The organism is Pyrinomonas methylaliphatogenes, from assembly GCF_000820845.2.
Taxonomy (GTDB): Bacteria; Acidobacteriota; Blastocatellia; order Pyrinomonadales; family Pyrinomonadaceae; genus Pyrinomonas; species Pyrinomonas methylaliphatogenes.
Map to the genome: position 1 here is coordinate 757,059 of NZ_CBXV010000008.1, position 115,343 is coordinate 872,401.

A 115,343-nucleotide genomic window follows, 5' to 3' on the forward strand; every position below is an offset into this window, starting at 1 on the left:
GTCGCCATCTCGTCGAGCGCTCCGAAGAAGATTTTTGCCGCTATCTTCGCGTTCAAATCGGCGCGGAAGATCCCGGCCCTCTGCCCTTCTTCCAGAACTTCGCGGATGATGCCGAGGTATTCGGCCAGCCCGGCGGCGGAGAACTCTTCCATGAACTTGATCGAGCCGCGAAGCTCGACTTGAAAGACGACCGCTAGATCGCGATCCGCGCCCAAGCGTTCGAGATGAAGCCGCGCGATGCGGCGGAGCTTCTCGCGCGGATCGCTGATCTCGGCCAATTGCTGTCGTCCTTCGGCGATCGCCTCTTCCATCGTGCGATCGAAGATGGAGTGAAGGATCTCCTCCTTGCTGCGAAAGTAGAGGTAGACGGTCCCGTCGGCCACGCCCGCCGCGCGCGCGATGTCGGCGACCTTCGCGTTGAAATATCCGTAGCGAGCGAACACGCTGGTGGCGGCGCGCAGGATGGCTTCGCGCTTGTCAGCAGCAGCCGGACGCTGCGGTAAAGATCGAACGGTGCTCATGATCTAGGACGCTGGGTGAATGATGGTTCACTCAGCGGCGTCTAGACTATCGCGCTTTTCGCCGATGCGCAACGGCGGGACAGGCTTTTGCATGGGTTTGAATCAAGACCTCTGGCGGTTGAGGAAGCGAAGGCAGCTCTGGAGCTTGGCGATTGGCGGAGGGGACAGGACTCGAACCTGCAAGCCCTTTCGGGCGGCGGTTTTCAAGACCGCTGCATTACCAATTATGCTACCCCTCCGCACCGAAGTTCTTTTATAACGCAAAGGATGGTCGTCTCTCAACCCCCGCCCACCTCTCTTTGATGTCAGCCAGCCGCGCGAGGATCAGCTCGGCGCGGCCCTTCTTTTTTCGCCATCGCCGCTTCTGATCTCGCAAGATTGCAGCTGGCGGTTTTCCGCGCGAAGCGAGAAGCGCGGTATGATTCTGAGTTTATGGGCGAGGCTTTAACTTTGTTGCAGGATCTGCTCGTGCTGCTTTTGGCCGCCGTGCCAATCGCTTTTCTCTTCAGGCGGCTCAATCTGCCAGTCATCGTCGGTTTCATGATGGCCGGGGTGTTGATCGGCCCTTACGGCTTGCGTTTGATTCGCGAGCCAGCGGCCATCGAAGCTTTGGCCGAAATAGGCGTCGTCCTTCTGCTCTTCAGCATCGGGCTCGAATTCTCCCTGCGGAACATCATCGAGATGCGGCGCGCCGTGCTGTTAGGCGGCGGATTGCAAGTCGGAGCGACGGCGCTCGCCACCGCGCTTATCACTGCGCTCGCTGGGCGCTCTTGGGGACAGGCCATCTTCTTTGGATTCCTTTTCGCCGTCTCGAGCACGACCATCTTGCTGCGCAGCTACGTCGAACGCGCGGAGATAGATGCGCCGCATGGGCGCGTCGCCGTCAGCATCTCGCTCTTTCAGGATTTGAGCACGGTGCCGATGATGTTGCTGATCCCAGTGCTTAGCGGCCAGGGGGGCGCGTCTTGGCCACGGATCTTCTCGCGACTCGGGATCGCTCTGTTAGCCATCGCCGCCATTATCTTCACCGCGCGCGCCGTCGTCCCGTTCCTCTTACGCCACATCGTCGCGCTCAGGAGCAGCGAAGTCTTCATCATCTTCATCGTGCTTGTTAGCTTGGGCACTGCGTGGCTGACATCGGAGATCGGGCTGTCGCTCGCGCTCGGCGCTTTCATCGCCGGACTGGTCTTATCCGAATCCGAGTATAGTCATCAGATCGTCGCCGACGTGCTGCCCTTCCGCGACGTGTTCAACAGCATCTTCTTCATCTCGATCGGCATGTTGCTATCACTGAATGCGTTGCTGGCCGATTTTCCAATCGTCCTGTTATGGACGGCGGCGCTCATCTTCGGGAAGGCGGCGCTTGCGTTCTTCGCCGTGCGCGCGCTCGGGCGTTCGACGCGCATCGCGGCGATGACCGCTCTGGGATTGGCCCAGACGGGCGAGTTCTCTTTCGTCCTCGCGCAGGCTGGCTATCCGCAAGGCCTATTGTCGGAGATCGATTATCAACGTTTCATCGCCGCGTCTATCATCTCGATGGCCACTTCGCCCTTTTTGATCAACGTCGCGCCGCGCCTCGGTTACGCTTTGCAGTCGCTCATCAGATCGCGCGAGCCGGAAGATGAAGAGGCCGGCCCGAACGAGGCCGAATTGCCGCGCGATCACGTCATCGTCGTCGGCTACGGTTTGAACGGGCGGAATCTGGCGCGCGTTCTGCGCCGCACGGGGATCCCTTACATCGTCGTCGAGCTCAATCCCGAAACGGTGCGCGAAGCGGCGGCGCAAGGCGAACGGATCATCTACGGCGATGCGACGCGGCGCGAAGTTCTGCACCGCGTCGGAGCGGAGCGCGCGCGCGTCCTCGTGCTGGCGATCTCCGACCCGACGGCGACGCGCCACGCCGTGCAGCTTGCGCGTCAACTCAACCCGCGGCTTCACATCATCGTCCGCACGCGCTACATGATCGAGCTTCCGGAGCTGTTGCGCTTGGGCGCCAATGACGTGATCCCGGAAGAGTTCGAAACGAGCATCGAGATCTTCTCGCGCGTGTTGCGCGAGTATGGCGTCGCGCGCCACGAAATACAGCAGCATGTCAACGAGATCCGCCGCGAGGGCTATCAGATGCTCCGTTCGCCGTCGCTCCCTGTGATCGAGGCGGGCGAGTTGGCGGAAGCGTTGAGCTCCGCCGCGACGGAGACGATCTTGATCGAAGAGGGTTCTCCCGCTGTGGGGAAGAGTCTCGGCGAATTGGACCTGCGAAGGACCACTGGAGCGACCGTCATCGCGGCCATTCGCGACGGTCAGACGGAGATCAATCCCGGTCCAGAATACGCGGTCAACGTCGGAGACGTGCTGGTTCTGCTCGGCAACCCCTGGCAGATAGCGCGGGCCATCGAGATTCTCGACGAAAATCGATAAGGGGGCATCGGTCGAACAGATGGCAGAGAGCGGGGAGAGGCGCTTGGCCAGCTTGCCCCGCGCAAGTCGAACGCGGCTCGCGCGAATCGCAGACCGAGGCGAGCTTCGGAAGCGTTGCTTCTAGATCGCCGATCGATGACTATCTGTCGGGGCGAAGTCGGCGTCGCTCGTTCAAGTCGTCAGCCTCCTGTAAATGGCGGGCAAACGTTCGGGCAAGGAGAGCACGTCGTCGATGATCGTGTAGCCGACTTCGCCGTAAAGATCGCGCAGTTCGGCTTCCGAGTCGCGGTCGATCGTGATGCAGAACGGGATGATCCCGGCCATGCGCGCTTGGCGCAAAGCCTCGCGCACATCATCGCGCGCGTAACGCGCGTCGCCGTAGTCATGATCGTACGGTCGCCCGTCCGAAAGGACGATCAGAAGGCGCGTGCGCGCTTCGCGGCGCGCAAGTCGCGCCGTCGCGTGGCGGATCGCCGCGCCCAAGCGCGTGTTGTGCTGATAGGTGATGCCGCCGATACGCCGTTCGATCTCTTCCGTGAATCGTTCGTCGAAATCCTTGACGACGTAGAATTTCACGTTGCGCCGTCCCTCGCTCGTAAACCCGTAGATGGCGTAGGCGTCGCCTACGGCTTCGAGCGCTTCGCTCATCAGAATGAGCCCCTCTTTCTCGATATCGATGATGCGGCGGCCCGGGTGCGTATAAGGTTGCAGCGGATTGCGCCCGATGGTGCGCGCCGTCGAAGATGACTGGTCCAGCAAGAAAGAGACGGCGACGTTGCGCTCGCGCCGCAAACGCTTCGTGTAGATGCGCTCGGATTGCTGGCCATCGGCGCGGCGGTCGGTCACGTAATCTATCACCGCATTCAAGTCGTATTCTTCGCCGTCGAGTTCGCCACGCACGCGACGCAGCCCTTCCGGTTTCATCAACTGGAATTGATTGCGGATGGCCGAGATCAACCCTCGGTAACGCGAGCGCGTCGATTCGACGAAAGAGCGATCGCCCGTTTTGACGCTCTTCTCGATGACGCGGCACCACGCTACGCGATGGTCCATCAATTCGCGATCCCATTCATCGTAGAGGTAAGCGGTCTCGCCCGGCTCGAGCGGTTGTTCGGGCGCCTCCGCGCTGGTCCATCGCTCCGGCCCATCGAGCGCGTCGGCCTCTTGTTCGAGGTTTTCGAGCGCCCACGCGCTGAATAACTCGCGCGCTTCGCGCTGCCGCTCGCGTTCGCGCGGCGTCGCCTCGCGCGCTTCGCGCGCTCGTTGATCGCGCCCCGAATCACGCCCTTCGGTTTCATCGTTCGCCTCGCCCTGCTGCGAAGAGTCTTCGGGCGCCACTGAACGGAAGAGCGCATAGACGCGGCTCGTCGCCATCAGCGTATCGGCGACCGTAACCGTTGGGCCGGTCAAGTAGTCGGCGACGATGCTCTCCAGTTCGCTGACGATCTGACCGTAGAACTGACGCGCATCATCGCGCGCGCCGCCACAAAGTGTGATCTGAAAGAGCAGTTCGAAGGGGATAATGTTGATCGGCAGATCGGCGATGCGCGGGCGCGTTGCGCGCAGATGTTCGCGCACGAGATCGAGATCGCGTGCCAAGCCGCGGTACTTGCGCCGCAAGAGCCGATCGATGCGCCCGTTCTCCAATGTCGAGAAGATCCGCGTCGCGAGCGCTTTCTGCGGAAAGAGGGCGAGCACCGCGCGATAGTCGCCATCCTCCGGCAGCGCACGCCGTCGCTCGCGCAGCAGGCGCGCCTCCTCTTCGGGCGGGAGCGCCGCTTCGCCTTTGGTCGGGTCGTTGATGTAGCCGTTGAGCGAAAAAGCGTCGAGCGCATCGACATTTTCCGGCGCATAAAGCTCTGCGATCGATTCGTAGGCGGCGCGCAATTCGGGCGTGCCGCGCGCGTGCGTGCCGAACTCTATCTGACCGGCAGCGTGCGCGGCCAGAACTTTGTAGAGGCGGAAATTGAGCGCTTCGGTCTCAAACTCGGCGACGTTCGGCGGCAGATGAATCGTCCGTCCGTCGTTGATGCGCGCTTCGTTGCTTGCGTGAACGAGCGGCGCGATCTCGACTTCGCGCCCCGTCAAGGCTTCGACGTAAAGGCGCAGCGTCGCCGCGACCTGCTCGAGCGTCAGTCCGGCGCCGGATCTGAGCGCCTCGTTGCTCTGGCGCGTTTCGAGCGCATAGTAGCTGCGACGCGCTTTAGCGTCCGCCTCGCGCCGCAGTCCCTCCGCCGCCCACGCTTCGAATTGCTCGAGCGTCGAGGAGCGGAGAGCTGAGGGGGCCGAACGGAAACAGGCGATGGCCGCCTCGGTGTCAGCCTGGGCGACTTGTCGCGCCGCAGCGATGATACGCCGCAGAGTCTCCGGCCCCGCCGCATGCTCGCGCAAAATGGTCCGCGCGATCTCCGGGCCAACGCGCGCCAAAGCGATGGCTGAGGAACTCGAATGCTCGCCGACGATCCTCAGAAGGCTGGTCCAGTCGGCGAAGGTTTCGGGCGCGAGACGCAGCAATTCGCTGCCGGCGGCGAAAGCGCGCAGAGCCACCGCTCCGCCGTATTCCAACATCCTTTCCGTGTGCCGGAACAGTCTATGCGCCTCTTCAAAGCTCAGGCGGTCGAGGCCTGTTGGAAGAAGAGCCCAAAAGTCTGCGGCGATGCCGCCAGCCCGGGCGGCGAGGGATGCGGCTAGAGCGATCGCTTCGCGCATGATCTCATGGCGTGACGCGCCGAACTGATCGACTCGCCCCGCCACTTTTGCCGCTCGGTCGAGAAAATCGGCGCTGTGTTTGGCTGATCGCCGCGCGATCTCGAGCGCTACTTCTAGGATCCCGCACAGCTCTTCATCGCTTTCGACCAATTGCCGTAGCGCCGCCGTTCGCCGATAGGTCGAAAGCGCGATCGAGCTAGAGAGCGCCATCTGTCGCAGGCAGATCTGAAAGGTGAGCTTGCGCGCGTCGCTCCTAAGCTCGGCGAGGTGCGCCACGCCTTGCGCGAAGAAGCTCTGTCCCGCCTCATGATTGGACATCGCTAAACGCCTGCCCATCTCGCCCCACGCGCGCAGTTCTTCCGCTTCGAGATGCTGTGCCGCTTCGGGGGCCGCGCGCAGGAACTCGGCGCTCGCGCGCAAGCTGATCATGGCGAGCGCCGCGCTCACCTCCACCGCAACGCGCGCGCGATCCGCGGGCAGACTGCGCAAACGGCGCAGTAGCTCGACGAACCGCTGCCGCTCGTTCGGATTGGCGATGGCGCGCAAGCGTTCGCGCCAATCCTTGCTGAGCGGACGTTCCTGCTCGGTTTCGAACATGTAGCCTTCTTCGCGTTCGTCCACCGCTTAATTCTTAGATGCTCAAAGGGGCTTCAAGCGACCCCTTAAAACCGAAGCGCCCGAACCCTGGCGCAGATTCGGGCGACTTACGATCATCGTTTTGCGCTCACGGTCAACCGATGAACATCTCCTCTTCGCCGTAGGATTGATTGATCGGCTTCGGCGTCGGCGCCGTGAGGACTTCCAGCCCGCGCCGGATGCCGGCCATGATCGCCGCAAGCTCGCGCGCCGGATCGACGATGCGCGATTGAATGAAGCGCGTCGTGGCGACGACCTGCGCGTGCGTTTCGTCTATTGAGCGACTGATCATTTCGACTTTGTCACGCGCCGTCTCGACCGAATGGCTCACCAGATCTCTGATCTCACGCATCTCGTCGCGGACGATCGCCGTCGACTCGGAAAGGTGCAACGCAGCGGTTGAGAGGTGGCCCGACATCTCTTGAATCTGCCCGGCGATCTCGCGCCCTTGCGCCGTCATCTTTCGCACCTCTTCGCTCAATGCCGACAGGCGTTCGAGCATCGGCTCGACGCGCTTTTCGACCGCCGCCACCGTGCGCGAGATGCGCCCGATCGCCACGGCGATGAACAGGATCGTCAAAGCGATGATGACGAACGAAGCGGCGATGATGACCAGGATCCAGAAGAGCGGATCGTCGGTGCTGATTTGCAGAGCGAGTAGACTACGCACGGCTGACTCCGGTTTCCTTATTGATCACATGGCTCGAGGCCATGAAACCAACCTCCTCGAAGCGAAAGCGCGAGCCGAAAATGGGCCCTTGCCCTTACGACTCGGGCTCGAAAGCGCCGGATAGTTCCGTTCGGCGCTTCTCTTCGACGTAGGCTTGTTTGCCAGCCTCGATGGCCGCCGAGATCTGTTCCCCTTTGCGCGCTGCCGCTTCGCGGGCGGCTTCGGCCAGCTCGCTCGCTTTCTGCGCCGCCGTCGAATAGTACTCGCCCGCTTTGGCTCCGAGTTGCGCGGCGGCTTCGCGCGTGCGGTCAACGCCTCGCCGCGTCGCATCGGCGAGGTCGCTGCGGAGTTCGCGCCCCGGTTTCGGGGCGAATAGCAAGGCGATGATGGCTCCGATGGTGCCGCCGATCAGAAAATATGTCAGCCGCGTCGAAAGCTCCGTTCCCGTCTCGGCGCGAGTGATCGGTTCTTGTGCGCTCATTGGATTCTCTCCCCCCTGAACGTTAGTTGTCCTCAAAATTGGACCGAAAAACAACTATAGCAAATGGCCCTCGCGACGGGCAAGGAGCTTAAATTCGAACGCTCTTCGAATGTGAGCGAGGAAGACGAGGTTCGGCTGGGTTCGGTGGCGATCAGATCACCGTCGTGATGATCTCGCGTATGCTGCGTTGCAGATCGCGATCGTCCGTGATCGGAAAAGCGAGCGCGACTTCGGCGGCGGCGATCGGCGCAATGCCGCGCGCGATGAGCTGCGCCGCGTAAATCAGCAGGCGAGTCGAAACCCCCTCTTCGAGACCGTGACCGCGCAAATTTCTGACCTTCTGCCCGATCAGGACGAGATCGCGCGCCATCTCGAGCGAGATGCCGCCTTCGCGCGCGACGATCTCGGCTTCGAGTTCGGGCGGCGGATAGTCGAATTCGATCGAAACGAATCGTTGGCGTGTCGATTGCTTCAGGTCCTTGAGGATCGATTGATAGCCGGGGTTGTAGGAGACGACGAGCATGAATTCGGGCGGCGCTTCGAGCAACGTGCCGCGCTTTTCGATCGGAAGCCTGCGCCGATGATCCGTCAGCGGATGGATGATGACCACGGTGTCTTTGCGCGCTTCGACGACTTCGTCCAAATAGCAGATGGCGCCGTAACGCACGGCGGTCGTCAGCGGTCCATCATGCCAGACCGTCTCTTCGCCTTCGAGCAAGAAGCGACCGACCAGATCCGTCGCCGAAAGGTCCTCGTGGCAGGCGACGGTGATCAGCGGACGATTGAGCCGCCAGGCCATGTATTCGACAAAGCGCGTCTTGCCGCACCCAGTCGGCCCTTTAAGCATCACGGGCAATCGCGCATGATAGGCCGCTTCGAATAGCTCCGTCTCGTTGCCAACCGGAAGATAGAATGGCTCGTCCGTGATGCGGTACTCTTCGATCGCGCGTTCGGTTAAAACTCTTTCGGCCATCTTCGCCCAGCTTGAAAAGACACCCTCGCGGGCTGACGTTTCATCCCCCTTTGAGGTATCCTTTAGCGTAACGCATTCGTCGCGAACTCGAACGGCTACATGATGCATCTTAACACTCGGCATCATCGGCGGCAAACGGACCGACGGAATCTGATTTAAGCGAACGGAAGGCAATATGAAGATCGCAGTGGCCATGAGCGGCGGCGTCGATTCCTCGACGGCAGCCGCGCTTCTGCTCGAAGCCGGGCATGAAATCGTCGGCTTCACGATGCAGTTATGGGACCAGCGCCGCAACCCGGTTTTCGATGAGAACGGCGAGCCGCTGCCTTCGCGCTGCTGCTCGCTCGACGATGTGTACGACGCGCGGCGCGTGGCGCAGGAGCTCGGCTTCCCGTTCTACGTCCTCAACCTCGAACGCGAGTTCGAGCAAGAGGTGGTCCAGCCGTTCGTCCAAAGCTACTTGGACGGCGAAACGCCCATCCCATGTGTGGCTTGTAACAGCCGATTGAAGTTCGCCGCGCTCGATCGACTGGCCCAGAGTTTGGGCTGCGAGCGTGTGGCGACGGGGCATTACGCTCGCGTGCAGTTTGACGAAAGAAGCGGGAGATATCGGTTGTTGCGCGGGCGCGACCGGCGCAAGGATCAATCCTATTTCCTCTGGGAGTTGACGCAAGAGCAACTTGCGCGCGCCATCTTCCCGCTCGGCGAGATGACCAAAGATGAGGTGCGCGCCGCCGCGCGGCGTTTGGGTCTGACCGTCGCGGAGAAGGCCGAATCACAGGAGATCTGTTTCGTGCCGGATGGCGATTACGCTGGCTTCATCGACCGTTATCTGGAAACGGAAGGGCGCGCCTCGCCTCCGGCTGGCGAAATCGTCTCCACGCGCGGTGAGGTTCTGGGTTCGCACAAGGGGCTTCATCATTACACGGTGGGCCAGCGGCGCGGCCTCGGCATCGCGCACAATCGCCCGCTCTATGTGGTCGCCATAGATGCGGCGCGCAATCGCGTCATCGTCGGCGAAGATCATGAGCTGCTGGCCAGAGAGTTCACCGCGGCGGGCGTCAACTGGGTGGCTTTCGCTGAGCCGCGCGAAGCCGTGCGCGCCGAGGTGCGCGTCCGTTACCGACACGAAGAGGCGCCCGCGACGATCGAGATGATCGGCGAAAGACGCGCGCGTATCCGTTTCGATGAGCCACAGCGCGCCATCACGCCCGGACAGGCGACGGTCTTCTATCGCGGCGAAGAGGTCTTGGGCGGCGGTTGGATCGTGCGCGTCAAGCGCGACTGATATTCAGTCGTTCGCGATAAAGAAGAGCCCGCGCTTTGGCGGGCCTGAACTTTCTCTCCGTCGCTTGCGTAAATACACTAAAGCTTCCCTGAACGAGCGGCTGGGATGGCGTGGCTTCGAATCTTTCAGGGAGCAGATCTCACCTCTAGATCAGGATGGCAGACCGTATGGCTATGTCGAACGCTCGTAAGATCGCGCTCATCTTCGCCGGCCTGTTGCTGGCGCTTTTCATCGCCGTTTTTGCCGGCGTCTTGGCCCTCTATTTCGCGCTCAAGCCGGGCGAGCCGAGCATTGCGCCGAATAGCGTGCTCGTTCTGCGAGTGAGCGGCGATCTGCCAGATTACGTCGCCGAAAGCCCGATCCCCTTCAATTTGCCGCGCGGCATCTTCGGCGGCGAGGTCCGGTCGCTTACCGATCTGCTCTGGCAATTGAAGAAGGCCAAAGTTGACCGCCGAATCGGCGGTGTGTTGTTGGAGATCGGCGATGTCGGTGCCGGATGGGCCAAAGCCGATGAGATACGCGATGCGATCGCCGATTTTCGCCGGTCGGGAAAACCGATTTACGCTTATCTCACCTACGGGGCGAACAAGGAGTACTACATCGCTTCGGCGTGCGAGCGCGTTTACGTCGCTCCGGTCGGCGATCTGTTCATCAACGGCCTAGCGGCCAACGCCATCTTTCTGCGCGGCGCGCTCGACAAACTCGGCGTTTATCCGGATTTCTATCAGATAGGCAAATACAAGAACGCGCCCGATCAGCTTACTCGCCGAGAGATGTCCGACGCGCAGCGCGAGGTGATCAACTCTCTGCTCGATGATCAATTCGCGCGCTACATCAACAACGTCGCCGCAGCGCGCAAACTCGCCCCCGAAACCGTGCGCGAATTGATCGATCAAGCGCCGTTGCGCGCTGAACAGGCCAAACGGGCCGGATTGATCGACGGGACGGCATATCGTGAGGAAGTCGAAAATGAATTGAAACGCCGACTCGGGTATAGAGATGCGGAGAGGTTGCGCATAGTCAAGGCATCGCAGTACAAGCGGATCGAACCGGAGTCTCTAGGTCTGAACAGAGGCGAACGCATCGCCGTCATCTACGCTTCGGGCGCGATCGGACCGGGGCGATCGAACAACTCGCCTTTTGGCGAACAGAATGTCGGCTCTGAGACGATGGTCCGCGCCATCGACGAGGCGCGCGATGATCGGACGATTCGGGCCATCGTCGTGCGCGTCGATAGTCCGGGCGGTACGGTTTATGACTCCGATTTGATCTGGCGCGCGCTCGAAGAGGCGAAGAAGAGGAAACCGGTCGTCGTCTCGATGAGCGACGTGGCCGCCTCGGGCGGCTATTACATCTCCGCTGGAGCCAATTCGATCGTCGCGGAGCCTTCGACCATCACCGGCTCGATCGGCGTCTTCGCCGGCAAGCCCGTGCTTAAAGGGTTCTATGATTGGATCGGGGTCAACAGCGAATGGATCTTGCGCGGTCGTTACGCCGGAATCTTCCGCGAAACGGAACCTTTCACGCCGGAAGAGCGCGCTAAGTTCGAAGAGCTTGTGCGCAGCTACTACTACAACGAGTTCGTCCCAAAGGTCGCGCAGGGGCGTCACCGCGATCCCGAGTACATAGATTCGATCGGACAGGGGCGCGTTTGGAACGGCGCGCAAGCCAAAGAGCGCGGATTGGTGGACGAGTTCGGGGGGCTCGATCGGGCCATCGAAATCGCCAAGCAGCTCGCCGGAATCCCTTCGGATAAGGGGATCCAGCGCGTCGTTAAACCCGCACCGCGTTCGCTCTTCGAACAGCTCTTCGGCGGCGATGAGGCGATGGGAGAAGACGAGGCGCGCTGGCAAGCTGCGCTCGCCTCGTTGCCTGAAGATTTACGGCGCGCGTTGCAGACGCTTCATCTCTTCGAGCGTATAAGGCGCGGCGAATTGATGGCGCTGCTGCCGTTCGACCTCAAAATCGAGTAAGCGAGAAGCTTTCCGTGGCTGCCGCCCCTTTGCGGAGCTCAGGCGCCCGAAGGCGGTGCAATGCGCTCCTGTCCATCCATGTAAGGGCGCAGCGCTTCGGGGATGACGACTGAACCATCCGGTTGCTGGTAGTTCTCCAAGATGGCGATCCACGTGCGCCCGACCGCCAGTCCGGAGCCGTTGAGCGTATGGACGAATTCGGGCTTCGCGCCCGGCGCACGGCGAAAGCGTATCTGCGCGCGGCGCGCTTGAAACGCCTCGCAATTCGAGCAGGAAGAGATCTCGCGATAGGCGTCCTGCGATGGCAGCCAAACCTCTATGTCGTAAGTCTTGGCGGCGGAAAAGCCCATGTCCCCCGTCGAAAGCGTGACCACGCGATATGGCAGTCCCAACAGTTGAAGTACGCGCTCGGCGTCGCGCGTCAGCGATTCGAGCTCGTCATAGGAGGTTTCAGGAAGCGTCAGCTTGACCAGCTCGACCTTTTCGAATTGATGTTGCCTGATCAAACCGCGCACGTCGCGCCCGTAGCTTCCCGCTTCCGAACGGAAACAGGGCGTGTAGGCGACGAATTTTTTTGGCAACTCGTCCGCTGCGAGTATCTCTTCGCGATAGTAGTTCGTCACCGGCACCTCCGCCGTCGGCACAAGGTACAGGTTCCGCTCGTCCGTCAGCTTGAAGAGGTCCTCTTCGAACTTCGGCAGCTGCCCCGTCCCGAAGAGCGCTTGCGCGTTGACGATGAAAGGCGGCAACGTCTCCGTGTAACCGTGTTCGCGCGTGTGTAGATCGAGCATGAAGTTGATGAGCGCGCGTTCGAGCCGCGCGCCCGCGCCGTGCAGGATGGCAAAGCGCGCGCCCGCGATCTTCGCCGCCCGTTCGAGATCGAGTATGCCGAGCCGCGTCCCCAGCTCAACGTGATCGCGCGGCGTAAAATCGAACGCGCGCGGCGTGCCCCATCGCCGCACTTCGACGTTGGCCGAAGCATCCGGGCCGATGGGAACGCTCGCATGCGGTAGATTCGGAAGCGTCGCCAACAGTTCCTGCATCTTGCGCTCGGCTTCGTCGCGCGCTCTCTCCAGCTCGGCGATGCGCTCTTTAAGTTGCGCGACCGCCGCGCGGCGCGAAGAGGCCTCTTCACGCCGCCCTTCTTTCATGAGCGCGCCGATCTCACGGCTCGCCGCGTTGCGCTCGGCGTTCAAGCGGTCCGATTCGGCGATGACGCGCCGTCGTTCCGCATCCAACTCGGCGAAGCGATCGAGCGCTTCGGTCGGAAATCGCCGCGCTTCGAGCGCGGCGCGCACGCGATCCAGATTCTCCCGCACGAAATGAAGATCGAGCATTTGCCGCTACCTTTTGAAGTGTGATAGAAATTGTCGCCTTTTGGTCAGAAAGAAAAGTTCAAGCTAACCGACCGGGCACGGAGTGTCAAGAACGCGCCGCGCTTCGGCTCGGTCGCCTTTCGGAGCAGAGCGAGCATGGCAATCAAGGTTCGTAAAGCGGTCTTCCCGGCAGCCGGATTGGGCACGCGCTTTCTGCCCGCCACCAAAGCTTCTCCCAAAGAGATGCTTCCGCTCGTCGACAAACCGCTCATCCAGTACGTCGTCGAAGAAGCCGTCGCTTCAGGGATCGAATCGATCATCATCGTCACGGGACGCGGCAAGACGGCCATCGAAGATCATTTCGATATCTCTTTCGAATTGGAGCAGCTCTTACGCGAGCGCGGCAAAGAGGAGTTGCTGCGTGAGGTGCGCGCCATCTCCGACATGGCGCGCATCAACTACGTGCGCCAACGCGAAGCTCTGGGCCTGGGCCACGCCATCTTGCAAGCGCGCGATTTCGTCGAGAACGAACCGTTCGCCGTCATGCTCGCCGACGACATCGTCGATGCGGAGGTTCCGGCGCTGCGCCAAATGCTCGACGTGTATGAGCGGTTCGAAGCCCCCGTGCTCGGCACGATGCGCGTCGCGGGCGAAGCCATCTCGCGCTTCGGCGTGCTCGACGCCGAAGAGATCGAAGAGGGGGTCTATCGCGTGCGCGACATGGTCGAAAAGCCGCCATTCGACGAAGCGCCGTCGGATCTTGCCATCGTCGGGCGCTACATCCTGACGCCGGACATCTTCGATGAGATTGAACGAACTCAACCAGGGGCGGGCGGCGAAATACAGATCACCGATGCCATGCGCGCGCTTCTTCGCCGCCGCCCGTTTTACGCCGTCCGTTTCCGCGGCACGCGCCATGACGCGGGCGATAAGTTAGGTTTCCTGATCGCCACGGTCGAGTTCGCCTTGAAGCGACCGGATCTTGCTCCAGAGTTCAAGGAGTACCTGCGCTCGCTCAAGCTCGATTGAAAGCGGGCGGAAGGGCCGGGTTCTCCCGCGAAGGGCACGTCGAAAGCGAGAAGAGCGTCAAGTTCGGATCGAGGGATCTTCGAAGATGACTGAAACTGCACACAGACCGTTCGCCAAAAAAGCGGCCATCGTCACCGGCGCGACGCGCGGCATCGGGCGCGCCATCGCGCTGGAGCTTGCGCGCCGCGGAGCCGATGTCGCCTTCAACTACGCGCGCAGCGCCGGAGCCGCCGAAACTCTGAAGTCCGAAATCGAGGCCATGGGCGCGCGCGCCTTCGCCGCGCAGTGCGATGTCGCGCAGACGGAAGCCGTCGCCGAGATGGTCAAGCAGGTCAAAGAGGCGTTCGGGCGCATAGATTTTCTCGTCAACAACGCCGGCATCACGCGCGATCAGTTGATTCTGCGGATGAAGGAAGAGGATTGGGATGCGGTCATCGACACCAATTTGAAAGGCGCGTGGAACTTCGCGCGCGCCGCGCTGCGCTACATGCTGCGCCAGGAAGAGGGCGGCTCGATCCTCAACATCAGTTCGATCAGCGGGCTCGTCGGCATGGCCGGGCAAACCAACTACTCGGCTTCCAAAGCCGGCATGATCGGTTTGACCAAAGCGCTCGCCAAAGAGGTCGCCAGCCGCCGCATCACGGTCAACGCGCTCGCGCTCGGGTTCGTCGAAACCGACATGACCGAAGCGCTCGCCGCCGAGTACCGCGAGAAGATGCTCGCTCAGATCCCGCTCGGGCGCTTCGCCACCGCTGATGAAGTGGCGCGCGTCGCTTGCTTCCTGCTGTCGGAAGACGCCCGCTACATCACAGGCCAAGTCATTCAGGTCGATGGCGGATTGGCGATGTAGCGGCGGATCACATCTACCTTCGTTCGCCATCGAAGACGGGCTCGCAATATTTCTTTCGAGTTGGCTCTTCGGGATCCCATCTATCTTCGTTCGCCATCGAAGCGCAATCCTTCACCGATCCGAGGTGGGGTGGGGCTTTCTGTCAAGCGAAATGATAGGAGCGCTTTCTGGTCCAGCGCGTAAAGATCCGGTTCGCCGGGCGGGCGTGTGTGCCAGCGTTTATGTACCCAGAGCCACTGTTCCGGATAAGAACGAATACAACGTTCGATGATAGCCGAAAATCTTGCCGTGTTCTCTTCAACGTCGCGTTTTTCATCGCCCGTTAAAATGAGCTCGACCGCGGGTTCGATGTGGATGACGCAACGTCGTTTGGTCCGGTCCCAAACCGCATAAACCGGTAAGACCGCTGCCCCCGTGCGTATGGCCAGCGTCGCTACTCCCGTCGTGGTACAAGCGAGTTGACCGAAGAAGGGAACGAAGACGCCTTCATGCGGTTGAGTGTTTAAGTCGGCAAGTATCCCCAGCGTTCCACCTGAGCGCAGAACGCGCAGCGCGGCGCGTGCCGCCGTGCGCTTATCGATCGTTCGATTGCCGAAGCGCGTGCGCACGCCATCGACGAAAGCTTCGAGGCGCGGATTGTCCAATCGGCGGACGATGATGTGCTGTGGGAAACCGAAGGCTGCGCCAGCCAGACTCATCAACTCCCATGGTCCTAGGTGCGCGGTCAGGAAGATGATCCCACGCCCGCGCGCGCGCGCAGCCGCGTAATTTTCTAGCCCCTTCATCTCGACATAGCGCCGCAAGGTTTCAGGTCGCGCGCGTCGTAGATGGCTGAACTCTCCGAGCTGTCGTCCTAGGCTCACGAATGAGGCGCGCAAGATGCGCCGTCGCGCGCGATCATCGAGTTCGGGGAAAGCTATCAGCAGATTGCGCTCGCCCGTGCGACGTAGCCTTCGCGCCAGATGGAAAGCGAGATGGCCAAGCAGAGAGCCGATCCGAACGGCTAGGGGGCGCGGCAAAATCTCCAACGCGGCGAGGATCGCGCGCGCCGACCAGTATTCGATGGCGATTCTCGTGGCGCTCGGCTTGCTCATGACTGACTCGAAGGCAAAGTGTAACTTGCGCTCGTGCGATAGGCCAAATCCGCTCTCGCGCGATCCTCTTCCGTTGCACGATCGCTCTTAAATAGTCCGCCGAATCGATGATCTCGCTCGCAGAAGCGGAGGGATCTTTCATCCCCAGAGTTTCCCGATGTAGTGGTCGAGCATACGACACCACCACGGCCAATCGTGGCTTACGTCGTGTCCCCAGACATCGAGCGTGTGAGGGATCGCTTTGGCGCTCAGGATCTCAGCCAAAAGGCGGCTGCGCTCGGGCGCTTCGAAAGCCCCTTGTCCGGTCAAGATGTAGATCGCATCGGCGCTTCGCAGAAGCGGCAAGTAGTAATCATCGTTCAAGTTAGGCAAGTATTCGACCGGATTGTTGAAGTAGACGTTATCGTCATGATAACCATCGAAATAGGGACTGATGTCATATGTGCCGCTCATGGCGATCGTGCCGCGGACGTGATCGGGATGGCGAAAGTAGAAGTTGGCGGCCAAGTATGCGCCGAGACTCGCTCCGGTCGTCACGGGGCGCGCTTGGTCATCGCCCACATCTTGGCGGATCAGAGGCAGGACCTCTTGCATCAAGTATCGGTCGTAGCGCGTCAGATATTCCGCTTTGGTAGCCGGCGGAGCGTGATGATTAAGGAGACTCTGGCGATTGACGCTGTTGATCGAGTAGGCGCGCACACGGCCCGCTTCGAGATGATGGCGAATCGCTTCGATCAACCCGAAGCGCTCGTACTCGAGATAGTCCGCCGCCGCGGTCGGGAACATAAGGAGCGGATAGCCCGCATGCCCGTAAGCGACAAGCGGCATCTCTAATTGCAGATTCGGACTGAACCAAGAGGTGACTCGGCGCTCCATAATCAGTCAAACGCGCGCGGCGTTTTTGCCGCCAATCATCGCGCAAATCGCTGCGCGAAAGCAAGTTAGAGTCGTAACTTGACGCTCCTGCAACCCATCTGCTATAAAATTTGCGCCTTCAGCGAAGAGTTCTTCTTCCGCAGTAGCTCAATGGTAGAGCATCCGGCTGTTAACCGGAGGGTTGTAGGTTCGAGTCCTACCTGCGGAGCCAAGTTTCAAAGACGGGCGGCCAAGCGTTGCCCGTCTTGTTTTATTAGCAAACCGGCTCGCGTGACATGCGCCGTTTGAACCTTCCGAAAGTTTATCCGATAACCGATCGCTGGCTTTCCGGGTTGCCGCACGCTGAACAGGTCGCGCGTCTCGTGGCAGGCGGCGCGCGGCTCGTCCAATTGCGCGAGAAAAGGCTTCCGGCGTGCGCCTTTTACGAAGAAGCTGTCGAAGCTGTGCGGATCGCCAAAGCGCGACAGGCGCGCCTCATCATCAACGATCGCGCCGATCTAGCGTTGGCAGTTGGCGCCGATGGTGTGCATCTCGGGCAAGACGATCTGCCGCCCGAAGCGGCCCGCCGTCTTCTCGGCGAAGAAGCGATCATCGGCTTTTCGACTCACAACGTCGAACAGGCGATCGCCGCCGCGCATCTTCCAATCGACTATCTGGCCATCGGCCCGATCTTCCCAACCTCATCGAAGGAGAATCCTGACCCGGTCATCGGTCTCGACGGACTGCGTCGTGTGTGCGCAAGCGTGCGCAAGATACGCGACCTGCCCATAGTTGCTATCGGCGGCATCAGCGAAGAGAACGCGCGCGCCGTCATCGAAGCCGGAGCTGATGCGGTAGCGATCATCAGCGCGCTCATCGCTGAAGCTGAAGGGATAGAAGCGCGGACGAGAAGACTGATCGGCTTGCTCAAAGGATAGGCCCGATGGCAGCTCGAGCGGACGAAGATCTTGATCTGTTGAATTCAGCTCACGAAGCTCGTCCGACGGGCAGATAAAGCCCATCCATTTGATGTCAAACTACGTTCGCACTGCGCGGATGATCTCATCGGCTAACGCCTCGCAGCTTTTGCCTTCGACTTCGACGCGCAACGTGGCGAGCGCGTAAATCTCGCGCCGTTGTTCATAGAGTCGGCGTGCGCTCTCGAAATCACGCGCCAACGGGCGCACCACATCCGTCTTGAGGATTCGCTCCCAGCATAGCTCGAACGGCGCATCGAGCCATACGGCGATGTAGCCTTTCTCGGCGAGCATCGCGCGATTGCGTTCGATGGTCCAGGCCCCGCCGCCAAGAGCGATGATCTGAGCTTTCTCTTGAGCCAGAAGCTCTTCGAGCGCGCGCGATTCGATGGCGCGAAAGCGCGCTTCGCCTTCACTGGAGATGATCTCGTGAATCGCTCTCCCATCCCGCGCGACGATGTGGCGGTCGAGATCGACCGCTTCACACCCGAGCGCGCGCGCGAGCGCTTCAGCGACTGAAGTCTTACCCGCCCCCATGAAGCCGGTTATCGCGATACGCGGGAAAAGCTCTTTCATTCGCTTACCGCTTCGAGGAGATCGAAGAATTCGGGGAAAGAGACGGCGACCGATGCTGCTCCGGAAAGCTCCGAAGCGTCATCCGCTGTCAGCGCGGCGACCGCGAAGGCCATCGCGATACGGTGATCGCCGTATGATTCGAGGTGCGCCGCGCGCAAGCGGGCTGGACCAGCGACGCGCAGGCCGTCGGGCCTCTCTTCCACTTCGGCTCCCATCGCGCGCAGATTCTCCACGGTCGTGCGGATGCGGTCCGATTCTTTGACGCGCAACTCCGCGGCATCGCGAATCTCGAGGCCGCCAGCCACCCGCGTGCCGACGACGGCGAGCGCCGGCAACTCATCGATCAATTCGGCAGCGAGCGCGCCGCTGATGATGTTCGCTCCATTCGCTGTCGGCTTGAGCCGTTCGACGCCGCGCACGCGCAGATCGCCGATCTCTTCGTTGCACTCGACGCGCGCTCGTTCGATCTGAATGTCGGCGCCGAGCTTTTGCAGAAAACCGATGACCGAAGCGCGCGTCCGGTTCAATCCAACCTCTTCGATGACGAGCTCCGAACCCGGAAGCAGAGTCGCCGCAGCGAGGAAGAAGGTCGCCGATGAGATGTCTCCCGGAATCGAAATGTCGCGCGCCGAAAAGCGCTTCGGGCCGTGAAGGGCGATGAGCCGCACGCCGCCTTCTTCGCGCTCTTCGACCGGCACTCCGAACCAGCGGAGCATCCGTTCCGTGTGATCGCGCGTATGCACGCGCTCGCGTATTCGCGTGCAACCCGCGGCTTGCAAGCCGGCGAGCAGGACGCATGATTTGACCTGTGCGCTGGCGACGGGAGGCTCGTAATCGATGGCGCGTAACGGTCGCTGGCCATTGACGGTTAATGGAGCATGACCTTCTTGCGAGCTGAGTTTAGCTCCCATCAACTCCAGCGGTTCGATGATCCGCCGCATCGGACGGCGGCTCAGCGACTCATCGCCCGTCAATGTCGCGGAGAAAGTTTGTCCGGCGAGAATCCCGGCAAGGAGTCGCATAGTCGTGCCGCTGTTACCGCAATCGAGGGCGCTTGATGGCGCGCTTAGATCTCCACCGCGCCCTTCGATCACCACCGTGGTCCCATCGCGTTCGACGCTTACGCCAAGCGCGCGCAGGCAATCGAGCGTCGAGGCGCAATCGGCACTCGTCGAGAAGTTGGATAAGAGCGAACGCCCTCGGGCCAGCGCCGCGATCATCGCGGCGCGATGCGAGATCGATTTATCTCCTGGCACCCGTAGGCGCCCCTGCAAACTTTTTCGGGGGATGATCTTCATCGTCTTCATCGCCAACGGACGAAAGGGTTATTTTACACGGAGACGGGGCGGTTAGCGACCCATCAGAAGAACGCCGCCCCGCAATTCATCCATTCTTGACAGGTGCGCTGATGGCGTGTTACTACCGAGGCTTCGAAATTGTGTGGCTGAAAAGCGACGTCGGGAGACGGCACGACATCTTTGTGACCGGAGAGAAGACTCAACTGAAGATCCCAAGCCGCATCGATATGATCGATCGGGCGGCATCGCTCGCTAATGAGATCGCCACACGCTGCGGTTTCGATGCGGAATCGATCTTCGGCATCGAATTGGCTGTGCGTGAGGCGGTCAGCAATGCGGTCGTCCACGGCAATCGCGAGGATGAGAGTAAGATCGTCGAAGTCGCGTTCACCGATGCAGTCAACGCGCTGACGATCACGGTGCGCGATTTCGGCGCGGGATTCGATCCCGAGTCGGTCCCCGATCCGACCAGAGAGGAGAACCTGTTGAAGCCTTCTGGGCGCGGCATGTTCTTCATGAGGACGTTCATGGATGAAGTCATCTGGCAACACCATCCGGAAGGCGGGACGATCGTTCGCATGACTAAACGGCGCTCTTGATTCACACCTTGGCTGTAAGGAGAACTGCTATGGCTGAACTGACCATCAAAGAACGTCAAGCTGGGGACGTCACGATCCTCGATCTAACGGGCAAGATAACGATCGGCGAAGGCAGCGTCGCTTTACGTAGCGCCATTCGTCGGCTGCTCGCCGAAGGCAAGAAGAAGATCCTGCTCAATCTGGGCGGAGTCAGTTACGTCGATTCGAGCGGCATCGGCGAGTTGGTTTCAAGCTACACGGCAGTGAACAAAGAGAACGGCCAGTTGAAACTGCTCAATTTGACGCAAAAGATTCAAGACCTTCTGGCCATCACGAAGTTACTTACGGTTTTCGATGTCTACGACGATGAGGCAGCGGCTTTAGAGAGCTTTTCATAAAGAGCGCGCCGGATTGGGCCGTCCGTTCGCGTGCGAGGACGCGGGCGGGCGGCGTTCGATTAAAAGGGAGCTTGCGCTGTTCCCATCGGCGGTTTAAATTCGGACGATTAGGCTACGGCGAATCGGCGCCTCGGATGATTTGAAAGCGGTGACGGGACAAAAATGAGGTGTGCCACGAAAGCGTCATCGGGCGATGACCAAAGATGCCACAACCGTAGATCGCTTGCGACGCGCGATCTTCGCGCTTAGCCTCTTCCTCCTGCTATCGGCCTTTTTCGCCTTATGGATCGGTTACAAGCCGCTGACCTTAGCCGCGCTTCAACATGATGAAGCGACGCGCACGCTCTTTTTCCGTCTTCGGCTCCCGCGCGTTCTGATGGCGGCGACCGTTGGCGCATCGTTGGCCATCGTCGGGGCCGCGTTGCAAGCCCTTTTTCGCAACCCTTTGGCGGAACCGTTGACGCTCGGCGTATCGGGCGGCAGCGCCCTCGGAGCCGGAATAGCTTTGGCCTTGGGCTGGGGGACGCGCGTCGGCGGAGTCCCGCTCGTCTTCCTTTCGGCCTTTGCGGGCGCGTTGCTTTCCATTTGGCTCGTCTATCGCCTTGCGCGTTCTGGGACGATCATCCTTCCGGGCGCGCTTCTACTTGCTGGCGTCGTCGTCAACCTCATCTCGGCTGCCGGTGTCGTCATCATCCAGTACGTCGCCGATTTTTCGCGCGCGTTACAGATCCTTCGGTGGAGCATCGGCACGCTCGACATCGTCGGTTTCGATCTTCTCGTCCGTATGCTCATCTTCCTCATCCCCGGATGGATTGCGCTTCTTTCGCTAGCGCGGGACCTTCACCTGATCGCCGTAGATGAGGAGGTCGCCGCCAGCCTCGGCATTGACGTTCAGCGCAGCGAACGGATCGTCTATCTCGTCGCTTCGTTGATCGTCGGCGTCAGCGTCGCCGTCGGCGGGACGATAGGTTTCGTCGGATTGATCGTCCCTCATGCGGCGCGCTCTTTGTTTGGCGAAGATGTGCGCGTCGTTCTTCCCTGTTCGTTCATTTTGGGAGCGGCCTTTTTGATGATCGCCGACGCGATCGCGCGGAGCGCGCTCGGCGCAGGCGAACTGCCCGTCGGCGCGATTACGGCGTTGGCCGGTGGCCCAGTCTTCCTCTGGCTGCTGCGTAAGCAGCAGCGCGACGCCGCGATGTAAGCGGAAGGCTTCGCTCTGAAAGCGAGACGCGCCGCAGTCCGGTCACGATCGCTCCGCCGACGAATTTCGGCGATGCGGCTTCGTGTGATATTTTGAAGTTCGATTCATCCGTTGGACGAGGGGGAAGCGCCATGCGAACTTTCCGCCGCGCCGCGATCCTGGTTCTATTGCTTTGCGTCGGTTCAACGGCTCAACAGACGACGCGCGCATCCGCGCCGGTTGCTAACGCTAATGCATCTGTTCGTGAAGCCACACACGATCTGCCGAATTTCGCGCGAGTCGATGAGCATCTTTACCGCGGCGCGCAACCGACGGAGGACGGCTTGCGGAAACTCAAGGCGATGGGGATCAAAACGGTGATCAATCTGCGCGATGATGATGAGCGGGCGGCGCGTGAACGAGATCTGGTCCAGGCGCTTGGCATGCGCTACTTTAACGTGCCGATGAGAGGTCTCAGTCGTCCGACCGATGAGCAGATCGCGCGCGTGATCGCGCTCATCGACGCCCCTGAAAACTGGCCGGTCTTCATCCACTGTAAGCGCGGCGCGGATCGTACGGGAACCGTCATCGCCTGTTACCGCATCGCCCGACAGGGATGGAAGGCTAAGGAAGCGATTGCCGAGGCCAAACGGTTCGGGATGAGTTTCTTCGTTTTCGCCATGCGCGACTACATCCGCGATTACGAGAGACGTTGTGGGCAGGCGAATTGCGTGGCCGCGACGTCTAAAATGGCAACGCAGCACTGACGATCGCGAGCGTACTTTATGAGGAGGAGCGATGGGGAGCATTTCGACTGAGCGCGGTGATTCGGGCGAAACGAGTTTGATCGGCGGCGCGCGCGTCTCCAAAGCGAGTCTGCGCGTCGAAGCCTATGGCACGATCGACGAGCTCAACTCCATGATGGGATTCGCGCGTTCGATCTGTGAGGATGAAGAGGTGCGCAACTTGACGCGCGAGATCCAGCGCGAACTCTTCGCCGTCAGCGGTTCGATCGCTAATCCCCTGGGCCACCTGAAAGAACCGCCCTACATCACCGAAGAGATGATCGCCCGCTTGACCGAACACGTTCATCGAATAGAAGGGATCGAGGGGATCCTCGCCGACTGGTCGCTTCCGGGAGAACATCGCGCCGCCGCCGCCTATGATGTTGCGCGCACGGTTTGTCGTCGTGCTGAACGCGCCGTCGTCCGTTTGGCCGAAGCGGGAGAACCGGTCGATCATCGCGCCATCGCTTACCTGAATCGCCTCTCGGATCTTTTGTGGTTGCTCGGTCGCTTGCTCGAATTGCGGGCTGGAGTGAACGCGCGGCTGCGCGATGAAGAGCACGAAGGGCCACGCTGGTCGCGCGCATGGTGAGATGGACTAGCGGTTGCGAACGAGCGAAGCCTTTACGGTATCTCTCCCCGCATCTTGCCGTGGTGCGGCACCCTCTCGACGTTCGGATGCTCTACCGGTGCGGATGGAGTCATCGGAGCGACCGTGGCGGGCGCGGCTTCGGGCTGACGATGATGCGGACGAAGATCTGACGGATGGTCCGCCGGGTGATTTTCAAACCAGCGATCTATATCCATCTTCCTGATGAGAAACTCGCGATCGAAACGTTGCGGGTTATGCCTCTGTTCCAGACCGCCGGCCGCCGGTTGCCTGGAAGGGGCGATCGCCTGATGGTCCCTTACTGGTCCGGTCCCGTAGACCGGATTTCTCGCCGGCGGATCGGGACGAAAATAGTACCAAGGGATGCCGAAGCCGTTGCGGTAGCTCAACCCATATGGCGATGACCATGAAGAATAGAAGGGCAGGAAGGTGTAGCAGCTGAGCGCGCTATCGAAGACCCACAAGCCAAAGTACGGCGCGCGCCCATAACCCCAGGCCCCATCGTTACGAAAGCTCCGGAAGACCGATTCGATCGTCCGATCTGATAGGCGGCGATTGGCCGCGGCCAGCAGTTCGGCCCGCTCGCGACTCCAGAGATCGAAGCCATCCTGAGCTTTCTTATCGAACTTAGTCGGTTTGCTCATCCCGCTGGCCAGCTTCTCGCCTCCTTTGACCTTGATTCCGTTGACCGATAACTGCCCTTTGTAAACCGCAACTTCGGTCTTGCCATCGCTGGCGACATCTATGCGGTAAAGGCCGTTGCGGTCGATCGTGAGCTCAGTTTGCGGAGTTTCGATGAGCATCTGCAAGCGAGCGCCGGAGGCCCCCGTCGCCTCGACGATGGCGCTGCCGCGGATCAATTTAAGGCGCAGATCGTCGAGCGAAGCGTTGACGAGTTGCACCTCGGAGTTTTCGGCGATGCGGAGGTAAGATCCCGGATTGAGCAACAGCTCGATGCGCCCATCGGTTCCGGTTTGTACTATGTCGCCCGCATCGAGCGAAGATTGCGCGCGAATCGATTGCCAGACGCCCGCCCGCTGATGGCGAACCTCCCCGGAGACGAAATTGACATATCCGGCTTTGGCCGAGATCACGTACAACCCGCCATTTTGTGCATAGCCGATGGCTTCGCACCAAAAGAGGGCGAGAATCAGGATAAAGATCCCACCTCTCATCGCCTCGTTCCTCCTCGTCCGTCTCGGGCGATGGAATTATACGCCTCGACGCGATGCTTGGGAAGAGCTTGCGTGTCGATCCCGGTTGCTTCTAGTTGTGGGCCTTTCGTAGTAACATTGTGGTTCCATCGCCGGCACGCGCTTTTACGAAGATCTCCATGATTTGGGTTTTATCCGAAACGATGCACCAACATCATCTGTCTCTGCTCGTCTTCCTGTTGCTTTTGCTTATCGTCTCCTCTTCCGCTAGATCGCAGGGCGCGCCTCGCCGCACGCCGCCGGAGATCTCTTTCACCGTTTCGATGCCGCGCCCTTACACGCATCTATTCGAGGTCGAGATGCGCGTTCGATTGGCCGAGCCGCGAGCGCAGACCGATCTGGTCATGCCCGTGTGGACCCCCGGCTCTTATTTGATCCGTGAGTACGCGCGCCACGTGCAAGATTTCTCTGCGGAAACGCCTGCGCGTGCGCTCGCGTGGCGCAAGGTGACAAAGAACACTTGGCGCATCGATACGGACGGGGAACGCGAGTTCATCGTCAGATATCGGGTTTATGCGAATGAGCTTTCCGTGCGCACCAACGAATTGAACGACCGTCACGCTTTCTGGAACAATGCCGCGCTGCTTATGTACATTGACGGTTATCTCGATGCGCCGGCGACATTACGCATCATCCCTTACGGCAACTGGCGGATCGCGACTGGGCTTCCGCAGCTTGACGGTCAAGCGAACGTCTTTCGCGCGGAGAACTTCGACATCCTCTACGATTCGCCCGTGCTCGTCAGCGACTTCCACACGATCGAATTTCAGGCGCGCGGTGTGCCGCACCGCATCGTGATCGATGGCGAAGGCAACTACGATGCTGAACGAATCAGACGCGATGCGCAAAGGATCGTCGAAGCGGCGATCGAGATGATGGGCGATGTTCCGTATCGCGACTACACCTTCCTTCTGATGCTCGCGCCGACCGGCGGCGGCGGACTCGAACATTTGAACTCCTCGGCGCTTATCTGGCGTCGGTTCGGATTCCGTCCAGAGAAAGACTATCGCGATTTCCTTGCGCTCATGGCCCATGAATTCTTCCATCTGTGGAACGTCAAGCGCATCCGCCCCGACGCGCTCGGCCCATTCGATTACACGCGGGAGAATTACACGAAACTGTTGTGGGTGGCTGAAGGATTGACGAGCTATTATGAAAACATCCTTCTGCTTCGCGCTGGGCTCATCTCCGATCGAGATTACCTTCAGATGTTGGCCGAGGCGATCAAGAATCTGCAGAGCACGCCGGGGCGATTGGTGATGAGCGTCGAAGAGGCGAGCTTCGACGCTTGGATCAAGTACTACAGGCGCGACGAGAATTCCGTCAACTCACAGGTCTCCTATTATGACAAGGGCGCATTGCTCGGAGCGCTCCTCGATCTGGAGATTCGGCGGCGGAGCGACGGGCGCCGCTCGCTCGATGACGTCATGCGTTATCTTTACGCGGAGTTCTACCGAAAAGGGCGCAATTATACGCCGGAAGATTTCGCGCGAGCTTGTGAGTTGATGGCTGGAGCCAGCCTCGCTGAATTCTTCGAACGTTACGTGCGCGGGCGCGATGAGTTGCCTTACAATAACGTGTTCGAGGCGGTCGGATTGCAGTTGCGGACGAAGTCTGAAGATCCGAATAAACCGCCCAAAGCTTATCTCGGCGCGCAACTCGCTCAAGAAGGTGAGCGCCTGATGGTCCGTGCCGTCCGCGCTGGAACTCCGGCATACGATCAGGGGTTGAATGCCAACGATCAAATCATCGCGCTCGATGGCAAGCGCGTCGATCTGGCGTCTTTCAACGCGCGACTCGAAGAACGTCGCCCGGGTGAGATCATACGTCTGACGCTTTTCCGCGCGGACGATCTACGCACGTTGGAGATCAAACTCGGGGCGGAGCCGGATGACGATTACCGCCTCGTCCCGGTCCAGTCGCCGACCGAGGCGCAGCGGCGTCTTTATCGCGCTTGGCTCGGCGCGCCCTTTCCACCGCCCCTTCAGCAGAAGACGGGCGAATAGCTCGGAGCGTTCCGGTTATGAGCGAGTACCAATTCATCCGCTTCCGAATCGAACAGCAAGTCGGGCGCATCACGCTCGCCCGCCCGCCGCTCAACGTCTTTCACATCCCGATGATGAAGGAGATCGGAAAGGCGCTGGACCAGTGCATGGGGCAGCACGATATGGTGGCGATCCTTTTCGACTCCGCGCCCGAGTGTCGCGCTTTCAGCGCCGGAGTCGCGGTTGAAGACCACAAGGCGGAGACCGTCTATCAGATGCTCGATTCGTTCCACAACATCTTCCGTACCATCGAACAGATGGCCAAGCCGACCGTGGCCATCGTCGACGGGGCGGCGCTCGGCGGCGGCTGTGAACTGGTTCTAGGGTGCGACATCGTCGTCGCCAGCGAGCGGGCGCGTTTCGGCCAACCGGAGATCAAGCTCGGCGTCTTCCCGCCGATCGCGGCGATCCTCATGCCGCGGATCGTCGGCGAAAAGCGCGCGCGCGAACTGATCTTGACCGGCGAATTGATAGATGCGGCGGAGGCCATGCGCCTAGGGCTCATCAATCACCTCGTGCCGTCTGAACAACTTGAGCAGAAGGCTCAAGAAGTGCTCGATAAGCTGCGCGAACTCGCCGCCCCAGCCCTCGAAGCGGCGCGCCGGGCGATGGACGTCGCGCGCGGGCAAACGCTCGAAGCTGCGCTCGGCAAAGTCGAAGACATATATCTCAACGAACTCATGAAGACGGCGGATGCGCATGAAGGCATCGCCGCTTTTCTCGAGAAGAGAAGACCGCGCTGGCGCCATCGCTGATATCCAAGGCGCCCTTTTGACATCTTCGCATTGCCGGCTATCATACCTTGTTGCTTGCGCCCCTCGCTCTTTTTCCGCGCGTCAAAAGATCTGAGGGAAGTAGGCGACGACGCGACAAGTCACTTGAATCTTAGAGGCACGAGGATGATGTTGCAGTGCTTGGCGTTCGTCCTATTATCTCTCATCTTCCTTTCGGCCCTCGGATGCAACGTCGAGGTCAATGACGGCGATCTCAATCCTCTCCCGCGTTCTTTGCGCGATGTGCCAGCGGAGCGTTTAGCCTACCGCTTCACGCCCGATGTCGAAGCGCCGTTCGGAGCGGAGAACGGGCGCGCGGCAAGCGAAAAGCTCGAGGCGATAAGGCGCGATTTCGAGACGCGCCGCACGGATGATGCTCTGCTGCGCACCGTCCTGTCTCCGGATGGCCAGCGCGCTTTAGCGCTTTATGCGACGAGCGAGACGCCCGAGGGAGCGTTTCGCATCGATCTCTATGCGGCGGATGGCAGATTCTTGCGCAACATCTTGCCGCTCGATCTCATCGGAGCCTTCCCACAATCGGTCGCTTGGTCGCCCGATGGTCAAACGATCGCGTTCATCGGACGGCGCAACCCTTCATCCCAAGAGACCCCGCCCGCCGCGACGCCCGAAGCAAGTCCAACTCTGCCTGTCCCTTCGGGCACGGTCGCGCCTCTCATCCCATCTGTGCCGACTTTCAATACCGAACAGATCTACGTCTGTGATCGCGACGGCTTCGCCCTCCGTCCGCTCACGACGCGCGAGGGACTGATCTACTTTTACCTCGCATGGGCACCCGATGGTCACGCGCTCGTCGCTCTGGCGTGCAAACCATACGAGTTCGATCTACGCCTCAGCGAAGGGAAGCCGACGGCGGGGCGCCCGCGCTTGGTGATGCTCGATGGGCAAGAGCGTTTGCTCGACGACCGATTGACCGATGTATTGCCCGTTTGGTCTCCGGATTCGTCGAAGGTCGCTGCGGCGTTCGACACCGAAGCGATGATCTACGATGCGGCTTCCGATCATCCGACACAAGCGAGCATCCCGTTGCATGAAGACCTACTCGCCGCTTCCGTGCGTTACGACTTAGAGCGCTTGAAACCGGAATCGAACGGCAACACGGTGAACGCCGGTTCGGAAACCAACGGCGTCCCTCTCTCTTTCAATCCGATCATTCGGCTCGAGTGGCCGCAGCCTGAGAGGCTTTATTTGCAAACCGGATTCTTGCGCGTTTACGAGAACGAGACGGTGACCAACTATCTGCGTTGGCACGCGCTCGATCTCCGTCCGCAGGTCGCATCGCGCAAATGACGGCGCGAAATTCTTAAGGAAGTGGTGGCACAGGGAGCGTCACAGTGCAAAGGATGGCGCGAAAGATTCTGAAGGTCCAGTCTTCGGCCAATTCTATGGCATCATGATGATGTCATAGTGCAAGGGATGGCGCGAAAGATTTTGAAGGGGCGCCCCCTTCCGAGAAGCGCCCCTCGTCGCTTGCGGGATTAGCGGAAGACGACGCCGAAAGAGAGTCTGAGATTGTCTTGCCGTTGACCGATCAACCTCTGCGGCTGAATGAGGCCGGCGCCGTTTAGAACATTGACCGAACGGTCTTGGAGGAAGATCGGGTTGTAGTCGATCTGCAAGACGCGCAAGTCGACGCGATTGCTGAGGCGAACATCAAGCCCTCCGCCCAGAGCCATCGCGAAATCGTTCGCGCTCGTTTGCAGCGTGTTCCGCTGTGAGCTGCTCCCGAGCGTAAGTTGCTGTTCTGCGTCGAAGCGCGTGTTCGCAAGCCCGAAGAGTGCGCGAACGAACGGGGAGAGGCGGCTATCGTTGACGAATTTAAATGTCGGCCCAACTAGTGCGCTGCTGATGCGCGTTTCGAAATTACCGGTCCCATTCGACAGCGTCAGCGCCCTGTCATTCTGGTTGAAGGAGAAGTCTCCGGTAATGCCGAAACGCGGCGTGATGAATCTGGTGACGGACGTATCAATGCCATGAACGCCGGCTCGTTCGCCGAACTTCGGATCGCTGAAGGTGTTGTCCTGCAGATTGGGCAGCCCATCGGCTCTGAGGTAGGAATAGCCGATGAAGAACTCCGTTCGAGGCTTGTTATCGGCTCGACTCGCGCTTTGAGCAAAGGTCACAGGGACGAGAAGAAGCGAAGAAAGGACTAACAACAAAACCCTTCGCATAGACGTACCACTTTCCTCCTGCAAACTGCTTGAAGTTTGCCGGAAGCCATCTCCGCCCGCACCACAGCTGAGCCCTTCCCCTCATCTGAAAGGCGGTGGTCCGGTCGGAGCGGTTCTCGGCAGATGCTTGTAGATGAGGGGATCGCTACGGTTGGTTGCTCGCTGGGCTGAGTTAAGGCGATTAAATTTTTCTCATTCGAAGATAGGGCGCGAACCGTGCGCGGCGATGGGTGAGCGAGGCGAAATCACCTATAATTTTTTGACGATGACGAGCGTGATGTCATCGGTTGCCTGCGCGCCTTGGGTAAAGCGTGAGAGCGCGCCTTCGATCTGATCGCGCAACGCGGCGGCGGGAAGATGATTGTTTTCGATGACGGTTCGAGTGAGTCGGTCGAGGCCGAACTCTTCGCCCTGGGCGTTGCGCGCTTCGGAGATCCCATCCGAGTAGAGGATCAGCGCATCGCCATCTTTCAATTGGGCCGATCCGCTGACGAAACAGGCCTCTTCGAAGATGCCGAGCGGAATGCCGCTCGCGGCGAGCAGTTCCGTCTCGCCCGAAGCGCGCGCAAGAAGAGGCGGGTTGTGCCCGGCATTGACGAAAGAGAGTTGGCCTGTCGAAGGCTCTATCTCGGCGTAGAAGAGCGTCACGAACCGGTTCGAAGGGATGCACATGGTCAAATAGCGATTGATCTCTTTAACAACTTCGACCGGCGATTCGTGCAAGAAGACGTGAGCGCGAACCGCTGCGTGGAGCGACGACATCAACAGGGCTGCGCTTGTCCCTTTACCCGACACGTCGCCTAACACGATCACCAGTTTGCCATCTGGCCGCTCGATGAAATCGTAATAGTCGCCGCCTATTTCGTAGCATGGGAAGCTTATGCCTTCGAGCTCATACCCTTTCACGCGCGGCGGCGCGGCGGGCTGAAAGCTCTGTTGGATTTCGCGCGCGAGTTGTAGTTCTTGTTCGAGGCGTTGACGTTTGATCTGCTCTTCCGCCAAGCGCGCGTTCTCGACGCGAATGGCGGCGACCGAAGCGAGCGTGGTCAGGATCTTCAAATGATCTTCCGTGAAGCGGACCTCTTGCAGAGGAGAATCGGCATAGACCATGCCGAAGATGCGATCCTCGACGCCGAGCGGCACGGCGAGGACAGAACGAATGCCGCGGACGGTCGTCGTGTGCGCGAAACGTGGGTCGTGTTCAGCATCGGAAGTGAGGACGGAGCGCCCGCGCCCGATGACCTCATCGACTACGGAGCGGCTGATGCGGAATTCGCCGACTTCGCCTCGCCGCTCGCGCGTCTCCGCGACGCGCACTTGCAACTCCCCTCCGTCCGAATCGCGCATCATGATCATGCAGCGGTCCGCGGGAACCGCTTCGAAGACGAGCGAAGCGACCTGGTGCAGGGTCTCATCGAGCGTCGCTGAGGCTAGCAGCGTAATGCCGACTTTGCTGATCAGCGCGAGCAGTTCCCCTCGCTGTACCTCGTGGCGATCTTCCTCTCTCTTCTGCGCGCGTTGACGGCGGGCCGCCTCGATGGCTTCGAGTAGGCCTGAGGTGGTGCGATCCGAAGATGAGAGGCTGATCGTGGCTTCGGGAAGATAGGCTCGGGCCTCTTCGTCGATCGCGAGGGCGGACGTTCTGCTCGTTTCGTCGCGAAACTCGATCTCGGTCTCTCCGATGCAGATGATGCCGCGATCGGAAAGGGGCACGGGGCCGGCGATGCGCACGCCGGCGTAGTAAGTGCCGTTGGCCGAATTCAAATCGCGCAGCAGGTATTGATCGCCCTCACGCCGGATCTCGGCATGTACGCGCGAGGCGAAGGGATCAGCTAGACAAAGGTCGTTTCGCGCCGAACGGCCGATGGTGATGCGCACGCGATTCAGTTCGAACCGCTCAGGTGCTCGCCCCAAGTATCTGATGATGAGCTCTGGCATAAGGTGCACGTGATCATCCTCAGCGGCGCTTCGCGGGAGGTGGCCTCTCAACGCTGCGGCGCAAACCCGCGGCGCCGATCATATTCTCGCCCGAGAATCTCTTCGTAATGCCGCGCTTGGGCGGCGGTGCGTCCGCCGCCAGCGCGCGCCAGTTGAAAGTAGTAGAGCGCCGAAACCAATTCCGCGCGGGACAGCGAACGCGGATCACGCCCTTCGGCGATGCTCAGCCCCAAGTAGTAGTAGGCGTCGGCGATCCCGCCGCGACTTGCGGCGCGGAACTCTTCGAGCGCTGCCGCGCGATTTTGCCCCCACAGTTGGACTCCGCGTTCGAAACGCTCGCGCGGCGAAGGCGCAGCCGGCGAAGCGGAGGTCGGCGGTTGTGCCGCCGGCGCCGGACCAGGTCCTGGTCCAGTCCGGGCCTCATCGGTTTGAGGCGATCGTTCGCTCGGAGTCGGCGAACCGCTCGCTGCGGATGGTGAGGCGGACGTGTTCGGCAGCAGTTCGCTCAAACGCCTGCGCGCTTCGCTCGCGATATTGCGCATGGGCGAGAGCAGCAGGCTCTGTAGCAACGTGCGCGCTTCCGCGGAGCGTCCCGAACGAAGCAACGCTTCGGCCCAGCGCAAACGGACGGCATCCTCGCTGCCCGTCGGATCGACGGCGAGCGCGAAAAGCTTGCGGTAGCTTTCAGCCGCTTCGGCGTACAGCCCTTCATCCATCTGCGCATCGGCCAGCGCGCGCCAGGCGGCCCGGTCGTTCGGATCGTTAGCGACTGCCGCGAGGAAGGCGTTGATCGCCTCTTTGCGCGCTCCTGTGGTCAGGAGCGCATTGCCGAGCTTTCGGTAGGCGTTCGCGTTTGTCGGATCGAGGGCGACCGCTTCGCGCAGTCGTGCGATGGCGGCATCGATCTGTCCGGTCGCAAGCAATACATCCGCTTCAGCCATCTTCGCTTCGGCGGCAGCGCGCGCATCAGCCGTGGGCGTCGGCGGTATGGCGACCTCCTCGACGGGCTGCGTGCGAAATGAGCGCAGGGCGATGTACCAGGCCGAAATGATCGCGACGATGAGGATCGTCGCCGCGCAAACGGCGAGGACGATCCACCATCGCACGCTCTTCCTTCGAACGCTCGGTTGAGGCGTTTCGAGCGCGACGACCGGGCGCGCGGCGCCCGATTCGAAGTTCGGAAGGGCGGGCGATTCACTAGCGGCCTCAGAGCTCAAGGTGGCGGCTGGTCCGGTGGGAAGATCCGCAGCGCCCGCCGGTTTGCGCGAGACGACCGTCTCGGTCTCATCGAGCATGCCGTTGGTCGAAGCGCCCGAAGGGCGGTTCAGGAGATCTTCGACCTCGGTTGAGTCCATGCGCGTCGTCTGAAGCTCGGTTTGCTCCTCGTGCGTGAAGGAGGTCGTCGCGCTTGAGACCGGATGCAGTCGTGCGCCGCAGTAGCGGCAGAAACGCGCCTCAAGATTGGCCGTCGCTCGGTTGCATTGTGGACAGTAGCGTATCATCGTTCGTTGAATCGACGCGCATATTCTGGCGCGATGCATACTTCGGTCCGCGCGATCAGATCGTGAAGCGCGCGCCCGTGTGGATCTAAGAGCGCGAGGAGAAATCCGCCCCCCAGAAGCAGCAGCGATATCGGATAGCCGATAAAGTGGCGCAGGAAGGCCCGCCACAATCCGAGCGACTCTCCATCGGGCCTTTCGATGCGCAGCCCGGTGGCCCACTTGCCGAAAGTGGAACCGGTAAGCCCGGCGGCGACGACGAAGTTTAACAGAGCAGCCGCGATCGCCAAAAGGTAGCCGAAAGTCTCGATCGTGCTCCCGAAGAAACGGGCGCCGCCGCCGAGGAGTTGCGCGACGAAGGTTGAGGCGGCGAGCAAACTGACGACCAACGTGTAGTCGAGCAAGAGGGCCCCACAGCGTAGGGCGAAAGGCGCATGGCGTGTATGCACATTCGCGGAGCGTTTTTGCTCGACTCGCGTCGTCATCCTCGATCATCCGAGCAAGAAGTGGAGCGTCGTTTCGCCAAGCCTCAGTTTATCACCATTGACCAATACGCGCGGCTGATGCGGCGCCAGACGGATGCTCTCGTTGATGATCGTGCCGTTGAACGATCCCAGATCTTCCACCAGATAGGTATCGCCTTCGCGCCAGATGCGCGCGTGACGGCGCGAAACTTTAGTGCGCGGATCGAAACGCGACAGATCGATGTCGGGAAAGATGTTTGACTGCGGATCGCTCCGCCCGACGAGGTAACTCTCCTTGCTCAACTCGAACATCGCATCGAGTTCCGTCGTCCCAATGACGATCAGCTTCGCCGTCGCCCGATTCGCTGGCGCGCCGACGATCGGTTGACGCGCGCCGCAGTAGACGCAAAACAGATCTTCCGCTGCGATCCGATTGCCGCAGAAGCCGCAGTAAACGAGTTCGACCGCCGCTTGCGCGGCGATCGCTGGCCCGTAACTGACCGCGCCGACGCGCAGCTTCTCCAGGTGATTGATCAGCACGTCGCGCATCTCGGCTGCCGAACGATACCGATCTTCCGGTTGATACTCGACGGCGCGCATGACGATCCGCTCGATCTCTTCAGAGAGCGCCGGATTGATCTGTCGCGGACGCGGATTCTTCGTCCAATCGAAAACCAATAACGGTTTCTCCTGCGGGTCGGTTCCCGTCAGCAGGTGGAACATCGTCGCGCCGAGGCTGTAGATATCTGAACGCGGTTCGACTTTGCCGCCGAACAGTTCGGGCGGCGCATAGCCCATCGTGCCGACCGCCGTTACGCCCTTCTCTTGCGGCGCGACCCAACGCGCGATCCCGAAATCGATCAGCATTACGCGCCCCGACGCACCATCGATCATGACGTTGGCGGGTTTCAGGTCGCGATAGATGATGGGCGGTTGCCGCCCGTGAAGATAGTCGAGCACATCGGCGATCTGGATCGCCCATTCCGTGACGAGCCTCTCTTCGATGCGCCCGCCCGGCGTGGACCGCAAACGCGAGAGAAGATCGCCGCCCGAGATGTATTTCATGACGAGGTAGAAACGGCCCGCCGTCTGATCGTAGAAGTAGTCGTAGATGGTCGGGATCGAGGGATGTTCGAGCGAGGCGAGGAGCATCGACTCGCGGCGAAAATCGTTGATCGCCTTCTCCTGCTGTAGCTCGTCGAGCTGAGTTTGGATCATCTCCTTGACGGCGCGCGGCGCATCGCCCAAGTTGCGATCTTTGGCCAGATACACCGCCCCCATGCCGCCGCCGCCGATGCGCCGCACGATCTCGTAACGCTGATTGAGAAGCGTGCCGGGTTCGAGCGGCTTGTTCAGCGGGCGCCGCCCGCCAGTCGTCCCCAAAGGGCGATCCGACCCTTCGGGCCGCGTTTTGCGCGGCGCATCGCCCTTGGCATCGGTCCGCTTGTGGGGTTCCGGCCCCGAGACGACCAGCGAAGGCGGTGAGACTGAGATCGTCGCGTTCGCCATTGAGTTCGGCTGCGCTGCGCCGCAGTTGCCACAGAACCGATCATCGGGCGCAACGGGCGCGCCGCATTGGAGACAGCGTGACATGTCTTTGCCTGAAGACGGGGTCCAGCAAGCTTCAATCGAACTTGATCACATGAAAACGCAAGAAAGTCTTCCCGACGATGATCTCGTCACCGTCATGCAATGGGATACGCTCGCCGGGAAGCAATCTCCTCCCGCGATTGATGAACGTCCCGTTCGTCGAACCCAGATCTTCGATGAAGTAGGAGGAGCCTTCGCGCCAGATGCGCGCATGACGACGCGAGACCTTGGTCTCCGGATCATAGGCGTCAAGATCTATGTCGGGGAAGATCCCGTTATCCGCATCCCAACGGCCGATCTGCGCTTCGTCCGCATCGATGAAGAACTCCTTCCCTGCCGCGCGCCCCCGTTCGATGACGAGTTTGGCGTGCGGCTCGCTCATCCCGCTTCGCGACCAAAGCTCAAACGGTGGGCCAGTCTTTCGGGCGCGGTCGCGCTCGATTGGCCCGAACGAAGATGGCGCGCGCGCGGATTCTTTCAGCAGCAGCATCCCGCACTCATCACAATATTGCGATCCATCGAGGTTTTCCGTGCCGCAGCGGGCGCAGGTGATCATAAGGTCATTCAACCCCCGCTTGAATTTAGGGGAAGAGTCGAGTCACGAACGCTGACCAGCGCCCGTTTCTGTGCATTCTAGCGCGAAACCGAAACGCGCGCCAGCCTCTTCGCCCTCTTCTCGGTCGGCGGCCTAAATATTGCGCCGCTTGGAGATAGGTTGGAGAGGGGCGGAGGCTCGTGAGGAGTGGATTTCGCTCAACGGCGGGCGATAATGCGCTGATGCAGCGCGTGAAAGCCCTCGGCGCATCGAAAAGATATTGAAACCGCAAGGCGACTCCCGACGTAAAAGTGTTAACGAAGTTTCAGCGAGGATCGTTCTAGCACGGAGTAGAGAGCGCATGGCTTTGAGCCGCAAAAGGAAGATAATCATCGCCACTTCTGCCATCTTGGTGTTGACGATCATCATCGTCATCAGCATCTTCGCCAATCGGCGCGAAGAGCCTGAGGTGACGACGGCGCGCGTCGAAGTGCGCCCCGAACTGCGTTCGGTCGTCACCGCCTCAGGCGAGGTGCGCCCCATCCAATTCCTCAATCTGACGAGCGAAGTCGCCGGGCGCATCGAAGAGATCTACGTCAACGCCGGCGATTACGTGCGTAAAGGGCAACCGCTCGTGCGCCTCGATCCGACGCAGCTTCAGGCGCAAGAGCAAGCGCAGCTGGCCGCCGTCCAGGCCGCTTTAAGCGACGTGCAGAACGCCCGCACCCAGGTGGCGGCGGCGGAGAATCAGGTGGCCCAGGCGCAGCAGAATCTGGTAGCGGCGGAAGCGGCGCTCGCGCAGGCGCGGCAACAGGTGGTCACGGCGCAGACGGATGTCGACCGCGCGCAAGTGGACTTCAACACCGCGCAGCGGGAGCTGCGGCGCGTCACAGAGTTGGTTGAATCCGGCGTCGCTTCCCGTTCCGAATACGATGCGGCGCGCGATCGTTATGAACAAGCGCGCGTCGCTTTGCGCGCCGCTCAGGCGCGGCTCGAGCAGCAGAGGATCGCGGTCGAAGAGGCTAAAGCGCGCGTCAATCAGCAACAGATCGCGGTGCGCGATGCGCGCAACGGCGTTGAGCGCGCGCGCGCCAGCGTCCGTTCAGCCGAGGCGCGCGCCGATCAAGCGCAAGCCCTTCTGCGCGGGCAGGCCAGTCAGCGCGCCAAAGCCACGCAGTATTCGCCGCTGACGGGCGTGGTCGCCGACATTCAAGCGCGCGTCGGGCAGTACGCCGTCGCCGGGCTTTCGACGACGCCGCTCATGATCATCGCCGACATGTCGACGATCAACGTCGAGGTCAACGTCGATGAGACGGAGATAGCGCGCGTCGAAGTGGGCCAGCCAGCCAAGATCAAAGTCGATGCGCTGGGCGAACGCGAGCTCGAAGGCGTCGTGACGCAAAAGAACCCGCTCGCCGTCGGCAAATCGGACCTGCAGGGCGGCGGCATCTCCAGCCGCGTCAACACGCAGGAGGCGAAAGAGTTTAAGGTCGTCATCGAACTGCGCAATCTTTCTGACGAAGTGCATGACACTTTGCGCCCGGGCATGAGCGCGACGGCGACGATCATCACCGAAGTCAAAAAGAACGTGATCGCCATCCCCTTGCAAGCGATCGTCGAGAAGGCGGCCACGCCGAGCGGATCGCCATCACCCACGCCGCAACCGACGCTTCCCAGCACGCAGCGCCCCAAGACGATCAAGGGCGTCTACATCCTCGAGGGGAACAAAGCGAAATTCGTCGAAGTGACAACGGGGATCACGGGCGAGAACGATGTCGAGATCACGAGCGGTTTGCAGCCGGGAACGGAAGTGATCACTGGGCCGAGCCGCGTTTTGCGAACGCTGAAAGATGGCACCGTCGTCAAACGGCAAACTCGCCGATCGACTGCCTCGAATTCTAACGAGAATCGTTGAGCGAAAGCGGCCCGATCGCTGTCGAAACGGCGCGGGCAGATTTGAAGCCCGAATGGATGGTTGATTGTGAGATGAACGATACGATGTTGACCGCTCAGGTTCAAGAAGAGATCGTCCCTTATGGTGAACTGTTGGCCCAAGAGGCGGTGCCCGCAGCGCTCATCTCCATGCGCGACATTTGGCGCACCTATCAGATGGGCGAAGAGCAGGTTCATGCGTTGCGCGGCGTCTCCTTCGATGTGCAAAAGGGCGAGTACGTCGCCATCATCGGCCCTTCCGGGTCGGGCAAATCGACCCTGATGAACATCATCGGATGTCTCGATACGCCGACGCGCGGGCGTTATTGGATCAACGGGAAATTGGTCTCCGAAATGGATGATGATGAGCTAGCGCGCATTCGCAATAAGGAGGTCGGATTCGTTTTTCAAACCTTCAACCTGTTGCCGCGCGCGACCGCTCTACACAACGTCGAGCTCCCGCTCATATACGCCGGTGTGCCCGCCGCCGAACGGCGCGAACGGGCCAAGCGGGCGCTCATGGCGGTCGATCTGGCGGATCGGATGATGCACAAGCCGAACGAGCTTTCGGGCGGTCAACGGCAGCGCGTCGCCATCGCGCGCGCGCTCGTCAATCACCCTTCGATCCTTCTCGCCGATGAGCCGACCGGCGCGCTCGATACGGCCACCAGTCGCGAGATCATGAATCTCTTCGAACGCCTCCATGAGGAGGGCAATACGATCATCATCGTCACACACGAACCCGATATCGCCGCGCGCGCCCATCGCATCATTTCGATCCGCGATGGGCGCATCGAGAAGGACGAGCGCGTCAAGTGACGCGGCGAAAGGTGGCATGCTCGCCGCGCCATAAGCTTCTTACGCCTCCCGCGCTCGCCGCTTCGACCCCTCGCATGCTTTGCGCGAGTCGCTTACGGCCATGAGGATGACGGCGCTTTTCTGGGAAGCTTTCCTGATCGCGGCGGCGAGCCTGCGCGCGAATAAGCTGCGCACCGCGTTGACTCTTCTCGGCATCATCGTTGGCGTCGCCGCCGTCATCGCCGTCGTGACGATCATCAAGGGGCTGGACCGGACGGTCGCTAACACTTTCTCCTCGCAGGGCTCGACGGTCTTCAGCGTCTCGAAACGCCCGATGGTCATCCTCTCGCGCGAAGATCTCGTTCGCTTCAACAAACGCAAGGACATCACGGAAGATGATGCCGAAGCGATCGCGCGCCTCTGTTCATCTTGCTGGCGCATCGGCATCGCCGTCAACAATCCGAACACGCTCGTCAAGTACAACGACCAGAAATCGGAGAACGTGTTGGTTCGCGGCGTGACGCTCCCGATGCTCGCCATAGACGATGTCAACCTCGCTGCCGGACGGGCGTGGACCGAAACGGAGGAGACCGCCGCCCATCGCGTTTGCGTCGTCGGAGCCGATATTTTGACCAACCTATTTGGCGGCGCGCCGCCGGAACAAGCGATCGGGCGCGAGATCCGCATCGCCGGCCAACCTTTCGAGATCATCGGCGTCGCCGAAAAGTTGGGGAGCATTTTCGGCTTTTCGCGCGACAACTTCATCTACATCCCTTACGAAGCTTACAAACGGGCGTTCGGCGCGCGCACCTCGCTCATCATCTTCGTACAAGCGCGAAGCGCCGACGAACTCGAAAACGTCGAGGATGAGGTGCGCACCATCATGCGCAATCGGCGCGGCAAGACCTTCCTCGATGAGGATGATGGTTTTGCGCTCGAAACGCAAGATGTCTTCCTCGACCTTTATAAGCGAGCGACGTCGAACATCTATCTCGTGACGATCGGCGTCGCTTCCGTTTCGCTCATCGTCGGCGGCATCGTCGTGATGAACATCATGCTCGTCTCTGTGACTGAGCGGACCAGAGAGATCGGGATCCGCAAGGCGGTCGGCGCGCGGCGCCGCGACATTCTGACGCAGTTTCTCATCGAAGCTGTGGTCCTGACGGCCATCGGTGGCGTCATTGGCGTTGGGCTCGGTTTCGGTTGCGCTTATGGGCTCGCCTTCGCGTTAGGCTTCCCGACGCTGATCAGCGTCTGGTCGGCGATCCTGGGCGTCAGCGTCTCATCGGTGGTCGGGATCATCAGCGGATCGTGGCCCGCTTGGCGCGCGGCTGAGCTCGATCCGGTCGAAGCTCTGAGGGCCGAATGAGATTCGGAGGGGGGAGGGCGCACGATGGCTTGGGAAGGGAGTCGAGAAGCGGCAGCCATCGCCCTTGATGCGTTGCGAGCCAACAAGCTCCGCTCGGCTCTGACGATCCTCGGCGTCGCGATCGGCGTCATCACGGTCACCTTCATGGTTTCGATCATCCAAGGGTTGAATCGCGCGTTCGCCGAGCAGATCGAATCGCTCGGTTCAAACACAATCTTCATCTCGAAATTCGATCCGAGTTTCGGGCGGCCACCGACCGCCGAGGAGCGCCAGCGCAAAGACCTGACGGTCGAGGACGCGGAAGCGATCGCGCGCGAAGCGAAATCGGTCGTCAGCGTCGCGCCGGTCCATCGCAAACTCAGCGTGAGCGCGCGATATCTGGACCACCAAACGGATACTCCGGCCCTGCTCGGCGTCACGCCCGCATACGAGTTTACGCTTTCGCAGTACGTTGGGCGTGGGCGGTTCATCACTGAGTTCGATATGAGCGAGCGGAGCAACGTCTGTGTGCTCGCGCAGGATGTCGTCCGCGCCCTCTTCCCCTTCGATGAGCCGCTGGATAAGGAGGTGCGGATCGATGGACGCCCGTTCCGCGTCATCGGCGTGATGGAGCCGCTCGGAAATTTCTTCGGCCAATCGCGCGATAACACGATCCTCATCCCGCTGGCGACCTTCGACAAATACTATGGCGGGATCGATGCGCCGTTTCCGGAAACGCTCTTCTTCATCATCGTGCGACCGCGAACGCGCGCCGATGTGGCGAACGCCGTCGATGAGATCACGGACATCTTGCGCCGTCGGCGTCAGGTGCCCGCGGGCGCGCCGAATAACTTCGGCATCTCGACGCAAGATAGCTTGCTCGATTTCTACAACCAGTTGACGGGCGCGACGGCGCTGGTTCTGACGGCCATTTCGTTCGTCGCTTTGGCGATCGGCGGCATCGGCGTGATGAACATCATGCTCGTCTCTGTGACTGAGCGGACCAGAGAGATCGGGATCCGCAAAGCGGTCGGCGCGCGACGCCGCGACATCTTGCGCCAATTTTTGATCGAAGCCGTAACCCTGACGTTGATAGGCGGACTAGCTGGTCTAATCGTCGGCGAAGTGGCGAGCTTGCTGATGAACAGATATTCGCCGCTTCCAGCCTATGTGCCGTTGTGGGCCATCATCGTCGGGATCGGGATCTCGGCTCTTGTCGGGATCGGTTTCGGTTTATGGCCCGCTTGGAAAGCGGCGCGGCTTGATCCGGTCGAAGCGCTGCGCTATGAATGATGTGGATCGCAACTAAATCGCGCGGTGTAACGTATTATCCAATTGAAGCATCCAATGTCTGAGTCGCTTCTTTAGGGCGCGCGATTCGACTTTCGGCAGTGAACGTCTACGAAACAATAAAGGTCGCGCTTTCGGCCATCTGGGCGCACAAACTGCGGTCCTTCTTGACGCTGCTCGGGATGATCATCGGCGTCACCGCGGTGGTCGTCATCGTCGCCTTGATTCAAGGCTTCAACGCCTACGTCGATGAGAAGATCGCGAACATCGGCGCGAAATCGTATTCGATCTATCGTTTCGATTTCTTCAAAGATTTCAGGGACACGGATACGCTCGCTGCCGCTCAACGGCGCAATCCCGAGTTGACGCTCGAGGATTACGAGTATCTGCGCGCGCGGTTGCAGTTGACCGAGCAACTCGGCGCGCGCGTGGCGCCGACCAACTCTCAGGTCAAACGCGGGACGCAGACGCTCGATAGCGTCCCCGTCTGGGGCACGACGCCCAATATCGTCGAGATCGAGAAGACGGATATCGCCGACGGGAGGTATTTTACCGAAGGGGAGAACGAAGTCGCCGCGCGCGTCTGTTTCATCGGCGCCGATATCGCGGAGAAGCTCTTCCCGTATGAACCGGCCGTGGGCGGCGAGATCTACATTCGCGGCATCCCGTTCCGCGTCGTTGGCGTGCAAGCGCGTTACGGTTACGTCTTCGGGCGTCCGCCAGTCGATTCTTCGATCACGATACCGATACGCACATACATCCGAACGTTCGGCCCGCCGGTGCGCAATCGGTGGCTCTATTTTATCGGCAAAGCGGTCTCTGATGAGCTTTTCAATGATGCCGTCGAAGAAGCGCGCGCGGCTTTGCGTCTGCGGCGCGGATTGCGGGCCGATGAGGAGGACAATTTCGGCATCGTCACGCCCGACGTGATCATGGGCGCGCGCGATCGCATCTTCGGACCGATCTTCATCGTGGCGATCGCCGTCCCTTCGATCGCTCTTGTCGTCGGCGGCATCGTCATCATGAACATCATGCTCGTCTCTGTGACTGAGCGGACCAAAGAGATCGGGATCCGCAAAGCGGTCGGCGCGCGCCGTCGCGACATACTCAAGCAATTTCTCGTCGAAGCGGTGACGCTTTCGGCCATCGGCGGAGCGATCGGCGTGCTGCTCGCTTGGTTGCTCAGTCAGATCGTCAGCCTCTATGTCTTTCAGACGCGCCTTTCGTTGCTCGCCATCTCGATCGCCATCTTCGTCTCGGGCGGCATCGGAGTGATGGCGGGGATCTTCCCGGCATGGCGCGCGGCGCGGCTCGATCCGATCGAATCTTTGAGGGCCGATTGAAGATGGTCAGGATCAAATTCTTACGCAGCGGCGGCAGTTTCTACGAGAACCTGTGGATGGCGATCGCGACGCTTCGGGCGCACAAGCTTCGCTCGTCGCTCACCATCATCGGCGTCGTCATCGGGGTATGGACCGTCATCGGCATCTCTTCGCTCATCAGCGGCATCGATTTAGCCGTCAAACGTGAGGTGGAATCTTTCGGCATCCGTTCGATCTTCATCTATAAGTTCGACATCGGCTTTCGAACCAGCGAGCCGACGCGCGAAGAGCGCATGCGCCCCAATCTGACTTACGAAGATGCGCTGGCGATCGCGCAACTGCCCTCCGTAGAGGTTTCCGTCCCCTTCCTGAACATCACGAATAATCGGTGGGGGCAGAAGATCTTGGTCACGCGCGCAGGGAAGACCTCCGCTGCCGTGCGTCTCGAAGGCACGCTGCCCGATTACGAACGCGCCGGGGTCGAGACGATCTCCGAGGGGCGTTTCTTCGTCCAGTACGAGAACGATTCGAGTCAACCCGTTTGCGTCATCGGGTCAAGCGTGGCCGACAACTTCTTCCCTTACGGATCGCCGATCGGCGAAACGATCGAAATCGGCGGGCGCGAATTTCGCGTCGTCGGCGTGCTCGCCAAACGCGAACAGTTCGGCGGCGGTGAAGGGAGCGATGATGTCAACAACGTCATCTATGTCCCTTACAACGTGGCGCGCAAACTGAAACCGAACGCCGATGACGTCTTCATCCTGGCCGTGGCGCGGGCCGGATATCTTGACCAGGCTAAAGACGAGATCACCGATCTGCTGCGCCGCCGCCGCCAGGTCCCCTTCGATCAGCCGAACAACTTCAGCATCGAGACGGCTGAATCGATCGTGCAACAGTTCCGTTCGCTGATGGCCGGCGTCGCCATCGCGATGGTCGCCATCTCCTCGGTCGGGTTGATGGTCGGCGGGATCGGCGTGATGAACATCATGCTCGTTTCGGTCACCGAGCGGACCAGAGAGATCGGCACACGCAAAGCCATCGGCGCGCGCCGCCGCGACATCCTCTGGCAATTCCTGATCGAAGCGGCGACGCTGACGGGGATGGGCGGATTGATCGGTTTGCTGCTTGGCTGGGCCACCTCTTTCGTGATCCGCCTCTTCTTACCTTCGTATGTGCCGCTGTGGGCGCCCATCGTCGGCGTCATCGCCTCGGTTGGGATCGGCATCATCTTCGGTTTGTGGCCCGCTTGGAAAGCGGCGCGGCTCGATCCGGTCGAGGCGCTGCGCTACGAGTGACGAGCTGTGAGCGGCGTTTTCGCCCTCTTGAGTCAGATATGCCCGTCACGCTATCGGGACATTGAACAGCAGCGCGATGAGAAGGCGCACCGCAACTCCCAACCCCCAAACGATGAGGACCACCATCCAAGCGACGGGCGGTGAGAGGCGCGCTATCTGGCGCATCCCGGTGGCAGCGAGGAAGAGGCCGTAGAAGGCGAAGAGATCTATCGCCCCCAACAGCGTCCCCAAAACCGGATGGGCCGAGATATCGACCAGAAGGCTGAGGTTGGCGTGAACCAGTCCGCCTCTCGAACGGACGATGTCTATCTGGTCCGGAGATTGAATGAACAGAAGGATCACATCGCCGATAGTCTTCACCAGAGCCGGCGGCAAAGATGAATAGGCCCAGATCGAAAGCGCTTGGCGATAACTCAAAGCCCCCCCCATCGCCATCGCGCCGAGCATGTAAAGGGCTGAGCCGATGGCGAAGGCGAGGGCGACGGAGATGATCACTGAGACGTATCCCAGCGCCCGGATCGTGGGGCGCATCTGCATTTCGATGGCGCGTTCCCTATCTTCGGCAGAGAGACTGGCCGCTTGTGGGGAATTCTCCACGTTAGCGCGCGCTATATTCTCGTAACCGATGCGCTGCGTGAAGAGGAAGTTGTAGACGAGAAAGGTCGCCATAACGATCAACGTGGCGACGAGAAAGCGCGGGCGTTCGCGCAGGGCGGCAAAGGCCCGTCCGGGCTCGAAGAAGATAGCCGTAAACGTCTCTTGCGCGCTCGCCGTCTGTTCCGGCGGGCGATTTGGCGACTCGTTCATGGACCATACCCCTTCGCGTTGTGAGATGACGATCTGATGCGCCTCAAGCGGCGCTAGCTTATCACTACAAACGAAGAAAGAGAAGCGAAAGTTCCGGTCCAGGCAGAGGGCAATTGATGGGAAGGGGCGGCACGAGAAGAGGGCGAACCTTTCACAACCCGCGCCATCGGAACGGTTCTCCGACCGAGCCTCATTCAACTTGGCGCGCGCTGGACCAGCCGGGCACGCGGATGCAAGCGACCGTATGACCCGGCGATACTTCGCGAAGGCGCGGGTCCGTCTCGGCGCATTCGGGCAGAGCTTCGGGGCAGCGCTGGCGAAAGCGGCAACCTGAGGGCGGGTTGATCGGCGTGGGCACATCGCCGCGCAGGATTATCCGCTCGCGTTTGCGCCTTGGATCGGGGATGGGGATGGCTGAAAGCAACGCGCGCGTATACGGATGAAGCGGACGCGAGTAAAGCTCTTCGGCGCGCGCCATCTCGACGATGCGTCCCAGATACATCACCGCAACGCGATCGGAGATATGTTCGACGACGGCCAACCCATGCGAGATGAAAAGGTAGGTCAACCCGAATTCCTCTTGCAGATCTTCGAGCAGGTTGATAACCTGCGCTTGCACTGAAACGTCAAGCGCCGAGACGGGTTCATCGGCGACGATCAGTTTCGGGTTGAGCGCAAGCGCGCGCGCGATCCCGATCCGTTGTCGCTGCCCGCCGGAGAATTCGTGTGGGTAACGATCCATGTAATCGGGGTCGAGTCCGACTTTGCGCATCAACTCGGCGACGCGCGCGCGCCTTTCGCTCTTCGTCCCGAGGCGGTGGATGGCGAGCGGTTCGGCGATTTGGTCGCGCACTCTCATGCGCGGATCGAGCGAGGCATATGGATCTTGGAAGATGATCTGCATGTCGCGGCGCAGGGCGCGCAGTTCGCCGCTTTTGAGTTTCAGGAGATCGCGACCATCGAATGTGATCTCGCCGCGCGTCGGTTCGATGAGTCTAAGCAGACATCTGCCGAGGGTCGATTTGCCGCAGCCGGATTCGCCGACGATGCCGAGAGTTTCGCCGCGAAAGATGTCGAAGCTGACATCATCGACGGCGCGGACGACTAGCCCGTCCGCTTCGAGCGGAAAGTGTTTGACTAGCCCGCGCACGCGCACAAGCGGTGTTGTCTGATCCGCTCCCGCCTCATTCATTCCGCTATCGTTCATCTCGTCGCACTCTTTTCTTCGACGTCTGCGCGGGCGATGACGGTCGAGTCGTAAAGCACACAACGCACGCGCACGCCGCCGCCGAGTTCGTAGAGTGGTATCTCGCTTTCCGTGCAGCGCGCCATTCGGTATGGGCACCGCGGCGCGAAATGGCAGCCCGGCGGAAGGCGCGTCAATTTCGGCACGTTCCCTTCGATGGCTTGGAGCCTTTCTGCCTTCCGCACCCCGGCGAGCGTCAGTTTCGGCACTGAACGAAGCAGCCCTTCAGTGTAAGGATGTTTGGGGTGCGCGAAAAGCTCTTCGACCGGGGATTCTTCGACGATGCGCCCCGTGTACATGACGATGACGCGCTCAGCCGTTTCCGCTACGACCCCGAGGTCGTGAGTGATGAGCAGTATGGCGAGATTTCTGGTCCGGCGCAGACTGTCGAGCAGTTCGAGTATCTGCGCTTGGATCGTCACATCGAGCGCGGTGGTCGGTTCATCGGCGATTAGGATCTGTGGATCGCAGGCGAGCGCCATGGCGATCATCACGCGCTGCCGCATCCCGCCCGAAAGTTGGTGCGGATAGTCATCGACTCGACGGTCCGGGTCGGGGATGGCCACTTCGCGCATCGCTTCGATCGCCGCTTCTCGCGCTTCGCGACGCGAAAGCTTGCGGTGCAGGCGAAGCGCTTCGGCGATCTGTTCGCCGACGGTGTAGACGGGATTGAGCGAAGTCATCGGATCTTGGAAGATCATCGCGATGCGGCTGCCGCGTATTTGTCGCATCTCTTCTTCCGAAAGTTCGAGGAGATTGCGCCCGGCAAGCAGCACGCGACCGCCGACGATCTCCCCGGGCGGAGGGACGAGCCGCATGAGCGAAAGCGCGAGCACGGATTTCCCACATCCAGATTCACCGACGAGCCCCAGAAGCTCACCTTCGTCGAGGTGGAAGGAGACCCCATCGACGGCGCGCACTACGCCCTCGCGCGTCGTAAAATAGGTCTTCAATCCCTCTATTTCGAGCAGAGCCATACGCTATCTTTCAAGCTCCTGGACCGGCGACGATCGGCGCGTTTTAAATATCGACGGCTTCTCTGTATTCGCCCCAGACGCGACGTAACCGATTGCTGATCTCGCCAACGGTCGCATAAGCTTCAACGCAATCGAGAATGCGCGGCAGGAGATTCTCGGTCCCGCGGGCGGCCTCTTCGAGCGCGGCGAGCGCCGCTTCCACGCGGACTTGATCGCGCCGCGCGCGCACGGCTCTGACGCGCTCGATCTGTCGCCGTTCGATCTCCGGATCGATGCGCAGGATGGGGATCGGTTTCTCCTCTTCGATCCTGAAGCGGTTGACGCCGACGACTATCTGATCACCCGTTTCGACGGCGCGCTGGTAACGGTACGCCGCTTCTTGGATCTCGCGCTGCACGTAGCCCGTTTCGATGGCGCGCAACATGCCGCCCATCGCTTCGATCTTCTCGATGTAATCCATGGCGCGCCGTTCGATTTCGTTGGTCAGCTGTTCGATGGCGTAGGATCCGGCGAGCGGATCGACCGTGTCGGCCACGCCCGATTCATAGGCAATCACTTGCTGCGTGCGCAGCGCCAAACGGGCCGAATCTTCCGTGGGAAGAGCCAACGCTTCATCCATCGCGTTCGTGTGCAGCGATTGCGTGCCGCCGAGCACAGCGGCCAGAGCTTGGATCGTCGTGCGCACGATGTTGACTTCGGGTTGTTGCGCCGTCAGGGTTGAGCCAGCCGTTTGCGCGTGAAAACGGAGCATCATCGAGCGCGGGTCGCGCGCGCCGAACCGGTCGCGCATCGTGCGCGCCCACATCCTTCGTGCCGCGCGAAACTTGGCTACCTCTTCGAGCAGGTTGTTGTGTGCGTTGAAGAAGAAGGAGAGGCGCGGCGCGAACTCATCTATTTCGAGCCCGGCTTTGAGCGCCGCTTCCGTGTAGGTGATGGCGTTGGCCAAGGTGAAAGCGACCTCTTGCACGGCTGTGGCGCCCGCTTCGCGTATGTGGTAGCCGCTGATCGAGATCATGTTCCACTGCGGCACTTCGCGCGCGCAAAAGGCGAACGTGTCGGTGATCAAGCGCAAGCTGGGCGCTGGCGGATAGATGTACGTGCCGCGCGCGATGTACTCCTTCAAGATGTCGTTTTGAATCGTCCCGCGTAGCTTCGCCGGTTCCACGCCCTGCTTTTTCGCCACCGCGATGTAAAGGCATAAGAGGATCGCGGCGGTCGCGTTGATCGTCATCGATGTCGAGACTTGATCGAGCGGTATGCCATCGAAGAGCCGCTCCATGTCTTCGAGCGAATCGATCGCCACGCCGACTTTGCCGACTTCGCCCGCTGCCAAAGGGTCGTCGGAATCGAGTCCGATCTGCGTCGGGAGATCGAAAGCGACCGATAGGCCAGTCGTCCCTTGCGAGAGCAGGTATTTGTAGCGCGCGTTCGATTCTTCGGCGGTCGCGTATCCGGCGTACTGGCGCATGGTCCAGAACCGACCGCGGTACATGTTGCGTCGTATGCCGCGCGTGAAAGGGAATTCACCCGGCGCGCCGAGATCGCGGTCGTAGTCGATCGCGTCGGTGTTCTGCGGATTGAAATCGTTCGGCAGCTCAATACCCGACGAAGTCTCGAAACGCTGGCGACGTTCGCCCTTCTCGCTAGTCTTCGTTTCGCCCGTCATAGCCGTTAGCGTCCCTTTCCCTAGCTCTTCGAATCGAAGCCTAGCACGGGCGCAAAGCGGCTCGCAATCTGTTCGGCATCCGGGCTCTGCGAGCGACAAAGTTTTATCGCGCTGGACATAGGCGTGAGGATTTGACCATAGGCGGCACGATCGCATAGCATCGGTGAAGCCTATCTCTTCACCCGATTCAGGAGCGCCGTGGAACTGGAGGAAGACGCCCGAAAATTGACCGAACAGCTCGGCGCCGCCATCAATCGCGCCATCGAACGCTCGTTCGAAGTCGCCGACGCGATCGAGAAGCTGCGCGAAGCCGGCTATGAAGTCGAATTGCAACTGAGACTGGATATCGGCCTTCGCCCGCATCGAGGAGCGAAAAAAGGCGAATTCGAGTTGGAATTGACCGATGAGGATCGTCGCACGCTGCGCCAGATGAAGATTCGCCTAGATGATCTGGAAGATTAACCCACAGCGCATCAGGCGCTTTTTCGATCTCGTCGAAGATGAAGATTCGCATGGCTGAGCCGGAAGATTAACCCTCTGCGGCTTTGCCTTGCCGCCGCATCTGTGCTATCCTTTGCAGCTTTTGATTCCTGCCGGAATTCTTTCGCTGAAAGCGCTGAAGAGTCGTCACGGAAGAGGTCTTTATGAGCAACGAACAGACGAACGGTTATCGTGTGGGGCGCGTCGTGCAGGTCATCGGTCCGGTCATCGACGCGCAGTTCGAAGAAGGGCATCTCCCGCCCATCTATAACGCCATCCGCGTCACTTCTGAAGGATTCGATGTGCCGCATCCGATCGACATCATCTGCGAAGTCGAACAGCACTTGGGCGAAGGGCGCGTGCGCACCGTCTCGATGCAACCGACTGAAGGCGTGGTGCGCGGCATGAAGGCGATCGATACGGGCGGACCGATCACGATGCCCGTCGGCGAAGGCACGCTCGGTCGCGTCCTGAACGTCATCGGCGAACCCGTCGATGGCCTCGGACCGGTCGAAGCCAAAGCGCGCTATCCGATTCACCGTCACGCGCCGTCGCTCGAAGAGCAGTCGACCGAGCTTCAGATGTTCGAGACCGGCATCAAGGTCATCGACCTGATTCAGCCGTTTTTGCGCGGCGGGAAGATCGGTCTGTTCGGCGGCGCGGGCGTCGGCAAGACCGTACTCATCATGGAGTTGATCAACAACGTCGCCATGAAACACTCGGGCTTTTCGGTCTTTGCGGGCGTCGGCGAGCGGACGCGCGAAGGCAACGATCTGCTCCGCGAGATGGTCGAGTCGCGCGTCATCGACTTCGGCGAAGAGTTCTACCGCCACTTCGAAGAGACGGGCGATTTCGACATGACGCGCGTCGATCGCAACGCGCTGCGCAACTCGAAAGTGGCGCTCGTCTACGGCCAGATGACCGAACCGCCCGGCGCCCGTCTGCGCGTCGCGCTCTCGGGGCTCACTGTCGCCGAATATTTCCGCGACCAAGGTCTGGACGTGCTTCTATTCATCGACAACATCTTTCGCTTCACGCAAGCCGGATCGGAAGTGTCGGCGTTGCTTGGCCGCATGCCTTCCGCCGTGGGCTATCAGCCGAATCTGGCGACTGAGATGGGCGAGTTGCAGGAACGCATCACCTCGACCAAGACCGGTTCGATCACCTCGATTCAGGCCGTCTACGTTCCGGCGGATGACTACACGGATCCGGCTCCGGCGACGACCTTCGCGCATCTTGACGCGACCACGGCGCTGTCGCGCCAGATCGCCGAGCTCGGCATCTATCCGGCGGTCGATCCGCTCGCCTCGACGTCGCGCCTGTTGCAGCCCGGGCTGGTGAGCGACGAACACTACTACGTGGCGCAAGAGGTAAAGAGGATCTTGCAGCGCTACAAGGATCTGCAGGACATCATCGCGATCCTCGGTCTCGATGAGCTGTCGGAAGAGGACAAACTGGTCGTTGCGCGTGCGCGCAAGATCCAGCGCTTCCTGTCGCAACCCTTCTTCGTCGCGCAGCAGTTTACGGGGCGCGAAGGCAAATACGTCAAACTCGAAGATACGATCAAAGGCTTCCGCGAGATCGTCGAAGGCAAGCACGACGATCTGCCCGAACAGGCCTTCTACATGGTCGGCACCATCGAAGAAGCGCAGGAGAAAGCGCGCCAGATGGCGATGGCTGCCGCCGCCTGAAGATCCCGGCGAAATCGAACCCATGGCAGAGCAGATTCAACTCGAAGTGATCACGCCCGAAAGGCGCGTCGTCTCGGAGCGAGTTGACGCGGTCACTGTTCCCGCGCTCGGCGGCGAGATCGGCGTCCTGCCGGGCCATGCGCCGCTCATCTCGCAGATCCAGACGGGGATCCTCTCCTACACGCAAGGCGGCGCGACGCATCGGTTGCACGTCTCCGGCGGCTTCGTCGAAGTGAGCGACGATCAGGTGACCGTGCTCGCCGATGTCGCAGAGCTTCCCGAAGAGATAGACGCCGCGCGAGCTAGACGCGCGCGCGAACAGGCCGAAAAGATCCTGAGTTCATTCAGCGGCGATCAAGAAGAGTTCGCCCGCGCGATGGCCAAGCTGGAGCGCTCGCTCGTGCGCATTCAACTGGCCGAAGAGTTCGAAGCGATTCGTCGCTAACCGCGCGCTCGATTCAACGACAAGAAATTCGCTCTCACCGCCCCCTCTCGTTTGACCTCGACAGGCCACCCATGCGCGCGTTGGACCAAGGAGACGATCCGCTCGCTTGTTTCATGGTTGACACGAAGCGTCATGTGTGGCATGATAGCGCTGATTCAGCGTCAACTTTCGGCCCGCTTTCCGCGAGGCCGATCAGAGCGCCGAGCGTCGCGTGAACGAGAAGTGTTGGGAGCCGCTTCCGGTCTTGCGCTCGGCGCTTTTCTTGCGCGCAGCGCGCCGGAGTTTCTCGCCGCTCGCGGACGAGTCAACGCGCTTACGTTCGCTCCGCTCCCTCGCGAATGGCGGCGAGCATGTCGCGCACGGCGCGCTCCAAGCCGACGAGCACGGCGCGCGCGATGATGTTGTGTCCGATGTTAAATTCGGCTATTTCGCGGATGGCGGCGATTGCGCCGATGTTGCGGTAGGTCAGCCCGTGTCCGGCGGCGACGCGCAACTTTCGACGGGCGGCGAAGGCGGCGGCTTTACGCAAACGATCCAGCTCGCGCGCGATGCGCTCTTCGTTCGTCGGATGCGCGCCCGCTGGGAGCATCGTCGCTTCGGCGTAGGCGGCGGTGCAGAGTTCCACCTGATCTGCGCCCGCATCGCATGCCGCTTCGATCTGATCCTCTTCCGGATCGATGAAGACGCTGGCGATGATGCCGCGTTCGCGCAACGCGCTGACGCTTGCGCGCACCGCATCGAGATTGGCGCGCGCATCGAGTCCGCCTTCGGTCGTGATCTCGCCCGGGCGTTCTGCGACCAGCGTGACGGCGTCGGGGCGAGCATCACAGGCGATCTTGATCATCTCTTCGGTGGCAGCCATCTCGACGTTCAAGTAGGTCGTGACGGCTTGGCGCAGGATGTAAAGGTCTCGATCTTGGATATGGCGGCGATCGCCTCGTAGGTGGATTGTGATGCCGTCGGCTCCGGCCTGTTCGCAGATCATGGCCGCAGCGACGACGCTCGGTTCCGTCGTTCGCCGCGCCTGTCGAACGGTGGCGACATGGTCGATGTTGACATTAAGTCGAGCGATCATAACTTTCGCGGAGACCGGCCCTTCGATTTTTAGGCTCACGGAATATTCTTTATTGACGGGCGCAAGAAAAAGCAAATCGGCGCTGGGTTCATCGGACGCCGCCATGAAGCATCGTTTCTTCGACGCCTCATACCTGGAATCTATCCTCACAAATTCCGGCCCGACCGTAGGCGCACACCTTGCGTGCCCGCGCGACCGACATCTTCACAAGTATCTGGCCCGGATCCCTCTTGGCCCTCGCCATCTTCGTGCTTCTAGTTTGAAGCGCTTTCCTGAGCGATCGATCTAGATTCAATCTGTCCCGTAGCTTCGAGCCAACGAATTTTCGTCCGTCTCGATCTAGATCCGGCTGCTGCTCAACTCCTGAGGCACGTCGCTCAGTTCTTGTGGCGTTGGGCGGCGCAGTTCTTCGGCAAGCTGTGCGCGTGCCGAGGCGATCGCTCGATCGTAATCTCCAGCGCGCGCGCGACGCCGGATGGAGAGCACTTCGTTGAGCATGCGGAAACTATCGCGGGCGACGTTGACTTTGCTCCCTTCGTTGTGATTCCAGCGCACAGCTCGCTCGAGGAGTCGCAGTCCGGCGCGGTACGCGACGAAGAGCAATTCGACATCGAAGCCGAAGCGGTCGACCGTCGCCGCCTCGATGATCGGACGGCAGACGCTCATGCGGAAGGCTTTGAATCCGCACTGCGTATCCCAAAAGGGCATCCCCGTCGCCAGCCGGACAATTAAGTTGAAGATGCGTCCGCTCTGCTTTCTGCGCCAGGGTTGATCTACGCCGATCAGGCTTCGATCCAGCGCGCGCGAGCCGAAGACTAGATCGTACTCGCCGCTTGCGATCGGCGCGACGATTTTCGGTATCTCGGAGAGCGGCGTGGAGAGATCGGCGTCGGTGAAAAGGGCGATGGGCGCTTGCGCCGCTAAGAGTCCGGTGCGGACCGCGTAACCTTTGCCTCGATTCGGCTCGTAACGGATGAGCCGCGCGGCGACCCGATCGGAGCGAGCGAGGATGCTTTCAGCGATCTTCGCCGTGTCGTCGCGCGAACCATCATCGACGACGATCAATTCGGCTGCCGCATCATAGTCGTTCAAGTAGACGAGAATGCTCTGTAGGGTTTTCCCTAGTCGCGCCGCTTCGTTATAAGCGGGGATGATGATGGAAAGAGCGAGTGACATATCGAGATGAGAATCCCTTTCAACGCGCTTCTTTGCGCCGGATTGAAACGATTCGAGGCCAGCCCCCTGCGCAATATAGCATAAACTGGCGCAGAGCGCGCGATTTCGGTGCAGGCGGATACGCATGGTAATATGTTGCCGGCAGGGTGAGGCTGAGACCGTATGAGCAAATCATTCGGCATCGTCGCCGTCTTTATCATCGTTGCTTCGACTCTGATCGGCGGCGCGCTGGGCAAAAGGCTTCTGCCGTTACGGGCGGGCGATCGTTCGACGGATGCGATCCAGAGGATAGAAGAGGACTATCGCGAGGCGCTCAACATCATTTCGGCCAACTATGCGGGCGAGATAGATTACGAGAGGTTGAATCAGACCTCGATCCAAGGGATGCTTTTAACGCTCGACCCGCACTCGAACTTCTTCACGCGCGCCGAGTTCCAGCGTTTGCGTGAGGATCAAGAGTCGCGCTTTTACGGGATCGGCATCTCGATCCTGCGCCATCGCGATGGCGTCTACGTACAGTCGGTGGTCGAAGGGACGCCTGCCGCGCGTGCCGGGCTTCGGTATGGCGATCGCATCCTCGAAGTTGACGGACAGGATGCGCGCGACTGGAGCACGGAGCAGGCGTCGCGTAAGATTCGCGGCGAACGGGGCGAGCCGGTGACGCTGAAGATCGAGCGGGCGGGCGAACAAGCGCCGCTCTATTTGACGATCGTGCGCGATGCGGTCCCGCTGCCCTCGATACGTCTCGCTTTCATGATCCGACCGGGCATCGGTTACATCGGGTTGACCGGCGGTTTTACGCACACCTCGGCTGATGAACTGCGGCGCGCGATCGCCGATCTCAAACGGCAAGGCATGCGTCAGCTCATCCTCGATCTGCGAAACAATCCGGGCGGTCTGCTCGAACAAGCGATCGGCGTCGCTGGGCAATTTCTCGATTATGGGCAGGTGATCGTTTCGGTGCGCGGTCGCGAGTATCCGGAGCCGAAGGTGTATCGCAATTACGAGCGCGATCCTGAGCAGATGCCGCTCGTCGTCCTGATAAATCGTGGGTCGGCTTCCGCTTCGGAAATAGTCGCCGGAGCGATTCAAGATCATGGGCGCGGTCTGATCGTCGGCGAGACGAGTTTCGGCAAGGGGCTGGTCCAGCGCGTCTTCCAACTCCCATTCGGCACCGGCCTGACGTTAACGACGGCAAAATATTACACGCCCTACGGACGTCTGATTCAGCGCCAATATACGAGCGGTTCTTTCTATGACTACTACACGCGCCGCGGCGCGAACGAAATGAATTCGGGGCCGCAAACGTCTCGTCCCGGATCGCCGACCATCGCCGCGCCCGAAGCGACGCCACGCCCGTCGCCGACCGGACCGGCGATCAGGACCGCTGGCGGGCGCCTCTTTTACGGCGGCGGCGGGATTACCCCGGACATCGAAGTCAAACCGATAGAGATCGACACCCCACTGCGCGGGCGCATCTTCGAAGCCGCTTTCTACTTCACACGCCAGTTGGTCGCCGGTCAAATCCAGGGCTTGGAAAGCTACCGTATCGAGAAGGTGCAGTTCAATCACGTGCCGCGCCCGACCGATTACCCGGTGACCGAAAAGGTACTCGAAGCCTTCCGCGAATTCCTGCAACGCTCGCCGGAGTTTGGGGTGAAGCCAGCGCAGGTTGATGCCGATCTCGAATTCGTCAAGCTTCGCTTGCGCGATGAGATCATCACCGCCGCATACGGGAGCGAAGCTGGAACGCGCGTCCTACTTGAAAGCGATCCGCAACTTCTGCGCGCCATCGAGGCGTTACCGGAAGCGAAGCGTCTGGCCGAGGCCGTGCGTCGCGGCGAATCGATCGGTTGAAAGCGCCTTCGAACCGAGGATCGGGTGGAGCTCTAACGCGCGCTGCCGATTGGAAGCCAAGCGGTTCCCGCTCTTGTCGCTCAGCGATCCCTTCAGCTCGAACTTTGCGTGCTCCTCATTGACCGGTCTTGATCCTCTATCCCGCGCTCATCCCCAGGCGAAATCGGCGACGATCGGCAGATGATCTGAAGCGATCAGCGAAGCGCGTGTGCGGTGAAGGCGCAAGCTTTCGAGTTTGAGCGATGAATCGTAATAGATGTGGTCTAGGTGGACCAGCGGCAAGATCCCCGGGTAAGTGCGCGGGCGACCCAAATGATAACGGATGTCGGCGCTTTGAAGATGCGTGGCGAGGAGGAATGAAGCGAGCCCGCGCTTCCACTCGTTGAAATCCCCGAGAAGGATGCGCGCGCCATTCAGTTCCGCGTTGTTCAAAATCTCCGCGCTGATCAGACGGCGCGCTTGGTGTCGGCGTTCGACATAGCCGGTGCCGAAATGGGCGTTGAAAACGTGTAAGATGAACCCTTCGCCAAGGCTTATATCCGCGCGCAAGCAACCGCGCCGTTCGCGCCAACGCCAGGAGATATCGTAATTATGCGAGTAGAGCACCGCAAAGCGCGAAAGGATGGCGTTGCCGTACCCTATGCCATTTAACCGACGGTTTTCCCCGAAACATAGTTCGTATCCGAGCGCATGGGCGATCTCGCGCGCTTGATCCGGCACATGCGCCGAACCGCTCGCGCTGAAGATCTCCTGGAGCGCGATGATGTCGGCATCTATCTCGCGCAGAACTTCGATGATGCGGGCGGGGCGCACGCGCCGGTCCAGCCCGCAACACTTATGCACGTTGTAGGTGACAACGCGAAATGCCGGCGGACATGCAAAACTGACGCAAGCCCCTGCCGTTGGTTGATTGCTAGAATGCGCCATTAACGACTTTGCGGGTCGATTTAGCGTTTATCGAAAACAGCCTTCGGCGAAAACGCGCCTCTGTTTGTCGCGCGTTTGGTTGAGTCGCTTATTAAGCCGGTCTTGCCGCCAAAAGCTCTTTGAGTCAAGAGACCTATCGAGTATAGTCTGACAAGATATCGATCTCTTCTGCGGAACGACATCTAGCCCACCCTGTTTGTTTGATGACTTCAGTGCCAGCAAGATCAATCACCTTCAGTTTGCCTGAACGACATCTAGCCCGCCCTTGTTTGATGACTTCGGTAGAGCGCCCAAAGCGTCCGTGCAATTTTGCATTTACGGTTACAGGCTCGATTGGGGCTCTGTGAAGCTTGTCGTGCGCGACGTCATATCGCATCCCTTCAGCGACCGGGCGGCTGTAAAGATTCGGGGGCCTTTGCTTCAAAGCGACCTGTTTTCCGCTTTATATTGAAGCTCGGACGAGATGTCAAAGGGCTAATCGAGATCTGCGAGAGGGAATGGTGGAGCCGAGGGGAGTCGAACCCCTGACCTCGTGAATGCCATTCACGCGCTCTCCCAACTGAGCTACGGCCCCGATGAAGCAATAGAGTGGCGGTACGTCACTAAAGATTAGCTTGCGATAGGCATTCAAGTCAAGCGCCCGCCTTGGTAGAAGCAGCAATCTCGCTTGTCTTGAAATCGCGAACTCAATCCGACCGCCCGCGCGCGGCGATAAAAGCCGCCGTCGCGCCGCCGATGAGCAGAAGCAGGCCGGCGGCGATGCGCATCCCGTTGGGGATGGGGCGGACTCGAGCGTCGGTGATGAGAAGGCCGACGCTCGGTTCGATGAAGGCGGCGCGATAGGCGATCACGCCGCCGATTGCTGCGATAACTATCCCGAGGGTGGCGATCACGAGTCGCATGTTCTACTGGTCCAATCAAAGATGCATTCCTTAAGATGGCCGGAAGCGAGATGGTCAGCGCGTCCACGGCGAGAGACCGCCACGCCTCATGGAGTCCCGTTTGGTCTCGGGCGTGCGGTTTCTGAAGCATTCACGAACGCCCGATAAATGCGCATCCAATTCTTTCTGGCGTTGGGAGCCAGAAGGCGGCGAGCCGTGAGTGGGTGACATCTAGCTTCCGCATCCAGCCTATCGACCTTTGAAGTCTGGCTTCCTCTTTTCGAGGAAAGCGCGCACTCCCTCTTCTTTGTCCTCGGTTGAGAAGCAGAGGGCGAAAAGATCTATCTCGCGTCGCAGCCCTTCATCGAGGAGCGAGCGCGAGGCGGTTTTGATCGCCTCTTTGGCCAATCGAAGGGCGATCGGGCTCTTTTCGGCGATCCTGTTGGCGATCTCCATCGTTTTCGCTTCGAGCTCTGCGGCTGGGACGACCATGTTGACGAGGCCGATCTGGTAGGCGGTGCGCGCATCGATGATGTCGCCCGTCAAGATCAGCTCCATCGCTTTGCCTTCGCCGACGAGCCGGGTCAGGCGTTGCGTTCCGCCGCCGCCGGGGATGATTCCGAGGTTGATTTCCGGCTGACCGAACGAGGCCGTATCGCTCGCAATGCGCAGATCGCAGGCGAGCGCCAGTTCGCAACCGCCGCCCAAGCAGTAACCGTTGATCATGGCGATCACCGGTTTAGGGAAGGTGTCGATCGCCGTGAAGAGCGACCGACCGAGCATCACTTCGCGCTGTGTGATGGCCGTGCGTCCGGCGAATTCGGAGATATCGGCGCCAGCGACGAAAGCTTTATCTCCGGCGCCGGTGATGATCACGACGCGAACGCGATCATCGCCACGCAACTCATCCAAAGCCGCCGCGCCTTCTTCGCGCGTTTTGATATTGAGCGCGTTTCTCTTATCCGGACGATTGATGGTGATGATGGCGACGCGATCGCGCCGTTCGAGCAAGATGGTTTCGTATGTTTGCGCCATGTTGAACCCCCTGAAGGATGATGAGAAGATGGAACGAACATGGTGAGGGGCGTCTAGGGACGCTCCCGTTTTACAACCCCTCTCGCGATCGAAGGATGTCGAACGTCGAGCGGGCCGATCAGGGGTTCGGCTCCTGATCGGCGTTTTGGGGCTCTCTCTTCTTCTCCGCGGGCGCGTGTTCATCTGCGACCCACGAGACGAAGAGCCTGATCCAATGCTCCGTCGGTTCGAGTATTTGGACGCCGACGCGCGCCGTCCCGTAGATGGCCGGCGCGATGCGCGCCACGCGAGCCGTGACTTCGATGGGCGTCCCATCTGCTCGATGGGTGCGGATGTAGAGTTGGTCGCCGACGTTGACTTTTTGATTGAGATGGAAGAGCGCGCCCATCGTCGAGATGTCGTCCGTTTCGGTCGGTTCGCTCCAGGCGGCGCCGTCTTCCGTGCGCCCGGAGACTACGATGGGCAAGCGCAGCGCCATGCGGAGCGCGAATCGCCTCTCTTCATTGCTTTGTCTGGCCATTGAATCCTCGCGTTGCATCGGATGCTCTCATCCCTTCGTCTGCGCTTCCGCTTCCCACCGGTAGAACCCCTCGCCGGTCTTTTTGCCGAGCTTGCCTTCGGCCACCAAGCGGCGCAAGATCTCGGGCGGACGAAACGTCTCCGATCCCAGCTTGCGATAGAGATATTCGGCGATGTTCAAGCGCACGTCCAATCCGATCAGGTCGCTCAGCTTGAGCGGTCCCATTGGGTGGTTGTAACCGAGTTCCATCGCTAGGTCGATATCGCGTGCGCTCGCCACGCCCTCTTCGAGCATTCGCATCGCTTCGAGCCCAAGGGCGACGCCGAGTCTGCTCGACGCGAATCCCGGCACATCGCGCACGATGATCGCTTCCTTTCGCATCCGTTGGCTTATGCGGCGGATTGCGGCGACCGTCTCTTCGCTCGTTTCGTCGCCGACGACGATCTCGACGAGCCGCATGATGTGGACGGGATTGAAAAAGTGCATGCCGATGACGCGCTCGGCGCAGCGCGCGGCGCGAGCGATCTCGCTGATCGAAAGGGATGAGGTGTTTGTCGCAAAGATGAAAGGGCGCGTCGCTATCTGTTCCACCTGGCGAAGGAGCTGCTGTTTGAGTTCCAACCTTTCCGGCACGGCTTCGATGAAGAGCTCGGCGTGGCGCGTCTCCTCTAGTCGAAGCGTGCCGCGGATCCTCTGGAGCGTGAGGTCGCGCTCCTCATCGGTCAACTTGCCGAGTTGGATGGCGCGATCGAGGTTGCGCTCGATCATCTCCACGGCGCGCGCCAGCGCACCCCGATCTGTATCGTGTAGGATGACGCGATAGCCAGCCATCGCCGCGACCTGCGCGATCCCATGGCCCATCGTGCCCGCGCCGAGCACGGCGATCGTTTCAATCTCATTGGGTGAGTTTTCCACCTGCATCAGCGAATCCTTAAGCGAGGAAGTCCCATCCGAGCCCTCGACCGGGGTTTCGACTTGTGCGCGCACAAAAGTTATACTACACGCGGAGGCGAAAGGCTAGACCAAATTTCCCTTTAGCCATGAGTTCGCTCCGTGATGTTAAAGAGATGAGAGAGGACGATCAAACCGCTGTCATGTCGAGCGAGAAGCGAGAGGTTATCAGAAAAGATGTCGTCATCATCGGTTCGGGCCCGGCAGGTTTGACGGCAGCGATCTATGCGGCGCGGGCCGATCTGAAGCCGCTGGTGATCGACGGTCCACAGCCGGGCGGGCAGTTGATGATCACGACGGAGGTCGAAAACTATCCGGGTTTTTCGAAAGGCATCCTCGGGCCGGAGCTGATGGAGGAGTTCCGTGCGCAGGCGGCGCGTTTCGGCGCGGAGTTCTTGAGCGCGTGGATCGAACGGGTTGATTTGAGCCAGCGTCCATTCACGATCGAAACGGATGGGCCGATCATCAAAGCGCGCACGCTGATCATCGCTTCGGGCGCTTCGGCCAAATGGCTTGGCGTTCCAGGCGAAGAGCCGGCCCCTAAGGGGTTTGGCGGTCGCGGCGTGAGCGCTTGTGCCACTTGCGATGGGTTCTTTTACAAAGGCAAGCACGTCGTCGTCGTCGGCGGTGGCGATACGGCGATGGAAGAGGCCGTGTTCCTGACGCGCTACGCCTCGCGCGTGACGGTCATCCATCGGCGCGATCGGCTGCGCGCCTCGAAGATCATGCAGGACAAGGCCTTCAAAAACCCCAAGATCGATTTTCTGTGGGATACGGTCGTGACCGAGATCGTCGGCAATGATGAGCAAGGGGTGACGGGGGTGCGTATTCGCAACGTCAAGACGGGCGAAGAGCGGATCTTCCCCTGCGAAGGCGTTTTCGTCGCCATCGGGCATAAGCCGAATACGGAACTGTTTCGCGGACAGCTCGAAATGGATGAGATGGGGTACATCATCACCAGCGGACGTTCAATGGCGACGAGCGTCCCGGGAGTCTTCGCTTGCGGCGATGTGCAGGACCCATTCTATCGCCAAGCCGTGACGGCAGCAGGCACCGGTTGCATGGCGGCGATCGACGCTGAACGATTCCTCGATGATCTGCCCGTCGAGATGCCGGATGGCGAGGAGGTCACTATCGAAGGCGAAGTCATCACGCCAGATCACGAGCTGATCATCACGCCAGAGGGCGAGGTGATCCCCAACAGGACGCTTGAATCGGCTGAAGGCGCATCGGAAGAGGTGAAAGAGGGCGCTGCGCAGTCCTGAGCAGTTCAGCCATCAACTCGCGAGTTCGTTCGATCACTGTCGCTTGAGGCGTGAAGCTGGCCGCCGTGGGTGAACCCTCAAAGGAGCACGACCGGCACCTCTGGTCGCGCCGGCTGATTGGTGCGTCGCGGACAGGCGTCGCAGTAAGAACCGCGCTGACGGCGGCGATCCTCACATTCGTTGCACCCCAGAGCCTCGCCTACGCGCCGCAGCGCATCGAGCAGCGGGATCAAAAGCCTCCCGCGCTCGGTCAGCCTGTATTCGACGTGTGGCGGGCTGCCGTCGAACTCGCGCCGTTCGATGAGAGAGGCCTGTTCCATTTCGCGCAGCCTTTCGACGAGCGTTCGACTGCTGATCGGGTGAAGCGCTGCTAGAAGCTCCGTCGTGCGGCGCGGACCGCGCGCTAGATCGCGCACTACGAGCAGCGTCCAGCGGTCACCAACCCACTGGAGCGCGCCCATCACGGGACAGCCATCGCCTTCGCGTCGCCTCATGGCTCAAAACTCTGCTCGAGCGAAAATTCCCATCAAGCTTAAGGGCAAAAGCGCTTCGCTTCAAGGTCTAGGGCGCGTGGTTTCAAACGAAAAGGGCTACCGTGACGAAAAACGGTAGCCCGCTGAAGATCTTTGGCAGCGCATACGGGACTCGAACCCGTGATCTCCGCCTTGAGAGGGCGGCGTGTTAACCAGCTACACCAATGCGCCGCAAGGCTCGGAATTTTAGCAGAATCGAAACCTAATTGTCCATGTGCGAGCGAGTCGAGCGTATTTCGCCGACAGCAGCAAGCTCGGCGAGTCTATTTGTCCATGTGCGAGCGAGTTTGGGTGCCTTCTCAGCAGAAAGGCTCAACGCTCGCAGAAGGGCCCGGGAAGATGCTATACTCATCGACTTTGATAAGCCTCGAGATATTTCGCCAGTGTGATCAAAGGCACGGAGTGAGGTCCATGTTCACACGGATAATGCACAGCCGGGCTATCTCTCGTTGAGCTTGAACAGCTCGATGAGGTCCACGTTCACACGGATAATGCGCAACGCTCATTAGGGGGCGGGCCGAGAAGGGGGCTAAAATAGCTTGTGATATTTCGAGTTCGGATAGAGGATTTGAAGTCGGACCGTTTTGATCATGAGTAATGCCATCATCGAACAGAATCATACCGCGCACAACGCCCTAACTGGCGCCGCGGAAGAGCTCGAACTCGGGGTCGTTGGGTTCACTTACGCCGATCTTTATCGACCCGAGCGCTTGCGGGATTTGGCGGAAGCCTTCTATGGGGAGCTAAAGCGTAGCGATGCGGCGCTTCACGAGAGGTTGATGGAGTATGTGCGGACGCGCGGCGCTGCTTTCAAGGGGAAGGCGGAATCCGAGCTGTTGATCGCCGCTGCGCCGCATCTGTCGCGCTTCATCGCGCGCCTGTTTCGCATTGAAGAAGAGCGTCGCGCGCAGATCGAAGCCGTCCGGCGAGAGGATCCCGTTTTCGCCTTCAAGTATTTCGTCGCGCGCCGGGCGACGAAGAACTTTCCGCCCGAAAAGGTCGCCGATCTGGATCCAGCCGTACTCGATCGCGCCTTAGCGGAGTTTCGCCGCGTCGTTTTCCCCGAAACGCTCGACGATGATGAAGAGCTTGCCATCGCGCGCATCACCGTGCGCTTGCTCGAGTGGGAGAAAGAGTTAGAGCAGAGCGGCAAGCAGCAGGTGCCCGTCGGCGTCGAAACGGCGCAGGCCATACGGGCGGCGCGCGAGCGAGTGTCGTCTCGTGCTCCCGCGGCGCGCGACTTTATGAGCCGGTGGCGGGATGGCGAGGCGGATGTGGACTTGGGATTCGTCCGTTCCGCATTGAAACTGATCGAAGCGTGGGTTGGCGCGCATGCCGCCAAAGCGCGCGCGCGCGTGCGCGGTTGGGCGTCGTTCCGCTCGCCGCACCATTTCGACTACGCGAATCTGGTCCCGATCGAACGCCCGCGGGCCGATCTCCCCGAATTGATGCGCGGACTCGCAGAACATCTGCGGCGGCGCGATGGATTTCGCTTGACCGACCGGCGCGCCGGTTTACGACAGGTGCTCGATGAAGTTCACTACTGCTTGATCTGTCACGAGCGCGACAAGGATTCATGCTCCAAGGGGATGCGCGAGCGCGATGGTTCCACCAAGCGCAACCCGCTCGGCATCGAGCTTCAAGGCTGCCCGCTTGATGAGAAGATCTCCGAGATGCATTCACTCAAGCGCGAAGGCGATAGCATCGCCGCGCTCGCGCTCGTGATGATCGACAACCCGATGTGCCCGGGGACCGGCCATCGCATCTGTAACGATTGCATGAAGTCGTGCATCTTCCAGAAGCAAGAGCCGGTCAACATCCCGCAAGTCGAAACGGGCGTGCTCACCGATGTGCTCAAGCTGCCCTACGGGTTCGAGATCTATTCGCTGCTGACGCGCTGGAATCCGCTCAACGCCAAGCGCCCTTACGCGCTTCCTTACAACGGCAAGAACGTGCTCATCGTGGGGCTCGGTCCGGCCGGCTACACGCTCGCGCAGTACCTTTTGAACGAAGGGTTCGGAGTGGTCGGCATCGACGGCTTGAAGATCGAGCCGTTGAAGCCGGAATTGATCGGCGATGAGACGAAGCCGCCGCGCCCCATCCGTGATTTGAGCGAAATCACCACGGAACTGGACCAGCGCGTGCTCGCCGGATTCGGCGGCGTCTCCGAGTACGGCATCACGGTCCGGTGGGACAAAAACTTCCTGACGATGATCCATCTGGCGCTCGCGCGCCGTCGCCACTTCCGCTTCTACGGCGGCATACGTTTCGGTGGGACGCTCACCATCGAAGACGCTTGGGCGCTCGGTTTCGACCACATCGCGATCGCGGCGGGCGCCGGTCGCCCGACGATCATCGACATGAAGAACAATTTGATCCGTGGCATCCGTAAGGCATCGGACTTCTTGATGGCCCTGCAGTTGACCGGCGCTTTCAAGCGCGATTCGCTCGCCAATTTGCAGGTGCGCTTGCCGGCGGTGGTCATCGGCGGCGGGTTGACGGCGATCGATACGGCGACGGAGTTGGCGGCTTACTATCCGGTGCAAGTCGAGAAGATGTTGGACCGGCACGAGCGATTGGTTGCCGAATTCGGCGAGGAGCGCGTCTGGGCGATGTTCGACGAAGAGGAGCGCGCGATCTACCGCGAATTCTTCGAACACGGGCGCGCCGTGCGCCGTGAGCGCGAGCGCGCCGCCGCTGCCGGTGAGCGACCGGATTTCGTCAAGCTCGTGCGCGCGTGGGGCGGCGTCTCGATCGTCTATCGACGTCGGTTGCAGGACTCGCCCGCCTACCGCTTGAATCACGAGGAAGTCGTGAAAGCGCTCGAAGAGGGGATCAGTTTCATCGAGAACATGAATCCGGTGGAAGCCGTGCCGGATCGTTACGGCGCGGTCGAGGCGTTGGTCTTCGAGCGCGTGCGGCTCAATCCAGAGAAAGGCAAATGGGAAGGGAGCGGCGAACTTGTCCGCCTCCCAGCGCGCACCGTGTGCGTCGCGGCGGGCACGAGTCCGAACATCACATACGAGAAGGAGCATCCCGGAACGTTCGTGCTCGACGAGCGCGGAGCCTATTTCGCTCCGCACAAGGCGGTGCGCGATGAAGAGGGCAACTGGCATCTCGTGCGCGCGGCAAAGGGCGAACCGGCTTTCTTCACTTCATATGAGCATGGCGATAAACATTTCGTCACCTTCTATGGCGATAACCACCCGACCTATGCAGGCAACGTCGTCAAGGCGATGGCCTCGGCTAAGCACGGTTACGAACAGGTGGTGGCGCTCTTTGCCGACGAGATCGCCGCTCTCAAGCCCGAAGAGCAAACGGCGCGTGAACTCGACTTCAAGCGGTTCATCGAGCGTCTGGACGAAGAGTTGATCGCGCGCGTCGTGCGCGTCGAGCGCCTGACGCCGACCATCGTCGAGGTCGTCGTGCGCGCGCCGATGCAAGCGCGCAAATTCCATCCGGGCCAGTTCTACCGTTTGCAGAACTACGAAGCGGACGCGCCCGAAGTCGAGGGCACGCGCTTGATGATGGAAGGCTTGGCTCTGACGGGTGCATGGGTTGATAAGGAGCGCGGCTTGCTCAGTCTGATCGTGCTCGAAATGGGCGCCTCGTCGCGCCTGTGCGCGCTGTTACGCCCAGGCCAACAGGTGGTGGTCATGGGGCCGACGGGGGCGCCGACCGAAATCCCAGCGGGCGAAACGGTGATGCTCGTCGGCGGCGGTTTGGGCAACGCCGTGCTCTTTTCGATCGCGCGCGCGCTGCGCGAGAACGGCTGTCGCGTCATCTACTTCGCCGGCTATCGGCGCGGCGAGGATCTTTTCAAGCGCGAAGAGATCGAAGCCGCCACCGATCAGGTCATCTGGGCGACCGATGCGGGCCGCGAGATCGAGCCGCACCGCCCGCAAGACAGGCATTTTCGCGGCAACATCGTCGAAGCGATGCTCGCTTATGCGGAAGGCCGGTTGGGACGGCAGCTCTTCGACCTGCGCGAGGTGGATCGGATCATCGTCATCGGCTCGGACGGAATGATGGCGGCGGTCAAGCGCGCACGACACACAGTGCTCGCGCCCTACTTGAAGGGTTCGCACGTGGCGATCGGCTCGATCAACAGTCCGATGCAGTGCATGCTGAAGGAGATCTGCGCGCAGTGTTTGCAGCGCCACGTCGATCCGCTGACGGGCGAAGAGAAATGCTTCGTCTTCTCCTGCTTCAATCAGGATCAGAAGCTCGACGAGGTTGACTTCAACAATCTGAGCAATCGTCTGCGTATGAACTCCGTGCAAGAGAAGCAAGCGAACCTTTGGCTCGATCTCCTGTTCCATCGGATGCGACGAGCGGCTGTGAGCGATTAGCCGCCAAGGAGAAGAGCGGTCGAAAACAGCGCGCTGAAATTCGGCGAGGCCGGTAGGCTTGCGAGGAAAGGCAGGTTTATAGCGGAGACTATTCTCCAAATCGCAGGCATCTTTGCTAGATGAGGTCCGTTTGAAGCGCACGATGGCTTCGGGTTATAACGATCCCTCATTTTTCGGGCTGACTACGGATTCTTGCAGGGGCTGAGGACGAAAAAGGCTAAGTCCTGGCGCGGGCTGACGACGGCGGGCGGACCTAAATGCATGGCGAGAGCGTTTTCGAGCGCCTGCGCTTTGTCAGGGTAACCGGCCCGATTCACATAGATGCCCTGAAATCCTGCCGAACATAACTCTTTCAACATCTGTTCCGTCGGCAACGCGGCGATCCGTTGTTGCCAAAGATCCGCTTGGCTATCGCGCATCGCGCCGTAGCTCCATCGCACCTTCGTCGAGTGTATGTACGCCCGGAAATGATCGTAATCCGACATCAGATTGATTGGCGGATGTTCAGGGAATGATGTGTACGGCAGTTGAAAGATCATCGCTCCGGTCGGCATCGCCATCTCAACCCGCCTGATGAAATCACGGTCGCTTTCATATCGCGCTTTGTTTACCGCATAGCGCGGGACGAAGGAGGAGTTCGTCTGATCGAGCAAACCGAGCAAAACGAGCGAGATTAAAGAGATATTTAGCGCCTTTCGCGAGCGGTCGGATCTGTAGATGAGCGATAGCTTCTGAAGGATAAGCGCGACCGCGAAAAGGGAGAAGAAGGCTATGTAAACGCTTATCCTGTTGTACGATCTGATCAAGGGGGAGACCAGCAGGGCGAAGAGCGAGCTGAACCCCCCGATGGTGCCCAGCAGAAGGCACCATAAGTTGAGCGAACTGAGCCAGAATAGTTGACGCCGAAACGGATCGGCTGAAACTTTGCGCGCGCTTGACGCGGATAGGTTCACGAGAAGGAACAGGAAGCCAGCGCTTGCGAAGAAGCCTAAAGAGGCTCCGTCATTTTCGTTCACCAAAGGAGCTTGATTATAGCGCGCTTTAAGCTGCGCCAGCGGCTTTACTCTATGCCCAGTCGCCGGTAGAAGCAGTTGTGCGATCTTGAGGCCGAAAATCTCCGCTCCGCTGTATTCCCTATCGGGTGGACGGCATTCGCCTCGGTAAATGCGGACGAGGCTCGGCGATAGGTTCACCGAAAGCGTGAGACAGATGATGGCTATCAGCAGAAGGGATCTGGATAGTGGGCGGAAGCTCCTGCTGCTGATTGCGACCAAGGCGCCGGCCACGAGCAGCAAGTAGCAAGAGAAGAAGGGATAATAGACGGATCCGCTCGACCCGATCAGCAAACAGATGATAATGGCTTGAGAAAGCGGCACAGGGCGCGATTGCGCGCGATCTTCGCCGTTTGTTCTTAAAGCGATATCCAACGCCAACATGATGCCCAAAGGGGCGAGATAGTAGAGGCTCAAGAAGAGGTGCCAGACGCCGCGCATGAAGTGGTATGGCAGGAAGGCGTAAAGTAGCGAAACGGCTATGGCTATGCTTGACGAGATGCCGTATCGTCTCAGAACGTATAGGGAGGTCAAAGTGGCTAGCGGAAAACCGATCAGATATAGAAGGTTCTGTATGGTTATCGGGTTCTGAGTGATGAGCGAGAGTAGTTTGGCTAGACCTAGATGGAGATTGTCCGCTGGATTAAAAGCGTATAGCTCCATCGCGCCCGGTGCGCCGAGTTTTTCGTTGCGCAAAAACCAACCGTTGTCGATCGTGGATTTGATCATCACTCCATGAAGAAGCGAATCGCCAGCATAGTCAAAAGGCGTGTGAAGCGGATCCGTCCTCCAAAGTCGCAAAGCCCACACGAGCGCAACGATGGACAGCAGCGCGGCACATAGGTAAACGAGAATCGGGTTGGGTTGACCATCGAACGGCTTTTGAGGCGCCGTTCCGTTCTCGCTCGAGACGCAGCGGCCTGAATCGTTCCTCAGCGTTCCGGTCATCATACGCGCTCTGTTTTTGAGTCTCGTTCCTTTCCGACCTGAACCGGATCACTCCAAAAGCGTTCGTAGATCCGGTGATGCTTAAGGCGATTGAGATATCTGAGGCTTCATCGCAACTATAAAGTTGTAGGATAAGACTGAAGAGCTAGCCGCGCGACGAGATCAAAAGCTGGCCTGCGCCTAATCATCCGAGTCTCCAAGCGTGACGGCGGCGAAGATCGATCTTCGAAACCGCCACGGGATCGATCGGCGGCGATGGCGTATTGAGTTTGCGTGTCGGTTGATGGTCCAGCGGCGCATGATGCCTAGCTGGCCCAGACCTCCCAGGCGTAATAGAAGCCGAAGAAGATGCTCCCTACGCCAGCCAGGAGGCGCACCGGCGTGTTGATGCGCGCAAAACGTTCCGCCGTGAAGACGAACGGCAAGCTGATGAGCGCGCTCATCAACAACATGCCGCCGATCGAACCGATGCCGAAGACGAGCAGATAAATCAGCCCGAGAGCGCTCGACCCGCCGCGCATCACTTCCGTCAGGACGAGCAATGTCAACGCAGCCGATCCGGCCAACCCGTGCATCATGCCGACGAGCACGGGCTTCCACCCCAATCGTCCGATCGTGTGCGAGTGATGCGCGTGATCGGTCAGTTCGTCCGGATGGTGCGCGCTTCGCTCGTCGTGAAAGTGCAAGTGCGTGTGCGTGTGGCCGTCGTGCGTGTGTGCGTGAACGTGAATCCGTCGATTATCGCGCAGCGCGTGATACAGGACGCGCGACCCCAAAAGGATGATCATCAAGGCGACGCCGAACTCCAGATACGTCGCTATCGTTTCTGGGATCGCCACGCGAAGTGAAATGACGATGATGCCGGCGATGAGCAGCGAGGCGGTATGGCCCATCCCCCACAGGGCTCCGACCAATGCCGAACGCCAGACGGATCGCTGTTCGCTGACGATGGTGCTGACGGCGACGATGTGATCGGCTTCGGTGGCGTGCTTCAAGCCGAGCAAGAAGCCGAGTCCAAGCGCGAGATCGATCGTTTGGGTCATCGATTAGCCTTTCTCGCCAGTTCGCTCTTGATCGGTTTCGATCCTGAACGCGCGGAAAGCTTATCTTGGGAAGCCCCATCGCGCAAGTTGGATTGAGGATCGAGCAGCATCTTGTTGCCAGCTATAGCGAAGCAGCGGGCCACAGGCTGACGTTGCTTTGGCTTCAGCTTTCATGCCCGACCGGGGCGGATGATTGCGCGAAACCCATCTTGAACCATCGCCTATTCGAAAACGCGCTCAACCGGAACGACGCGAACATTTTCCGGCTTGACGTCGATCGGATATTTTTCAACCACCTTGTCCTCTTCGAGGATCTCGCGCGGTTTGGGCGACGTGTATGTGATGGGAGATGGGCGGTTGTTGATGATCGCCTCGCGCAATGAGTCGGCATCCTCTGTCACGATGACGATGCGCAGCGCGTCCGTTCTTAGATGCCGACGGATGGCGCGATTGACATCTTCCAGCGTCAACCGAGCCAATTGCTCACGCATGTACGTGGCGAAATCAGGTATGCGGTAGTAGCGACTGTCGAGCGCGTAGCCGAGTTGCGCATCTTGCGTCTGCATGAGGATGTTGACGTACTTCGAGAGGAATTCGCGCGTCGCTTCGAAGCTTTCGCGCGTTAATCCATCGCGCAGGAGTTTGTCGAACTCGTAAAGAGCCAGACGCAGCGTGAAATGGGCGTTCTGCGGCTCGACCGGACGGATCCAGATTTGAAAGATCTGTTGCTGGCGCGCCAGATTCGGATCGGGCGTAAACTGGAACATGCCGCGCGGGAAATACTCGATGTAAGCGTAATCGCCGTAGTTCAAACCGCGCAGTTCGCGTATGCGCTGGTAGAGATAACTGTTGCTCGAACGGTGTTGGCCGAAGTAAGAGGCGACGAGCGCGAGCGCCGGCCAATCCGGATCGCCGCGCTTGACCGCGATGGGAAAGCCGATGGAGATGGCCGTCGAGCGCGTCGGGCGGCGGATGATCTCGATGTGCGTGCCCGGCTCCAACTTAGGCGTGGCGAATCGCACCGTCGTCCGTTCGCCCGGCGGAAGCTTCGCAAAATCGGAAGCCATCTTTGAGACGAAATCGGGCGGGTATCCGCCTGCCAGACCGATCACCAGATTGGCTTGCGTGTAGTTGCGCCGGTAAAAATCGCGCACGTCATCGAGCGAAAGCTTTTCGAGAGCGCTGACGCGCCCCATGTTGTGATGGCCATAAGGATGATCAGCGTAGATGACGTTGTAAAGATGCTCTTTCCCTAGTTCCTCGTCGTTGCTCTGGCGCAGATTGACTTTCAAGAAGTTGATCGCGTCTGCTTTCAAGCGTTTGAAGTCCTCTTCGCGGAAGCCGGGATCGAGCAGCATCTCGCGAATGAGCGCGTAATAGCGTTCGAGGTTGTCGAGGTGGGTCGTGCCGTAGAAAACGGTCATCTCTTTGTCGACCTGCCAGTCGAACGAAGTCGCCAGCGGATACATCGCTTCGACGATCTCTTCGTAAGAGCGCGTGCGCGTGCCGCCTTTGGCGATCATGGCGGCGGTGAGCGACGCGAGCCCTTCTTTGCCCGGCGGATCGAAAGCGGCGCCCGTATTGAAGAGGATGCGAAACGTGACGAGCGGCGAACGGTTGGGCAGCAATACGGTAGCGATCTGTCCATCATTCATCTTCGTTTGACCGAAAACCATCGCTGGTCCAAAAAGGGCGCAAAGCAGAACGAGCGCGGTGAAGTTCCGTCGCATTAGCGTCCTCCCTCCTTTCGGGCGGCATCCGGGCGAGCGGCGAGCGTGACGATGGTGCGGTTCTTCTCGGTGAAGTAACGCGCCGCCATCTCGCGTATGTCCTCGGGCGTGATCTGATCGTAGAGGGCGTAAAGACGATTGATCGTCTCCGGCGTGCGGCGCAGAGCGACGAAGGGCGCGAGCGCGCTGGCGATCGCTTCGGAGCTATCCATCGCGAGCGCGAACCCATAGCGTAAATGCGAGCGCGTCGCATCGAGCTTCTTCTGGTCCACCAACTCGCGCGTGAACAGGGCGAACGTTTTCAGGATTTCGTCGCGCACATACTCGACATCTTGTGGGTTCTTGACGCGCGCGTAAACGGTGAAGAGTTCGGGATCGATCTTGTTGTCGAACTCGACTTCGAGCAGATCGGCTTTCTGTTCGCGCAGGACGAGTTTCTGGTACAGATCGGAATTTTCGCCGAACGCGATCGGCGCCAGGAGATCGAGCGCGGCCTTGTCCTTGCGGTCGTCCGCATAAGCCGGACCGCGAAACGCGATGGCGACGAGCGGCAGCGTCTGGGCGGGCCAGTCCACATGCGCCGTGCGCGGCCCATCCTGCGGGGGCTCTTCGGGAATTTGTGGCCGGTAATCGCCGCGCTGCCAATCGCCGAAATATTTGCGCACTAGATCGAGCGCTTGCTCGCGCCGAACATCGCCGACGAGGATGATCGTCGTGTATTCAGGTCGGTAGTAACGACGGTAGAACTGCAAGCTGTAATCGTACTGATTGGGCATGTCCTTGATGTCTTCGAGAAAGCCCATCGTCGTGTGCGCATAGGTGTGGCGTCGGAAGGCCGTGGCGCGCAGCGTTTCGTAGATTTTGAAGATCGGGTTGGAGCTGTTCTTGTTGTATTCGCCGAGCACCGCGCCCGTCTCGGTCTTGTAAACTTCCGGCGAATATTGCAGGCGTAAGAAGCGATCGGCTTCGAGCTCCATGATCTTCTCCAGATCATCTTTGGAGAAGACTTCGTGATAGACGGTGCGGTCATCCGTCGTGTAGGCGTTGGAGCTGGCGCCCGCGCGCTTCAGGATGGCGTCGCGCTCTTCGGGCGTGAAGTTCTTGCTTCCGCGAAACATCATGTGCTCGAACAGGTGCGCGTAGCCGCTCTTCCCCGGTTCGACTTCGTTACGCGAGCCAGCGGCGACGACGATGTAGAGCGCGACCAGGTTCGGATAGTCGGTCGGCACCGTGATCAGGCGCAGCCCGTTCGGCAGATCATCCATCGCGTAATCATAAGGGAAGGCTTTATGCGTTTGGTCTCGTTGTTGCGCGAGCGCCATCAGCGGAAGGCATAACGAGAGCGTGAAGACGATCACCAGTTTCATCATATCCTCTCTGAAACGACCCTTGAAGGCTTCCAGCGATTCACCGACGAAATGGGATCTCGGTGCGCCGCTGGCGGTTTACCAGATCTCATCCGCGTTATTGTCGTAGCCTTTCATCATCTCATCGGCGAGCTCTGCGGGCAAGCGCAGAACGCTTTGCCAGCCCGATTCGTCGCGCAGCATCTCGGCGGTCAATTCATCGCGCAAGCGGCGCAAGCGATCGCTCAACATGACCGGGTAGCGCTCAATGTCGCGAAAGCGATGGCGCTGCTCTTCGACGAAGGCTTTGAGTTTGGTGATCGAAGGGATCGGTTCATAACGTCCGCTTTCCCAAAAGGGGCGAAGGAGGCGTTCGACGCGCACCGCGCCCGGGATCTCCACTTCCTCATCGTCCAAGCCGATGCAGTCGCCGACGTAGTTGCCTTCGGCGTCGCTTCCGCGAAAGAGTTGCAGTTTACCGGGAAGCGTCGATTTTTCCGGCGTGTTGGAAGCTTTCAAGGTGGGCCGCCCTTCGATCAAGCATTGTTTGAAGATGACGCCCGCCACATGTGGGACTTCTGCGGAGAGCTTCGTCCCGATGCCGAAACCGGCGGCTTCGGGAAACTCGCGGACGATCTGGCGCACGCGCTCGACGTCGAGATCTCCCGTCAAGATCGGCATCAGACCGTGCAACCCGTTCGCCTCGAAGAAGCGCAAGCACCATTTGCCGAGTCGCGCATGATCGCCCGAGTCTATGCGAAAGCCCTTGAAGGCGCGACGTCGCGCTTCGCTCGAAGTCGCGGCCATCGCCGCATGAACCGCGCCCATGTAGACGTTGATCGTATCGAGCAAGAGGATCGTCCCTTGCGGATTGGCATCGAGCCAGCGCTCGAACGCGACCTGCTCGAAATGTTTGGGCCGCCCGGTGCGCGGATCTATTTCGGGATCGCGCAGGTACTCGATGTAGGCCTGTTGCCAGTAGTGAGCCTCTGTTCCGACCGCCGGGATATCGAGCCGATAGGCGGCTTCCATGTTCGACGTGTCGTTGAACCCGCCGATGTAGGCGTAGGCGGCGACTTCGACGGCGCGTTCGATGTCGCCGTTTCTGCGCAGCGAAAAATCAGAAAGCCAGCGATCGCCTGCCGCCATACGAAAGCGCATCGCCGTGCTCGCGATGGTCATCGGAAGATCGAAGGCGTGCTCGAACTTGATCTCTTGCGCCTGCGTCAAGGCGAACGGCCCCGTAATGTCGGCGAAAGGTTCGTTGGCGAAGACGATCGTGCCGGGCGGAACGGCGCGCACGCGCCCGACAAAGTGCATATCTTCGACGGCTTTGGCGAACAACTCCAGACCGCCGCGATCCTGCGCGATGAAACGCAAGCGCGGGCGGTCCAGATGACTATCCACCAACAGCCGGACCAGCCGTTCATGACCCAAACACGGAGCGAAGGGGAGCTTCCGCTGCGTGACATAGAAGGTCGCTTCCGCTTCGCTCAGCGGTTTCTCGCGCAGCCGCGCCGCTTCCTTGTACGCGGCTGAACCCATCGTCGCATGGTAACGATCGAAGTTAAGCGTGCCCATAGTTGACAGCGATCAACGGTGAAGAGGCAAGTGGGCCGACATTGACATCGAATGATGGACGATCAAGCGAGATCTTCACCTTCAACGCCGAGCGACGGATCACACGCTTGCCCGCTCCGGCAAATTCATCGGTCGCGGTCTTCGCCTTCAACGCCGAAGAACGTTCTGAATTCTGAGCTCTCAAGCTATCTCCGCCCCTGCGCGACGCATCTCTTCGATGGCGCGTTCTTCGTCATGCGGGTCGAGGTTGACAGCGCGCGACGCATCGCGCAGAACGCGCACCTTGAACCCTTCGCGCAGCGCATCGAGCGCCGTATGCTTGACGCAGTAATCGGTCGCTAACCCGCCGATCCAGACCTCCTCGACGCCGTGCTCGCGCAGGATCCTCTCCAACCCAGTCTGATCGAATCCGGAGTAGCCGTCCGCATCGCCCATGCCCTTCGAGACGACGATGATGCGCGGATCGTCCCGCAGTTGCGGATGGAACTCTGCGCCCTTCGTCCCTTGCACGCAATGGACCGGCCATTTGCCGCCATACGCGGCGAAGTGTTTGGTCACTGCCGGATGCCAATCGCGCGTTTTTATCACAAGATCGCCGCGCGCGAGAAATTCGTCGATGAGGCGATTCAAAGGCTCGATCACCTCATCACCGCGCGGCACGGCCAGTGCCCCCCCTGGGCAGAAATCGTTCTGAACGTCAACTACGATCAACGCCCGCTTCTTATCGCCCATCGCTCCCTCCTCGAGCTTTCGCCGTAGCTTCCGCGAAGGGTTATTATTCATTAGCTTAATCCGATCCGTTGAATGGAGCAATTCATGCGCGACCGGCGGAAAAAGTTAAGCTTGCGGAAGGGCTACCCTCTCTTTAAGTCCATGTGTGGTCGATGGCGATCGAAAGCGTTAAAGCGCAGGGGATGGAGGCCGCTGAAAAGCTTGCTCTTCTGCCTTCCGCTTTGCGCCGCGCTCGGAGTCGCGGCGCAAAGCGATTGGCGGACGAAGTTGGATGGCCCAGTTCGTTTCTACCAAATGACCGATTGGGATGTGATCGTTGCCGCCACCGAGCGCTCGCTTTATGCCATTGACGCGCAGACGGGAGAAACGTTGTGGCGGCGACGCGCCCGCAATCTCGACGAGCGCGACGTTGCGCCCGTGCCCGGGACGGATCTCATCCTGTTGAGTTACGCGGAGAAGGATCGCGCGCGCATGGAAGCGCTTGACCTGCTTTCCGGTGAAGCCGTCTGGCGCTCGGAACGTTTGCGCGGACAGGTCATGCAGATGGCCGTGGATCTGAACCAGCGTTTGCTGGCGGTCACAGTTGTGCGTAAGACGAAAGAGCGCCCGCGCGAAGGTTTCAAACAGCGGCCCACCGTTCACCTGCTCGATCTTCAGACCGGAGAGGAACGTTGGCGGCGCGAACTAGGCAGCGAGATCGAAATGCTGCCCGCGCGTTGGACCGAGAATGAAGAGACCGTTTACACGCTCGACAACTATCGCGCGCCGCTCTTTCTCGATGGGCGCCTCTATCTCTTCTACGATGGCGTCACCGCTTACGATGCTTCGACAGGCAAAGAGTTGTTGCGCGAGCGCTTCCGCGTCAACGAGGAAGGGCTCGCCCTGACCGAAGCCGATCCGGTCTTCGATGAGCGTCTCCTTTACGTTTCGGGGCGCGGGCGCGTGCGCGCCATCTCGCGCACGACCGGCAAAGTTGTCTGGGAGACGAAAGACTTGGGGACGACGCCGGAGATCATCGTCACAGACGGTGTCCTCTTCGTGCGCACGGGCGGAACGTTCGCGCGCGTGCGTGATGGCGCCGCAATTGCGCGCGGGCCATACGGCGTCAGCGCCATCGACAAAGAGACCGGTCGCACTCTTTGGCAGTACAAAGGAGCAGATCGCGGGATCACGAACATCGTCCTATCAGATCCTGCGACGGTCGTCGTCGCCGATCGCGATGATCTGATCGCGCTCGACGCCGCAACGGGCAAGCGGCTCGCGAAAGTGCCGCATGGGATCGAAGATGCCGCTTTCGCCTTATTGAACGAACGTGGGCACGTCCTAGTCGGCGGTAAAAACGAGATCGCCGCTTTCGATCCGCGTAGCGGTCAAGCCATTTGGCGCGCGCGCTACACTCCGCCCGGTCGTGGCCTGTTGCGCACAGTCGCCGCAATAGCTGCGCGCGCCGTCTCGTTCTACTTCCGATATGGCGCGCTCTTCAGTTTCGCCTATCGCGGCGCACAGTTTGCGCGCGCGGCGAGCGCGCTTCGCTGGTCGGGGCTGCACGCGCGCGCGGATCTAACCGATCTTACATCGCTCGTCACCGATGCCGCGCGCGAACGCGCAAGTTCGCGCCTCGCTCTTTTCGGCAGAGCGGCGAACTTACGCGGTGGCGGCTCTCGCACCATCTTCGAACGCGCTGGCGATGCCGACTTGCAGGATCGACTGCTCGATCGCCTCGATCCAACGCGACAGTTCGATCGGCTGGCCAATTTCTTGCGACGGCGCGAACGACTCGTCGCATTGCGCGTTGGTTGGATCTACTTCTACACACAGATGCGGGAGCGCGGACTCGTCGGCGTAAACATCAACACGGGGCGCGCCGAGCGTTTCGTCGTGATGAGCAAGGTTGATCCGCGCTTCATCGTGAACGAGGCCGACGGCTCGATCATAATCGCCGATGATGACAAATTGATCGCTAAATCGTACGCGCTTTTGTGATCGATCCCGGTCATAATCGCCGATAGCGTCAATTTGATCGTTAGATCGTGCGCGTTTTTGTGATTGATAACGACCGCCCGAGCTTAACAAAGTTGCGCTCGAATCTCGCGAGAAATCGCCAGCGCATGTCCGAAAGCGGCATAGAAACTGTTCCTAAACGCGCTATCGCCATACGAACCTCGTCGACTACCGTTCGCTTCGCCGCACAGAGGCTGTCTCTTAAACGCGCTATCGCCCCGCAGATCGATTCCTAGAGCGCGGCGAGGATCTGCGGGCTTCTCTCCAAGTCGGTTTATGCGAAGACTTCGCGTTAAATACTGTTGCCGCCAGCTATCGACCAGCGCGTAGGACTGAGAGTTTGATCACTTGCCTTACCCAACGCGCGTGGCGCTTTTCATCCGGCACGACGAGGCGCAGTGTGCCTTCCTGCGTCGGCAAGGGCTTCCCATCGCGCCGGTCGGCGAGAAGGATCATGCGATCTGTGAAGGCTCGATCTATTTCGGGAAGCGCGAAGACCACTTTGTAGCCGTCAGCCGCTTCCACCAGCAGGAGGAGCGCCATCTTGTCGCCGCGCAGGTCCTGACCGAATGGAACGCCAGCCAGTTTGAGCACTTCATAAAGCTCAACGCCTTCGAAGATGGCATCCCGTCCATCATGATCTTTGGCGCGGACAGTGCGGCGCGGCAATTTAGTCATGTCAGCAACGGTCAATTGAAAAGGGCGTATCCCTTCGCCGCCGATGGTGAGCAAAGCGCCATTCTGCGGCGAGGCGTTTTGCCCTTGAGCGCCGCTGAGCGATAAGGCGAGCGCAAGAAGGAGGCTAAAGGCTCCCATTAACGCGCGAGACTTTTGGCAGTTCATCCGTTCCTTCGGTGATTCTCGGAAGAATGAAAAGTTCATCGCGGATCAGCTCCATCTGCCGTCAAGCTCGGTCAACCTTGAGATGAATAGTTCACCACAAATCGCAACTCGAAGCAATTTCAATGGGTCTTCCGGCTAAGTGGCGGACAGCGATCCACCAGCGCTCATGTGCGATGAAATGAGGGGGCAGTCTAAATGAGCGGATTGAAGTTGGTCCGCACGAGTTTGGCGAAGACGGCGGGGGAACGTCCGCAGTCAGTCTAAATGAGCGGATTGAAGTTGATGGCGAATTCGCGTGGCGTTCGGTTGAAAAGGAGATTAAAGGATGCGTTCGGGTGAGTGAGAGATTTCAAGCGAAGTCAATGGAGCTGGAATATGACCTGCGGAACAGGTAATCAGCAGGTCTTGTTGGAGGCGGCGGTGGGAATCGAACCCACGAATAAAGGTTTTGCAGACCTCTGCCTTACCACTTGGCTACGCCGCCTCGACCGCTGGGCTATACCTTAATGGTGAAGAAGGGCGAAAGATTGACTTCCGCCCTTCCGCGAATCTTTGGAGCGGGAGACGGGATTCGAACCCGCGACTTCGACCTTGGCAAGGTCGCACTCTACCGCTGAGTTACTCCCGCTCTGCAAATTACTAATTCTATGTATCCTTGATCGGTTGTCAAGCCATTGATCGCCTTGGGGGCTTGCGCTTATGAGGTACAGGCGAGGTTTTCGCCCTACTCCGCGCGCAACCTGCGCTTATGGTTAGAGCTTAGCCTTACCTTGTTCCTAGAAGCGCCGTTTGCTAATTGATGGCAAAGAGCGTTTGTGCTTTACTGTGGCGCGCTCATGAATTTACTCAGCGGCGCGGGTAGCGATGACGATAGTTCCTGTAATAGCGATCGCTTCCTTTACGCTTGGAGAGCAGATATCCAGCGGTCGTCCCGCCACCGCCAAGAAGGGCGCCAGCAGCGGCTCCTTTCGCGCCGCCGATCAGAGCGCCGACTCCAGCTCCGAGTGCGGTCCCGGCACCGATGGTCGCGATCGGTTGTCCATATTTGCCTAGTCGGCGGCGGCTGCGGTCATTCTTGATCAACCAGCCGGCTGTCGCCCCTCCGCCGCCGAGAAGCGCTCCGACAGCAGCACCTTTCCCCCCACCGACAATCGCTCCGACGCCTGCGCCGATCGCCGCGCCCGCTCCCGCTGTCAGCGCGGCGCGCGCCTTCGGACTAAGGCGCCGATTCTGCGCAGAAGAAGATGGCACCCCAACGAGGATAAAGAGCGCGACAAGCATCCCTGCTAGAAACTTTCTCATGGCTCCCTCGAAGACCCCGCTTGATTGGATTGTTGTACCGAAAAGAATGGCAAAGTCTATGCCACCGAGTTCGCGTAATGAGAATCGGAAGCTTCTCCGCAGCATGTGACTGTGGAGCTGGTGCGGCTAGGCGTGGATTCTTGTGATCTTCCCGTTTCGCATTGGGAAGCCTTTTGAAGCGAACTCATTTAAACGGAATGCACCATCCGGTATGATGGAGGCACCATATCGGTCAAAGATCAAAAGAGTTCAGCCGAAACGCTTCTCCCGAGCGATGTATAAGCCTTGAGTTCGCTTAGAAAGAGCTCAGATTGTTAACAGCGATGGCCGAACTTAACCCCAGCTCACTTCAGTTCGCTTACAAAGAACTTGAACGAATTCAGATGTGAACCCTGCCCAAGTTTGAGTTCCGTGCCTCCATGTTGCCCAAGCCCAAAAGGGATGAGCCGGTCTGTTCTGACGCTTTCGTTTCACCATGCGATGCCGTAATCTTCGCCGTGATTGCTCGATCCGCCCCACATCGTCCCGTGTTTGCGGTCGAACAGGATGGCATTGATCGGACCGGAAGTGCGCGCGGCGAAGGTCATCTCGTAGCCCATCTTACGCAGTTCAGCGCGCACCCAAGACGGAATCGCTTCGTTGAGCAAGATCCTACCGGGGCGCGATTCATGATTGCCGAAGGAGCTGCGCATCTGAAAGCTGTTGAAGTTGGCCGCTTCGGTCGCCTCTTGAACGGTCATGCCGAACTCGACGATGTTCAGAAAAAACTGCAAAAGGTTCTGATCTTGACTGTCACCGCCTTGTACGGCGAAGGCCAAATAAGGCTCGCCGTCGCGCAACGCCAGGCTCGGCGTCAAGGTCGCGCGCGGGCGCTTGCCGGGAGCGACGACGTTGAACGGGTTTTCGGCTTCGTCGAGCACGAAACTCTGCATGCGCTGACTGAGCCCGATCCCCGTGCGTCCGGCGATCACGGCTGGAATCCAACCGCCGCTCGGCGTCACCGAGACGACCCACCCTTCTTCGTCAGCCGCGATGACCGAAGTCGTGCCAGCGTAGAAGTCCTTTTCGAACTCTTCGTTTGAGCGAGCGCTCTCTTGCGAGTCGCTCTTTGCTGCGCCCTTCTGCTGTTCACCCCACTTCTCTAAGAGTTTGAGATACGGATTGCGCTCGCCTTGAAACGGGTACGGATCGCCCGGTTTGATGTTCGGGTCGTTGCGCTCCATGTTGATGAGCTTAGCTCGCTCGCGCGCGTACTCTTTCGAGAGCAAACCGCGAACGGGTTCCGCTGGCGGAAAGTACGGATCGCCGTAGTAGAAATCACGGTCGGCAAAGGCCAGATTCATCGCTTGGTAGAGCGTGTGGATGTAGCGCGCGCTGTTGTAACCCATGGCGCGCAGGTCGAAGTTCTCCAGAATGTTGAGCGTCTGGAGCATGACTGGGCCTTGCACCCACGTCGTCAGTTTGTAGACTTCGATCCCTTTATAATCGGTCTTGACCGGCTCTTCGATGTAGACGCGCCAGCGGGCCAGGTCTTCGAGCGTGAACAGCCCGCCCTGTTCTTGGACGCTGCGCACGATCTCGCGCGCGATGTCGCCCTTGTAGAAGCGGTCGTAAGCCGCGTAGATCGCCTCTTTGCGACTCTTGCCTTGTTTTAAAGCCTCTTGTTCGGCCTCGACCAGTTTGCGCAGCGTGGCGGCCAGATCCGGTTGGCGGAAGATCTCGCCCGGCTCCGGCGCTTCGCGCTTCTCGCCAAGATGCGGAAGCATCACCTGCCGCGAATAGGGCCACTGTTTGAGCCGTTCCTTTTCGCGTTCGATCAGATTGGCCGTCTCCGCCTCGATCGGATAGCCATCGGCCATCTGAATCGCCGGTTCGAGTACGTCTTTGAGCGAGAGCTTGCCGAATTCGGCGAGCATCACCAGTATGCCGCCCGGCGTGCCCGGCGTGACGGCGGCGAGCGGCCCGTACTCGGGCGGATACTTCATCCCTTTGCTGCGGAAGAACTCGGGCGTCGCGCCCGTCGGCGCCACGCCGAGCGCGTTGATGCCGACGACTTTTCGCGTGTGCGGGTTGTAGATCAGCGCCTGCGTTTCGCCGCCCCAGCCGAGCGTGTCCCACATCGTACAGGTGGCGGCGATCATGGCGCAGGCGGCATCGACGGCGTTGCCGCCCTTTTGAAAGATCATCGCGCCGGCGGTGGCCGCCAATGGTTTGCCAGTGATCGCCATCCAATGTTTGGCGTGAAGCGGCGGCTTTTGTGTTCGTTGTTGGGCGAAGGAGTGCGGTCCAAAAATCATGTGCATTGAAACCAGCAGAATGAGCAGCGTCTTCCTCGTCATCGGAGCTTCCTCGACCTTTGCCGCACGGCTAGAACGCGCGCTCGTGCGCGAACCTGTCACGCGCGTCCAGTCGGGTTCGCAAAGCGCGAGCAGATTTCGTAAGAGCGGGCTGCAAAGTATACATCAGCGCCGACCCTTCTCCACAGCCCGCCTCATCTTGCGCGGAGAAGCGTAACTAACGCGCCGCCGTTTCGAGAAGGGCGGCGTGGTGCGTTTCTCAATAACGCCAACTGGACAGGTCCGCTCCCGGTGGCGCGGTCTTCTCTATCCGCTCGAGTATCTTGGGGACGTACATCTGATTATACCGCAAGCGCGAAATGGCGTTCGGGCGCGTGTGGTCGCCGTTCCAGCAATGCTCGGCGCGCGGCTCGTAGTCTACTTCGCCCGCGTAGTAGGGATCCTTCGTCTGCTTGAGGAAATCCTCCACAAGGTAGACGGCGTTGTTCAAAAAGTAGTTATCCATCTCGCCGACGTAGATGTGGATCTTGCCGACCAGTTTCGGTCCAAGCTTGGCCCAGTCGCGACGCAGGATATAGCCGAGATCGTAATGTTCGCGCCAGTACTGGGCCACCTCATGATCTATCTTGCCCGTCAGCTTGTCCCAGATCGGCTTCGGGTAGCCGTCGGGTCCGACGGGCGAGAAGACCGCTTGCCAGATGTCCCATTGCCCGCCCGAACGTCCGTGCGTGCCGAGCGCCAACTCCATGTGGTTCATGTCTTCGACGGTCGCAACAATCTGGTTAAGGTAGTTGCGTTTGCCGGGACGCAGGATGCGCTTCCAGTAGCTCGGCATGTAGTAGGCGTTTTCGTCCTCGTAGATGTTCACCGTCGTATAGGCGCGAAAATCTATCGGATCGGGGCAGGCGGCGAAACAGCCGTTGTACATCTCCGGGTAGAAGATCTGCGTCGCCAGCGCTTCCCACCCGCCGGTCGAGCCGCCGTAAGTGAAACGCGCCCAGCCCTGCCCGATGCCGCGAAACCTCTTCTCGATATACGGAATAAGTTCATAGTTGATGGCATCGCCGTAAGGGCCGAGGTTGGCCGAATTGACGGCGTAGGAGTCATCGTAGTACGGGTTGGCGTGTTGAATCTTCACGATGATGAAGCGCGGAAAGTCGGGGCTGGTCCAGTCTTTGTAGAACTGATAAGCGTACTCTTGGACGATGCGATTGTAGCCCTCGATCCTGAACCGTTCGCTGTATTCGGGCTTTAAGTCGGGATCGGGCGGCGTCTCGCGAAAACCGTCAAAAGTCGGCGTGAAGTGATCGTGGAAGACGATCAGCGGGTAGCGCGCTTCCGGATGCTCATCGAACCCTGCGGGCAACAGGACGGCAGCGCCGATGTACATCGGGCGGCCCCAGAATTTGGTCAGCAGTTGACTCTGGATGCGGACGTGTTTGATGAACTTTGTATCCTTCGGCGGTTCGATCGGCGGCATCACGCGATCGAGCTTGATCTCGATCACTCGATCCGCGCGCGGGTCGATCGTCATCTTCACGGGCGTGCTGTAGAGGTTGCCGGGCGCGCGGTTCCACTTTTGCCCTTCTCCGCGGTCCATCGGAAGCTTGACCGTGTGGCCGTCGGCGCGATGAAAGGTTTCGTATTTGTGGAGGACGGCTTGCACCCAGTAGGTGCCTGCCGGAACATCCGCCAGGCTGCGGCGCGGGTAGCCGAACGCGCTCGCGTCTATGGTGGTCCATTCATTGGGGCGCCAGCCATCGACATCTACGCCGAAGACTTGCTGCGTGTTAAGGTCTTCGGTGATCTGGAAACGAGGTTCGCTCTTGTCGTTATTCGAAAGCAGAAGCAGGAGTCGTCCATCGAGCGGTTGTGCGCTGCTCGATGGCGGAAAAGAGATGCGGAAACGCAATCCAGTTTGCGCATGTGCGCTGCTGGCGAAGCAAATAAGGCAAAGGATCGTGACGCGGATCATGCGACGCATTTCCTCTCGCTCCTCAGGGAAGATAGGGAAAGCAACGCGCCCGACGCCGGTCTTAGCGAAGATGGCCATCTGACCGGGCGACGGCGCGCAAGTTTAGCATCAGGCGGAGAGCGTTTCCGAAGGATCGAGATCAACCTCAGCTCGAAATATGGGGCGAACTTCGCGAAGCTCGCCTCATACGCTTCGCGCCCTGCGTGGTCGGCGAAGAGAAACGAATGGGGCCACGCTTCTCGTTTTGAGCATAGCCCCATTCGCGTCGTTGGACTTTCAGCCCTCCATCGTTGGCGTCCCAGGCTGCGTCCCCGGCGCATCAGTGGTCCACAGAGGCGGATGGTGTGTCTCATCCGTCGGGCCGACTTCGGTTGGACACGCGCTCTCGAGTGCGAGCGCGAGCACCTCATCGATGGTTTCGACCAGTTCGATGTTGAGCGCGTTGCGGACCTCTTCCGGCACTTCGACGAGATCCTTCTCGTTGTCTTTCGGGATGATGACGGTCGAGATGCCGAAGCGGTGAGCTGCCAGCAGCTTCTCTTTGATCCCGCCGACGGGGAGCACGCGCCCGCGCAGGGTGATCTCGCCCGTCATGGCGATGTCGGCTCTGACGGGGACGCGCATCAAGACGGAAGCCATCGCCGTCGCCAGCGTGATGCCAGCCGATGGCCCGTCTTTGGGGATCGCCCCTTCCGGGATATGCACGTGCAGATCGCGCTTGCGGATGAAATCGAGGCTCATCCCGAGCCGCTCGGCGCGCGCTTTGATACAGGTCAGAGCCGCTTGCGCGGACTCTTGCATCACGTCGCCGAGTTTTCCGGTGAGCGTTATGTGACCGCGCCCCTGGGTCAGCGTCGCTTCGATCTGCAACACTTCGCCGCCGACCTCGGTCCAAGCCAAGCCCGTTGCGAGTCCAATCTCGTTCGTCGCCGCAATACCTTGGGAGCGGAATTTAATCGGGCCGAGCATTTCGCGCACACGCTCAGCATCGATGACCTCTTTGAAGTTAGGGCCAGCTTTCTGCGCCACGAGTTTGCGCGCCACTTTGCGACAGCAAGAGCCAATCTCGCGTTCAAGGTTACGCACGCCAGCTTCGCGCGTGTAGTGGCGGATGATCTCAAGGATGCCGTCTTCGGTAAACTCGATCTGATTCGGTTTAAGTCCGTTCGCCTCGGCCTGTTTGGGAATGAGATGACGGCGCGCGATCTCCAACTTCTCGCGCTCCGTGTAACCGGAAAGCCGCAGTATCTCCAGACGATCTTGCAAAGCCGGCGGGATCGTGTGGAGCACGTTGGCCGTGGCGATGAAGAAGACTTTCGATAGATCGTAATCGACATCCAAGTAATGATCGTGGAAGGCGTGATTCTGCTCGGGATCGAGGACTTCAAGCAGCGCTGCTGCCGGATCGCCGCGAAAATCGGTCCCGAGCTTGTCAACCTCGTCGAGCAGCATGACGGGATTGATCGTTCCGGCTTTCTTCATCATCTGGATGATCTGGCCCGGCAGCGCGCCGATATAGGTGCGGCGATGGCCGCGAATCTCGGCCTCATCGCGCACGCCGCCTAAACTCAAACGGACAAACTTTCTGCCGGTCGCGCGCGCGATCGATTTGCCCAGACTGGTCTTGCCGACGCCCGGCGGTCCAACGAAACAGAGGATAGATCCCTTGGGGTTTTTGACCAGTTGACGAACGGCTAAGTATTCGAGGATGCGCTCTTTGATCTTCTCTAGGCCATAGTGGTCTTCGTTCAGAACCTCTTCAGCCTTCTGCAGATCGCGCACCTCCTTCGATTCTTGTTTCCACGGCACGCTCAACAACCAGTCGATGTATGTGCGCGAGACCGTCCCTTCGGCGGACATCGGCGGCATCGCTTCCAAACGATTGAGTTCCTGAAGCGCTTTCTCTTTGGCTTCCGCCGACATGCCGGCCTCTTCGATCTTCTTGCGGAGTTCGTCGAGTTCGGCCTTCTCGTCCTTACGGCCCAGCTCTTTGTGGATCGCTTTGATCTGTTCGTTCAGGTAGTACTCGCGCTGCGCCTTCTCCATCTGGCGCTTGACGCGATTCTGAATGGTGCGATCGATCTGCCGTTTTTCGACTTCGATCTCGAGCAGTTCGACGATGCGTTGCAACCGCTCGTGGACGGAGAAGATCTCAAGCAACCCTTGTTTGTCCTCAACCGAAATGCGCATCTGCGAGGCGAACTGGTCCGACATCTGAGCCGGATCCGGGTTGCGCAAGGCGGCCTGCAGCGCATCGGTCGGCATTTCGGGCGCAAGACGCATGTGCTGTTCTAATAGTTGCGCGATGCGCTGGATCAACGATTCGACGCGCAGTCCCGTTTCGGTCGCGATGGGAGCGCGCCTGACGATGGCCGTGAAGGCGCCATCCTCGTTCTCGACGCGAATGGTCGTCGCGCGTTCGCGCCCTTCGACGACGACTTTGATCTGTCCGTTCTCTTGGCGTTGCGCTTGCAGGATGCGCGCGACCGTGCCGACGCGGTAGATCTGCTCGGGCCTTGGCTCATCTATCGAAGCGTCGTGTTGGGTGGCGAGAAAGATCATGCGGTCGGTCGCGAGCGCTTTTTCTAGGGCGCGGACCGAACCGGGTCGCCCGATCTTGAACGCGACTTTGGTCGAAGGGAAGATGACCACGTCGCGAATTGGGACCATCGGATAGCGCGCGATATCTTTCGGGGTCGTGTCAGAGTATTCTTCCATAATTTGCCCTTATGTAAAGCCTCGATTCAGTTAGTTCGGCTCAAGTTGCGAAGGGCGAGTCGTGCTACGATGAGCCGCTCGCCCTCGATCCTCCTTTTCAACCAAATTTTAAACCACTTCCCGCTCCAAATGCCACTTTCGCCGCCTGACGGCGAATCAAGCGGCTGCGCCGTCGATCAGTTCCGCGGGAATGACGCGGCGACGCTCGACCATTTCGCGCGTGATCACGAGCTCTTTGATCCGCCGTTGACTCGGCAGTTCATACATCGCATCGAGCAGGAGCTCTTCCATGATCATCATCAACCCGCGCGCGCCGACCTTGCGCTGAACGGCTTGATGCGCGATGGCGCGCAAGGCATCGTCGGTGAAGCGGAGTTTGATGTTGTCGTATTCGAACTTCTTCTGATATTGCTTGACGAGCGCGTTCTTCGGCTCGGTCAGGATGCGGACCAGCGCCGCCTCATCCAGTTCGTGCAGGACGGCGAGCACCGGGAGGCGCCCGACGAACTCCGGGATCAACCCGTAGCGGACGAGATCTTCGGGTTGCACGTGAGCCATCGCGTCGGCATAACGGTTCGAGCCGGGGCGAATTTCGGCATGGAAACCGAGCGATTTGTTGCGCAGACGCTTCTCGATGACCTTCTCCAGGCCGACGAACGCGCCGCCGCAGATAAACAGGATGTTGGTCGTATCGACGGGGAAGAACTCTTGGTGCGGATGTTTGCGCCCGCCCTGTGGCGGGACGTTGGCGATCGTCCCCTCGAGTATCTTGAGCAAAGCTTGTTGAACGCCCTCGCCCGATACGTCGCGCGTGATCGACGGGTTCTCGTCTTTGCGGCAGATCTTATCGACCTCATCGATATAGATGATGCCCTGTTGCGCGCGCTCGACATCGCCGTTGGCGGCTTGAAGGAGCCGCAGGATGATGTTCTCGACATCTTCGCCGACGTAGCCGGCTTCGGTCAGCGTGGTCGCGTCAACGATGGTGAAGGGGACCGAGAGGATGCGCGCCAGCGTCTGCGCGAGCAACGTCTTGCCCGTGCCTGTCGGGCCGATCAGCAAGATGTTCGACTTCTGGATCTCGACATCGCTTCGTCGGCGCGCCAGCTCGATCCGCTTGTAGTGTTGGTAGACGGCGACGGCCAAACGCTTCTTCGTCTCTTCCTGCCCGATGACGTACTCGTCGAGGAAGGCTTTTATCTCGGCGGGTTTCGGCAGCGGGGGGCGCGCTGAGACGGGTTCCGGCTGATCGTCCGAGATGATCTCGTTGCAGATGTCTATGCACTCATTGCAGATATAAACGGTCGGGCCCGCAATGAGCTTCTTGACTTCATTCTGTGATTTGCCGCAAAACGAGCAGCGTAGGGGTTCATCGTTTCGGCGTACCATATGAATTTGCCAGTCGGGAGTCTGAGATCATCCGATCCCAGACCTATTCACGGTGAACGATCACCTCATCGATCAAGCCGTACTCTTTGGCTTGCATGGCCGACATGATGCGATCGCGCTCGACGTCGCGCTCGATGACCTCGTAAGGTTGTCCGGTATGTTTGGCGAGCAGCCGCGAAGTTAACTCGCGCATCCGCAGGATCTCTTCAGCTTGAATGCGGATGTCGGTCGCCTGCCCTTGCGCGCCTCCTGATGGCTGATGGATCAGAATGCGCGAGTTCGGCAGAGCGAACCGCTTCCCCTTCGTGCCGGCTGCTAGAAGCAACGCGGCCATCGAGGCGCATTGACCGACGCAGATCGTCGTCACATCGGGGCGGATGAACTGCATCGTGTCGTAGATGGCCATGCCCGCCGTGATCGAGCCGCCCGGAGAATTGATGTAAAGATTGATGTCCTTCTCCGGGTCCTCGGCCTCTAGGTAGAGCATCTGGGCGACGATCAGATTGGCGATTTGATCGTCGATCGGCGTGCCCAGAAAGATGATGTTGTCTTTGAGCAAACGCGAGTAGATGTCGAAGGCGCGCTCGCCGCGCGACGTTTGCTCAACGACCATCGGGATCAGTGCCATGTGTGACTCCAGAGCGTTCTGTCGTCGCATAATCGTCAAATCCTCAGCGGAAGATCAATCCGTTGTTGAATTCGACGTTTGATCGGCCGTTTGCGCTTCCGAAGGTGGCGGTTCGGGTGAATCTGCCTTCCCGTCTTCGCGCCACTCTTCGTCGCGCACGATCGCGTTTTCAATGATCAGGTTCATCGCCTTGCGTTGGCGCAACCCACTGGCGATGCTAGGTTGCGCTTCGCTCTTTGTCAAGGCAGCGCGCACGCGCTCGACCGGCTCGCCCGCCGCTTGCGCGAGGCGTTTGATCTCCTCTTCGATCTCTTCGTCGCTGATGGCGATCCCTTCCGCCTCGGCGATGCGTTCGAGCAGAAGCTCGGCACGCACGTTCTCTTCGGCCTGCTTCTCCAAGGTGGCGCGGATCTCATCCCACTTTATCTCCGGGTTGCGCGGGTCGAGCCCGAGTTCGATCATCCGCCGGATGGTCGCTTCGAACAATTGCCTCATCTCTTGCTGGACCAACGTCTTCGGCGCCTCGAATTGGTGCGTCGCGAGCAGTCTCTGCAGCGCCTCGTCGCGCAGGCGACGTTCGGCTTCGTCGCGCGCGTAGCTCGCCAAACGCTCGCGGATGCGCTCGCGCAACTCTTCGAGCGTATTTACCCCTTCGCCCATGCTGCGCGCCCACTCGTCATCCAGTTCGGGCATCTCTTTGCGCCGCACCGCGATGATTTGCGCCGTGTATTCGACCTCTTTGCCAGCTAGCCCGGAAGCTTTGAAATTCTCCGGGTACTTGACCTTAAACGTCCTCTCCTCATCCGGGCGGACGCCCATCAGGTTTTCGGTGAATTCCGGCAGCGTCTCTTCGTCGCCGATTTGAACGTCGACTTCATCGACTTTGATCTCTTCGGCTTCCGGTTCGTTGACGAACCGTCCGCGGAAATTGACCGTCACGATGTCGCCCGCTTGCGCGCCGCGGTCCTCGACCGGAACGAGCGAAGACGAAGCCTCGCGCATCGATGCGATCACCTCGTCGATCTCTTCTTCCTTCACCGGGCGAGTGCGACGCGCGAGTTCCAAACCCTTGTACTGGCCCAGCGCGATTTCGGGCAAAACCTCGATCGCAGCGTGAATGGCCAACGGTTCGGCACCGAGTTGCTCCAAGCTCTCCGCGTTCTCGAAGCGCAGTTGCGGCTCGCCGATGACGCTGAAGGGCTGTTGTTGGAGAGCTTCGCCCAAGGCGCGAGGGATGAGCTCGCCTAAGACTTCGCCGCGAATCTCTTTCTTGAAGCGTTGGCGCACGATCGCTTGCGGCGCGCGCCCGCGCCTGAACCCCGGAACGGTCGCATAGCGGGCGAACTCGCTGCTGACGCGATCGAGTTCGGCGCGGATCCGCTCGGCATCGATCTCGATGCGCAACTCTTTGCGCGTTGGGGAGATGTCAATGACCTCTGTTTTCATCTTCTTCTTTCACCGTTCACGCTGCGTGACGAAAGAGCGAAATGCTGGTGCGAAAGGGGGGACTCGAACCCCCACCCCTTGCGGGACGTGATCCTAAGTCACGCGCGTCTACCAGTTCCGCCACTTTCGCGTGCCAGATGAAGTTTTCAAAGTCGTGGAAATCTTCCGCGAAGCAGATGAGATTAAAGCAATTCGCGCTCTGATGTCTAGCGTCGAGGCGCGGGCCATCGAGAAGGGCGTGGTGCCCGCGGCAGGATTCGAACCTGCGACCTTTGGTTCCGGAGACCAACGCTCTAATCCACTGAGCTACGCGGGCAACGCGAAAAATTCGGATAACGGGTGATTAAGCGATAGGTCCGAGTTGGAATTTCATTCAACCCACCACTCTTCGTCACTATAGCACACTCCGAAGCGCTTCTTCTACTTCGCAACATGTTTTCGGCCCTTGTCAAAGGAACTCTGGCCTCAGCCTGCGCCGCGCTTAGCGTAGCGGCCAGTAGATCGGGACGAGCAACATCACGATGATGAAGACCGCCAGCGTCAGAATGGAACCGACCTTGAAGAAATCGAGGAAGCGGTAGCGTCCGGGAGCATAGACCAGAACGCAGGCCGGCTCGAGTGGCGTCAAAAACGAGCAGGAAGCGGCGTAGGTGACGGCGACGGCGAAGGTGCGCGGGTTCAACCCCAACGCGACGGCGGTTTTGACGGCGACCGGCAGGACGACCAATGCCGCGGCTTGATTGGACATCGGTTGCGTCAACAGCACTGTCAACAGGAAGAACCCGGCGAGCACGGCCATGCCGCCGTAATCGCCCGCCCAACGGACGATCAAGCCAGCCAAGTACCGATCCGTCCCCGTCTTCTCCATCGCCGCGCTGAAACTGATCAGCCCAGCGATCAAGACGATCAGGCGCCATTCGATGAAATCGTAGATCTCTTGCGCGTTGATCGTGCGGGTGGCGATCAGAAGCAGCACGCCCGCCATCACGGCGACGACGAGCGGTACGACTTGCGTCACCGAAAGGATGAGGAAGAAGAGGAAAGCCGCAATGGCCCAGCGTTGTTTCCCCACGCGCTTGCTGCGCCGAGAGACATCTTGAAGCAGAAGCAGGTTGCCATCCGCCACTAAACGTTCTACGTCTTCGCGCCGCCCTTGCACAAGAAGCACGTCGCCGAAGCGGAGCGGGATGTCGCTCATCTTCGCCAGCAGCGAGACGCCATGCCGGTTAAGCGCAAGCACCGTCAGCCCGTATTGTTCGCGAAAACGCAAACGTTTGAGCGTGCGCCCGATCAGGTCAGAGCCGCGCAGGATCATCACCTCGAAAAGCTGCATCTCGCCGTCGCGCAGGTCGCGGTCGCTCAGTTTGAAATCGGATTTGATCTCGATCCCGGCGGCAGTCTTGACGCGCAAGATATCTTCGACGCGCCCGCAGACGAGCAGAAGATCGCCCGCTCTGATCTTCTCTTCCGATTGAGGCGTAAGGCGCGTCCCGGTATCGCGCAAAACGCCGATCACGTTCAGATGAGCGCGCCGCTCAGATCCGCTTGGGCCACGCTTTTGCCGATCAACGGCGAATCGGGCAGCACGATCACTTCCGACACGTACTCGCGGATATGGTAGCGCTCGGTGAGCGAGCGCTCGGCCCGCCCGCGCGCCGGAAGAAGACGCAATCCGAGGAGCAACATGTAGACGAGCCCAACGCCGACGATCGCGATCCCGACCGGCGTCAGTTCGAACATCGAATAGGGGGACAGCCCATAGCGCGGGAGCGCCGCGCTCACGGCCAAGTTGGTCGAGGTCCCGATGAGCGTCGTCGTTCCGCCGAGGATGGCACCGAAAGCGAGCGGCATCAGGACCTTCGATGGTTCGATCTGCGCTCGCTCGACGAGTCCCATCACCACCGGAAGCAACATCGCCGTCGTCGTCGTGTTCTTCATGATCGATGCCGAAGCGGCGGCGACGATCATCACCAATGCCGTCAAACGGAACTCATCTTTCCCCGCCATACGATAGAGGCGATGCCCAAGCGCTTCGACGACGCCCGTACGGACCAATCCGCCGGTCAGCACGAAGAGCGAAGCGATCGTGATGACGACGTCGTGCCCAAAGCCGGCCAGAGCCTCGCTCACCGTCAGCGTGCCGGTCAAAATGAGCGCGAGCACAAGCAGTATGCTGACGACATCGACCGGGATGCGCTCGGTAGCGAAGAGCGCGACGGCGATGACGAGCAGAAGGAGAACGGTAGCGATCGAGGACGTCATAGCTTGATCGAACGCTGCGCCTGTTTTCAGAACAGATTTGCCGCTCGGGCACGAGATCCGACATTATAGCGTCTCGGCGCGCCGGAGGTCTCAAAATCTGGGCGCGCACTGATGAGACGATGCGCGAGCGCAAATCCGCTTCGGTCGCAAACGGAAAAGGCGGCGCTTCTGCAAAGGTGCGGGTCGGGCGGGACGCCGTCCCCGCGCAAGTCTTCTATGGGAGCGGTCTTCTCCTCTTCGCCGCGCTCGCTGCCTTGGCTCATCTCTACGCCCATTTCGCCTGGGATGTCGCCATCGCGCGCTTCATTCAATCTTTCGATCGACCGTGGATCTTCGCCTCGATGCGCGCCATCTCCATCTTCGGAGACGGCTGGATGCCGTACGTTTTGACGGCGCTGACCGCGTTCGCCTTACTCTTCTTCGGTCTGAAGCGCGAAGCCGGCGCTCTTCTTCTCTGCGTCGGCGGCGGCGCGCTCTTGAACGATCTGCTGAAATTTTTGGTCGCGCGCCCGCGCCCCGCCGCCGATTTGATCAAAGTCTTCAGCGCGCTCGATTCGAAAAGCTTCCCGTCGGGCCACGTGATGTTTTACGTGTCGTATTTCGGGTTTCTCTTCTTCATCGGCTATGCCCTCTTACCGCGCGGCGCTTTGGCCCGCCGCCTCGCGCTTTGGGGGGCCGCGCTGTTGATCATGCTCATCGGCCCATCGCGCATCTACTTGGGAGCGCATTGGCCGAGCGATGTGCTCGGCGCCTATTTGATTGGCGGCCTATGGCTCGGTTTCACGCTTAATCTTCATCGGCGTCATAAAGAGGCCGCGGCGAAGCTTCGAGCTTGAGTGGCCGTCGCCTTTCGCTCTACTTCGACGGGCAGCAGGCGCCAGTTATTTGTCGGCTCGGTCGGAATCGTCTTGTGCTTTTCGACCCACTCGATGATCAATTCGCGTATCTCTTGGCTCGTGCGGTAAAGGACGGGGGCGCCTTTGAGCATCGTGTACCCGCCGCCGCCGTTATAGCGGTAGTTGTTCGTCGCCAAACGGAATTTTTGATCGGGTCTTACGGGTTGGCCGTGAAAGCGCAAGTTCTGGATCCTCTGCCCGACCGGTTTCGTCAGATCTATTTCGTAGTCGACGCCTTCGGCGATGTCAAAATTGTAGCCGGGGATTCGCTCGTCAACGAGTTCGGCAGCCGTCTTGCCCGGCGCATAAGGTTTAAAGTAGCGGGCCGCGTGTTCGAGCGCATCCTTCAACTGCTTCCCGGTCACTTCGATGACGACGAGCGTGTTTTCGTAGACGTAGAGCGAAGCGATGTCGCGCACCGTCACCGCGCCGCGCGGGATGCGCGCTTGCGGATTAAAGACCGCCGCGAGCGACACGTCGGCGTGGCCCACTTCTAACTGTACGCGATGGATCAGGTCGAGGATGGCCGAATCATGAAACCGCGCGTCGCGCGCCGAAAGCTCTTTGTCGGACCAGCCGATGGCGCGACTGAGCCACTCTTGGGTCGCGCGATGGTAAGGTTCGGCGAGCTTCACGATCTCCGGATCTTCGGCCACGCCTTGGACGGAGATCGTTCGCGCCCCCTTGGCCGCGACGCGCCAGCGGCCATCGGCCATCTTGTCGAGGTAGAGATCGGCGCGGGCGAGGTGCGTGGCCCAACGATTGGCTTGCGTTAGGAGCACGCCGTTGACGAATAGCGCTGGCACTTCGCGGTGCGTGTGGCCCATCAAGATGACATCCACGCCCGACACTTCGCGCGCAATCGCCAGCGCCGCGTTCTCATGCCGCGCCTCTGCCGCTTCATCCGCTCCGGCGCGTAGATCCTCTTCCAACCCCATGTGCATCGCGATGACGACCAGATCGACACGCTCGCGTTCGCGCAGGATGGAGACCCACTTCTTCGCCTCCGCCAAGGGATCGCGAAACTCCAACCCGGCGTAGTTCTCCGGATTCTCCCAGTTCGGGATGCCGGGCGTCGTCAGGCCCAAAATGCCGACGCGCACTCCGGCCACTTCCTTGACGACGTATGGTTGAAAAAAGGTCTCGTCCGTGCCCACGCGATAGGTATTGGCCGAAAGCCACGGGAAGTGCGCTTCGCGGCGCGCCTTTTCGATCACTTGCAACCCGAAGTTGAATTCATGATTGCCGACAGCCATCGCATCGTATCGAAGCGCGTTCATCGCGAGCATCATCGGATCGGGAAGATCGTTCATCCGCTTGTGGTGCAGATAGACGAGCGGCGTGCCTTGGATAGTATCGCCCGAATCTATCAGCAGCGAATGCGGATTCTCGCGCCGCGCTTGTTTGATGAGCGTCGCAAGACGCGCCAGCCCGCGCGCGTCTTCCCGGTTCGTGTAGTAGTCGATGGGGAAGATGTTGCCGTGCATGTCGGTCGTTGAAAGGATCGTGATCCATGCATGCTGCGGCTTGGCGTTCGATTGCGCGAGGGCTGGGGCGAAGAGCGCGACGATGGTCAAAAGCGAAAAGAACGAATGCCTTCCCCTCAGCGAGTTGAAAATGGCGCTTATCCTCTTCATCTTTGTTTCCCTCGGTCATGTTCTGAAAAGACGGTTCGCCTTCATCGAACGGATCTCTCGTTCAGCGAACGTAAACCTCGGCGGCTGTCACACCGTCGATCACCACTTCATAAACCTTGTGGGCGGTGGCGCGCACTTCGGCCATCTCAGCGCGGTTCTCAAAATATGTACGCCCGCGCTGGAGGATGAAGAACGTCGGATGGGGTGCCGAAGCTGGACTGAAGTCGGGCGCCGAAAGCGGTCGCGCCCGTAGATCCGTGCGTCCGTATCTCTCCAAGTAGTAGCGCGTCGCGCTCGGCGTCTCGTGCGCGATCGTCGCCTCTGGCGGAGCATGGCGGCAGACGAACAGCAGCGCTTCACGCAATCCATCATCATAAAGTTCGTCGTGCGGAAAGTAGTATCCGGCGCGCCCTCTGTAAAGGCGATTGACGTAAAGCCCATAGTGCGGCCCGCTCGCCCAGACGGCGCTGAGCGGGCCGAAGACCCAGATGAGCGTGAGCGCGATGGTGGCAACGCGCGCGGCGCGCTTCGTCAGAGCTTCAAGGGCGCGCTTCGCCTCGTAAGCGATCCACGCGATGCCGACGGCGGCGATCATGTAAACGAAGGCCATCAGTGAGAGCGCGTAGCGCAACCATTTCGCGCCGATGAGCGAGTATGGCACGATCCAGAAAAGGAACATCAGCAGAAGGAAAGCTGGTCCAGGCTCGCGCCATCGGCGCATGATGATCACAAGTCCGATCAGCAACGCGGCAAGTAGCGGCAGAGGCGTTTTGATGGCGAGGAAGAGGAGGTAGAAGTAGATCGGTGTGCCGAACGGCGTGCTCGACACCTGATTGGGGTAAAGGCGCTCGCCCATCAAATAGCCGTGGTGCGTCAGGAGTTGTTCGCTTGTGTAAGAGGTCAAATAATGCCAAGTTTCCGGCAGCAACACCGCCGGATTGGCGAGCAGAAAGGCGCTCCCCATCACGAAGTAAAAGATCGCCGGCGTTCGCCCCGGCAGCTCATCCGGCTTCCGTTCGCGCACATGCACCAGATGGTGATAGAGCATGTTCAACCCGAAATAGTGCGGCAGATATTTCGAGGCCAGCATCAAGCCGAAAGATAGGCCGCTCAAGATATAAGCACGCCGTTTGCGCGCCGGTTGCCGATAGTCCATCTGTTTGGCGCGCAGATAGAAGTAGAAGGCGAACAACATAAAGAAAACGAGCAGAGTATCTTCCTTGGCGATGCGATTGTAGGTGATGGCGTTGATGCCGGTGGACCAGAGGGCGGCGGCGATCAATCCGATGCCTTTGTTGAAAAGGGCGGAAGAGAGAAGGAAGATCGGGAGCGCCGTGAGGGCGCCGAAAAGGAGGTTGGGGAAACGCACGGCGGCTTCGTCGCTGATGCGGGCGTCGAAGGCCGAATTCAGCTTTTCGGCGGCAAGCAGCGAAATGAGGATCAAGCTCTTCATCAACATCGGATGCTCGGCGTTGGCCGTGATGTCGCCAGCGCGATAAGCGCGTACCGCTTCGATTTTGCGCGCTTCGTCTTCGGCAAGACCGACGTCGCTGATGCCACGCAGTCGCAGATCGAATCCGAAGATGATCAGCAAGCAGAGAAGAAGCGCCGCATAACGTTCAATCCTCGATGATGAGCGAACGCTCGACACCGTTCTGGCGATTCGCCCATCGGCTTTCGGTTCAAGACTGCCCACCGATTCCCTCCCTGGCACGAAGTCAAAAAATTTTGAGCGATAGTCGGCGCAAGAAGCAAGCTGAGACTTTAAGCGCAGCGTCGCATAGAGCGATCCATCAATTCGACTCGGCCTCATTGGCCGTCGCGCGTTGCGTTTCCGCGATCAGCTCGCGCAGAGAGAGGCCACGCCAGGCGAGCAGCAGCGCCCCCACGGCGGTCCAACAGAGGATGCGCCCTTTGCGCGTGATGGCCAGCGCGACGCCGCTTGCCGCGCCGAGGCCTAAAACGCTCGCCAGCAGCCCTGTACTCGTCTCGTCGATCCCGATGCGGAAAGGGATGAATTTGAAGACGACGGTCGTGATGCGATTGACCGCTTCGAAGGCGAAGGCCTTGAGCGGCGTCGGCATCGCGTCGCTGACGAAAATGAGAGTGACATAAGCTTCTAGAACGCTCGATAGGTGATAGATCGCTTCGAGCAGCAGGATGGCCCACGCGCGAGATCCGTGTTTTCGGTAGAAGTCGAAGACGCGCCTTTCGAAGTCGCGCACGCGCTCGCGTCCCCTCTCATGCAAAAAGCGCCCGAAGAGCGCACTCAAAGGAGCATCATGACGGCTGAAATAGAAGCCCGCTATCGCAAGCGCGAGGATCGCGATTGGCGTTATGATCGCGCTCAGGCGCAGAAACTTCGGCAAGGCGAAACTGAAGAGCAGCGCTAGACTGCCCGCGAAGAGAAAGAGCATCACCGAAAGGCTGTAGAAGAGATTCTCCACCGTGATGGCGGCTAGGCCGTGAACGAAGGGAAGGCTTTGGCGCACGAGCACGACTTTGGTCGGTTCGCTGACGACGATCCCGAACGGGATGAGATTGCCCAGCGAATCGCCGATCAGATAGGCCTGAAGCGCTTCACCGAAGCCGAGCCTTTCGTCGCCCTCCACGCAGCGCGTCCACGCGAGCGAACGCACGGCGGGGCGGACCCCAGAGATGAGAAGTACGAGCAGAAAACCGACTCCGAGTTGAGCGACCGCTTGCGCGACGTTCCCTACACCCGTGCGCCAGAGGTAGTAGGCGAAAAGCAGTAAGCCCGCGAGCGTGAAGATCGCGCTCAACGGGGCCATGAGCCTTCTTGCCATCGTCTGCTGCCCTGCCTCCAAAAATAAGTTGGCCGTAGAAACAAAAACGCTTCGCCACCGGACGAAGCTTAAGTGAAGCGCCATTCTGGAGACAAACCGCGGACGATCGCAGAGCGGATCTGAGGCCGCGCCTGTCGCGCTTAGGTGCGCCCTCTTCGGTTTGTGGCGCGACCGCAAGTGCACTATAATCGCCGCTCGGGGAAGCTCCAGCGCGCGGCAGGCTTGGGGGTTGAGGTCAAGCAGTCCTCTCCATATTTTGTGGTGAAAGATTCTCATCAAGCGGAAGAAGATGGATTTGGTGGCACCGTTAACCGTTCTGCGAGAAGAAGAGGAGATGTTCCGTGCCTCGGTGCGCGAATTTGCCGAAGGCGAGATTCGCCCGCGCGTCGAGCAGATGGATGAGAACCAAAAGCTCGATCCAGCTATCATCGAACAGTGCTTCGCGCTCGGTTTGATGGGGATCGAGACGCCTGAAGAGTATGGCGGCGCGGGCGGCTCTTTTTTTACGGCGATCCTCGCCGTGGAAGAGCTCTCGCGCGTCGATCCTTCGGTTGGCGTCTTCGTCGATGTCCAAAATACGCTCGTCAACAACGCCATCTTACGCTGGGGCAACGGGGCGCAAAAGAGGAGATACCTTTCGCGTTTAGCGACAGAGGCGGTCGGCGCCTATGCTTTGAGCGAAGCCGGATCAGGGTCGGACGCTTTTGCCATGCAGACGCGCGCCGTCGATAGGGGGGATCATTACGTGCTCAACGGGCGCAAACTCTGGATTACGAACGGCAACGAAGCGGAGATCTTCATCGTCTTCGCCAACGCCGATCCAGAAGCCGGCTACCGTGGCATTACCGCCTTCATCGTCGAACGCGGGTTCGAAGGTTTCTCCGTCGGCAAGAAGGAGAACAAGCTCGGCATTCGAGCCTCCTCGACCGTCGAGCTGATCCTGGAGGATTGTCGCGTGCCGAAAGAGAACGTCCTCGGCGAAGTCGGCAAAGGTTACAAGGTCTCGATCGAGACTTTGAACGAAGGGCGCATCGGCATCGGCGCGCAGATGATCGGGTTGGCCCAAGGGGCGTTCGAGGCGGCGCTCAAGTATACGGGCGAGCGCGTGCAGTTCGGTAAAACCATCAATCAATTCCAAGCGGTGCAGTTCCAATTGGCTGAGATGGCGACCGAGATCGAAGCGGCCCGTTTGATGGTTTACAACGCCGCGCGCTTGAAAGATGCCGGGCGCCCGTTCGTCAAAGAGGCTGCGATGGCCAAGCTTTATGCGTCGCGCGTCGCGGAATTCGTCGCCTCGAAAGCGATCGAGTTGTTTGGCGGTTACGGCTTCGTGAAGGATTATCCGGTCGAGAAATATTGGCGCGATTCGAAGATCGGCGCCATCTATGAAGGCACATCGAACATGCAGTTGCAGACGATCGCCAAAACGCTCATCGGAGGGAGAGGGTGAACGAAGCCGCTTGAGCTTTGTTCGCCCACGGATTGCTCTTATGACGGAGTCGCGCGTCGAGATCCTCGAACGGATGCTCGCATCCGATCCAGAAAATCCCGCCGTCCTCTTTGGACTCGCCAAGGAGTATGAGAAACTCGGTCGCGCCGAGGCGGTGATCGAAACGCTCAAGCGCTATCTCGATCTCGCCGATGACGAAGGCAATGCGTATGGCATGCTGGCCCGAGCTTATGAGAAGCTCGGGAAGCGAACGGAAGCGCGCGCGGCGCTCGAGCGCGGGATCGCCGCCGCGGAGCGGCATGGGCACCCTTCGATGGCCGAAGAGTACCGGATGATTCTGGAAAGCGATTATGCCGAGTGAGCGAAAGGTCGGGTTGAAAGCCGAAAAGAGTTCTCGCTTGAGGAGCGTATGCAAGGAGTGGTGAAGTATGGCGACCCAGATTAAAACACAGCCCCAGATTTATCGCGGCCTCGAACGCGATCAGCTCATTTCCATCTACCGCACGATGTACATGTCGCGGCGGCTCGACGATAAGGAGATACAGCTTAAGGGGCAGAACAAGATCTTCTTCCAAATTAGTGGCGCCGGGCATGAAGCCGTGCTCGTGGCCGCCGGAATGGTCCTGCGCCCGGCGTATGATTGGTTCTATCCGTACTATCGAGATCGCGCCCTATGCTTGCAATTAGGTGTTACGCCGCTCGAGATGTTGCTCGCCGCCGTCGGGGCCGAGGCCGATCCGAGTTCGCACGGTCGCCAGATGCCTTCTCACTGGGGAAGCAAAAGATTGAACATCGTTACGCAATCATCGCCGACAGGCACGCAATTCTTACAAGCGGTCGGTTGCGCCGAAGCGAGCTATCGCGCTGCGCTGATAGATGAGATCAAAGATTTGGTTGTCGGATTCAAAGGCGATGAGGTCGTCTATTGCTCGGCGGGGGATGGCGCGACGAGCGAGGGTGAGTTCTGGGAGGCGTTGAATACGGCTTGCAACCTGAAACTGCCGATCCTGTTTTTGATCGAGGACAATGGATATGCCATCAGCGTGCCCGTCGAAGTCCAAACGCCTGGCGGCGACATCTCGCATCTGGTCTCGAACTTTCCGCATCTGCTGGTCGAAAGATGCGATGGGACCGATCCTTTGGAATCGCTCGAAGTCCTCCAACGCGCCGTCGCCTATTGCCGTGAACGGCGAGGTCCTGCGCTCGTACACGCGAAAGTCATTCGTCCGTATTCGCATTCGCTTTCGGATGACGAGCGGCTCTATCGTCCGGAGGAAGAACGGGCGCAGGATGCCAAACGCGATCCGCTTCGCCGCTTCTCGCAACTTCTGCTCGATGAGGGGATCGCGACGGAAGAGGAGTTGCGACGGCTCAGAGAAGAAGTAGATGCTGAGATCAATCGTGCGGCTGATCTTGCGCTCGCCAGTCCGCAGCCGGCGCCGGAGACGGCGACGCTTTTCGTCTTCTCGCCGGATGTCGATCCGACCTCCAAAGAGTTCGATACCGAAGAAGGAGTCGAACTCTCGGGCAACATGGGGACGATGGTCGATCACATCAATCGCTGCTTGCACGAGGAGATGGCACGCGACCCGCGCATCCTCGTCTTCGGCGAAGATGTGGCCGATTGTTCGCGCGAGCAATACCTCGATAAAGTGAAGGGCAAGGGCGGCGTCTTTAAAGTGACGGCGGATCTGCAACGGCGCTTCGGCAGCGCGCGCGTCTTCAACACGCCGTTGGCGGAAGCGAATATCGTCGGACGCGCCATCGGCATGGCGACGCGCGGGCTCAAACCGGTCGTCGAGATCCAATTCTTCGATTACATCTGGCCCGCTTATCACCAGATCCGCAACGAGCTGGCGTTGATCCGCTGGCGCTCAGGCGGTGAGTGGAAGGCGCCCGTCGTGATCCGCGTGCCCATCGGCGGGTACCTGAAGGGCGGGGCCGTCTATCATTCGCAATCGGGCGAGACAGTCTTTACGCACATCCCGGGGTTGCGCGTCGTCTATCCATCGAACGCGCTCGACGCCAATGGGTTATTGCGCACGGCGATCCGCTGCGACGATCCCGTCCTCTTCCTCGAACATAAACACCTTTACCGGCAGGCTTACAATAAATCTCCTTATCCCCCAGCCGATTTCATGATCCCATTCGGGAAAGCGAAGACCGTGCGGCGCGGCGATGATCTGACGATCATCACCTACGGCGCGCTGGTCCAACGTTCGCTGGTCGCTGCGAGGTTGGCAGAGCAACGAGGGATCAGCGTTGAGGTGATCGATCTGCGCACCCTTGTTCCCTACGACTGGCAAGCGATCGCCGAAAGCGTCAAGCGCACCAATAAAGTCATCGTCGCGCATGAAGATTCGCGCTCGTTCGGTTTCGGCGCGGAGATCGCCGCGCGTATCGCTGATGAGCTGTTCGAGTATCTGGACGCACCAGTTCGGCGCGTCGCCGCGCTCGACACTTTCGTCGCTTACGCCCCGCAGCTTGAAGATGCCATCCTGCCGCAGGTCGAGGACGTGCTGCAGGCGATCACGGATCTTTACGAATACTGACCGTGATCAGGTGGGGCAGCCGCTTTCTGGGCGAAGTTAAATTAGCTAGGTCGCTTCATTCGCCAGCCCGCGTTTGCGCCAGCCGCATCGCTTGACGGCGAACGGTCTCGGAAACGTTTCTATTCTGTGCGAGCGCTCTGAGGTCTTTGGCATACAGCCTCGGCAGTATATTGATCGCCGTCGGGATCGGCGTGCGCGGGTTGCGTGCGAGGTTATGGATGATCGGATAAGAGCGCGCCCATGTCCGATTGAGCGCGATCAGACGAAGCACCTCTTCGGATACCGTGCGCATCGCGGCGATGCTTTCGACCTCGTGATCGGTAAGGCGCGGGTTTTTGATGACGGCGGTCGCGACGATTTTGTTCGGATCGCGGATCAGGATCGAACGAACCTCACGATCTCCTTTCATCGCAAGGCGTACGCGATCCTTTACGCTCATGAACATGATGCGGCGGATGAGCGAGATCCTTTCGGGCGACGCTTCGCCTTCGATCTGCGTTTCGGCGATGAGGCGTTCAACATGCGCCGCGCGTTGCGCCTCCGTCTCCTCGATGAACTCTTCGATCTTTTCGAATGGCAACCACGAATCGTCAACGTCTGCATCGGAAACTTCAATGTGCGTCGCGAGCAGCCACAAACTCCCTTCGTCCGCCATTTGTGTCGGGCCGAGCGATTCAGCCGCCTCGATGAATTCAGCCGCCGCCGCTAGCCCACGCGCGCGCATCTCTTCGGCGATCTGGCGCGCGCCGCGCTCTTTCTCGAAGAATTCGCGGCGAGTCTCGCGCGCGCGGCGCTCGGCTTCAGATGTGCGCGCCGGATTCTGCAAGATGGCTTCGATGATTTCGGGCGCGCGGATCAATCGTTGCTGATTGATGGCGATGATTTCTAGAAGCGCGCCATCGCGCGTCGAGCGCGCAAGCTCGGCGATCGCTTCATCCGGAGTCTGCTGACAGAACGCGATCGCTTCATGTAGTTCGCGACTCAGATCTTGACGAGAAGCCAGATAGGCGAGCGCGGCGGGCGAGAGTTCATCAGCGCGCACGGCGTTTAACAGCTCCTCTTGCTTTTGCGCCCGTAGAGTCGTTTCGGCGGCTTCAGCTATCTCCTGATCTTGACTCTTTCGCAGCTCGATCAGAACGTCGAGCAGATCGGATTGCGGTAGCGGTAACAGCCCTCGCGCCGCCGCCAGTTGTGCTGCCCGCGGCGCCGCGCCTGAAAGGATCGCTTGAACTGCAGGGTTGACCTTTGTGGTCATGGGCGGTGTGATTCTAACACCATCCTGCCTCGGAAAAGCACTGGGAGCGGAGGGGATTCGCTCATCTCCGAAAAAATGGATTCTCCATCCGAAATTTCGTAGCGATCCGTTCGCAGAGAGGGGGACGTGATGCTGCTTTGTCGCTCTAAATGGTTGTCCTGTGATGAGTTATAAAAGAGGCGGGGCGCGCACGCGAGAAGCGGTCCGAAATTTGCTTTATAAAATTCGAACGGCGAAAGCGATGCTGAATTAAGAGTGATTTGACGCGCATCGCCTTCCCGCGAGAAGCGTAATCTTTCGGTCAATAGGTCTAAGGAGATGAAGTTATGAAGAGGAATCTTGTCTATGCCTTTGGACTGCTTGGTTTGATCTGCACGCTCTTTTGGGGGCAAGCGGCGGCGCAGACGGCAACGACCGGATCGATTGAAGGGACCGTGACGGATCCGAATGGGGCAGCTGTTCCCGGGATGACCGTGACGGTAGCGGGACCGAATTTAATTCGCCCTCAGTCGGCTACGACTAATGAATCGGGTTTCTATCGTATCCCGAATTTGCCTCCGGGGCGCTACACCGTGACGGTGGAAGCGGCCAAAGGGTTCGCTAAGTTTGAGCAGCAGAACGTCGAAGTCAATCTGTCGAGGACTTCGACCGTCGAAATCCAATTGCAACCGCAAGCGGCGACGGCGACCGTCGAAGTTTCGGCGGGTGCTGGTGCGGTGATCGATACGACCACCAACACGACCGGAGTCAACGTCTCGACGGAGTTGTTCTCCAATCTTCCGACCCAGCGTACCGTGCAATCGCTCTACACGATTGCGCCCACAGTAGCTCGTTCGGGTCTGCGCGATGCTTCGGGGCGCGATCGCGATCCATCGGTGGCGGGCTCATCTGGACCAGAGAACAACTACATCCTCGATGGCATCACGGTGACCGATCCGGCGTTTGGCGGATCTGGGGCCAATCTGCCGTTTGAGTTCGTGCAGGAAGTGGAGATCAAGACGGGCGCCTTCAGCGCCGAGTATGGGAAATCGACGGGCGGCATCTTCAACGTCATCACTAAGAGCGGGGGCAATGAATTTCATGGCGATGCCTTCGCCTATTTCAACCCGAAGGATTTCGTCCGCGCGACCAAATATTTCTCCTTTACCGGTTCAGCGCCCAACGGTTTCTCCGAGCTGGATGCCGGTTTCGATCTCGGTGGCCCGATCGTCAAGGATAAGCTTTGGTTCTTCGGCGCGATCAATCCGCAGCGACGCAAGAACTACTTCTTGACGCAGACTTTCCGGCAACAGGTGAATAACGAGATCACGACGCCGTTCTACGCCGGCAAGGTCACGTGGGGGATAAGCAAGGATCACATCTTGACCTTCTCCACTTTTGGCGATTATTCGACGGAGAAAGGCTTCCTGTTCGGCGGCTCCGGTTTCGGGGCTGATCTGAACAGTTTCCGGGGAGAGGTCCAACGCGGCGGCTCGAACTACACGGTGCGGTTGAATTCCACCTTCTCTCCGAACTTCATCGGCGAATTCGCCTTCGGATTGCACCTGCAACGTCTCAACACGATCCCTGATCCGAGCGTCAAAGACGTTCCGCTCGTGACGGATAATTTCGCCATCCTGACCTCGAACGGGACAGTCGCCCCGGTGGTCAATACCAACGTGCAGGCTTCCGACAGGTCGTTTATCAGTTATGTCAACGCACCCGGCGGGAGTCTGCAGCGCGGCTATGTCCGCCAAGGTTTCGGGCTGTTTTCCACCCAAGACCGCGACCGCGTTGAGGCGGCAGCTCGTTTGCAGAGCATTTACGGGCGCAATACCTTCAAATATGGCTTCGAGTATAGCCGCAACAAGTATAACATCGACACGCGCTCGACTGGTCCATCTGTTACCTTCGCGAATCCGCTGGGCCTACCCTTCTCGAACGGTTCTGATGTCAACCAGGTGAGCGGCTATCGGGTGACGAACAACTTCAGCGTATGCACGACGCGCGGGACTTTGATCGTTTGTCCCAGCGCCAGCGCTGCTGCCAGAGCCGCTTTGATCGCGAGTCTGGCGGGCTACACGGGGGCGATTCAAGGCGCGATCACGCAGAACGAAGCGTTGAACAATCCGTTCCTCATCCTCGGCAGCGTCCGCGTGCGCGATTTCAAGAACATCGCAAAGACGCATACGGATGTCGAGAGCTTCTACTTCCAGGACGAGTTCAAGGTGTCGCGCAACGTGCAGTTGATCGGCGGGTTGCGCTGGGACTTCCAGCAATCACATGGCAATGAGGGGAAGACCTATCTGACGCTGAACAACTTCTGGGATAACTTGCAACCGCGAGTGGGCATCACGTGGGATTTCACGGGGCGCGGACGCGGAAAAGTCTTCATCAATGCTGCGCGCTTCGTCGAAGCTCCGATCCCATTGGATGTCAACGTTCGTGCGGGTAGCGAGAACAGCCAGACGGATAAGAACTTCAACGTCAGCCGATATGGCGCTCCGGCAGATGCTTTCATCGTTCCGGGGATCACGCCCGTGAACCTCGGGGCTGAGCCGACGCCGATCGATCCGGGGTTGAAGCCACAGACGGTGAAAGAGTACACGGCTGGGATCGAGTATGAGGTGGCCAGAGATCTTGTGCTCGGTTTCCGTGGCGTCTATCGCGCACAGGGTAACGTCATCGAAGATGGTTCGTTCGATGATGGTGAACATTACTTCCTGTTCAATCCCGGACGGCGAAGCGCCGATGGCGTGACGACTGAGGATAAAGCTTGCGCGAATCCATCCATCGGATGTTTCGGGAGCGCGCGGCGCTACTATCGAGCGTTTGAGGTCACGGCGCAAAAACGGTTTGCGCGCAATTATCAATTCATCGCCTCGTATGTGTACTCGAGCTTGATCGGCAACTATGAGGGGCTCTTCCGCAACGACAACGGGCAATCTGATCCGAACATCACCTCGTTGTTCGATCTGGTGAGCTTGCTCGTCAACACATACGGGCGTTTGCCGAACGATCGTCCGCATCAGTTCAAGTTCGACGGAAGCTACCGGACGCCGTTCAATCTGCTGATCAGCGGCTCGTTCCGCGCGCAGTCGGGCATCCCCTTCAATCAACTGATACCGCATCCTGTGTACGGCAATAACGAAGGGTTCGGCTTGCCGCGCGGTACGGCCATCGTGCCGCAAACGCCAGTCGTCCCGGGAGTGCCCAACAAGGTCGATAGCGTCGGTAAGAATCGCACGCCGACGACCTTCAACCTCGATTTGGGCGCTTATTATCCGATCGTCTTCGGCGAGAATCGCCAACTGCGTCTGCAGTTCGATTGGTTCAATGTCTTCAATAACCAACGGGCGATCAGGTTGGATGAGACCTTCTTGATCAACAGCGGGGTTACTGGGGTGCCGCCCGTCCCCAATCCGTTCTATGGGTCGGGCACGATCTTCCAGTTCCCGTCATCGTTCCGTTTGGGTATCAAGTATCAGTTCTGATCGTCCGTTTCGGGCTAAACCGTGAGGTGATCGAGGAGAAGCGGGAATCTGCTCCCGCTTCTCCTTGCTCTTTTTGTGAGATAATCGGTGGGCGGAAGTGAGACCATCCGATCGGGAGGCCAGGGGAAGAGTTAGGACCATCAGGGAGGATGTGTGACAAAGGATTGATCGCGAGCCGGACGTAAAAGGCGTGGCCGGCTGGCGAGGACGATCCGAGATGATTCGGCAGGAGGGAGGGCCCATGCCTTTCATCACTTGGACAGGTGGATGGCGTTATTCGATCACGCTCATCTTGGCAGCGATAATCGGCGTACAGGCGCGAGGGCAGAGCGGCACCGATTTTATCGGGACCGGGGGAAGGCATGTGATTCAAGGGCGCATCGTCTTCCCTTCGGGCCGAAGATCGGATGCGCGTTTGAGGGTCAGGCTCGAAAGCAACAGCAATCTTTCCGGCGACCTGTCCGTCTTGGCCGATATGAACGGTTCGTTCAAATTCCAGGGTTTAAGGCCGGGGACCTACACGGTTATCGTCGAGGGGGGAGAAAGTTACGAGACGGTTCGGGAGCGGATTTTCATCGAACCCGAAGAGACTGGTCCGGTGCGTGGCACGACTCCTCCTCGGTATTACACCGTGCAGATCTACTTGCAGCCCAAAGGGGAGAGGAGGGGTGAGGGAAAGCCGGAGGTGGTCAACTCGAGCCTCGCCGGTGTCCCCAAGCTGGCCGCTGACTACTATCGGAAAGCGTCGGAGCTAGCGCGCCAAGGCGCGACGAACGAGGCGATCGAGAATCTGCGACAGGCTCTGCTCATCTATCCGGACTTCACCCTGGCTTGGGGAGATCTCGGAGTTCAGTATCTCAAGTTGAAACAGTTTGACAAAGCGGCGAAAGCTTTAGAAGCTGGTTTGAAGCTCGATCCTGACGATTTCGGGATGCTCTTGACGTATGGCCTTGTTCTACTCGAAAAGGGCGAGTACGGCGCTTCCGCTGACAAGTTGAGGCGTGCGATTAAAGTTCGCAACTCATCGCCGCTCGGGCACTACTATCTCGGCCTCGTGCTGATAAGGCAGAGGAAGTTCGATGAAGCGGAAGATGAGTTGCGCCTCGCCAGCGACTTGAGCGGGAATAAGATGGCGTCGGCCCATTATTACTTGGGCGGTATCTACTGGCAGCGGCGCGATTATCGGCGTGCGATCGACGAGTTGGAGAGTTATCTGCGTTTGGAACCGAATGCGCCCAATGCCGAGCGTGTCCGAAGCACGATAAAGGAGTTGCGCGAGAAGCAGAAGTAGCGCTGACGGTCTCGAACCGGACCGATCGGGCCTGAGCGCGCCAAGCTGCGCGAAAGGCAGAGGTGGCGATAAGACGCCTGTTGGTCTTGGGGGATGCGCGTATGTCGGATCGCTCCTGAACGTGTTACGCTTGCGATGGATACGTCCCGCAGCAGGAGCCGCCCTCGGCCCGCTTGCGCCTCTGTCTTCGGGGCGTCGAAGGCAGAGTCCATGGCCCTCTTCCCGCAACACGCTCGCGATCTCATCAGCGCGACCGAGCGCATTATGGGCTCACTGCCCGCCTCTTCCCGCAACACGCTCGCGATCTCATCTTCATTCTAACGCGCGCTTGCCGAAGCGCTATCCGCTCGTTTGTCGCGCGAGAGCGATTGGGGCGGCGCCATCAGCCGTCCAAGCTTTTGGTTTATCGGTCTGCTGCGTTACTATTGCAAATCCGACTATCCGTTCACCGGCGCGCCCGAAGTCACCGTGCGAGGCGCGCCGCGGATGGTGCCAGATAAGTTGAATCGTCAAGTTGATCCTATGTCTACGGAAACGCCACTCGATTTGAAGAAGACGGTCAATCTGCCACGCACAAGGTTTGCGCAGCAAGCTAACCTCGTGCAGTCCGAGCCAGCGCGGCTGAAGAGATGGGCTGAGATGGATCTTTACGGGAAGATCCGCGCCGCGCGCCGCAATCGTCCGAAGTTCATCTTGCACGATGGACCACCGTACGCCAACGCCGACATTCACATCGGCACGGCGATGAACAAGATCCTTAAAGATTTCATCGTCAAATCGCGCACCATGATGGGATACGATGCGCCCTTCGTCCCCGGCTACGATTGTCACGGGCTGCCGATCGAGCTTCATGTGGATCGCAAACTGGGCGAAAAGAAGGCGAAGATGAGCGCCGTCGCTTTCCGTCGCGCGTGTCGCGAGCATGCCTCAAACGCGCTCAAACGTCAGACGCGCGACTTTCAGCGCTTGGGCGTTTTCGGCGAGTGGTCCAATCCGTATCTCACCATGTCGAATGAGTACGAAGCGGAAACGGCGCGGCTGTTTGCGCGCTTCGTCGAACGCGGCTTCGTCTATCGCGGCGCGCGTCCCGTCTACTGGTGCATTCACGATCAGACGGCGTTAGCCGAAGCCGAAGTCGAATACCGCGAACACACGAGCCCATCGATCTACGTCAAATTCCCGTTTGCTGACGATCCGGCGAAGATCGCGCCGGAACTTGCCGGGCGCAAGGTCTTCTTTTTGATCTGGACGACGACGCCGTGGACGCTGCCCGCCAATCTCGGCATCGCCGTCAACCCACTGTTCGAATATGCGGCGGTCGAGCATGGTGATGATGTCTACATCGTCGCCAGCGAACTGGTCGAAACGGTCGCCGAAAAATGTGGGCTCAACGGCGCGCGTGTGATTGCGCGCTTTTCCGGCGAAAAACTGGACCGGCTCGAGTGTCGTCATCCGTGGATCGAACGGCGCTCGCTGCTAATGCTCGGCGAACACGTCACGCTCGGCGGCGAGGCGGACGCCGAAACCGAGCTCGACGTGCGCGCTTCGCGCGACAAGAAGGTGACCGGCAAAGCGGGCACGGGATTGGTCCACACGGCTCCCGGTCACGGTCACGACGACTTCGTCATCGGCGGGCGTTACGGTTTGGAAGTTTACTGTCCGGTGGACAATGCCGGGAGGTTCACCGCGGAGGTTGAGCATTTTGCCGGCGAGCGCGTCTTCGATGCGAATCCGAAGATCATCGAACTGCTGCGCGAGCGCGGCATGCTTCTTTTCAGCGAGCAGTACAGACATCGCTACCCGCATTGCTGGCGGTGTCACAATCCCGTGATCTTCCGCGCCACGCCCCAATGGTTCATCTCGCTCGATCGGCGCGCGCGCGATCTAGAAGATGGGGCATCGTTGCGCGAGATGGCGCTACGCGAGGTCGAGCGCGTCGAGTGGATCCCGAGTTGGGGACGCGACCGTATGCGCAACACCATCAGCGGGCGCCCCGATTGGTGTGTGTCGCGGCAGAGGTTGTGGGGCGTGCCGATCCCGGCCTTCTACTGCAGAGCTTGCGGCGAGACGGTCGCTTCGCCCGAGATCATGCGCCACGTGGCCGATATCTTCGAGCGGGAATCAGCCGATGCGTGGTACGCGCGCGAGGCGAAGGACCTTTTGCCCGAAGGTTTCAGGTGCCCGAAGTGCGGCGCCGCCGATTGGTCCAAAGAATCGGACATCCTCGACGTTTGGTTCGACAGTGGTTCATCTTCGGTCGCTGTGCTCGAAAAGTATCCGGAGTTGCGGTGGCCCGCCGATGTCTATCTCGAAGGCGGAGATCAGTTTCGCGGCTGGTTCAACTCCTCCCTGATCGTCGCTTTGGCGGCGCACAACGCGGCGCCCTACCGGACGGTCGTCGCGCACGGTTGGGTTGTGGACGGCGAGGGGCGCGCGATGCACAAATCGCTGGGCAACGCGATCTCGCCCAACGAAGTGATTCAACAATCCGGCGCCGAAGTGCTGCGTCTATGGACCGCTTCTTCCGATTATCACGAAGACATGCGCTGCTCGCCGGAGATATTGCAGCGGGTGGCGGAGTCCTATCGCAAATTGCGCAACACGGCGCGGTTCGCGCTCGGAAACTTGCACGGTTTCGACCCGCAGCGCGATTCCGTCTCTTACGAGGAGATGGAGGAGATCGACCGTTGGGCGTTGGCCGAGCTGAACCGCGTCATCGAGCGCGCGCTCGAAGCTTACGAGCATTATGAGTTTCACGCTGTCTATCATGCGCTTCATCATTACTGCACGGTGACGCTCTCGGCGCTCTATTTCGACATCATCAAAGACCGGCTCTACACTTTCGCGCCGCGCAGCCGCGCGCGCCGTTCGGCGCAAACGGCGCTCTATCGCATCGCGGACGCGCTGGCGCGACTGCTCGCGCCGATTCTGGTCTTCACGGCGGATGAAATTTGGGAGAATCTGCCATCTTCCGGCGACGAACAGCTTCCGTCCATCCACTTGGCCGAATTCCCGCGCATTCAGCGCGCGGAGGGTGAAGAGGAGTTGTTGCAGAGGTGGGAGCGGCTCTTCGGCGTGCGCGATCAAGTCTTGCGCGCGCTCGAGGAGGCGCGCCAAGCGAAGATGATCGGATCTTCCTTGGAAGCGCGCGTGCGCTTGCGCGTCGGCGGCGCGCTCCGCGAGCTGCTCGAGCGATATCGCGATCAACTCCGCTATATCTTCATCGTTTCGCAAGTTGAGCTCGAAGCCGGGACCGAAGGCGAGTTGCAAGTCGAAGTCGCCCGCGCGCTCGGGCAAAAATGCGAACGATGCTGGAACTACTCACCGCGCGTCGGAGAGTCGGAGCGTTACCCGACCGTGTGTGAACGGTGCGTCGAAGCGTTGGCCGAAATAGAACGGGAGGGGGCGGCGTGAAGGCGAGCGGGGTTTTATGGCGGCTGGCTTACTTGCTAGCTGCATCGGGCATCCTGATCGTCGATCAGATGAGCAAGGCGTGGGCGGCCCGCTTCCTTCGCCTCAGGGCGGATCGGATCATCATCCCCGGATTGCTCAACTTCTCTTACGCGGAGAATCGCGGCATCGCGTTCGGTCAACTGCAAGAGGGCGGCCCCTTTGGGCGTTGGTTGCTCGTTGTGCTAGCGGGGCTCGCCGCGCTCTTCGTCCTGCTCTATTTCTTCCGCACGCCACGCGAAGATGATCGCGTGTTGGGCGCTTGTGCGCTCTTACTTGCGGGCATCACGGGGAATCTTCTGGACCGCATCAGACTCGGTTTCGTTATTGATTTCATCGATGTGCATGTAGGGAGTTATCATTGGCCGACGTTCAACGTCGCCGATGCGAGCATTTGCGTCGGAGCTTTTCTGCTCGCTCTCGATCTGTTCAGGAAAGAGCGCGAGCCAGCGGGCAAAAAAGCGCGCGGCGCGTGACGGGATCGTCGGGCGAGCGCGTTCGAAGAGAGAAAGGCTCTTAAGCGAGGGGATAGTCCTCTCCGAGACAGGCAGAGATCGCATCCAAATACTTGGTAGAATCTTAAGCGGAGAGAATGAACCTCTCCTGCCTTCGACGTGAAGGGATGATCGAACGATCCTGTGCGCTCTTTAAGGAAGGGAGCTCAAAGGGGCGATGTATCCGGAGATACTCCGCATCGGTAGTTTTTCGCTCAACACATATGGTCTTCTGCTCGCGATCGCTTTCCTCGCCGCGCTTTTTGTCGCTGCAAGGTTGGCCGAGCGCGACGGGCTGCCGCGCGAGCGCATCTACGATCTCGGATTGTGGATGTTGCTTGCGGCGATCGTGGGTTCGAAGATCCTGATGCTCTTGACCGAGCCTTCCTATCGCGAGAACCCGTGGCATCTTTTCTCGCTCGATTTCCTGCGGTCGGGCGGAGTCTTCTACGGCGGTTTTATCGCCGCTGTCATCACGGGTTATCTTCTCGTGCGCCATTACGAGCTCCCTTGGTGGAAGACGGCGGATGCTTTCGCGCCCGGCATCGCTCTGGGGCAGGCCATCGGACGGCAAGGCTGTTTCGCCGCCGGATGTTGTTGGGGGAGACCGACGACGTTGCCGTGGGGCGTGCGCTTTACGGAGCAGGCGCATGAGTTGACCGGCGTGCCGACTGAAGAGTATCTTCACCCAACTCAACTTTATGAATCCTTCGCCGCGCTCGCGCTCTTCCTGCTGCTCCTGTGGTTCTACCGTCGCAAACGCTTCGATGGTCAGATCATCTTGCTCTACGCGACGCTCTATGCGGTAATTCGTTTCGTCATCGAATTCTTCCGTGACGACCCGCGCGGCGATATCGCCGGATTGACGACGCTCACGGGACTTTCCACCTCGCAACTGATCAGCCTGTTTGTCGGCATCGGTGCCTCGTTGCTCCTCGTTCTACGTTGGCGTCGCGCGGCGCATCCTTCGTGAAACCATGAAGGGGATCGATCTCGATCGGGTGGAGAAAGAGGCGGTCTCGACCGGTGATGCGACGGAAACGCTCACCTTCGTCGTTGATGAGGAGGATGCGGGCAAGCGGTTGGACGTTTATTTGGCCGCGCGCATCCCTGATTGGAGCCGAGCGCGCATCAAGCGCGTGATCGAAGCGGGCGATGTGTTGATCGAAGGACAGTTGGTCAAGCCTGCGCATCGCCTGCGCGCTGGGGAGAGGATCGAAGTCGAATTACCGGAAGTCCGCCCGATCGATCTGCGCCCGGAAAACATCCCGCTCGACATCGTTTACGAAGATGAATCGTTGATCGTCATCAATAAACCAGCCGGTTTGGTCGTGCATCCCGGAGCGGGCGTTAGAACGGGAACGCTCGCTAACGCGCTCGCTTACCATTTCCACAAGCTCTCCGAACGCGGCGGGCCGCTTCGTCCAGGGATAGTCCATCGCCTCGATCGCGAGACTTCGGGGCTGATCGTCGTCGCAAAAAACGAGACGGCGCATGAAGGGCTCGCCGAACAGTTCCATTCGCGCGAAGTCTTCAAATCGTATGTCGCTCTCGTCCATGGCCATGTGGCCGAAGACTCAGGGCGCATCGATCAGCCGATCGGGCGTCATCCGGTTCATCGCACGCGCATGGCCGTGGCGCGCGATGGACGTCCGGCGCTCACGATCTTTCGCGTGCGGCAGAGGTTCAAAAAATTCACCCTGCTCGATGTCGTGATAAAGACTGGCCGCACGCATCAGATCCGCGTCCATCTCGCATGGTTGAAGCATCCGGTCGTTGGAGACACCGAATACGGACAGGGGCGCGATCGGACCATCTCGGATTTGCGCGCGCGTGCGCTCATCGCCGGACTTCGGCGCCAATTCTTGCACGCGGAGAGATTGGGATTTCGCCATCCGCGCACAGGCGAGTGGATGGAGTTTCTCGCGCCACTTCCGCCTGAACTGGAAGGCTTCTTGAGGGAATTGAAAGAGATCGAAAGCGCTTGACTCGGGCATCGTCGCAGACTGCGCCTTTGGATCATTTGAGATGAAGATCACGCTTCTCGATCCTTCTCTCGTATTGCTCGTTGGCCCTTCCGGCTGCGGCAAGACGACGTTCGCGCGTCGGCATTTCAAACCGACGGAGATCGCTTCATCCGATTACTATCGCGCGCTCATCTCGGATGACGAGAATGACCAGAGCGTCACACGCGAGGCTTTCGAGCTGTTACATGCGGTCGTCGCCAAACGCCTCGCTCGCGGTAAGATCACGGTCGTCGATGCGACTAACGTGAAGGCCGAGGCGCGAAGGCCGCTCATCAAACTGGCCCGGCGTTATCATCTGCCCATCATCGCCATCGTTTTCAATTTGCCGACGGAAATCTGCAAAGAGCGCAACCGCAGGCGCGCCGAGCGGAGCGTTCCCGATTACGTCGTCGAAAGGCAGCATGATGATCTGCAAGCCTCCCTCGGCGAGATACGGCGCGAAGGCTTCCATCGCATCTACGAGTGCAATGGAGCGGATGAAGCGGAGGCTGCGGTATTGGAGCGAGTCCCGCTGCGCTGTGACCGACGCGCCGAGCTTGGGCCGTTCGACATCATCGGCGATGTACATGGATGTTTCGATGAATTGTGCGCTCTGCTCGATAGACTCGAATACGAGTTCATCGCGACGCAGCCGAGCTACGCGATCAAGCATGCCGATGGGCGGCGCCCCATCTTTTTGGGCGATCTCATCACGCGCGGACCGAATTCGCTCGAAGCGCTCAAACTCGTGATGGATGTGGTGGAGGCCGGAGCTGGTCTTTGCGTTCCCGGAGATCGAGAGGCGCTCCTCGCGCGCAAGCTTCGCGGGCGCAACATCGCGTTGCCCCGTGATTTGAGCGAGACGTTAGAGCAGCTTGAGAACGCTCCGCCGGAGTTCCGCCGCCGCGTCGCCACGTTCATCGAACGGTTGCCGAGTCACTACCTGCTCGACGGTGGGCGTTTGGTCGTCGCCCATGCCGGCTTAGTCGAGCAGATGCAGGGGCGCAGTTCGCGGCAGGTCCGCACCTTCGCCCTTTATGGTGAGACTTTGGGCGAAGTTGATGGCTGGACCGATCCGCGAAGGTTCGGTTGGGTTGCGCGCTACACGGGGCGCGCGCTGGTCGTTTACGGACACACGCCAACGCCTGATCCCGAGTGGATCAATAACACGATCAACTTGGATACGGGATGCGTGTTGGGCGGGAAGTTGACTGCCCTGCGTTATCCGGAGATGGAGATCGTGCAGGTGACGGCGCAAAAGATCTACTTCGCCCCTCCCTCAAGATGAATAGCGCGTGGGGCGAATAAGGCGCCCACGCGCTTTCGGTCCATGTGATCGTTCGCTGCGCAGCCACTGGAAACACTAAGACAAGCCGCACATTCAAATCTTTCTATCCATGTGATCGTTCGCTGCGCAGACCCTTGCGCCTCATGGCGCGGAGCTTTCGCGGGAGCGCTGCGCGTTTACTCCGTTCTCTAAGCGACCGTTGTGCGAAGCGCTTCAAACGGAGCTTTTCACTCGCCGACGGCGCAGGTATAGTCCGGCTAGACCGCTCCCCAGCAGCGTGATCGTCATCGGCTCCGGCACCGGCTTGGTCTCTATCGTGAGACTGATGCCATCGTTGTAATAGTGGCAATCGGGATCGAAGCCGAGCGCGAAATCGCCGCCGTTCAGGATATAGTTCTGCAAGGCTTGAAGTTGAGCCGTGCTGAACGTATAGGTGAAATTGGTCCCTTGTTTGCCGGGCCAAGGGGAGTAGTCATCGGCGAATTCCTGGGACGTCAAAAAGGTATCCGCCGTGCCCGGAGCGACCAGCCAGTTCGGATTGTTGTGGTATCGGGTGTTCACGAAATCATCCGTGATATCGGTCACGGGCGCGCTGTTCGTCGGATCATCAACGAAAGATTTCACGCCGCTCCATTTGGCCGTATCGAGCAGATGAATGAAGAGCATGTTGTCGCTATCATCCCAGTTGCGGATGTTCTTGATCGTAAGCTTTGCGCTCGTGATCACTTGACCGTTTAAATTCACCCCATCGATCCGCCACGTGTAGACGTAGTGGTGGTCCAGATCGCCCAGATCGCTCGGGCTGGGAGTGAACGTCAAAGTGCTCGCCGAAGCGACGCTTGCGGCGGAGAGGAGCAGGAGAGCTAAGAGAATCTTCCTCACGGTTGCTAATCCTCCACAAATATTCGCGAGTTTCGTCATCTCGCACAGTTGGCCATAGCGAGGTTGCCTTGATCTCCGTTCGGCGCAATGGCGCCCCGAGACGCACATTCGCCGAGGTTGCTCTAAAATGTGCCGGGTCAGCGGCAAAGCTGATAGCGGGTTCGACCTTTCATCAGCTTGAGGCAAAAGGAGTGATCCCTCACGCGGGACTGCCGATCTTATGCCGAGTTTCGGACAGCCTGAGCATCCATGCTATGAAACGGCCCCTTTGCGCGCCGGCTCTCAACCTCTTCAGTGAATACTAAATCTTCAATCGAGCGACGATTCCAGAGATCTTCGGAAAATCTTTACCGTCGCCAGATGATTCGCCCTCAAGGCGAGGCCGTCTTTTCGAGAGCTTGGCGGTAGTTTTCCGGGATTGGAGTGGGACGAAGCGCGGTCAAATCGACGCAGACGTGGACCGCTTCGGCGCGAACCGCTAGCTCACCATCGCTGCACCTGTGTATCGTGTAGCCGAGCGCGAGCGACGAGCGCCCAATCCGCCGCACTTCGACTTCAATGCGCGCGCGATCGCCGTAGGCGAGCGGACGCAGGAACTCGGCGCGCACGTTGACGCTCGGAAACCCGAGGCGTTGCTGGCGGACCAGTTCGGCATAGCTCGCGCCGCAGCGGGCGGCGAAAAACTCTTCCAACGCGATGTGCAAATAGTGAAAGATGACGGGCGAGTAGACGATCCCAGCCGGGTCCGTATCGCCGAAACGGATCTCTATTTCCGTCGAGAACGCCATCTCTCCTTGAGTCAATCGGGTTCGCCGTGCCCGAGCTCCAGATGGGTACGCGCTTCCCAGAGTTCGGGGATGAATTTTTGATCCAGCGTCGTGCGCAAATATCTGACGCCTTCCGATCCGCCCGTCCCTCGCTTAGTGCCCACCATGCGTTCGACCATGCGCACGTGATGGGCGCGCCAGAGTTGAAAATACTCGTCGTGTTCGATGAGCTTTTCGGCCAAATGAAACTCCGGCGCGAAGCGCTCGTGATGCGAAAGAAGCTCGACGAGCGCGCGCACGCGCCGCTCATAACGTCCACGCCTTTCTTCGGGCGGGAGGGTCGGGTCATCTTCCGGCGCGTCGAAACCGCGCCGTTTGAGAAGGGCGAAGAAGGCTTCGCCGAGCGTCGGCGCGCCGAGGCGCGCGCGAAGGCGAGTTACGGCGAGTTCGTCGTCGCCGAACGAGGCGAGC

At 59.9% G+C, this 115,343-nt stretch carries 91 protein-coding genes, 8 tRNA genes and 1 pseudogene (2 of these 100 cut by a window edge); 39 read left to right on the top strand and 61 right to left on the bottom strand.

Annotated features, from left to right (window positions below):
• On the bottom strand, positions 1-521 hold the 5' portion of the coding sequence (locus PYK22_RS14490; protein WP_041978366.1) for a TetR/AcrR family transcriptional regulator. It extends 91 nt beyond the left edge of the window; the window shows 521 of its 612 coding nt (coding positions 1-521); its start codon is at positions 519-521; its stop codon lies off the left edge, out of view.
• Positions 522-674: 153 nt separating this feature from the next.
• Positions 675-760, bottom strand: a tRNA-Ser gene (locus tag PYK22_RS14495).
• A 193-nt stretch (positions 761-953) separates the two neighbouring features.
• Between PYK22_RS14495 and PYK22_RS14500 the strand changes: the two genes are divergently transcribed.
• Entirely contained in the window at positions 954-2,939 is a 1,986-nt protein-coding gene (locus PYK22_RS14500; RefSeq protein WP_041979190.1) for a cation:proton antiporter domain-containing protein, read from the top strand.
• A 171-nt stretch (positions 2,940-3,110) separates the two neighbouring features.
• Here the strand turns inward: PYK22_RS14500 and PYK22_RS16985 are convergent, their stop codons facing one another.
• From PYK22_RS16985 to PYK22_RS14520, 4 genes are all read right to left on the bottom strand, one after another.
• Positions 3,111-6,269: a nitric oxide reductase activation protein NorD gene (locus tag PYK22_RS16985; protein WP_060635718.1), complete on the bottom strand. Its 3,159-nt coding sequence runs from the start codon at positions 6,267-6,269 to the stop codon at positions 3,111-3,113.
• Between the two features lie 109 nt (positions 6,270-6,378).
• Positions 6,379-6,954 carry a DUF948 domain-containing protein gene (locus PYK22_RS14510; RefSeq protein ID WP_041978368.1) on the bottom strand — a complete coding sequence of 192 codons (576 nt, stop codon included), beginning with the start codon at positions 6,952-6,954 and terminating at the stop codon, positions 6,379-6,381.
• 94 nt (positions 6,955-7,048) lie between these two features.
• Complete coding sequence (locus tag PYK22_RS14515; RefSeq protein WP_060635719.1) at positions 7,049-7,435, bottom strand: YtxH domain-containing protein; 387 nt, start codon at positions 7,433-7,435, stop codon at positions 7,049-7,051.
• A gap of 151 nt (positions 7,436-7,586) precedes the next feature.
• A complete protein-coding gene (locus tag PYK22_RS14520) occupies positions 7,587-8,408 on the bottom strand; it encodes a CbbQ/NirQ/NorQ/GpvN family protein (protein WP_041978369.1) in 822 nt (273 codons plus the stop codon).
• 175 nt (positions 8,409-8,583) lie between these two features.
• Here PYK22_RS14520 and mnmA point away from each other — a divergent pair, with 175 nt between their 5' ends.
• Both mnmA and sppA read left to right on the top strand, forming a co-directional pair.
• Positions 8,584-9,696, top strand: a complete 1,113-nt coding sequence (mnmA, locus tag PYK22_RS14525; RefSeq protein ID WP_041978370.1) for a tRNA 2-thiouridine(34) synthase MnmA — start codon at positions 8,584-8,586, stop codon at positions 9,694-9,696.
• Between the two features lie 173 nt (positions 9,697-9,869).
• Positions 9,870-11,669 (top strand): signal peptide peptidase SppA, encoded by a 1,800-nt coding sequence (gene sppA, locus PYK22_RS14530; RefSeq protein WP_041978372.1) that lies wholly within the window; start codon positions 9,870-9,872, stop codon positions 11,667-11,669.
• A 38-nt stretch (positions 11,670-11,707) separates the two neighbouring features.
• Here the strand turns inward: sppA and serS are convergent, their stop codons facing one another.
• Entirely contained in the window at positions 11,708-13,006 is a 1,299-nt protein-coding gene (gene serS / locus PYK22_RS14535) for a serine--tRNA ligase (protein ID WP_041978374.1), read from the bottom strand.
• Between the two features lie 141 nt (positions 13,007-13,147).
• Between serS and galU the strand changes: the two genes are divergently transcribed.
• A complete protein-coding gene (gene galU, locus PYK22_RS14540) occupies positions 13,148-14,014 on the top strand; it encodes a UTP--glucose-1-phosphate uridylyltransferase GalU (protein WP_041979195.1) in 867 nt (288 codons plus the stop codon).
• A gap of 85 nt (positions 14,015-14,099) precedes the next feature.
• A complete protein-coding gene (gene fabG, locus PYK22_RS14545; RefSeq protein WP_041978376.1) occupies positions 14,100-14,864 on the top strand; it encodes a 3-oxoacyl-[acyl-carrier-protein] reductase in 765 nt (254 codons plus the stop codon).
• 80 nt (positions 14,865-14,944) lie between these two features.
• On the opposite strand, the gene PYK22_RS14550 is transcribed toward fabG, so the two are convergent.
• Positions 14,945-15,958: a lysophospholipid acyltransferase family protein gene (locus tag PYK22_RS14550; RefSeq protein WP_060635720.1), complete on the bottom strand. Its 1,014-nt coding sequence runs from the start codon at positions 15,956-15,958 to the stop codon at positions 14,945-14,947.
• A gap of 138 nt (positions 15,959-16,096) precedes the next feature.
• The gene (locus PYK22_RS14555) at positions 16,097-16,834 is read right to left on the bottom strand and encodes an esterase family protein (RefSeq protein ID WP_041978378.1); all 738 of its coding nucleotides are present in this window, start codon (positions 16,832-16,834) and stop codon (positions 16,097-16,099) included.
• 136 nt (positions 16,835-16,970) lie between these two features.
• Between PYK22_RS14555 and PYK22_RS14560 the strand changes: the two genes are divergently transcribed.
• Positions 16,971-17,045 (top strand) — tRNA-Asn (locus PYK22_RS14560).
• Between the two features lie 64 nt (positions 17,046-17,109).
• Entirely contained in the window at positions 17,110-17,751 is a 642-nt protein-coding gene (gene thiE, locus PYK22_RS14565) for a thiamine phosphate synthase (protein ID WP_041978380.1), read from the top strand.
• A 99-nt stretch (positions 17,752-17,850) separates the two neighbouring features.
• Here the strand turns inward: thiE and PYK22_RS14570 are convergent, their stop codons facing one another.
• Together PYK22_RS14570 and aroA are read right to left on the bottom strand one after the other, a co-directional pair.
• Positions 17,851-18,366: a shikimate kinase gene (locus tag PYK22_RS14570; RefSeq protein ID WP_041978382.1), complete on the bottom strand. Its 516-nt coding sequence runs from the start codon at positions 18,364-18,366 to the stop codon at positions 17,851-17,853.
• On the bottom strand, positions 18,363-19,673 hold the full coding sequence (gene aroA, locus PYK22_RS14575) for a 3-phosphoshikimate 1-carboxyvinyltransferase (protein ID WP_041978384.1): 1,311 nt from the start codon (positions 19,671-19,673) through the stop codon (positions 18,363-18,365). The genes PYK22_RS14570 and aroA overlap by 4 nt, the downstream gene beginning before the upstream one ends.
• 131 nt (positions 19,674-19,804) lie before the next feature.
• On the opposite strand from aroA, the gene PYK22_RS14580 reads away from it, so the two are divergent.
• The 5 genes from PYK22_RS14580 to PYK22_RS14600 all read left to right on the top strand — a co-directional run bounded on the left by PYK22_RS14580 (position 19,805) and on the right by PYK22_RS14600 (position 23,197).
• Positions 19,805-20,263, top strand: coding sequence for an ATP-binding protein (locus PYK22_RS14580; protein ID WP_157770911.1), 459 nt, complete (start codon positions 19,805-19,807; stop codon positions 20,261-20,263).
• 29 nt (positions 20,264-20,292) lie between these two features.
• A complete protein-coding gene (locus PYK22_RS14585) occupies positions 20,293-20,640 on the top strand; it encodes an STAS domain-containing protein (protein ID WP_041978387.1) in 348 nt (115 codons plus the stop codon).
• A gap of 193 nt (positions 20,641-20,833) precedes the next feature.
• Positions 20,834-21,841 carry a FecCD family ABC transporter permease gene (locus PYK22_RS14590; RefSeq protein ID WP_041978390.1) on the top strand — a complete coding sequence of 336 codons (1,008 nt, stop codon included), beginning with the start codon at positions 20,834-20,836 and terminating at the stop codon, positions 21,839-21,841.
• A 131-nt stretch (positions 21,842-21,972) separates the two neighbouring features.
• The gene (locus PYK22_RS16990; protein WP_060635722.1) at positions 21,973-22,587 is read left to right on the top strand and encodes a fused DSP-PTPase phosphatase/NAD kinase-like protein; all 615 of its coding nucleotides are present in this window, start codon (positions 21,973-21,975) and stop codon (positions 22,585-22,587) included.
• A gap of 31 nt (positions 22,588-22,618) precedes the next feature.
• Entirely contained in the window at positions 22,619-23,197 is a 579-nt protein-coding gene (locus PYK22_RS14600; RefSeq protein WP_041978392.1) for a cob(I)yrinic acid a,c-diamide adenosyltransferase, read from the top strand.
• Between the two features lie 32 nt (positions 23,198-23,229).
• On the opposite strand, the gene PYK22_RS14605 is transcribed toward PYK22_RS14600, so the two are convergent.
• On the bottom strand, positions 23,230-24,390 hold the full coding sequence (locus PYK22_RS14605) for a FecR family protein (RefSeq protein WP_041978394.1): 1,161 nt from the start codon (positions 24,388-24,390) through the stop codon (positions 23,230-23,232).
• Between the two features lie 158 nt (positions 24,391-24,548).
• Here PYK22_RS14605 and PYK22_RS14610 point away from each other — a divergent pair, with 158 nt between their 5' ends.
• The 3 genes from PYK22_RS14610 (at position 24,549) to PYK22_RS14620 (ending at position 28,555) form a co-directional block, all read left to right on the top strand.
• Positions 24,549-26,435 carry a M61 family metallopeptidase gene (locus tag PYK22_RS14610; protein WP_060635723.1) on the top strand — a complete coding sequence of 629 codons (1,887 nt, stop codon included), beginning with the start codon at positions 24,549-24,551 and terminating at the stop codon, positions 26,433-26,435.
• Between the two features lie 17 nt (positions 26,436-26,452).
• Positions 26,453-27,229: an enoyl-CoA hydratase/isomerase family protein gene (locus PYK22_RS14615; RefSeq protein WP_041978396.1), complete on the top strand. Its 777-nt coding sequence runs from the start codon at positions 26,453-26,455 to the stop codon at positions 27,227-27,229.
• Between the two features lie 147 nt (positions 27,230-27,376).
• Positions 27,377-28,555: a TolB family protein gene (locus PYK22_RS14620; RefSeq protein WP_041978398.1), complete on the top strand. Its 1,179-nt coding sequence runs from the start codon at positions 27,377-27,379 to the stop codon at positions 28,553-28,555.
• A 188-nt stretch (positions 28,556-28,743) separates the two neighbouring features.
• Here the strand turns inward: PYK22_RS14620 and PYK22_RS14625 are convergent, their stop codons facing one another.
• The 7 genes and pseudogenes from PYK22_RS14625 to PYK22_RS18415 all read right to left on the bottom strand — a co-directional run.
• Positions 28,744-29,436 carry an outer membrane beta-barrel protein gene (locus tag PYK22_RS14625; protein WP_041978399.1) on the bottom strand — a complete coding sequence of 231 codons (693 nt, stop codon included), beginning with the start codon at positions 29,434-29,436 and terminating at the stop codon, positions 28,744-28,746.
• A gap of 249 nt (positions 29,437-29,685) precedes the next feature.
• The gene (locus PYK22_RS14630; protein WP_041978402.1) at positions 29,686-31,374 is read right to left on the bottom strand and encodes a SpoIIE family protein phosphatase; all 1,689 of its coding nucleotides are present in this window, start codon (positions 31,372-31,374) and stop codon (positions 29,686-29,688) included.
• A 47-nt stretch (positions 31,375-31,421) separates the two neighbouring features.
• A complete protein-coding gene (locus PYK22_RS16995; RefSeq protein ID WP_060635724.1) occupies positions 31,422-32,876 on the bottom strand; it encodes a tetratricopeptide repeat protein in 1,455 nt (484 codons plus the stop codon).
• Positions 32,873-33,358 (bottom strand): RDD family protein, encoded by a 486-nt coding sequence (locus PYK22_RS17000; RefSeq protein WP_060635725.1) that lies wholly within the window; start codon positions 33,356-33,358, stop codon positions 32,873-32,875. The genes PYK22_RS16995 and PYK22_RS17000 overlap by 4 nt, the downstream gene beginning before the upstream one ends.
• A gap of 6 nt (positions 33,359-33,364) precedes the next feature.
• A complete protein-coding gene (locus tag PYK22_RS17005; RefSeq protein ID WP_083437889.1) occupies positions 33,365-34,930 on the bottom strand; it encodes a protein kinase domain-containing protein in 1,566 nt (521 codons plus the stop codon).
• A 31-nt stretch (positions 34,931-34,961) separates the two neighbouring features.
• Entirely contained in the window at positions 34,962-35,417 is a 456-nt protein-coding gene (locus PYK22_RS14650; protein WP_157770912.1) for an FHA domain-containing protein, read from the bottom strand.
• Positions 35,418-35,483: pseudogene (locus tag PYK22_RS18415) on the bottom strand (zinc-ribbon domain-containing protein); the annotation flags it as partial. It abuts the gene before it with no gap.
• A gap of 346 nt (positions 35,484-35,829) precedes the next feature.
• Here PYK22_RS18415 and PYK22_RS14655 point away from each other — a divergent pair.
• From PYK22_RS14655 to PYK22_RS14680, 6 genes are all read left to right on the top strand, one after another.
• Positions 35,830-37,377: an HlyD family secretion protein gene (locus PYK22_RS14655; protein ID WP_157770913.1), complete on the top strand. Its 1,548-nt coding sequence runs from the start codon at positions 35,830-35,832 to the stop codon at positions 37,375-37,377.
• A 167-nt stretch (positions 37,378-37,544) separates the two neighbouring features.
• Positions 37,545-38,213, top strand: a complete 669-nt coding sequence (locus PYK22_RS14660; RefSeq protein WP_235789173.1) for an ABC transporter ATP-binding protein — start codon at positions 37,545-37,547, stop codon at positions 38,211-38,213.
• Between the two features lie 106 nt (positions 38,214-38,319).
• Positions 38,320-39,561: an ABC transporter permease gene (locus tag PYK22_RS14665; RefSeq protein ID WP_041979220.1), complete on the top strand. Its 1,242-nt coding sequence runs from the start codon at positions 38,320-38,322 to the stop codon at positions 39,559-39,561.
• A gap of 24 nt (positions 39,562-39,585) precedes the next feature.
• On the top strand, positions 39,586-40,833 hold the full coding sequence (locus tag PYK22_RS14670; protein WP_041978410.1) for an ABC transporter permease: 1,248 nt from the start codon (positions 39,586-39,588) through the stop codon (positions 40,831-40,833).
• A 98-nt stretch (positions 40,834-40,931) separates the two neighbouring features.
• On the top strand, positions 40,932-42,173 hold the full coding sequence (locus PYK22_RS14675) for an ABC transporter permease (protein ID WP_060635728.1): 1,242 nt from the start codon (positions 40,932-40,934) through the stop codon (positions 42,171-42,173).
• A 2-nt stretch (positions 42,174-42,175) separates the two neighbouring features.
• Positions 42,176-43,447: an ABC transporter permease gene (locus PYK22_RS14680; protein ID WP_041979223.1), complete on the top strand. Its 1,272-nt coding sequence runs from the start codon at positions 42,176-42,178 to the stop codon at positions 43,445-43,447.
• Positions 43,448-43,492: 45 nt separating this feature from the next.
• Here the strand turns inward: PYK22_RS14680 and PYK22_RS14685 are convergent, their stop codons facing one another.
• The 4 genes from PYK22_RS14685 to PYK22_RS14700 all read right to left on the bottom strand — a co-directional run bounded on the left by PYK22_RS14685 (position 43,493) and on the right by PYK22_RS14700 (position 48,143).
• Complete coding sequence (locus tag PYK22_RS14685; RefSeq protein ID WP_041978412.1) at positions 43,493-44,254, bottom strand: YIP1 family protein; 762 nt, start codon at positions 44,252-44,254, stop codon at positions 43,493-43,495.
• A 190-nt stretch (positions 44,255-44,444) separates the two neighbouring features.
• Positions 44,445-45,461 (bottom strand): ABC transporter ATP-binding protein, encoded by a 1,017-nt coding sequence (locus PYK22_RS14690; protein ID WP_211197725.1) that lies wholly within the window; start codon positions 45,459-45,461, stop codon positions 44,445-44,447.
• Positions 45,458-46,477: an ABC transporter ATP-binding protein gene (locus tag PYK22_RS14695; protein ID WP_041978416.1), complete on the bottom strand. Its 1,020-nt coding sequence runs from the start codon at positions 46,475-46,477 to the stop codon at positions 45,458-45,460. The genes PYK22_RS14690 and PYK22_RS14695 overlap by 4 nt, the downstream gene beginning before the upstream one ends.
• 43 nt (positions 46,478-46,520) lie before the next feature.
• Positions 46,521-48,143 carry an acyl-CoA mutase large subunit family protein gene (locus PYK22_RS14700; RefSeq protein WP_041978419.1) on the bottom strand — a complete coding sequence of 541 codons (1,623 nt, stop codon included), beginning with the start codon at positions 48,141-48,143 and terminating at the stop codon, positions 46,521-46,523.
• A 198-nt stretch (positions 48,144-48,341) separates the two neighbouring features.
• Here PYK22_RS14700 and PYK22_RS14705 point away from each other — a divergent pair, with 198 nt between their 5' ends.
• From PYK22_RS14705 to PYK22_RS14715, 3 genes are all read left to right on the top strand, one after another.
• Positions 48,342-48,605 (top strand): hypothetical protein, encoded by a 264-nt coding sequence (locus PYK22_RS14705; protein WP_041978421.1) that lies wholly within the window; start codon positions 48,342-48,344, stop codon positions 48,603-48,605.
• Positions 48,606-48,787: 182 nt separating this feature from the next.
• Positions 48,788-50,314, top strand: coding sequence for a F0F1 ATP synthase subunit beta (gene atpD / locus PYK22_RS14710; RefSeq protein ID WP_041978423.1), 1,527 nt, complete (start codon positions 48,788-48,790; stop codon positions 50,312-50,314).
• A 22-nt stretch (positions 50,315-50,336) separates the two neighbouring features.
• Complete coding sequence (locus tag PYK22_RS14715) at positions 50,337-50,759, top strand: F0F1 ATP synthase subunit epsilon (protein WP_041978426.1); 423 nt, start codon at positions 50,337-50,339, stop codon at positions 50,757-50,759.
• A gap of 313 nt (positions 50,760-51,072) precedes the next feature.
• On the opposite strand, the gene PYK22_RS14720 is transcribed toward PYK22_RS14715, so the two are convergent.
• Entirely contained in the window at positions 51,073-51,831 is a 759-nt protein-coding gene (locus PYK22_RS14720) for a pyridoxine 5'-phosphate synthase (RefSeq protein ID WP_041979228.1), read from the bottom strand.
• 342 nt (positions 51,832-52,173) lie between these two features.
• Positions 52,174-53,010, bottom strand: coding sequence for a dolichyl-phosphate beta-glucosyltransferase (locus PYK22_RS14725; protein ID WP_041978429.1), 837 nt, complete (start codon positions 53,008-53,010; stop codon positions 52,174-52,176).
• 162 nt (positions 53,011-53,172) lie between these two features.
• Here PYK22_RS14725 and PYK22_RS14730 point away from each other — a divergent pair, with 162 nt between their 5' ends.
• Positions 53,173-54,867 carry a S41 family peptidase gene (locus tag PYK22_RS14730; protein ID WP_060635730.1) on the top strand — a complete coding sequence of 565 codons (1,695 nt, stop codon included), beginning with the start codon at positions 53,173-53,175 and terminating at the stop codon, positions 54,865-54,867.
• Between the two features lie 147 nt (positions 54,868-55,014).
• Here the strand turns inward: PYK22_RS14730 and PYK22_RS14735 are convergent, their stop codons facing one another.
• From PYK22_RS14735 to PYK22_RS14760, 6 genes are all read right to left on the bottom strand, one after another.
• Positions 55,015-55,794, bottom strand: coding sequence for an endonuclease/exonuclease/phosphatase family protein (locus PYK22_RS14735; RefSeq protein WP_083437891.1), 780 nt, complete (start codon positions 55,792-55,794; stop codon positions 55,015-55,017).
• 498 nt (positions 55,795-56,292) lie between these two features.
• Positions 56,293-56,368 (bottom strand) — tRNA-Ala (locus tag PYK22_RS14740).
• Positions 56,369-56,480: 112 nt separating this feature from the next.
• Positions 56,481-56,696 carry a hypothetical protein gene (locus tag PYK22_RS14745; RefSeq protein WP_041978431.1) on the bottom strand — a complete coding sequence of 72 codons (216 nt, stop codon included), beginning with the start codon at positions 56,694-56,696 and terminating at the stop codon, positions 56,481-56,483.
• A 228-nt stretch (positions 56,697-56,924) separates the two neighbouring features.
• Positions 56,925-57,710: an enoyl-CoA hydratase/isomerase family protein gene (locus PYK22_RS14750; protein WP_041978433.1), complete on the bottom strand. Its 786-nt coding sequence runs from the start codon at positions 57,708-57,710 to the stop codon at positions 56,925-56,927.
• 118 nt (positions 57,711-57,828) lie between these two features.
• Positions 57,829-58,230 (bottom strand): PilZ domain-containing protein, encoded by a 402-nt coding sequence (locus tag PYK22_RS14755; protein ID WP_157770914.1) that lies wholly within the window; start codon positions 58,228-58,230, stop codon positions 57,829-57,831.
• Between the two features lie 27 nt (positions 58,231-58,257).
• On the bottom strand, positions 58,258-59,151 hold the full coding sequence (locus PYK22_RS14760; RefSeq protein WP_041979235.1) for a 3-hydroxyacyl-CoA dehydrogenase family protein: 894 nt from the start codon (positions 59,149-59,151) through the stop codon (positions 58,258-58,260).
• 146 nt (positions 59,152-59,297) lie between these two features.
• Between PYK22_RS14760 and trxB the strand changes: the two genes are divergently transcribed.
• The gene (gene trxB, locus PYK22_RS14765) at positions 59,298-60,446 is read left to right on the top strand and encodes a thioredoxin-disulfide reductase (protein WP_211197727.1); all 1,149 of its coding nucleotides are present in this window, start codon (positions 59,298-59,300) and stop codon (positions 60,444-60,446) included.
• A 77-nt stretch (positions 60,447-60,523) separates the two neighbouring features.
• Here trxB and PYK22_RS14770 read toward each other — a convergent pair whose 3' ends face one another.
• Both PYK22_RS14770 and PYK22_RS14775 read right to left on the bottom strand, forming a co-directional pair.
• Positions 60,524-60,940 (bottom strand): winged helix-turn-helix transcriptional regulator, encoded by a 417-nt coding sequence (locus tag PYK22_RS14770; RefSeq protein ID WP_060635731.1) that lies wholly within the window; start codon positions 60,938-60,940, stop codon positions 60,524-60,526.
• 133 nt (positions 60,941-61,073) lie between these two features.
• Positions 61,074-61,150 (bottom strand) — tRNA-Glu (locus tag PYK22_RS14775).
• Between the two features lie 419 nt (positions 61,151-61,569).
• On the opposite strand from PYK22_RS14775, the gene PYK22_RS14780 reads away from it, so the two are divergent.
• Positions 61,570-65,331, top strand: coding sequence for an FAD-dependent oxidoreductase (locus tag PYK22_RS14780; RefSeq protein ID WP_083437935.1), 3,762 nt, complete (start codon positions 61,570-61,572; stop codon positions 65,329-65,331).
• Positions 65,332-65,513: 182 nt separating this feature from the next.
• Here PYK22_RS14780 and PYK22_RS14785 read toward each other — a convergent pair whose 3' ends face one another.
• From PYK22_RS14785 to pncA, 7 genes are all read right to left on the bottom strand, one after another.
• The gene (locus tag PYK22_RS14785; RefSeq protein WP_162199867.1) at positions 65,514-67,331 is read right to left on the bottom strand and encodes a hypothetical protein; all 1,818 of its coding nucleotides are present in this window, start codon (positions 67,329-67,331) and stop codon (positions 65,514-65,516) included.
• Positions 67,332-67,636: 305 nt separating this feature from the next.
• Positions 67,637-68,374 carry a HoxN/HupN/NixA family nickel/cobalt transporter gene (locus PYK22_RS14790; RefSeq protein ID WP_041978439.1) on the bottom strand — a complete coding sequence of 246 codons (738 nt, stop codon included), beginning with the start codon at positions 68,372-68,374 and terminating at the stop codon, positions 67,637-67,639.
• Positions 68,375-68,595: 221 nt separating this feature from the next.
• Positions 68,596-70,104, bottom strand: a complete 1,509-nt coding sequence (locus PYK22_RS14795; RefSeq protein WP_060635733.1) for a M16 family metallopeptidase — start codon at positions 70,102-70,104, stop codon at positions 68,596-68,598.
• Positions 70,104-71,471, bottom strand: coding sequence for a M16 family metallopeptidase (locus PYK22_RS14800; RefSeq protein ID WP_041979248.1), 1,368 nt, complete (start codon positions 71,469-71,471; stop codon positions 70,104-70,106). Before PYK22_RS14800 ends, PYK22_RS14795 begins: the two co-directional genes overlap by 1 nt.
• A 78-nt stretch (positions 71,472-71,549) precedes the next feature.
• A complete protein-coding gene (locus tag PYK22_RS14805) occupies positions 71,550-73,031 on the bottom strand; it encodes a nicotinate phosphoribosyltransferase (protein ID WP_041978442.1) in 1,482 nt (493 codons plus the stop codon).
• Positions 73,018-73,182 carry a hypothetical protein gene (locus tag PYK22_RS17680; protein ID WP_157770915.1) on the bottom strand — a complete coding sequence of 55 codons (165 nt, stop codon included), beginning with the start codon at positions 73,180-73,182 and terminating at the stop codon, positions 73,018-73,020. Before PYK22_RS17680 ends, PYK22_RS14805 begins: the two co-directional genes overlap by 14 nt.
• A 29-nt stretch (positions 73,183-73,211) precedes the next feature.
• Positions 73,212-73,763, bottom strand: coding sequence for a bifunctional nicotinamidase/pyrazinamidase (gene pncA / locus PYK22_RS14810; protein WP_041978445.1), 552 nt, complete (start codon positions 73,761-73,763; stop codon positions 73,212-73,214).
• 267 nt (positions 73,764-74,030) lie between these two features.
• Here pncA and PYK22_RS14815 point away from each other — a divergent pair, with 267 nt between their 5' ends.
• The gene (locus PYK22_RS14815) at positions 74,031-75,746 is read left to right on the top strand and encodes an outer membrane protein assembly factor BamB family protein (RefSeq protein ID WP_162199868.1); all 1,716 of its coding nucleotides are present in this window, start codon (positions 74,031-74,033) and stop codon (positions 75,744-75,746) included.
• A 330-nt stretch (positions 75,747-76,076) separates the two neighbouring features.
• Here the strand turns inward: PYK22_RS14815 and PYK22_RS14820 are convergent, their stop codons facing one another.
• The 14 genes from PYK22_RS14820 to PYK22_RS17015 all read right to left on the bottom strand — a co-directional run bounded on the left by PYK22_RS14820 (position 76,077) and on the right by PYK22_RS17015 (position 90,624).
• Positions 76,077-76,607: a molybdopterin-dependent oxidoreductase gene (locus PYK22_RS14820; RefSeq protein ID WP_041978449.1), complete on the bottom strand. Its 531-nt coding sequence runs from the start codon at positions 76,605-76,607 to the stop codon at positions 76,077-76,079.
• A gap of 409 nt (positions 76,608-77,016) precedes the next feature.
• Positions 77,017-77,091 (bottom strand) — tRNA-Cys (locus tag PYK22_RS14825).
• 69 nt (positions 77,092-77,160) lie between these two features.
• A tRNA-Gly gene (locus PYK22_RS14830) sits at positions 77,161-77,235 on the bottom strand.
• A gap of 218 nt (positions 77,236-77,453) precedes the next feature.
• On the bottom strand, positions 77,454-77,909 hold the full coding sequence (locus tag PYK22_RS14835) for a hypothetical protein (RefSeq protein ID WP_157770916.1): 456 nt from the start codon (positions 77,907-77,909) through the stop codon (positions 77,454-77,456).
• Between the two features lie 470 nt (positions 77,910-78,379).
• Entirely contained in the window at positions 78,380-80,212 is a 1,833-nt protein-coding gene (locus PYK22_RS14840) for a gamma-glutamyltransferase family protein (RefSeq protein ID WP_041979252.1), read from the bottom strand.
• A gap of 253 nt (positions 80,213-80,465) precedes the next feature.
• Positions 80,466-82,181, bottom strand: coding sequence for an alpha/beta hydrolase-fold protein (locus PYK22_RS14850; RefSeq protein WP_041979254.1), 1,716 nt, complete (start codon positions 82,179-82,181; stop codon positions 80,466-80,468).
• Between the two features lie 276 nt (positions 82,182-82,457).
• The gene (gene lon, locus PYK22_RS14855) at positions 82,458-84,899 is read right to left on the bottom strand and encodes an endopeptidase La (RefSeq protein WP_041978453.1); all 2,442 of its coding nucleotides are present in this window, start codon (positions 84,897-84,899) and stop codon (positions 82,458-82,460) included.
• Between the two features lie 156 nt (positions 84,900-85,055).
• The gene (gene clpX, locus PYK22_RS14860) at positions 85,056-86,288 is read right to left on the bottom strand and encodes an ATP-dependent Clp protease ATP-binding subunit ClpX (protein WP_041978455.1); all 1,233 of its coding nucleotides are present in this window, start codon (positions 86,286-86,288) and stop codon (positions 85,056-85,058) included.
• A gap of 43 nt (positions 86,289-86,331) precedes the next feature.
• Positions 86,332-86,946, bottom strand: coding sequence for an ATP-dependent Clp endopeptidase proteolytic subunit ClpP (gene clpP, locus PYK22_RS14865; RefSeq protein WP_268871526.1), 615 nt, complete (start codon positions 86,944-86,946; stop codon positions 86,332-86,334).
• A gap of 24 nt (positions 86,947-86,970) precedes the next feature.
• The gene (gene tig / locus PYK22_RS14870) at positions 86,971-88,362 is read right to left on the bottom strand and encodes a trigger factor (RefSeq protein ID WP_041978459.1); all 1,392 of its coding nucleotides are present in this window, start codon (positions 88,360-88,362) and stop codon (positions 86,971-86,973) included.
• A 45-nt stretch (positions 88,363-88,407) separates the two neighbouring features.
• Positions 88,408-88,492 (bottom strand) — tRNA-Leu (locus tag PYK22_RS14875).
• Positions 88,493-88,601: 109 nt separating this feature from the next.
• Positions 88,602-88,678, bottom strand: a tRNA-Arg gene (locus PYK22_RS14880).
• Between the two features lie 165 nt (positions 88,679-88,843).
• Complete coding sequence (locus tag PYK22_RS17010) at positions 88,844-89,878, bottom strand: SLC13 family permease (RefSeq protein ID WP_060635737.1); 1,035 nt, start codon at positions 89,876-89,878, stop codon at positions 88,844-88,846.
• A gap of 2 nt (positions 89,879-89,880) precedes the next feature.
• Complete coding sequence (locus tag PYK22_RS17015; protein ID WP_060635738.1) at positions 89,881-90,624, bottom strand: SLC13 family permease; 744 nt, start codon at positions 90,622-90,624, stop codon at positions 89,881-89,883.
• A 119-nt stretch (positions 90,625-90,743) separates the two neighbouring features.
• Between PYK22_RS17015 and PYK22_RS17020 the strand changes: the two genes are divergently transcribed.
• Entirely contained in the window at positions 90,744-91,460 is a 717-nt protein-coding gene (locus PYK22_RS17020; protein ID WP_060635739.1) for a phosphatase PAP2 family protein, read from the top strand.
• On the opposite strand, the gene PYK22_RS14895 is transcribed toward PYK22_RS17020, so the two are convergent.
• From PYK22_RS14895 to PYK22_RS14905, 3 genes are all read right to left on the bottom strand, one after another.
• Complete coding sequence (locus PYK22_RS14895; protein WP_041978462.1) at positions 91,427-93,157, bottom strand: bifunctional metallophosphatase/5'-nucleotidase; 1,731 nt, start codon at positions 93,155-93,157, stop codon at positions 91,427-91,429. The genes PYK22_RS17020 and PYK22_RS14895 overlap by 34 nt on opposite strands.
• A gap of 61 nt (positions 93,158-93,218) precedes the next feature.
• Positions 93,219-94,853, bottom strand: a complete 1,635-nt coding sequence (locus PYK22_RS14900) for a glycosyltransferase family 39 protein (protein WP_157770917.1) — start codon at positions 94,851-94,853, stop codon at positions 93,219-93,221.
• Between the two features lie 97 nt (positions 94,854-94,950).
• Positions 94,951-95,964, bottom strand: coding sequence for a lysylphosphatidylglycerol synthase transmembrane domain-containing protein (locus PYK22_RS14905; RefSeq protein WP_157770918.1), 1,014 nt, complete (start codon positions 95,962-95,964; stop codon positions 94,951-94,953).
• A gap of 334 nt (positions 95,965-96,298) precedes the next feature.
• Between PYK22_RS14905 and PYK22_RS14910 the strand changes: the two genes are divergently transcribed.
• The 3 genes from PYK22_RS14910 (at position 96,299) to PYK22_RS14920 (ending at position 99,966) form a co-directional block, all read left to right on the top strand.
• Complete coding sequence (locus tag PYK22_RS14910; protein ID WP_273500987.1) at positions 96,299-97,414, top strand: acyl-CoA dehydrogenase; 1,116 nt, start codon at positions 96,299-96,301, stop codon at positions 97,412-97,414.
• A gap of 40 nt (positions 97,415-97,454) precedes the next feature.
• A complete protein-coding gene (locus PYK22_RS14915; protein ID WP_041978472.1) occupies positions 97,455-97,775 on the top strand; it encodes a tetratricopeptide repeat protein in 321 nt (106 codons plus the stop codon).
• A 67-nt stretch (positions 97,776-97,842) separates the two neighbouring features.
• Positions 97,843-99,966, top strand: a complete 2,124-nt coding sequence (locus tag PYK22_RS14920) for an alpha-ketoacid dehydrogenase subunit alpha/beta (RefSeq protein ID WP_041978474.1) — start codon at positions 97,843-97,845, stop codon at positions 99,964-99,966.
• A gap of 55 nt (positions 99,967-100,021) precedes the next feature.
• On the opposite strand, the gene PYK22_RS14925 is transcribed toward PYK22_RS14920, so the two are convergent.
• On the bottom strand, positions 100,022-101,221 hold the full coding sequence (locus tag PYK22_RS14925) for a hypothetical protein (RefSeq protein WP_041978476.1): 1,200 nt from the start codon (positions 101,219-101,221) through the stop codon (positions 100,022-100,024).
• Between the two features lie 326 nt (positions 101,222-101,547).
• Here PYK22_RS14925 and PYK22_RS14930 point away from each other — a divergent pair, with 326 nt between their 5' ends.
• From PYK22_RS14930 to PYK22_RS14960, 7 genes are all read left to right on the top strand, one after another.
• Complete coding sequence (locus PYK22_RS14930; protein ID WP_041978477.1) at positions 101,548-104,694, top strand: TonB-dependent receptor; 3,147 nt, start codon at positions 101,548-101,550, stop codon at positions 104,692-104,694.
• A 241-nt stretch (positions 104,695-104,935) separates the two neighbouring features.
• Complete coding sequence (locus PYK22_RS14935; protein ID WP_041978479.1) at positions 104,936-105,985, top strand: carboxypeptidase-like regulatory domain-containing protein; 1,050 nt, start codon at positions 104,936-104,938, stop codon at positions 105,983-105,985.
• Positions 105,986-106,336: 351 nt separating this feature from the next.
• Positions 106,337-109,399, top strand: coding sequence for an isoleucine--tRNA ligase (ileS, locus tag PYK22_RS14940; RefSeq protein WP_211197729.1), 3,063 nt, complete (start codon positions 106,337-106,339; stop codon positions 109,397-109,399).
• Entirely contained in the window at positions 109,396-109,911 is a 516-nt protein-coding gene (gene lspA, locus PYK22_RS14945; RefSeq protein WP_060635740.1) for a signal peptidase II, read from the top strand. Before ileS ends, lspA begins: the two co-directional genes overlap by 4 nt.
• 196 nt (positions 109,912-110,107) lie before the next feature.
• Positions 110,108-110,902: a prolipoprotein diacylglyceryl transferase gene (lgt, locus tag PYK22_RS14950; RefSeq protein ID WP_041978482.1), complete on the top strand. Its 795-nt coding sequence runs from the start codon at positions 110,108-110,110 to the stop codon at positions 110,900-110,902.
• 4 nt (positions 110,903-110,906) lie between these two features.
• Positions 110,907-111,917 (top strand): RluA family pseudouridine synthase, encoded by a 1,011-nt coding sequence (locus tag PYK22_RS14955; RefSeq protein WP_083437897.1) that lies wholly within the window; start codon positions 110,907-110,909, stop codon positions 111,915-111,917.
• A 40-nt stretch (positions 111,918-111,957) separates the two neighbouring features.
• On the top strand, positions 111,958-113,223 hold the full coding sequence (locus tag PYK22_RS14960) for an AAA family ATPase (RefSeq protein WP_060635741.1): 1,266 nt from the start codon (positions 111,958-111,960) through the stop codon (positions 113,221-113,223).
• Positions 113,224-113,436: 213 nt separating this feature from the next.
• On the opposite strand, the gene PYK22_RS14965 is transcribed toward PYK22_RS14960, so the two are convergent.
• From PYK22_RS14965 to PYK22_RS14975, 3 genes are all read right to left on the bottom strand, one after another.
• Positions 113,437-114,105, bottom strand: coding sequence for a PEP-CTERM sorting domain-containing protein (locus tag PYK22_RS14965; protein ID WP_157770920.1), 669 nt, complete (start codon positions 114,103-114,105; stop codon positions 113,437-113,439).
• 371 nt (positions 114,106-114,476) lie between these two features.
• Positions 114,477-114,893: an acyl-CoA thioesterase gene (locus tag PYK22_RS14970; protein ID WP_041978485.1), complete on the bottom strand. Its 417-nt coding sequence runs from the start codon at positions 114,891-114,893 to the stop codon at positions 114,477-114,479.
• An 11-nt stretch (positions 114,894-114,904) separates the two neighbouring features.
• Positions 114,905-115,343, bottom strand: the 3' portion of a protein-coding gene (locus tag PYK22_RS14975; protein ID WP_041978489.1) for a tryptophan 2,3-dioxygenase. The gene runs 404 nt beyond the window's last position; the window shows 439 of its 843 coding nt (coding positions 405-843); the start codon falls outside the window, past its right edge — the gene reads right to left on this strand; it ends in the stop codon at positions 114,905-114,907.

What these genes read in the sequence shown, in the direction of transcription:
- PYK22_RS14500 (WP_041979190.1), top strand. Translation starts at nt 954, where the DNA reads ATGGGCGAGGCTTTAACTTTGTTGCAGGATCTGCTCGTGCTGCTTTTG.
- PYK22_RS14515 (WP_060635719.1), bottom strand. Translation starts at nt 7,435, where the DNA reads ATGAGCGCACAAGAACCGATCACTCGCGCCGAGACGGGAACGGAGCTT.
- PYK22_RS14520 (WP_041978369.1), bottom strand. Translation starts at nt 8,408, where the DNA reads ATGGCCGAAAGAGTTTTAACCGAACGCGCGATCGAAGAGTACCGCATC.
- mnmA (WP_041978370.1), top strand. Translation starts at nt 8,584, where the DNA reads ATGAAGATCGCAGTGGCCATGAGCGGCGGCGTCGATTCCTCGACGGCA.
- sppA (WP_041978372.1), top strand. Translation starts at nt 9,870, where the DNA reads ATGTCGAACGCTCGTAAGATCGCGCTCATCTTCGCCGGCCTGTTGCTG.
- serS (WP_041978374.1), bottom strand. Translation starts at nt 13,006, where the DNA reads ATGCTCGATCTTCATTTCGTGCGGGAGAATCTGGATCGCGTGCGCGCC.
- fabG (WP_041978376.1), top strand. Translation starts at nt 14,100, where the DNA reads ATGACTGAAACTGCACACAGACCGTTCGCCAAAAAAGCGGCCATCGTC.
- PYK22_RS14550 (WP_060635720.1), bottom strand. Translation starts at nt 15,958, where the DNA reads ATGAGCAAGCCGAGCGCCACGAGAATCGCCATCGAATACTGGTCGGCG.
- PYK22_RS14555 (WP_041978378.1), bottom strand. Translation starts at nt 16,834, where the DNA reads ATGGAGCGCCGAGTCACCTCTTGGTTCAGTCCGAATCTGCAATTAGAG.
- thiE (WP_041978380.1), top strand. Translation starts at nt 17,110, where the DNA reads ATGCGCCGTTTGAACCTTCCGAAAGTTTATCCGATAACCGATCGCTGG.
- PYK22_RS14570 (WP_041978382.1), bottom strand. Translation starts at nt 18,366, where the DNA reads ATGAAAGAGCTTTTCCCGCGTATCGCGATAACCGGCTTCATGGGGGCG.
- aroA (WP_041978384.1), bottom strand. Translation starts at nt 19,673, where the DNA reads ATGAAGACGATGAAGATCATCCCCCGAAAAAGTTTGCAGGGGCGCCTA.
- PYK22_RS14585 (WP_041978387.1), top strand. Translation starts at nt 20,293, where the DNA reads ATGGCTGAACTGACCATCAAAGAACGTCAAGCTGGGGACGTCACGATC.
- PYK22_RS14590 (WP_041978390.1), top strand. Translation starts at nt 20,834, where the DNA reads ATGACCAAAGATGCCACAACCGTAGATCGCTTGCGACGCGCGATCTTC.
- PYK22_RS16990 (WP_060635722.1), top strand. Translation starts at nt 21,973, where the DNA reads ATGCGAACTTTCCGCCGCGCCGCGATCCTGGTTCTATTGCTTTGCGTC.
- PYK22_RS14600 (WP_041978392.1), top strand. Translation starts at nt 22,619, where the DNA reads ATGGGGAGCATTTCGACTGAGCGCGGTGATTCGGGCGAAACGAGTTTG.
- PYK22_RS14605 (WP_041978394.1), bottom strand. Translation starts at nt 24,390, where the DNA reads ATGAGAGGTGGGATCTTTATCCTGATTCTCGCCCTCTTTTGGTGCGAA.
- PYK22_RS14610 (WP_060635723.1), top strand. Translation starts at nt 24,549, where the DNA reads ATGATTTGGGTTTTATCCGAAACGATGCACCAACATCATCTGTCTCTG.
- PYK22_RS14615 (WP_041978396.1), top strand. Translation starts at nt 26,453, where the DNA reads ATGAGCGAGTACCAATTCATCCGCTTCCGAATCGAACAGCAAGTCGGG.
- PYK22_RS14620 (WP_041978398.1), top strand. Translation starts at nt 27,377, where the DNA reads ATGTTGCAGTGCTTGGCGTTCGTCCTATTATCTCTCATCTTCCTTTCG.
- PYK22_RS14625 (WP_041978399.1), bottom strand. Translation starts at nt 29,436, where the DNA reads ATGCGAAGGGTTTTGTTGTTAGTCCTTTCTTCGCTTCTTCTCGTCCCT.
- PYK22_RS14630 (WP_041978402.1), bottom strand. Translation starts at nt 31,374, where the DNA reads ATGCCAGAGCTCATCATCAGATACTTGGGGCGAGCACCTGAGCGGTTC.
- PYK22_RS16995 (WP_060635724.1), bottom strand. Translation starts at nt 32,876, where the DNA reads ATGATACGCTACTGTCCACAATGCAACCGAGCGACGGCCAATCTTGAG.
- PYK22_RS17000 (WP_060635725.1), bottom strand. Translation starts at nt 33,358, where the DNA reads ATGACGACGCGAGTCGAGCAAAAACGCTCCGCGAATGTGCATACACGC.
- PYK22_RS17005 (WP_083437889.1), bottom strand. Translation starts at nt 34,930, where the DNA reads ATGTCACGCTGTCTCCAATGCGGCGCGCCCGTTGCGCCCGATGATCGG.
- PYK22_RS14650 (WP_157770912.1), bottom strand. Translation starts at nt 35,417, where the DNA reads ATGCTGCTGCTGAAAGAATCCGCGCGCGCGCCATCTTCGTTCGGGCCA.
- PYK22_RS14660 (WP_235789173.1), top strand. Translation starts at nt 37,545, where the DNA reads ATGCGCGACATTTGGCGCACCTATCAGATGGGCGAAGAGCAGGTTCAT.
- PYK22_RS14665 (WP_041979220.1), top strand. Translation starts at nt 38,320, where the DNA reads ATGACGGCGCTTTTCTGGGAAGCTTTCCTGATCGCGGCGGCGAGCCTG.
- PYK22_RS14670 (WP_041978410.1), top strand. Translation starts at nt 39,586, where the DNA reads ATGGCTTGGGAAGGGAGTCGAGAAGCGGCAGCCATCGCCCTTGATGCG.
- PYK22_RS14680 (WP_041979223.1), top strand. Translation starts at nt 42,176, where the DNA reads ATGGTCAGGATCAAATTCTTACGCAGCGGCGGCAGTTTCTACGAGAAC.
- PYK22_RS14685 (WP_041978412.1), bottom strand. Translation starts at nt 44,254, where the DNA reads ATGAACGAGTCGCCAAATCGCCCGCCGGAACAGACGGCGAGCGCGCAA.
- PYK22_RS14690 (WP_211197725.1), bottom strand. Translation starts at nt 45,461, where the DNA reads ATGAACGATAGCGGAATGAATGAGGCGGGAGCGGATCAGACAACACCG.
- PYK22_RS14695 (WP_041978416.1), bottom strand. Translation starts at nt 46,477, where the DNA reads ATGGCTCTGCTCGAAATAGAGGGATTGAAGACCTATTTTACGACGCGC.
- PYK22_RS14700 (WP_041978419.1), bottom strand. Translation starts at nt 48,143, where the DNA reads ATGACGGGCGAAACGAAGACTAGCGAGAAGGGCGAACGTCGCCAGCGT.
- atpD (WP_041978423.1), top strand. Translation starts at nt 48,788, where the DNA reads ATGAGCAACGAACAGACGAACGGTTATCGTGTGGGGCGCGTCGTGCAG.
- PYK22_RS14715 (WP_041978426.1), top strand. Translation starts at nt 50,337, where the DNA reads ATGGCAGAGCAGATTCAACTCGAAGTGATCACGCCCGAAAGGCGCGTC.
- PYK22_RS14725 (WP_041978429.1), bottom strand. Translation starts at nt 53,010, where the DNA reads ATGTCACTCGCTCTTTCCATCATCATCCCCGCTTATAACGAAGCGGCG.
- PYK22_RS14730 (WP_060635730.1), top strand. Translation starts at nt 53,173, where the DNA reads ATGAGCAAATCATTCGGCATCGTCGCCGTCTTTATCATCGTTGCTTCG.
- PYK22_RS14735 (WP_083437891.1), bottom strand. Translation starts at nt 55,794, where the DNA reads ATGGCGCATTCTAGCAATCAACCAACGGCAGGGGCTTGCGTCAGTTTT.
- PYK22_RS14745 (WP_041978431.1), bottom strand. Translation starts at nt 56,696, where the DNA reads ATGCGACTCGTGATCGCCACCCTCGGGATAGTTATCGCAGCAATCGGC.
- PYK22_RS14750 (WP_041978433.1), bottom strand. Translation starts at nt 57,710, where the DNA reads ATGGCGCAAACATACGAAACCATCTTGCTCGAACGGCGCGATCGCGTC.
- PYK22_RS14755 (WP_157770914.1), bottom strand. Translation starts at nt 58,230, where the DNA reads ATGGCCAGACAAAGCAATGAAGAGAGGCGATTCGCGCTCCGCATGGCG.
- PYK22_RS14760 (WP_041979235.1), bottom strand. Translation starts at nt 59,151, where the DNA reads ATGCAGGTGGAAAACTCACCCAATGAGATTGAAACGATCGCCGTGCTC.
- trxB (WP_211197727.1), top strand. Translation starts at nt 59,298, where the DNA reads ATGAGAGAGGACGATCAAACCGCTGTCATGTCGAGCGAGAAGCGAGAG.
- PYK22_RS14770 (WP_060635731.1), bottom strand. Translation starts at nt 60,940, where the DNA reads ATGAGGCGACGCGAAGGCGATGGCTGTCCCGTGATGGGCGCGCTCCAG.
- PYK22_RS14780 (WP_083437935.1), top strand. Translation starts at nt 61,570, where the DNA reads ATGAGTAATGCCATCATCGAACAGAATCATACCGCGCACAACGCCCTA.
- PYK22_RS14785 (WP_162199867.1), bottom strand. Translation starts at nt 67,331, where the DNA reads ATGACCGGAACGCTGAGGAACGATTCAGGCCGCTGCGTCTCGAGCGAG.
- PYK22_RS14790 (WP_041978439.1), bottom strand. Translation starts at nt 68,374, where the DNA reads ATGACCCAAACGATCGATCTCGCGCTTGGACTCGGCTTCTTGCTCGGC.
- PYK22_RS14795 (WP_060635733.1), bottom strand. Translation starts at nt 70,104, where the DNA reads ATGCGACGGAACTTCACCGCGCTCGTTCTGCTTTGCGCCCTTTTTGGA.
- PYK22_RS14800 (WP_041979248.1), bottom strand. Translation starts at nt 71,471, where the DNA reads ATGAAACTGGTGATCGTCTTCACGCTCTCGTTATGCCTTCCGCTGATG.
- PYK22_RS14805 (WP_041978442.1), bottom strand. Translation starts at nt 73,031, where the DNA reads ATGGGCACGCTTAACTTCGATCGTTACCATGCGACGATGGGTTCAGCC.
- pncA (WP_041978445.1), bottom strand. Translation starts at nt 73,763, where the DNA reads ATGGGCGATAAGAAGCGGGCGTTGATCGTAGTTGACGTTCAGAACGAT.
- PYK22_RS14820 (WP_041978449.1), bottom strand. Translation starts at nt 76,607, where the DNA reads ATGAACTGCCAAAAGTCTCGCGCGTTAATGGGAGCCTTTAGCCTCCTT.
- PYK22_RS14835 (WP_157770916.1), bottom strand. Translation starts at nt 77,909, where the DNA reads ATGAGAAAGTTTCTAGCAGGGATGCTTGTCGCGCTCTTTATCCTCGTT.
- PYK22_RS14840 (WP_041979252.1), bottom strand. Translation starts at nt 80,212, where the DNA reads ATGCACATGATTTTTGGACCGCACTCCTTCGCCCAACAACGAACACAA.
- PYK22_RS14850 (WP_041979254.1), bottom strand. Translation starts at nt 82,181, where the DNA reads ATGATCCGCGTCACGATCCTTTGCCTTATTTGCTTCGCCAGCAGCGCA.
- lon (WP_041978453.1), bottom strand. Translation starts at nt 84,899, where the DNA reads ATGGAAGAATACTCTGACACGACCCCGAAAGATATCGCGCGCTATCCG.
- clpX (WP_041978455.1), bottom strand. Translation starts at nt 86,288, where the DNA reads ATGGTACGCCGAAACGATGAACCCCTACGCTGCTCGTTTTGCGGCAAA.
- clpP (WP_268871526.1), bottom strand. Translation starts at nt 86,946, where the DNA reads ATGCGACGACAGAACGCTCTGGAGTCACACATGGCACTGATCCCGATG.
- tig (WP_041978459.1), bottom strand. Translation starts at nt 88,362, where the DNA reads ATGAAAACAGAGGTCATTGACATCTCCCCAACGCGCAAAGAGTTGCGC.
- PYK22_RS17015 (WP_060635738.1), bottom strand. Translation starts at nt 90,624, where the DNA reads ATGACGTCCTCGATCGCTACCGTTCTCCTTCTGCTCGTCATCGCCGTC.
- PYK22_RS17020 (WP_060635739.1), top strand. Translation starts at nt 90,744, where the DNA reads ATGCGCGAGCGCAAATCCGCTTCGGTCGCAAACGGAAAAGGCGGCGCT.
- PYK22_RS14895 (WP_041978462.1), bottom strand. Translation starts at nt 93,157, where the DNA reads ATGAAGAGGATAAGCGCCATTTTCAACTCGCTGAGGGGAAGGCATTCG.
- PYK22_RS14905 (WP_157770918.1), bottom strand. Translation starts at nt 95,964, where the DNA reads ATGGCAAGAAGGCTCATGGCCCCGTTGAGCGCGATCTTCACGCTCGCG.
- PYK22_RS14910 (WP_273500987.1), top strand. Translation starts at nt 96,299, where the DNA reads ATGTTCCGTGCCTCGGTGCGCGAATTTGCCGAAGGCGAGATTCGCCCG.
- PYK22_RS14915 (WP_041978472.1), top strand. Translation starts at nt 97,455, where the DNA reads ATGACGGAGTCGCGCGTCGAGATCCTCGAACGGATGCTCGCATCCGAT.
- PYK22_RS14920 (WP_041978474.1), top strand. Translation starts at nt 97,843, where the DNA reads ATGGCGACCCAGATTAAAACACAGCCCCAGATTTATCGCGGCCTCGAA.
- PYK22_RS14925 (WP_041978476.1), bottom strand. Translation starts at nt 101,221, where the DNA reads ATGACCACAAAGGTCAACCCTGCAGTTCAAGCGATCCTTTCAGGCGCG.
- PYK22_RS14930 (WP_041978477.1), top strand. Translation starts at nt 101,548, where the DNA reads ATGAAGAGGAATCTTGTCTATGCCTTTGGACTGCTTGGTTTGATCTGC.
- PYK22_RS14935 (WP_041978479.1), top strand. Translation starts at nt 104,936, where the DNA reads ATGCCTTTCATCACTTGGACAGGTGGATGGCGTTATTCGATCACGCTC.
- lgt (WP_041978482.1), top strand. Translation starts at nt 110,108, where the DNA reads ATGTATCCGGAGATACTCCGCATCGGTAGTTTTTCGCTCAACACATAT.
- PYK22_RS14955 (WP_083437897.1), top strand. Translation starts at nt 110,907, where the DNA reads ATGAAGGGGATCGATCTCGATCGGGTGGAGAAAGAGGCGGTCTCGACC.
- PYK22_RS14960 (WP_060635741.1), top strand. Translation starts at nt 111,958, where the DNA reads ATGAAGATCACGCTTCTCGATCCTTCTCTCGTATTGCTCGTTGGCCCT.
- PYK22_RS14970 (WP_041978485.1), bottom strand. Translation starts at nt 114,893, where the DNA reads ATGGCGTTCTCGACGGAAATAGAGATCCGTTTCGGCGATACGGACCCG.